Origin of the sequence: Lachnotalea sp. AF33-28 (genome assembly GCF_003477885.1) — a bacterium.
Taxonomy (GTDB): domain Bacteria; phylum Bacillota; class Clostridia; order Lachnospirales; family Lachnospiraceae; genus AF33-28.
The window spans coordinates 1-115,343 of record NZ_QUEE01000011.1; the positions used below are offsets into that span (position 1 = coordinate 1).

Genomic DNA, 115,343 nt, shown 5'->3' on the forward strand with positions numbered 1-115,343 from the left:
ACCGCCGATAAAAAATCAAAAAAATTTACACACTTTACTTGACAAACCCTTATGCCATGCCTACCAGTTCTTTTATTTTCCTCACTTCGCCGTCCAGATGGTTCACTTTAAGGTGATACATCGTATTGGGCTGCAGTGATTTTAAAGCCTCGTCCAATTTGCGGTCAAGATTTAAATGCCCTTCCGCAATCAGCTGTATGTTTCGATTGGTTTCATTGTCCAGAGAGATCTCCACCCTTTTCAGCCTGGTATCCACTTGCTGCAGTTTGGTATCCACCTGTTGCAATTTGGTATCCACTTGCACGAGTGTGGTTTCAAACTGTTCAAGCCTTGCGTCCACCTGCTCAAATCTGCTTTCAAACTGTTCAAGCCTTGCATCCACCTGTTCGAACCTGCTTTCAAGCTGTTCAAGCTTTGCATCCACCTGTTCGAATCTGCTTTCAAGCTGTTCAAGCTTTGCATCCACCTGCTCGAATCTGCTTTCAAGCTGTTCAAGCCTTGCATCCACCTGCTCGAATCTGTTTTCGAGCTGTCCGAGCCTTGCATCCACCTGTTCGAATCTGTTTTCGAGCTGTCCGAGCCTTGCATCCACCTGTTCGAATCTGTTTTCGAGCTGTTCGAGCTTTGCATCCATCTGTCCGAACCTGTTTTCGAGCTGTTCGAGCTTTGCATCCATCTGTCCGAACCTGTTTTCAAACTGTTCGAGCCTTGCATCCATCTGTCCGAACCTGCCTTCGAGCTGATCGAACCTGCCTCCGAACTGATCGAACCTGCTTTCGAACTGATCGAATCTTGTGTCCGTCTCGCATACTTTTTCAAGTATGAGATCAAGTTTTTGACTTTCAGTCATTCTGATTCCTCCTAAATCTTTGGGGCAGCAATTACTGCGGTTGTAACCGGAATCCCGGGATCCCGATCGGGGTACAAGCTCTCCAGGTGTTCCTATTATAGCATACCGAACCGCATTTGCAACACGAACATGTTATCGGATCAAAGACTGAATCAGCGGTACTTCTTTGGTGTGATTCCCTTATATCTCTTGAAGGTTTTGATAAAATAACTAAGGTCATTAAAACCGCAGCTTAGAGCGATCTCGGTTATGGGCTGGTCCGTTGTCATCAGCAGGTAACAGGCCCTTTCAATCCGATAGTAATTCAGATAATCGATCGGAGTGCGGTGAGTGATCTCCTGAAAGAAGCGGCAGAAATACTTCGGGGACATGCCGGCGGCTTTGGAAAGCTGTTCAAGGGTCAGCGTTCCGGCATAGCTGTTTTCAATCAGTTCGAAAACCTGCTTGATCTGAAGAATCTTTTTATGAACCTTGGGTTCCTGATCCTGCTGCGTCCGATAATAACCGTTTTTAAAGATCAGGCCGAAGATCTGATACAGACAGCCCAATGTGATGAGGACCGATCCGTCTCCCCCGGATTTGATGCTGTCAAACAGGTTCCAGACACACCGGTGCAGAGGTGAATGGTCGGCCGGAAAAAAATTCTTCAGGAAGATGTCATGCCCGGACAGCCTTTGTACATATGGCTGGCAGGCCCTGTTATGGCGCAGCAGCGCATTCAGGTCAAAGACCACGCATTCATAAATACAGTCCACAGGGATTCCGGCATGCAGAATCCCGCCGTCGATAAAAACCATATCCCCTTCGGAAAGACAAAATTCCCTGTCCTCCAGAAACAGTGTGAACCTGCCCTGAACGATGCGAAGAATCTCATATTCCAGGTGCCAGTGATAAGGCATGGCATACTGGGGGTGATGGCAGTCCACGTAGTAGTATTCTATGGGGAAGTCAGCGGTTCCCCTCTGTTTATTTTCTTTGTATTCCAGAAATTGCATCGCAGTTCTCCCGACTTTACACATACTGAAGTGTGCGCAGGTCATCAACCTTACGGTTGGTGACAGTATGTGAATATTGTTATATTTTTTGCTATTATACCACAAGTAATAAAAGGCGATCAATCCTATAATGAAATTATCACAAGAAATTCGGATGATGCGATCCGGATTCCGTAAAATATAACAGGATGTCCTGCTGCGCGGAGGATAAATGGCTGGGCAATCTGCCCCGGAAAAGCGGGCGCTAAAGGATGATCCTGCACAAAAATTGGAGGTATTACATATGGCAGAGAGCAGATTGATCGGGGATTATCCCGTAATTGGCATCAGACCGACGATTGACGGCAGGAGGGGAGCCCTGAAGGTGAGGGAGTCACTGGAAGAACAGACCATGAATATGGCAAAGGCTGCCGCGAAGCTGTTTACAGAGAATTTGAGGTATACCAACGGAGAGCCTGTGAAGGTGATCATTGCCGATACCACCATAGGCCGAGTGGCGGAGGCTGCGGCCTGTGCGGATAAATTCAAAAAGGCGGGCGTGGATATTACACTTACCGTGACCCCCTGCTGGTGCTACGGTTCTGAAACCATGGATATGGATCCGATGACGATCAAAGGCGTATGGGGCTTTAACGGAACGGAGAGGCCGGGTGCCGTTTATCTGGCGGCAGTGCTGGCCGGACATGCGCAGAAAGGCCTGCCTGCATTTGGGATCTACGGACATGACGTGCAGGATGCAGACGATACTGAGATTCCGGAAGACGTGAGGGAAAAACTCTTGAGATTCGGACGCTCTGCGGTGGCAGTGGCTACCATGAGAGGAAAGTCCTATCTGCAGATCGGTTCCATCTGTATGGGGATCGCCGGTTCCATCATCAATCCGGAATTCTTTGAGGAATATCTGGGCATGAGAGTGGAATCCGTGGATGAGGTGGAGATCATCCGCCGCATGACCGAAGGCATCTATGATAAGGCGGAGTATGAGAAAGCTCTGGCATGGGTGAAGGAAAACTGTCCGGAAGGCTTTGACAAGAATCCGCCCGAGCTTCAGAAGAGCGCCGCGGATAAGGATAAGGACTGGGAATTCATCGTTAAGATGATGTGCATCATTAAAGATCTGTACAACGGCAATCCGAATCTTCCAGAGGGAAGGGAAGAGGAGATGGTCGGCCATAACGCAATAGTGGGCGGATTCCAGGGACAGAGGCAGTGGACCGATTTTTACCCGAACTGTGATTTCCCTGAAGCCATGCTAAATTCCTCCTTCGACTGGAACGGAGCGAGAGAGCCCTATGTGATGGCCACGGAAAACGATACGTTAAATGCGACCTGCATGCTGTTTGGCAAACTGCTGACCGGCAGAGCTCAGATCTTTGCGGATGTGCGCACCTACTGGAGCCCTGAGGCGGTTAAGAAAGCTACAGGTTATGAGCTGGAAGGCATTGCGGCAGAGGCGGGCGGATTCATACACCTGATCAACTCCGGCGCGGCCTGTATCGATGCCTGCGGCGAGGTGAAGGATGCGGACGGCAACGGTGTAATCAAGCCTTTCTGGGAGATGACCGAAGAGGATCAGAAGGCCTGCCTGAAGGCTACCACATGGAATGCCGCGGATTACGGATATTTCAGAGGCGGCGGTTTCTCATCCAGATTTGTCACAAGAGCGGAGATGCCGGTTACAATGATGCGTTTGAATATTGTGAAGGGCTTAGGACCCGTGATGCAGCTGGTGGAAGGCTGGACCGTAAATCTTCCGGAAGAGGTCTCCGATAAGCTCTGGAAAAGAACGGACTATACGTGGCCCTGCACATGGTTTGCGCCCAGAACTACGGGTGAGGGCGCGTTTAAAACCGCTTACGATGTGATGAATAACTGGGGCGCCAACCATGGGGCGATTACCTATGGCCACATCGGTGCGGATATCATCACGATGTGTTCCATTTTAAGAATTCCGGTTTGCATGCACAATGTTCCGGAAGAAAAGATATTCCGCCCGGCAGTATGGAACGCATACGGCATGGACAAAGAAGGACAGGATTACAGGGCATGTGCGACTTACGGCCCTATGTATAAATAAGAAGCGGCTTGTAACGGCCGCATGAGTCCATAGAAGGAACCGGCGGCCGAACGCCCGGTCACCGTCTCAACACTGACAGTGTGGGGCGGTGTACCGGTGCGTCCGGCCATCGGCACATTGGCGGGCAGGAGGCAATATGAAAGAAAAGAGAGTTTTGGCGTTTGATTTCGGAGCATCTAGCGGCCGGGCAATGCTGGGCATCTATGACGGCAGCCGGATACGGCTGGAAGAAATTCACCGTTTTTCCAACGATCCGGTATTTGTGGGCGGTACGATGTACTGGGATGTGCTGCGCCTGTTCCATGAGATTAAGCAGGGACTGATTAAGGCCAGGCTGGCCGGCGGATTTGACAGTGTTGGAATCGACACCTGGGGAGTGGATTTCGGTCTGATCGATGATAAGGGGTATCTGCTGGAAAACCCGGTCCATTACCGTGACGGGCGCACGGCAGGGATGCAGGAAAAGTCCTTTGAGAAGATTTCCAGGGAGGAATTTTATCGGATTACAGGATGCCAGTTCATGGATTTCAATACGGCATTCCAGGTGCTGTCGCTGGCGGAGAACCGGCCGGAGCTGCTTGAAAGAGCGGACAGACTTCTGCTGGTGCCGGACCTGTTTAACTATCTGCTGACAGGTAAAAAGACTGCCGAGTATTCCATGGTATCCACCACGCAGCTGATGGATGCGGCGGCGGGACAGTGGTCTGGGCGCGTGATCGATGCGCTGGGACTGCCGGCGAAACTGTTTGCGGATATCATACCCGGAGGCACGGATCTGGGACCGATTTCAGAGGATATCTGCAGGGAACTGGAACTGGATCCGGTCCATGTGATATCGGTAGCCGGTCATGATACACAGAGCGCGATGATTTCGGTTCCGGCGAAGGAAGAGGATTTCATCTTTGTCAGCTGCGGCACGTGGTCGCTGTTTGGAACAGAACTGGATCATCCTCTGATCGATGAAAATTCAGAGAAATATAATATCACGAATGAAGGCTTTTCCGTGATCAGCAAGAGCGGCACCATCGAGAAAGCCGCCTTCCTGAAAAATATTATCGGCCTCTGGCTGATTCAGGAGAGCCGCAGGCAATGGATCCGGGAGGGGAAGGAATACGGATTTGGAGAATTGGAAAAGATGGGAGCCGAAGCGGAGCCCTTCCGCTGCTTTATCGACCCTGATGATCCTGTCTTTATGCCGGCGGGCAACATCCCGCAGCGCATCCGGGAATACTGCAGGAATACATCTCAATATGTGCCTGAAACCGAAGGTGAGATTGTCCGCTGCATCAACCAGAGCCTGGCAATGAAATACCGCAATACCATGGAGCAGATCAGCGCATGCACGGGCAGGCGCTATAACGCCGTTTATATGGTGGGCGGGGGCACCCAGAGCGGGCAGCTCTGCAGAATGACTGCCAGCGCATGCGGCTGTCCGGTCAGCGCGGGTCCGGTGGAAGCTACGGTGCTCGGCAATATAGTGACCCAGCTGATGGCGGCAGGGCTTGTGGACAGCCTTTTAAAGGCCAGAGAGCTGATCGCAAAATCTCCGGATATTCATCGGTATGAGCCGGTGGACGCAGAAAAATGGAATAAAGCATATCAAAAATTTTTGGAGGTGACAGGATGTTAAAAGGAATACCGAAAATATTATCGCCGGAACTTTTAAAGGTTTTGTGCGAGATGGGACACAGTGACAGGATTGTGATTGGAGACGGCAATTTCCCGGCTGAGTCCATGGGAAAAAATGCAGTGGTGATCCGCTGTGACGGCCATGGCGTGCCGGAACTTTTAGATGCAATCCTCCAGGTATTTCCGCTAGATACCTATGTGGAGCACCCGGTAAATCTGATGGAAGTAATGGCGGGGGATACGGTGGAGACACCGATCTGGGACACCTACGACGAGATTGTTGCGAAATATGATGACAGGGGGCCAGACGCCATCGGCAATATTGAACGTTTTCAGTTTTATGAAGCTGCGAAAACAGCATATGCGGTCATAGCCACAGGCGAGAGCGCGCTGTATGCGAATGTCATGCTGCAGAAAGGCGTTGTGACAGATTAAGCGGATATCCCGCCCGGATTGCTTGGATCCGGGCGGGATTTTGTGAGTGGTGCGCCCGGCGGCGCACGTTTTCATGTTGGCTTTGGGACTGTTAAATCCGGATAGCAGCTCTCGCAGATCTTTATGAACTCATCTCTGGAGAGACCGCCGATTGCGGCTTCGCTGGTTAAAAGGAGCAGCTCCTGCTCCATTCTGCCGGTGCCTTTTATAGAAGGCATTGCGTCCCTCGCACAGACGCAGGCGCCCCTTCTGCGGTCCGCGGTAATATAGCCCTGGCTTTTTAGCAGTGCATAGGCTTTGTTCACGGTCATTGCGTTGACACCTGTATCTGCGGCCAGACTGCGCACGGTGGGAAGCTGTTCCCCGAATTTCAGCCCGCCTGTGCCGATTCCTTTTACAATTTCATTTCTTATTTGCAGATAGATGGGAATATCGCTTCTGTAATCCAAAGAGATAATCATTCGAACACCTCCCCGGCGTTGCCCCCGCGTGGCAGCGGGTCAAGCAGACGGTTTAACTGTTCATAGAGGGCTTCTGTGCCGGCCGGATCGTCATCATTGATCAGATAGGTTCCCTCTGCCGTGTGAAGCAGAAGAAACGGGGGATGCTTCCAGGCGGCATACGCCTTGACACTTCCGTACAGATCATAGCGGAAGCTGCCCGTGCCGTAGTTTGGCGTGGAGGTACCGTAGGATTTTGATCCGTTTCCCAGTTCCCAGATGAGAGATGCGTCCTCTATTATATCCACCGGAATGGATTTACGGTACAGGCTGCTCTCCACGCGGATCAGGCCGTCTGACAGTTTTACATCCACCAGGCTGTGAGTGGCATCCAGATACCATGGATATCCCAGGAGCCATATGATCATAAGGGCGGGAAGTCCCAGACTTACGGACCAGAATACCCTGCTGCCCGGCCGGGCTTTATTCACGCACATATTGATGCCGCCGCTGTTATTGGCTTTAAAGAGAGCGGGATCATAGGGATTATTGTAGCAGAGCCCCCATAGCCCGATATACCAGTAATCGTCTTCATCGTAAAGAAACCGGGAAGCGCCCGCCAGCAGTTTCTCTTTTGTATTGCGGTAATCGGTCAGCCGTATAAAGACCAGCACAATACAGGCGGCGGCCGCGCAGAGGGAGGTGAGCACCGCGGCAAAACTGCCCACTGCCTGCCCGGTTAATCCCGGCAGCAGGGCCAGATACAGGAAACCGTCCGAGGCGGTCATAAATACCAGGATCCAGCTGAAGGAGTATTTGCGGTACTGATTGAGAGCCAGGTTGCGCTCTGAATCATCGCAGAAGGTCCGGTTCGCCATATGTTTAATATAGAAATATCCGGCCGATAACAGCAGGAGCGAACATACGGATGCTCCAATCAGCGCATAGGAAGCTGCCTGCGCCGTAACGCAGGTCCAGACCGTGGCAGCATGGGGAAGCAATGATGCCAGAAAGGCATAGAGCGGAGCCATAGCCTTGTTGACGGCTTTGCGGTCCAGCGACAGATCCACATGATAGCTGCCGGAATCCGCTCTGGGCCAGTATTCAGCCCTTTTCAGCGCCATCACGGATGCCCGCGCTTTTCTGCCATAGAAAGAAGGTATAAAAAAGCAGGGCAGTATGGACAGGAGGAGCGCTGCAAAGCGTATGCTCCAGGAAATCTGTGGGACGAGAAACAAAAGCCCTAACCCAGCCATAATAAGAAAAAAGGTGCGGATAGTTCCGTGATACCCGTCCAGTATCTCATGGAGACGGGGATTGTTCTGTTCGTAGGACGGCACGGAAACCACAAAAGGCCTGCCTGTTTTCATCTTCCAGTCCGGAGAATAGCTGTAATAAAAGCAGGCCAATATGAAATAGTAGGTTATGATCAGAAATATTGTCATAGCGCATCCTCCTTTTGTATTATATATAATAATACAAAAGGAGCAGAAGTGCAAGCCCTGCCTCACGCGCTATGTTTACGGCAGCCATGAACTGTAACGCGAAGAGCAGCCCTTCATCGGTATTCTTTTTTCTTGGTAAAGCCTCTGCCCTTGACTTCTTTTACCTGGCTGACAATCATAAACGCATCGGGATCCAGCTCCTGCACAAGGCGGTTGAGCCTTGAAAGCTCCCGGTTAGAGACCACAGTCAGGATCACGTCATTTTCAATATGACAGTAACCGGTTTGGGCATGCAATAGCGTAACACCTCTGTCCAGATCCTGGAGGATTCTTTTGTGAATTTCCTGATAGCTGCGGCTGACGATTTTTACCTGGGTGCGCGCGCTGCCAAACAGCAGGACTTTATCGAGGATGACCGTATAGATCATGACCAGGAGTATACCGTAGAGAACCTGCTCCTGATCGGCGAAGAGCATCTGTGAGAGCAGTATCAGAAAGTCAAAGGCATACATGGTGGCTGAGATGGGAAAACCCAGCTTTTTATTTAAGACCAGAGGCGGGATATCCATGCCGCCGGTGGAAGCCCCCTGACGTATCACGACGCCGATTCCGATGCCAATGAGTATGCCGGCGTAAACCGTTGCCAGAAGCCGGTCCTGGGTCAGAACCATCGAACCGGCTAAGCGCTGTATGATGCCGAGTATGATCGGATAATAAAAGGTGCTGACCAGGGTGGTGAGCGCAAATCGTTTCCCCAGCACCGCCAGTCCGGTAAGAAACATGGCTACATTAAAAATGAGCACAAATCCTGAAATGGGAATATGAAACTGAAACCGGAAAAACAGAGCGAGACCGGTGGTGCCGCCGGTGATCAGGCCGGCCGGCAGTATGAACAGGGCGACTCCCAGCGCATAGAGTGTGTTCCCCGCAAGTATCCATAATAGGTTATTCATATTTTTGAGCATCTTTATTTTCTGCATAGGTTCTCCTTCTGTTATATCGAATTAGCATGGTAAAGGGCAAAAGAAAAGACAGACCCACCGGTCTGTCTTACTGGAAATCCACATATAAGTGTTCACGTTTTCTCTCGCCCGTTTAAAATGTTTCTGAAGCCTCTCCACAACACGTTCCCTCGGAATATTTTCCTCGAAGTATCAATGTATTTAACAATTATAGTCCATTGAAAAGAAAAATTCAATATTTTTAAATTTCTTCGCGCACTCCTTCGCACGCAGCGTCTTCGAACAAAGAAACGGCGGGGCATGCCGGCAGGACAAAATGTGGATAAAAGAAGGACGAAACTTGGATAATATCTGTTATAAAGAAAAGGGACTATGGTAAGGAGTAACGCGATGAATGAAAAAATTTTAGTGGTAGACGATGAGAAAGAGTTAGCCGATTTGGTGGAAGTGTATCTGAAAAACGAAGGATTTACCGTTTATAAGTATTATAATGGCACAGATGCGTTAAAGTGTGTTGAGAGCGATGAAATGAACCTGGCCATATTGGATGTCATGCTCCCGGATATCGATGGATATCAGATCTGTCAGAAAATCCGGGAAAAATTTAATTTCCCTGTTATTATGCTGACAGCAAAAGTTGAGGACAGAGATAAAATCATGGGGTTGTCCATTGCGGATGACTATATTACGAAGCCATTTAACCCTCTTGAAATGGTGGCCAGAGTAAAGGCGCAGTTAAGACAGTATATGAGGTATAAACAGCCTCAGACACAACAGGTGTCAAAACGCAGCGAATACGATATCAGAGGGATGACGATCAGCAAGATCAGCCACAAATGTACCTTGTTTGGAAAAGAGCTTCAGCTGACTCCGACGGAGTTTTCAATTCTCTGGTATCTGTGTGAAAACCAGGGAAAGGTTGTTTCAACGGAAGAACTTTTTGAAGCGGTATGGGGCGAAAAATATTATGATTAGCGCCTATTAGGAAAACACACTGTCAAAGGGGTTTGTAGCGGGGGTTAGCCCGCTACTGCGGTATCTTCCGTAATGTTAATTTCAATGTACTCGGCAATCTTGCGGAGCTCGTCAGCAAATTTGAATTTCACGCTGATATTGCCGTTTTCATAGACCTTGATATAGTCCACAAGTTCAACCAAGATTTCACGGTTGAGGGCTTCAATGTTCTGATACTTCATAAAGGCTACCAGTGCAGGATGCTCGTTGTCCACACCGTTTGCCAGTTCTGCGCGTTCAGCGTTCAGCCGGGTAAGCACCGCGGAAATATCAGAAGTCTGCCGTTCATAGTCAGCCTTCATATCCCGGTATTCCTGCTGGGTGATTTCACCGTCTTTCCAGTCCTGATAAAGAGATTGCTTGTAACGTGTTATCTTTGTCAGTTCCCGCTCTTTTGCAGCTATCAGATCGTCCAGTCGGTAAGACTGGCTTTTTTTGATTGGAGCGGAATTGATCTGCGTGACGATTTCCGAGTAGGAAACAGCCAAATGTACCTGATGCTGTACAGCGAACAAAACAGCAGCCTCCAGCCGTTCATGCTTGATTGAGTGCATGGTGCAGGCTGTCCGGGAACGGTTCTTGTAGGTTGAGCAAGAATAATATACATTGTTGTTCTTGCCAACGCATCGGGTAATGGCCCGCCCGCAATCGGCACATTTCAGAAAGCCGCTGAATAAATGTACCTCACGGCCTTTCGGGGAAGTACGGGTATCACGCTGTAAGAGAGCCTGTACCTTGTCGAAAGTTTCATAGTCGATAATGGCCTCATGCGTTCCAGCCACTTCCACCCATTCCTCGCGTGGAACAGCTTCAATCTGGTGTACCTTGTAGCTTTTCACCCGGCTTCGGCCTTGGGCTAAATCCCCGGTGTAGGTCGGATTGGTAAGAATGGAGTGGATCATGCGGACTCCCCACATAGGATCGTCATACCCTCTCGTCGAAACAGGCAAGCCCTTTTGTACCTTGTAAGCCGAGGGGCTCGGTACGCCGTGTTCGTTCAGGTACAGCGCGATAGCACGTTTTGATGACCCTTGAATAAGCATTGTGAAAATGAGTTTGACATTTTCAGCAGCATCGGGATCAACAATCAGCCTGTGCTTGTCCTTTGGGTGCTTTACATAGCCGTAAGGAGCAAATGCTCCGATATACTGGCCGTTGCGCCGTTTGTAATCAAATACCTGCCGGATCTTTTTGGAAGTCTGATAGCAGTAATTATCGTTCATCACGTTTGTAATGGGAACGATGATATTTGAAACGCTGTCGGGGTTCTTGTAGCTGTCCACATTCTCAGCAAGGCTGATAAAGCGAACCCCCATTTGAACAAACAGGTTATCGATCAAACTTCCGGCATCGCTATAATTTCGTGCGAAGCGGGACAGGTCTTTTACTATAACGCAGTTGATTTTACCACTCATGACATCCGCCAAGAGCCGTTGAAAATCTTCACGGTTGGCGTCCGTTCCAGTATGACCATCATCCACATATTCCGTGATGCTTTCAAACTCGTCAATGTTGCGTCGGTAAAAATCGTTCAGTAGGTCACGCTGGTTCTTTACGCTGTTGCTATCGTCTTTTCCTTTTTTCAAATCTTCTTTTGAAAGCCGGATATAGATGCCCAGCCGCCAGCGGCGGATTGTGTAAGAGGGAGAGAAACTCTGCTGATACCCTCTGTTTTTTGCTCGTGCCATTGTTCCTCCTTCCCTATCACATTACACTTATATTATAACTCTGTCCGGGGAGGACAACAAGGATGCCTCCACTTCGGGACACTTTGTCTCGAAGAAGCAAAACGAACTGTAGCCGAAGTTACAGCCCGCTTCTTTGCCGCAGCAGGAAATCAGTCAGCTTATCTTGGAGAGATGGCCCGCTTTCAGCAAATTCAATTTTCACGCCAACGCCACCGATGCAAAAGCAGTATGGATTTTTGACAGTCTGCAAAAATCGAGAGATGCGCTCCTTTCGGGAAAGCGCATTGTCAAAGGTCATACCGCTCACATCAGGCAGGGACTCGGCAGCCACCGCGCCAATGTCAACGCTTCTCATTTGTTCAAGTTCCTGTGTAGTTAATTTCACGGTAAACCTCCTTCGCAGATTGATAGAACGCCTCCCGCTGTTTGGTGGGGAAACGCAACAGGCCAGCACCACCGGGATGCTGGCCTGTTGCCTTACTCCACCTTGGGACACTTTGTCTCGAGGTTTATTATAGTTTTTGAATATTAGAGAGCGCCGCACATATTTACTTGGCCTGTCCAAAGACAATCGTTATTTTCTGTGCGGCGCTCTCAACGCAAGTAAAGCGACAAGCCCGGAGGAACAGGCAGCCAACCTGTTCAGCGCCGGATCATGGCCTTGGGATGGCCGGGCCCATTTACAGTGTTGGTGTTGTTCGCTCAATCCCTTTTGGGAAATGTCACCGCGCACCCACCGTTTGGCTCCCCGTACTTACTCAGGGTTGCCGTTATTCCCTTGCGTTAAGAAGAAAACCTCCTCTCATAAACCGAGACATTTTTTCATCAATTCCAAGTGGGTTAAGAAGAAAAAATCAAAAAGTTTTTTTCATGCGTTCAAGGCCACGCTTGATCGACTGGCGAATAGACTCCTCATGTACGCCCTCGGCCTCGGCAATTTCCTTAATCGACTTGCCAAGAATGATATGTGCGTCAATTCTGCGGCCCTGGATCTCCGGCAGAGAATTGAGAGCGTTCCACAGACGAAGAAAGGTTTCCATCCGTTCAAGGAGCTCCTGCGGGGTCGGCTCATGCAGGCAAGCGGAATATTCAATCCCGTCATCGCAGTCCAGAGAATACTGCGCCTTGTGCCGGGAGAGCCGCCGCTGGTAGGCCATTTCATAGCGGGCATCGGCCTTGAATACTTCGGCCACCTCGTCAGAAACTTCGATAAGCTGATCCTGCGTGTACCAATAATAAAAATCTTTCAAATTGATAGTAGTCATCGTAAAATCCTCCATTTCAGTTTGTTCGGGGTTGGTCGGAAACGAAATGGAGCAACGGCGGAGAACGGCACCGCACCTCGGGACACTTTGTCTCGAAGTCTGGAAAGCAAAATGCGCCTGTGCGACACAAGGCCGCACAAGCGCACGAAAAAGTATTATCGGTTATGTACTGTTTAATTTCATGTTCAAAACCGGACTGCTCCGACGGAGGGGCTACGCTTTTTTTAATTGGTGCAGATCATGGATACTACGAAAAAGAGAAAAGGACACGGTAAAATAACCTCCCATCGACTACCGTGTCCCTGCAAGTCGTCATTGGTTTGTGTAAATGCAAAGAAACGGCGGCTCTGATTTCTCAAAACCACCGTTAGGGTAATAACTTAAAATGAGCGCGCAAAATCACCTGCCCCAGCCAGCGGTTTTTTTCTTTCCCCGTAGTCGGGGCAGGTTCATGCGCTATGCAATGATTCTTCTTTAGCTTCTATCAAGCTGATATTTTTTGCTCTGCGTTCCACATAGCAGCATATTTTCCGCCTTTCGCAAGCAATTCTTCATGGGTTCCCGATTCAGCAATCCCACCATCACCCATTACAAGGATTTGGTCTGCATTTTTGACAATGGAAAGGGTATGAGCAATCATTACCACTGTCTTTTTCTCTTTTAGCAGATTGGCGATGGCCTGCTTTACGGCAAGCTCATTTTCAATGTCAAGAGATGCGGTTGCTTCATCCAAAAGCAGGATGGGGCTATTTTTCAGGATGGCGCGGGCTATTGAAATTCGCTGACGCTCACCGCCAGAGAGAAGATTTCCATTCTCGCCAGTCGGCGTATCGTATCCCTTTTCCATCTTACGGATGAAGCTGTCACAGTTAGCCTCCCGGCAGGCAGCCTCGATTTCCGTGTCCGTAGCATTAGGACGAGCGTGTCGGATATTATCCCGGATGGTATCGTCAAAAAGAAATATGTCCTGGTCTACCATAGAAACTTGCTCCAGTACACGCTCTGCGGCAACATGGTTAATGGGTTTACCGCCAATAGAAATCGTCCCGCCCGTTGCTTCATAATATTTTGCAATCAGGTTCAAAATAGTAGATTTGCCGGAGCCAGAGTCTCCGACAATGGCCGTGAGCTTTTGATCTGGCACCGTAAAGGTGGCGTGTTTTAGTACCGGTTCACCGGGAACATATGCAAAATCTACATTGTCAAATGTGATTTCATGGGTAGCTGTGTGAAGCGGCTCCATGCTGCCAGTTTCCTCCGGCTCATTCATTACACTCAAGATTTTGTTTTTCGAGATCATCAGGTTCTTATAACTGGTAAGGTCTACAAAAATCGAGTTAGCCAGCTTTGCACAGAACAGGGGCAGCATACAAATCAAAAGGTAGTCCACCGTGTTCAGTGTCCCTGCGACCCAGGGTGCATAGGCCAGCAAGATAACCAGCGGGCAGGACAGCCAACTCAAAATACCAAAGACCGCACCAATAGGAAGCACTTTTGATTCGTACACAAAGCTGATCCGGGAAAACTCCCGCATGGCGTTGATAACAGTTTTGTTCTTCATACCGCCTACACCATAAGCTCGGAAAGTCTGAATACCAGAAACATACTCAACAATGCTGCTGACGTTCTCCGCACAAATATCGTTCTTTTCTTTTCCATATTTCCGTACCATGCGGAAAGAAAGCCATAGGCCGGGGATTAAAAGAAGATCGGCTATCAGCAGGATAATTCCTGCCGGAACATAGAGTGTCATAACAAAGACAATCAACATCAATGACAGGGCAAAATTCTTTGCGAAATCTCCGACTTTATGGGTCAGGATTTTTTCGTAGTTGTTTACGTCGCTTGTAATGGTGTTGATATAATCGCCGGTCTGCCCCTGCGTAAAGCGGGACAGTGGGATGCGCTTCAAATGGTCACCCATAAAAAGCCGAATATTCTTACTGACCTCCGCACCGCCAATCTGCGCTTTGGTATAACCGTAGCTGTAAATCAGGATACGGAGAAGAAAAACCACTGCAATAATACCGGTCAGAGCCAGAACGCGGTTCATGTCAAATTGACCCGACCACAAAAACTGCATAACAGAGTAAAGCAGCATAAATAGGCTGCCGGAGAGAAGTCCTTCCAGAACAGTACCGCCAACACCAATATAGAAATTGTGGTTCTTTTTTAATACATCGTGCTCATTCATACTGCTCGCCTCCCTCCAACTGATAAGTGATATTCCGGGCTGTTTCGTAGTCATCCCACGCTTTTCGATAGTAGGCGTTGGTTTTCCGAACTTCCTCATGGGTGCCAACGTTGGTAATTGTATGGTTTTCCACCACAGCCACCCGGTTGCACATTTTCAAAGCACTCAAACGGTGTGCTACTACAATGACTGTTTTGCCTTTGCATAGATTTTGAATAGCTTTATCAATCTCCATCTGATTTTCCGGGTCAGAGGCACTTGTGGCCTCGTCCAAAATCAAGATAGGTGCATTTTTCAGAATTGCGCGGGCAATCGCGATCCGCTGTTTTTCTCCGCCAGAAAAGCGGGAGCCGAAACTGCCCACTTTTGTGTCATATCCATCCGGCAGGGACATGATAAAGTCATCAATCTGTGCCTCTTTTGCGGCAGCCCGCACTTCTTCCAGAGTAGCGTTACTACCCATACGGATATTTTCCAGCACGCTGTCACGGGTGAGGAAGGTCTTTTGAAATACGATAGCTATATTTTTCAGAATGGTATCGTAGTCAAGCTCCTTGACATTTTTGCCGCCAATCAGCACTTCTCCTTCCTGCACATCGTAGAACCGGGAAATCAGTTCAATCACAGTGCTTTTACCGGCACCAGATCGGCCCACAAGAGCCATGCGCTCACCATCATTGATTTTGAGGTTGACACCTTGCAGTACATCGGTCTTGCCGTCATAGGAAAATCGGACATTGCGAAGTTCAATATCGTGATTTTGGGGAAAGTCCGTTCCACCCTCATAAATCGGAATATCCAGGATTTCTTTGGTCTTGGTAACAGCGTTCAGTACATTAGCAAAATTAGTCCCCAGTTCTTGCAGGGGGCGGATTTCCGTCAGATACATGGAACCTACATAGACGAACAGCAAAAATGCGCTGGCTGCCAGTGAGCCTTTGAGGAAAAACATTCCGCCGATTGGAACCATCAGCAACATCCCACATTCGATGATAACAACAAAGGCCGCATAAGGTGGCCCCATGCGCCGGGAAGTTTCATTCCACATAGCGTTTTCTTCCTGGATAGCATCTGAAAACTTTTGAAACGATTTGCTCCCCATGTTATAGGCTTTAATCAATTTCATACCGCTGATGTACTCAATCATAACCGAGTTCAGTGTGGTAATGGAGCGATTGGCCCGTTCCATCAGGTCATCCGTGTTGCGGAACATCATCCCCATTACAACAACAGCAAGGATCAGCGGAACCAGGGAAATCAATGCCAGAGGAATATTGACGGTCATCAGGTAAATAAAGATGACTACCGGCCCAACCAGATAGCACACAAGGTCAGGAAGGTTATGGGCCAGGAACAACTCCAGTTTTTCAATATCTTCATTCAGAACCGTTTTAATATCCCCTGTGCGCCGTTCATTTAGGGCACCCAAAGGCGCTCTGGCCATGTGTTCCGCCACCATACAGCGCACTTTGAACAGCGCGCCATACGCGCCTTTATGGGCAGCCACGCCGGAACATCCGAACAGTACAAAACGCAGGGTGACAGCAGCGGCAATCATTGCCACAGTCTGCACCACAAGTTCTTTTGTGCAGGCATTGTTGAATGTGGCATCCATCAACCTGTAAATCCCAATGTATGGGACAATAATACACAGCCCGCTGCACATGGACAGCAGGATTGCCAGAAACAACCAAAATTTCTGTTCTCCGGCCCAATGGAGCAGCAATGCCATACTGTTTTCTTTTTTCTGCTTCATAGACTACCTCTCCTTTCCATCTGAAACAGAGAAAAGCTCTCTCAATTTCGGGAGGGCCTCCATTGTAACTGATACGTCATCGGGCATTTCGCCTTCGTCAAAATGCAAGACACGAGAACAGGTACGGCAGACAAACTCAAAATCATGGGTGACAATGAAAATGACTTTTCCCATATCGGATAATCGCCGGATCAGTCCCGCCACCTGCGTCATACTGTCAAAGTCAAGACCGCTGGTCGGTTCATCAAATACAAGCAAGTCTTTCCCACAAATCATGCTGACAGCTACTGCTACTCGTTGCTTTTGACCGCCGGAAAGCGTGTTTGGATGGCGCTCCCGGTATGGGGTAAGGCCCAATTCCTCCAAAGTTGCATTTACCAGTGTTTGATCTGGATTGCGTATACCAAAGGAACACTCTGCCTCCACGCTGTCAGCGAAAAGTTCATAATTCACATCCTGCATAACCATGTAGGAGCGTTTTAGCCTTTCCTTACGCTCAATCGGCTTTCTTTCCCACAAGAATTGTCCATCACAGTCTTTGTGAAGCCCACAGAGAGCGCGGGAAAATGTAGTTTTTCCAGCTCCGTTATGTCCAACTACGCCAATCACTTCGCCCTTTCCGGCGGATAGTCCAATGTCATGCAAAATGGTTTGCTTCTTGTAACGGAGCGTCACATTCCGCAATTCCAATACAGGGGTAGGCGCAGGCAAGTGGGTTTTTGGTGGGAATACCGCCTGTAGATCAACAGCCCGCAGCCCCATGTGTTCACGGTCAGGTTCAGATAGCTGCCGAAATTCTTCCGGGGTGTATATTCCTTTGATTTCTCCTTTTTCCAGATAAACAATTCGGTCAGCCAACTCCGTCAGGTAGTACAGACGATGTTCCGCTATCAAAATTGTTTTGCCCTGTTTTTTTATCAGCCGCAAATGTTCCTTTAGTTCCTGGATCGAAGTCATATCCAGATTAGATGATGGTTCATCCAGTAGATAAATCTGTGGGTTCATGGCATAAACAGAAGCAAAGGCGATTTTCTGCTTTTCTCCGCCGGACAACTCAAAAATATTCCTGTTCCGTAGCTTTTGAATACGCAAATCTTCAGTTGTCTGCTCTACTCGCTCAGCCAATTTCTTAGGAGGGCGAGCTTCATTTTCAATTCCAAAGGCAATCTCGCTGTCTGTATCAACATTGAAAAACTGCGTCCGTGGATTTTGGAAAACGGAGCCAACTTTAGCGGCAATCTGATACATAGGGATATTGCTGATTTCCTGACCATCTACCAGCACACGGCCATGAAGCTCTCCCTGATAAAACTGAGGGATCAGGCCATTCACCAGCCTTGTAATCGTTGTTTTTCCGCACCCGCTGCGGCCACAGAACAGGACGCATTCTCCGTCCGAAATTTTCAAATTGATGTCATGCAGCCCACCATGTTCCTGCCCCGTATAGGAAAACGATACATTTTCAAACTCAATCAACCAATCACACCTCCCCGCACACATAATTCAAAAATCAGATAAGCTACGGCAACGGCCATAACACCCCAATCGGCAACTCCGCATTTTATCTGGACAAGACAGGTGCGTGGATTGGGATTTTCAATTCCACGAGTGACAGAAGCAACAGAAAGATCATCCGCTGCTTTTGAAGCTGCCATCAACAAAGGCACATAAATACACTCAACCGTCATGCCCGGATGTGCTAAAAAGCCCGCCAGAGAAGGTGAAACATCTCTCATCCGCATAGCGTCCTTGATATATCGCCAGTCCTCTTGAATAGTTGGAATGTACCGCAGCATAACTGCCATAGGAATTACTAACTTTTTGGGTGCGTGGACACGGTTCATAGCAGACAGGAACTCATTGACTTTTGTAGTAGTCAGAACAATCCCAGCCAAGGTTCCGCACGCATAGACCTTATGAAACAATCCTAAAAAGGCAATAAACATTGTCCGCAGCGTGCCTGTCATTTCTGCCATGATCCAAACTGTCAGGACACAGATGACCGCATAAAAGCATACAGCCTTAATGACATATTTCCACTTTCCAAAGAAAGCACCCAATATCGCAATCAGCATAACAAGGACAAATTGATATGCAAGTGAAGGAGCGAACATGGACGATAAAACACATATAAGAATAAGAAAGAGCTTGGCCCGTGGGTCGAGCCAAAGCCCTTTCTTGTGGCGTTTACCGCTCATTCTGTAATACCTGCTTTTTCAAACTGCTTTTTCAGCATTTTGCAGCCTACAAAAGCGCTGATTGCAGATGTAATGATAACAGCAGCGAACATGGCAATCAGGATGCCGGTATTTGCAGTTGCCTGCATGGTGTCGATGTAGCTCTGTTCGGTTCCATTACCCAGCATGGTCTGCGCCCAGCCGTTGGGATCAACAAAGAACACGATATATGAACCAGTGCCACCGAGAGAGAACAGGATATAAGACAGGCTGTTGAGTTTTTTGCTTTTGTACTGCCCTGCACCAGCAACAAAGTCCGCGACAATCGCCATGATCAGATAGCCCAATGCAAAAGCCCAGTGCATACCGGTCACGAACCAAATAATACCCATGATAACGCCCATTATAGAAAGGCTCCAACGCTTATGTACTTTTGCAATCAGCAAAAGATAAATGGGGCCAGCAAGCAGCCCACCTCCTGCCGGCATGAAAAAAGTAAGTACAGGATTCGTTGCAAAAAAGACACCGCCCACCAATACAAAAACAAATAACAGTGCAGTAAAAATACCTGTTGTTACAAGGTCTTTCACTGTCAGACCTTTGTTCATAGAATTTACTTGATTACTCATTTTGACCTCCTACCTTTCATTGTCTTGACTCGACAAGTGGTTTGTGATATTCTTCGGTTAGATAGTTCTAACCACTGTCTAATACAATACGCATTTATCGAACAACATTCAATAGGCACCGTCGATGTTCGTCTGTTCCTTTCAAAAGTTCGTCTAATCGTTGCAAAAAGGAGGCGGTCTGTTTTCATGTCTGAAATTATTGACCAGTTTTATACACCGTTACTGATTGAACACGGTTTTATCCATGACCCAGACAACCAGCAATATGGGGCATTAGGTGACTGCTGGAAACTTTCTCCCGAAGTTGGAGAAGGCTCCTACTGGACTTATGGACAGAAAGACCTATATGATATTAAAATCCACAACTTTTCCTTCCACGAAGATTTCATGTTGGAATGTTCCCTGCCGGAATGTCTGAGTATCACTCGGTATGACTCTATTTCCGGGGAGGAATTATCTCCATACCGTAGGCTGTCTGCCGGTTGTATCAAAACATTTATTGGAGGCTACGCTCCATACAAGGCTTTGATACATAAAAATATTCCAATCCGTTCGGTTGGGATTGAGATTGCACCGGCATATTATGAGGACTACCTGAAAAAACTGTACCCAGAGGCACAGATCAATCCTGTGGATGCATTTCGGAAGATCGACCAAACTTCCGACTTTCCAGAAATGTCACGGTTACTCACAGAAATCAAAGACTATCGCGGGGAAGGGATTGCCGCAAAACTTTTTTATGAGGGTAAAGTCGCAGAAGCTGTTTCAATGGTGGTGGAATATCAGAAGAAGCATCCTGATAAACCAGCCCATAAGCTCTCTCAACAGGATATTGAAAATCTCCAAATAGTTGCCGCTTATCTTAGCGATCACTATGCTTTTGATATTCCTCTGGAACGGCTAACACAGATTGCCTGCATGGGAACAACAAAGCTCAAAAGCTGTTTTAAGAAATACTACGACTGCACCATCACGGAATATGTTCAACAGCGGCGCATGAGCCAAGCAGAATATCTGCTGGCATATACAGAGCTGACAGTCGGGCAAGTTGCCCAAACAGTAGGCTATTCCACTTCAAGCCGATTTGCAGAATTATTCCGTAAAAGCACTGGATTGTTACCATTAGAGTACAGAAAAAACGCACAACGAAAGTAAAATGAGCGCCAGAGTTTACTCTGGCGCTCGTCTGATTTTATGTTGAATTATAAAATGTGGTGAAATTAAATAGTCAGTAGTATGAAATACAAAGTCGTTCAAATAATATCACATGAAATGTAAAATCATATCAGGTGATGTTATGAAGATAGAACGAGATGAAAGACGCTTTGATTTTCACGATATAGGGCTCGCCATCAAGCGGGCAAGAGAAGCCAGCGGCATGACACAGGAGCAACTGGCCTATATTGTTGACCGCGCTCCGCGTACCATTATGTATAATGAAAATGATGGTCAGCATCCAAGCTTCAACACCTTTTATCAGATGGTCACAATGTTTGATATATCGGTGGATCAATACTTTTACCCGTCCCAAAATAGCGGGAGCGAGTGCAGAAAGCGGATTGATGCCATGTTGAACGCCTTGGACGAAAGAGAATTGAAAATCGTTGAAGCTACAATCCAAGCGATGAAAGCATCGAAAGAAACGGAGGAAACGTAAAAGAAAGCGTAACCTCCGTTTTTTTGCGCCATGTTGCGGGTTGCGCGTTTTGGCAAGCAATTCGGGTGTGGCCACACTCCGAAATTTTTGCAGGGCGCAGGGCCCGCAAAAATGCTTGTTGGGGAGCTCCCCAAACCCGCTGTACTTCGGGACAAATTGTCCCGAAGTCCCGGTGCGCTGCACCGTAGTCTGCGGCCCGTCACTATCGTTCCTGGGCCTTATTTTCACGCTCGTCTGTTATGCCGAGCAGATGATCAATGTTCGCTTTTATTGCCACGGCCTCCCGCATTTGCCGCTGGGCATCCCGGTATTCTGCATAAAGCTCTTTCTTTTGTCGCGCCAGCTCACGGCGGGATTTTTTTAGTGCTTCAATTTTAGGGAGCTTTGCGCCGTTCAGTATGGTGTTCATGGTATCCTTTGCCGCCCGGTAAGTGGCAAGCTCCACTTCATGCTGGGCCAGATACTTTTTGCTGTACCGCGCAGCCTTGTACCCATCGAACACCGGGCGGGTCTTGGCATAGTCCACCGTGGCAGCCATCAGCTCCGAGGTTTTGGAAAGGGCCTCCTCCGTTGTGCGGAGCTCGTCAGACAGCTTGTGAAAGCGATCCACAGCAGCCTCGGTGCGGGCCGTCAGCGCCGCATAGTCTGTCAGATGATGCTCCTGCAAATACTGGAGCGCGGCAGCCATCTGTTTTAGGTTGTAGACCTTGGCCCATCGTTCATAGGCCGGGCCTTTGCCCTGGGCCATACGCTCTTGAATGTCGATGATAAGATTAACTCGCCGTGGCGGAACCGTGAGCTCCTCTGGCAGCTCAGGGAGCGGACGTTCCCCGGCAATTACCGCCTTGATGTCCTCCGGGTCAAATCCGACTCCAAGTGTGGAAGCCCGGAGCCGGGTCGGTTTTTCCTGCCCGGGCGCAAGGAATGAGATAACACCACCGCGCCCCTGTTTCACCACAAAGCCGGACTCCTCCATGAGACGGAGAAAGTCGGCAAAGTCCGTGGGCTTTTTCTCCAAAGCGGCGAGAACAGCCAGCCGCACCCGCTGCTTGGCAGAGGGTGGCTTTTCTCCGATCCACTGTCCATAGTGGAGAAAACGACCCTTGCTGTGCTGGCACGGATTTTGGATAACAGACAATTCATGTTCGATGCACACGCGGTCAGAGAGCCGCCGCAGGGCAAAGGACGAACCAATGAAATTATGAAATTTCCGGGAGCGATCAAAGGCCGTCGCATTGAAATAAATATGATTGTGGATATGGGCCTTATCGGTATGCGTACAGACAAAGAATTGATGCTTTCCCTTTGTCCAGCGCATCGCCGTTTCATAACCGATACGGTTTGCTTCTTCCGCCGTAACCTCCCCGGGCAGAAACGCCTGCCGGATCTGAAAGAACAGGGCTCCGCGAGATACGGCCCGGCCTGTCTCTGCAAGGTATTGACTTTTTACCAGAAGAAACTCGGCGGGAGCCGTGTTCGGATCGCAGAGATAGGAAGATACGGCTCCCAGCTTTTCCGGGTTCAGGCCATAGGTGAAACGATCCTCCATCGTTTGAATTGCACTTTTTCCCGCCGCTGTTTTATAAGGGCGGATGTAGGTGGTCGCCGTAAAAATTCCTCCTTCCGGCAAACAGTATTTTTACTTTGGGACACTTTGTCCCGAAGTAGAAAAAGCCGGGGAGCGGTATCAACCACTCCCCGGACGGGTCAGAGCTCTACCAGCGCGGAGAGCTGTTTCAAAAGATCAGACAGCGGCCCCCACAAAGCAGCATAGTCCCGCTGTAAGGCTGCGAGTTCTTCGGGATAAATTGCGCCGTAGGTGTTGGCCTGAATTGCCACTTGGTTCAGATTGTTGGAGCAGCGCCGCTGGAGCGAAACCAGCTCACGAACAGGCGAAAGGTCAACATGAAGCACATACCCACTCAGGGCCATTTTCCGCATATAGGCTCCCATGTTACGGATGCCAGCCTCCGCCATACGTTCTTGAATCAGGGCCTGCTCCTCCTCCGACACCATCACATGAAGATGGATCGGACGGCGGCGTTTCTTTGTCATCGCTCCTCACGCTCCCGGCTGCGGCAGGCGCGGGGCGGCTCCTTTACCTTATCCAGCGGCTTTTCCTGTTCGTCTGCCGGAACGGGGCGCGGCAAATGAAATTCACGGTGCAGGCGCAGCGCCTCCAGTACAGACAAATCCTGTTCACGTTTCTTTTCCATATACGCACCTCCTTATCTATCGCCACGGTCAGGCTGCCTCCGTTGGGGAGCCGGAGCCTCCGAGCCGCGATCTGCCTCCGCCAACTTTGCCGCATTTTTCATCTGCTCGGCAATCGGACGGGGCCTGTCGGGATTATCAGGCGCAGGACGCAGCTCATAGTCGGATGCCTGTTTTTCCGTTAGCGGGCGGGTATAGGTAAGATAGCCCCAAGCCAAGAACGAGCCATTTTCCACCGGGATGCGCTGATCGTAATTGAAGATTTCATCCGGCTTGTTATAAGGCGGCTTCGGGAATGTCCCGATGTCCACAGGCCGCTGGGTCGAATAATACTTGTAAAGGCCGGGAGCCTCGGTCTGCCTGATCCCGACGTTATAAATACGCTGATAGTCCTGCACCCGGTCTGTGAAATCCTGTTCCATCGCGGTGCGGTCATTTCCATAGTGACCCCATTCATACTGCCGCTGGCCGTCCTTGTCATCATAGCAGGCCCATGTGACATAGCGGGATGGCGCGGTGGGATGTTCGCCCAATGCAAATCCTCGTCCATTTTCCAGCATGACCGCCTTCAAAATAGCGTAGCCTTGATTTTTGTCCATAGTACACCTCCCATCATCGAGACATTTCTTTGTTTTCTCTTTTCACAAACGGCTGGAGCTGATAGGGGCTTGTACCATCCTCGGGTCGCAGAAAGTCTATCCGGGCCGCAGCACGGATGGCGTTCTGGTTAAGCTGCCGCTGCCATGCCCCTTGGCTGGGAGCCCACTTAAAGCCGTTGCTTTTCAGTTCCTGCCGCTGATCGGCATCGGGCTTTTCCTCAAAAATAAGCTGCAAACGGTTTTCAGCCTCGTTGATTTTGGCCTCACCTCCGGGGAATGTCCAGCCAGCAAACTCGGAGCGGCTGCTCAGTTCCTCAATGCGCTGGCGTACACGGCGGATGTTGGCGTTGTTGTTGGAAAGCAGATAGGCGGGGTACGGCTTGCTTTTGTCCAAGTGCCATGACTGCGCCATATCTGCTTTGAGCTTTTCTGCCTGCTCCGGCGTAAGCTCCGGGCAACCGTCCAGCGTTTTGTGTTTCCGAAAATACGCATTGACCTCCTTCATGGTGGTCTGCTGGGACTCCAGCCCCTCCAGCTTTTTTGTCAGTTTTTCCACGGCAAGATCATCGTCTGCGCTGATCCCACCCATACCAACAGAGCGGATTTTATCAAGCAGCTTTGAAATCTCTGCATACTCTCCATAGTTGCGATCCAGGGCGGCGTTCTGCTTGTGCTTCTTTGACACAGGGAAGTTGCCGCCCCCAGAGATCAGAATAGAGGGTACACGGGCATCAATCACATTGCGTTCATTCAGATTTTCGGCAAGTTTCCGGGCATAGCGATCCACCAGTGTGTCAATCTTATCATGGTACATGGGATCGACACGCGCTTTCTGGCGTTCCGCCGCTGCATACGCTTCATCGACCATTGCCCGGTAGCCCGCCGTAGCGGAGCCCAGCTGATAGTCGGAAAAGCTGTTCATATCCTTTGCCCGCTTTGCGGCTTCTTCATTGATCGGATAATATTTCGGCATAGGATCTCCTTCCACAAAAGCCGGAACTTTGGGACAAACTGTCCCAAAGCCCCGGCAGCTAAAATGTTGACAGCATCTCACGGAAACAGGGCCGGACATAGAAACATACACCTCCCGCAGAAAAGGGCCTTAAAAAGCCTTGTCACAGGCGGGTTTAGGCTGGCCTAATTGTCAACACATCAGCCCCGTTTTTTCCGCATATATTCCCGCTGCTGTCTGCGGTGTGCCGCCTTTGCACAGGCCGCCGAACAATAGGTTTGCCGTCCATCAGGAGCCACGGCTCTGCCACATACCGGGCAAGCCTTAAAATCCGGCCTTGGCCCCTCTGTCAGCAACGCAGCCTCCAGCGCCGGATCAAGGGGCAGAACTGCCTCGCGGAAGTAGCGGCAATAAGCCCCTGTCCAGCATTTTCCAAACATATAGCACTCGCAATCCAGCGGCAGGCAGCCGCAGTCCCGGTCATAGTTGGCACACCATTTTGACACCAGCCTGCGGATTGCCGCTTTTTCTGTCCGGGTCAGTTCTCGGCCCACAGCATCACCTCCCGTTGACCGGTGGTTTGAGCTGCTCCCGGTAGCAGAACACGCAGCCGATCCCGCGCCAGTAAGGGCAGCCGTCACAACGGGAGCCCTTCGGCGGCAGGCTGGGCGGCACACCCTTAAAGTAACTTTTTTCTTTCATAAATCCCTCATAGGGGTTGTTGGTAAATCTCATTCATTATCCTCGCTTTCGGTATCGTCCTCGTCCCAAGGCGGCCCATCGTCCTCGGGATCGTCATAATCAGCCAGTTCCTCACTGTAATCCTCTTCGGGTACAGCAGCTTTTTCATGCTTCGGGCGGTAGATTTTCAAGTACCAGCCTGCACCGCCACCCAGAACAGCCACTGCCAAAATCAGCAGAAGCGTCCCGGTATTACTTTTCTGCTGGGGCTCGGGTTCCGGCTCCTCCGCAGGTTCCGTCACTGGAGCGGGTTCGGGAGCTGTGCCAGCACACTCGGTCATGTTGACCGCGCAGACCTCGCAATCCGTATGGATGGCTCCGGGCGCACATTTTTCTGTGCAGGAGCAGGCCGGAAGTTCTCCGCCAGCGGCCTCCAGTGCCGCCAGCAGATCGGCTTCATCCACCATGTTCAAAAAGTAGGTGTGATACTGTTCGCCGTCCTCGTCCACAGGCTTGTCATAGTCAATGACAATGTAAAAGGTGTTGCCGCCGCTGGTTTCCACCGTGATGAACTGTTTGTTGGTTGCAGCATCGTAGAGCAGATCGCGGGTCACAAGGTTTCCATCCTCCGAAAAGCCCTCGCCCGGGGTAATGGTAGGCGCTGGCTCCGGGGCCGGAGTTTCTTCCACAACAGGCGGTTCCTCATTCCCGCCGTCCGAATAGGCATAGGCCGGGATTGCAAAGCCGCATAAAAGAACGGCGGAGCAAAGCCCCGCCGCCAACATACGAAAGTGTTTCATATTCAGTTTTCCTCCTTTTCTTCTTCGGACTTCGGGACACTTTGTCCCAAAGTACCTCCGTCCTTCAGCTTTTCAAACAGCAGCGGGAGCTCCGTAAGGGAAATGCTCATACCGCGCACAATGTCCACGATCTCGCTGTTTTCCGCCTCCAGCTTTTTCTGCTCCAGCTCCTTGAGCCGGGCCTGCTGTTCACTGATTTTGGCCTTGACCTTATCAATCTCGGCCTGAATTTTCATGCTTTTGGTAGTTGCCATTTCAAAACCTCCTGTCACGGTAAACGCCCGTAGGCGTAAAAATGAGATTGCCAGTAGCTTGTATTCAAATTTGCGTAGCCGATGGGATCTCCGCAATGCAGCATTTTTCCATCACCGACATAAATCCCGCAATGGCTCACGCCCGGCGTGTCATAGGTGCCTTTGAAGAACACCAGATCACCGGGTTTGGGAGAACTGGTCGGCGTACAGATGTTATAGAGCCCCTGGGCTCCCAGCCTGCCCACATTCCAGCCGGAGTGATTGATAACCCACGAAACGTACCCCGAGCAATCAAAGGAAGTGGCGGGAGAACTGCCGCCCCACACATAGGGATAGCCGATGTATTTCTGCGCTTCGGCAAGCATCGCGGCAAAGGTTTCATCGTCCAGATATTCTCCGGGCACTTCGTAATCACCGGGTTTCCCGGTAATGTACTTGTTCACATAGGGAGAATCCGGGAACAGATCGGGGCGGTTTCCCAGCGTTGCCATATAGATGGCATACCGTGAAAGCTGCTCCTCGCCCATGACATATACGGGCACATGGGATAAATCAAAGTTCTCCAGCGTGACCGTACAGATGTAATAGTCGTAAGGCACCTGATAGGTGTCCGTATGGGAGTTGCCGTCCGCGTCCGTCCATGTGTCGGTTTCCGTGCGATACCGGGTTTCCACCACTACATCCTCCGTGAGAATGTACTGGCGGTCAAACAGTATTTGCAGCGTTCCCTGTACTTCGTCTATTGTCCATTGCCCCTCATGGAGCGCACACAAAAGAGAAAGCAGCACATAGGGGTCATGTTCGATCTCGTCCAGATCGAAGTGGTATTCGTCATAGTCATGGGTGCTTTCATAGGTGTCCAGATAATGCTGCAAATCATCTTCCAGCGCACAGTAGGCAGCTTCGGCGGCCAGCATATCCCGATCCTCGCAAGGATAGGTGCTGGCCCCTAATGCACCGGCCCCGGCGTTCCCCAGCATAAGCATGGTAGAGGAACAGGACTGCATAGCAAACAGGAGTAACACACAGAGCACCGCAACCACGGCACCTGCGGGATGACTTTTGACAAATTCCACTGCCCGGGCGGTCAGGCGTTCTGTGGCTGTGGCAGTTTTCCCAGCCGCAGCCGCGCCCTGCTTTGCAGCCTCCTTTGCCTGCTTGCGGTATTGCCTGCGAAGCCGTTGCTTCTGCCAGTAGCGGGTAAGGGCATTTTTCGTCAGCTCCGGGTGCTCCTGTGCGGCGGTGTGAAAATGGTAGTCCGCCGTGTATTTGGTATAGCGGGCCTCGGCCTTGCGTACCACTTTTGCCGGATGTTCCCGGACTTTACGGCGCACAAAGCGGGAGCCGTGCCGGAGCGCGGTTTCTCCCACAAGCTCAGAACGGTGTGCGCCTTCTGTGCCGACATTTTCCTGTTCCACTTCAAAAATCTTGCCATGCACGAAGCTGTGAACGGAACCACTGGCAACACGGCCTATGCGTTTTACCGGGCCGGGCTTTTTCGGCGGCTTTTGTTTTGCCAGCTTCTCCCGGGCCTGTTCCAGCTTTTCGCCTTGGGACTCCATGTGGAGCTTTGCCGCCGCAGCCTGTTCCTGCTGGCTCTTTTTGCGGAACTTGGACTTCGGGACACTTTGTCCCGAAGTGTCGGAAGCCTCCGGCCCGGGCTGTTCCCCGTCAGGGGCGTGGGCGGTCTGCGACCAAGCCTCCTCCTTGGTCTTATTCGTTTTTCGTTTCATTCTTCATATCCTCCGGGCGGGTAGTCAGCAGGTCATAGATTTCTCCGCGAGGGAACCGATCCACAAACGGAATGGTTACATTTCCATAGAACAACAGCCCCTCGCCGGAATTGCTGTGTGTGATATAGGAAAGCTGATGCTCGGAAATACCGAGCTGTTTTGCCAGAATGGTACGGTCACTCTGCGCCTGCGAAAGCAGAATCATAAAATCCGTGTTGTCCAGAATGTTCTCGATTTCCCGGCTGGCCAAAAGGTCTTTGACGTTCTGCGTCAAAGCAGACGGCACACATCCTTTTTTACGCAGCATTTTCCAGACCGCTACAAAGTAGCTGGCCGTCAGTGGATCGCGGAGCAGAATATGAAACTCGTCAAAGTAGCACCAAGTCGCTGCACCCTCGTGGAAGTTCTGATCCACCGCCTGCGAAACAAACTCATTTGTGATGTGCATTGCAATCTTTCTAAGGTTTTCGCCCATGTTTTTCAGAACGATGCACACCACACGGCTGTCCGTCTTGACATTGGTAGGATGGTTAAAGAGATTGAGGGAGCCTGTGCAATAAAGCTCTAAGGCAGTTGCCACGCGCCGGGCCTCGGGCTCCGGCTGGCGTAAAAGCTCCTCATACAAATCCTGCAACAGCGGTGTTTTTGCGGTTTCCAATCCGAGCGCCTGCTCCCGGTACACCAAACGCACACAGCGGTCAATGACCGTCTTTTCAATGGGCTGCAAGCCTTCCTTGCCGCCGACCACCAGCTCGCACAGTGACAAAAGAAAATCCGCCTTCATGGAAAGAGGGCTTTCTCCGGCGGCCATATTGAGCTCCACATCCATTGGATTGAGATGGTGCGGGCTGTCCGGGGCAATCTCGATCACCTGGCCGCCCAGCCTTCGCACCAGCGGCGCGTATTCGCCCATCGGGTCAACCACGATGATCCGATCCTGCGGGATGGTGAGAAACACATTCAAGAGCTCGCGCTTTGCGGCAAAGCTCTTGCCGGAGCCCGTAGAGCCCAAATACATCCCGTTTGCCGATTTCAGCTTTTTGCGGTCAGCCATGATGACATTGTGGGAAAGTGCGTTCATGCCATAGTAGAGGGCCTGCCCAGCCATGCGGAGCTCCCTTGTCATAAAAGGAATAAAGATGGCTGTGGAGCTGGTGGTCATACCGCGCTGGATTTCTACCTCGTTGTAACCAAGGGCCAACGAGGAAACAAAGCCCTGTTCCTGTTGCCAGTCCAGACGGCGCAGAGCGCAGTTGTATTTCTGCGCGATACCGCCCACGGTAAACACATCGTTTTCCAGCCGCTGGCGGTTAGGAGCAAGGTTTACCACCGTAAAGGTCAGCAGAAACATTCGCTCATTGCGGGATTGCAAATCAGCCAGAAGCTCCGCTGCGTCCTTGCTGAATGTAATCAGGTCAGGGGGAAGAATATCCGGGTCATAGCCGGAGCGCACAGCCTTTCTCTGTTCCTCCACTTTCATTTTTCCGATGTCCGAGATTTTCCCCTTGATGGTCTTAATTGCCTTGAGCTGATCCACGGTCTGAATGTGCATGGTCACGGTCATTTCCGCATCCAGCTCCAAGATTTCCGCCAGCAGCTTATCCGAAAGCTCCGATGCCATAATCTGCAAGTAGGACACCGCGCCCCAATACTGGCCGATGCGGAATGTGCGGGACTGGCGGAAGTCGAGACTGTCCGGGGCAATAAAGTCTTTTGTGCCGAGCCCGGTCTGCGGGATGTCTTTCCACGAAAAGCGGAACGCCTCACGGCTCCCCGGATGCATCTGGCTATGAAGCAGCGCAAGGCGGGCCCGCCCGTCCATCGGCTCCGAGGGAACGCCCAGCCGCTTAAAGTTTCCCATGACATCGGCCTCCACACGCTCCAGACGGGGCCGTGCCTCCGCAATCCCCTCGGCGGGTATGCCAAAGGTGATGTATTTTGAGCGTTCAATGCCGTTATTGCTTTTAGCAATCTGATTTTTCAGCATCCCGGTAAACTCGTCCCTGACGCTGTTATAGTTGTCATCCGCTTTCGGGATATTGACTTGATAGCGGCTGCGGGAATGGGAACGGCGGTTGATAAAGGAAAGCTGGAACGGCAGCGAACTGTCAAAGTAGTTGAGGAATGAGCTCCATCCGCTGAATATGGCAGTCTGATCCTCGGTGGATGCCACGGAGTAATTGATGTCCTCATATTCCACGGTTTTTGTATAGAGCCCGCCCGGGAGCTTGCACACACCGTCCGGGTGCATGGACAGATACGGGATTGTCTGCTGGGCAGACAGGGCCGCCCGGCCTTTACCCTTGGCGGCTCCGTTTTTCTTCTTTGTGTTTTTCAATCACATCCTCCTTTCCAGCGCCCGGCCCGGCAAAGGGCGCATAAATGTTTTCGGTTCGGTAGGCCCTGATCCCCGGCCTTAGAAACTTGGCCCGGATGATGTTTCGCACAACCTTTTCAAAGGGCAAGCCGTCCTTTTCATACATCGCCAGCAGGAACGCCGGGAGCATAATTCCCAGCATGAGAAACATCGCCCCGGTATTGCCGAGGGTGCCACGGGTCAGCAGATAGGCCGGAATCCCCACCGCGCCCGCACTGCCGAAGCAGACAAGCTGGCGTTTGGTGAGGTTGAAAGCCATCTTTGTTTTGATTTTGGATAAATCGTTTGGTACGTTTACATAGGGCATAGATCACATTCCTTTCTGCACTTCGGGACAATGTGTCCCAAAGTCCGGGATGGTTGGTGTTACTTCATTTCCCCACACAGCCCAACCGGGCGGGGTCTGTCTGGCAAAGAGCTCCACGCGGGGCAGATCTCCCATCAGGGAAAGAATTTTGTCGCGGGCCTCGTCCGGCTTTTTGCTATGGGCTTCAATCGGGGAAATGATGAATTGATGAATGTTGGCAGCCTGCCGCTTCGGGTGTCCCTTGGTAGCCAGCAGGCAGATTTCCGCGTTGCCCCTTGTCCAGAAGCCAAGGCCGTAAAACCAGCTATCCGCTTTCTTGTTCTTTTTCAGCCAGACGAAAGCAACAGATTTATAGGTGAAGCCCCAAGCCTCGATCAGCCGGAGCGCCTCCGGGAGCTGCGGGAAAGTGGCCCATAAAAAGAGTGCGCTGTCCGGGGCTGCAAGATCAGCCACAGGCAACGCACATAACTCCTCAATGCTCATAGTTGGATAATGATTTTCCGCCGCGCCCTGTACTTTCTTAGCCGAGTAGCGCCAAGGGGGATCGGCGTAAATGATAGAATACTGCTGGATAATTACACTCCTTTCTCGCCAGAGCTTTTTACTGCCTGCGCCGCGCGGATGCGCTCACTGGCAGCGGCATAAAAGGCTGGGGCCGTTTCAAAGCATACAAAGCGGCGTTCTGTGTTGATGGCTGCAATCGCGGTTGTGCCGGAGCCAACGCAAATGTCCGCGACCAGTTCTCCGGGACGGGTGTAGGTGCGGATCAGGTACTCACAAAGCTCCACAGGCTTCTGTGTAGGATGGATGCCGCCGGACACCGTAGGCACAAAAAGTACATTTCCGGGATAGCGGCGGCCATCGTTGGACTCCGATCCCTGCCGTTCAAATTTCCCATAGTTGGAGCTTGTACCGCTTCTGGAATGTACGCGGGCATAAGGCTTGCCATAAGTAAACTGCGGATTGTAGACCGGGGACTTCTGGTAAAACACCAAGATATTCTCGGACTTTTTCAGTGGAGCCCGGTTTGCATTGAGAAAGCCCGTTCCGCGCTCCTTGTACCAAATCCACTCATAGCGGAGCATGGCGAGGTTGGATGCGCCCAGCACCTTGTCAAAGGGGCACTGTGCGAAAAACAGCACTGCGCCATTCGGCTTGACCGCCCATTTCACCGCCTCCCACAGCTCCGGGAGCGGCAGGGGCACATCCCAATAATTCCGGGTTGTGCCGTAGGGCGGATCAGTCAGCAGCATATCCACGCTATGTTTTGGCAAAGAACGCAGGCCCTCGATGCCGTCCATGAGAAACAAGCCCTCCTTCGGGACACTTTGTCCCAAAGTGCGGCTATCGGTCATTGCGGGCCTCCTTTGCTTTGGCAGGTGCAGGCCGGGCGGCGTTTTCTTTTCCCGCCTGTTTTGCGGCTTCAGCCATCTGCTCCTTGATCGGGGCAGGCCGTACCGCTTGGGCCCGTGCAACAAGCTGTTCCACCGCCGCATGATACGCCTCCACACCAGCCGCATTGATCCGTTCCTGTGTGGCTCGGTCAGGAATCCGAACCGTAGCCCGGTATCCCGTCCGGCTGGCAGGATCAGGTTTAGAGGGAGCGCCGAGGAAAATCCCGTTTTTCCCGTCCACAACCTTAAAATCGTCGATGACCACACCGCCAAAATTGACGCTGGCGAAGCCGATCAGTTTTCCCTGCGGCTCAATCGGGCGGACAGATACCGTGATTGGAACAACCGCCTCCTGCAAGACAGCATCTGTCCGCATTTTTACTGCCTCATCAATGCTAACGCCCTTGACTTCTGCAAGCTCCGCGATGGGAGCATCAAACAGCCAGCGCCGTTCCTCCGCAGCAATCTGCTCCGGGGTCAGCAATACATCGTCTTTCTTACTCAGATAAAATTCCTCCTTTCCGCTTGCCGGAGCAGGCTGGGCGGCGGGATCGTCCAACAGCTCTTTTCTTTGCAGGACGGCCTCCGTTTCCGCCATAAAGCGGTAAGCGTCCGCTTCAGTAAACTCCTCCGGCGTTTTTCCATTCCATAAGCGCGTTCCATCCGCACCGTATCTTCTCGGCATAAGCACCTCCTCCTGTTAGTGAGCGCCAAAGATACGCTGGGCAATGCTCCCGGTCTTAAAGAGCATGAAGCAAAGCAAAACCGTGTAGCCCACAGTTCCCCAAATCGCCCCGATGGGATCGCCGCTTGTTGCGATGCCTTGAATGAGCACCGCGTAAATTGCAACACATACAAGAATCAGCAGCCCTTGAAAGCCCACGGCAAACAGGGACTTGATGTAGTTTTGCCCGGTGCTGCCAAGCTCCCGGTTGGAAAGCGTAGCAACGGGGATGGGGGCCAGACTGGTCAGCAGATAGATTTCCAGCATCCTGCCATACACCAAAACGAAAATGATAATTCCCATCGCCTTCATCGTGAAGCCAATGAGCGCAGACTGCAGCCACAGCCCCAAAAGCGGCCCCAAGTCCATCGCCTCCAGCGAGGTTTCCAGTTCAGCAAGCATATCCGCCGAAACATCGGTAGAGCCTTGAATGAGCCCTCCTGCCTGCGCGATGACGCTCTGCGAGACATCGAACACGGCCATGACGATATTGAATGTGTTTGACAGGATCAGGATTGCACAGGCTGTTTTGAACATCCATTTATAGAGGTTCGCAACGTCAACCTCGTGCATATTGTTCTTTTCCAAAAGCATTTGTATGAGCTCATAAGTGGCAACAAAGGTCAGCACCATTCCGGCAATCGGCAGGATCACCGTTTCGGAAAGCTGTCGGATCAGGGAGAAAACCCCGGCGTGCCACGCCGCCGGGGTAGTCCCTACCTGTGCCGCAATCTCTCCGACTTGGGTATTGACGGTATCAAAAAGCCCTTCGAGGTTTCCCACGATCCCGCCAATCAGAAGCTCTTTGAGCCAGTTTGTGAGCCAGTCGGTGAGAAAATCCATAAGCGCCTACCTTAAAACAGGCCAGACAGCAGAGGGATCAGTGTGGTGCCAATGACGATGATGCCGCCGCCCGCCATGAGCTGCTTCATGCCCTGGGACTTTGCTGATGTGTGATAAAGAAGTAGTAGAAGTGTAAAAAATTTTGCCGTTCCTATCCGGCACTTGCGCATTGTGTCGGATAGGTCGGGCGGTTATTCGGGCAAGTCCACCTTGCCAACAAAAGAATAATAAATCTCAATGTCCTGTCTGCGGGTCTTGTTCTCGTCATAGCTGCACTCATGCACAACGATTTTCTCTACAAACTCCCGCAGCAGAGTAGGGGTAAGTTCTTCAAAGCTGGTATGCCGCCGGACAACATTCATAAACTTTTCTGCGTTCACGGTGGCTTCCTGTGCTTTGGAAAGCTCCGCTTGGATAGCAGCGGCTCTTTCTTTCAGCTCCCGTTGTTCTGCTTCATAGTCTGCCGACAGTTCTGTGAAACGCTCGTCTGATATGCGCCCGGTCACGCTGTCCTCATACAGCCGCTTGAAGATAGCGGATAACTCGGCTATGCGTTTCTCGGCGGCTTCCAGTTCCTTTTTCTTGGCGGCGTTCCTGCGTTTGCCCCCGTCCTCGTTCTGCTCAATCAAGAGTTTCATAAACCGGGCTTCATGCTTTGCCGCATAGCTGGTCACTTTCCGCAGATTGGAGAGTACACCAGCGGTCAAGAGGTCGGTGCGGATAAAGTGCGCCGTACAGTCATGGGTGCGTTTCTTGTAGTTGCCGCAGATATAACAGTCCTGCTTGCGCTTGTCCGTCTGGTATCGCTGCTGATACATCACGCTGCCGCAGTCCGCACAGAACAGTATGCCGGAGAACAAACCCACTTCATCATAGCGGTTTGGGCGTTTGCGCTGTTTGCGAAGCTCCTGCACCCGTTCCCATGTCTGGGTGTCTATGATAGGCTCGTGGTGGTTCTCGAAAATCACTTGCTTTTCCGGGGGATTTTCTACACTGTGCTTGACTTTGTAAGAAAGTTTTTCTGTCTTGAAATTTACCAGACAGCCTGTGTATTCCCGGTTTTCAAGGATATGCACTACGGTATTGGTCGCCCACTTGCACTCATAGCCGGGGTGGTAGCGGCGGGTGCTGCCCGTCCTGCGGTATTCAAGCGTTCCCGGCGTGGGGATTTGCTGCTCTGTGAGCATACGGGCTATCTTGGTCGGACCATTCCCGGCAAGACAGAGGTTGTATATCTGCTTGACTACGGGTGCAGCTTCCTCGTCAATGATGAAATTTTCGTCCTCGTCCATGAGGTAGCCATACACAGGCTTGCTTGTGATGGGCTTGCCACTCATGCCTTTTGAGCGTTTTACCGCCCGTATTTTCTTGCTCGTATCTCTCACCAGCCATTCGTTAAAGATATTCCGCAGCGGGGCAAAGTCATTGTCGCCCTGTGCGCTGTCCACTCCGTCATTGATAGCGATGAAGCGGACGCCTTTCTGTGGGAAAATCATTTCCGTGTACATTCCCACTTGCAGGTAGTTTCGCCCTAACCTCGACATATCCTTTACGATAACTGTCCCGACTTTTCCGGCTTCAATGTCCGCAAGCATGGCTTGAAAACCGGGTCTTTGAAAGTTCGCACCAGAATAACCGTCGTCCGTGTACCAGCGCAGATTGGAAAAGCCGTTCTGCTTCGCATAGGTTTCAAGGATACGCTTCTGATTGGAAATGGAATTGCTCTCGCCTTGCAGCTCGTCCTCATGGGAAAGTCTTGGGTAAAGGGCGGTAATTGGTTGTTGGTTGGTCTGTCTTAACATAAAATCCTCCGTTTCCGACAGCCAGCCCCACTATTCCGTACCTTGATTGTACCACATGGGGCGGCTGTCTGTATAGCGGCAAAAGCGTCAAATCTGCTTCTTTATGGTCTGTCAAATCGCCGTTTTTTGTGTAGCAGCTTCCGCTTCCAGCACTTTCATCATCTTGTCGGCTGCGGTGTCGGTTGCGCCCTGCTTGAAGAAGCCGGAAACGGTAAGGACGGAGTTGCCCATGCGGATTTCCGTTACACAGTCCGGGCGGCGGTCTGTTTTGGTGGTGCTTGTCTGTTTGGTTTCTGTCATAGGCTCTCCTTTCGCTGCTTTATCAGTTGCTTTAATCGTTCCAGCTTTTCCTGTGCGGTTTCCTTTCGGAAGTTGCTGCCCGTGAAGCGGACGGGGGCGCACATGGAAGTCAGCCTGTCATAGATACGGGCGTGGGGCGTGTCCTGCGGGTGCTGCAATTCCTCCAGCGTGAGGTTGGTCGTGGCGATCAGCGGCTTGCCGCTTCGGTAACGGCTGTCAATCACGCTGTAAACCTGTTCCAGCCCGTACTCTGTCCCTCGCTCCATACCAAAATCATCAAGTATCAGCAGAGGGTAGCTGCAAAGGCGGGAAATATATTCGTTCCTGCCCTCAAAGCTGGCGGCAAGGTCACCCAGTATCGTTGCAAAATTTGTCATGCGAACGGCAACCTCTTTTTCCATAAGGGCGTTGGCGATACAGGCGGCAAGGTAGCTTTTTCCTGTCCCCACGCCGCCCCAAAACAGGTAGCCGATATTTTCAGCCTGCATGGTTTCCCAACTCTCCACATAAAAGCGGGCGGTTTCGGTCTGTGGGTTTCTGCCGTTGTCATGCTCAAATGTCCAGTTCCGCATAGCGGGGTCGGTAAAGCCCCGGCGTTTCAAGTCCTCCACTGTTTCAAGGTGCTTCTGTCGGCTTTCAGCGGCTTCCCGCTTTTCACGGGCTGCCCGGTGGCAGTCGCACTCTGCCGGGTGTCGGTCATGCCCTAACCATTGGGCGGTTTCTTTTGAAAAGTATGCTTCTTTTGGCGTATGGCACTTGCCGCAGTATAAAAGCCCGTCCTCGCCTGTGTAGTCCTCTGCTTCGGCGGTAGTGGCTGTAATGTCCGTAATCATAGCTTCAATCTCGTTTTTCATAAGCTCTCGCCCTCCTTGCATGAATAATCGGGTATGCCCTGTTTCGGGGCAGCCTTGCCTTTGGCAGCGTCCTCCTGCGCCCACTTGTAAATGGTGGCTGCATGGCTGTGGTACTGCTTCCCGGTGGAAGCGATATGGCAGGAAAGCCGGTCAATATAATACTCCCACTTGTCGGGCAGCTCTGTTTTCAGCCCGGAAAGCTCTGTATCGGTCAGTATCACATTGTTGTATCTGCCATAAGCGGCGGGGGCGGGGTATCCCGTTTCTCCCTCTCTCTCTTTTTCTATCTCTATCTCTTTCTCTAACTCTATCTCTATCTCTGGTGGACGAATGTCGGACAAATGTCCGCCTTTTGTCCGGGGCGGTAAAAGTGCCTTGTTTTCCAGCCTTGCAGCCCGTTTCCTCTCGGCTTCGGTAGAGGACTGTCCTATCATCAGCTCAATGTCGGTCATATAGAAAGCCCCGCTGTCAAGCTGCTCCACAAGCCCCAACTGCCGGAAAATCTCTAAAGCCCTCTCAACTGTCCCTATCTGGTGGCGGGTCAGTGTCGCTATCATCTGCGCTGTGTAGGGGATATGCTCGTCAAGCTGCAACTTCCCGCCGTTTTTCAGCGATTTTAAGTACAGCTTCAAGAGAATATTGGAATATAAAATCCCGTCTTTCATATCTTCCAGCAGTACAATGGAGTCGCTGTCAAAAAAGTTCTCTTTCAGCTTGAGGTAGTAATACTTGCGGTTATCTGCCATTGTCCCTGTCCTCCTTTTTCCGGCGTTTGGAGTAGTAGCGGGGGCAGAGTATGATAACCGCCCGGAAGCTCTGCTTGCAGCTATGGGTACAGCTCCGGCAGAGGTCGTTGTATGTGATACGGTCGCAGGTGGCATTCCCGACTTTCACTTGCCGCAGGAAAAAAGACCATTCCAGCCGCCGTTTCTTGCTCATTCTTGGCATGGGTGCGCTCCTTTCTGCCGTTTCCGCTGGTGTGGCGGTATCGGCGGTAATTCTGTATCATCTCGGTATCATTTTCGGGGTTTTTCTGCCCTGTAAGCCCGTTAAAAAATCCTTTGGTATTGGGGATAGGGTACGGGGCAGCCCCCTTGTTCTGTATGGGTTCAGGTACATTTTGGGGTGGTTTTTATCGCTCCTGTTCCTGCCTTTTCACAGGCTTGCGCTCCCGGCGTAAAATCTGGTCGATATTGCCCTTGACGGTCTGTAAGCGGCGGTATTCCTCCCGTTTTGCCCGGTAATCGTTGTAGCCGCTGTTTTTCTCTTTGATAAGGGTTTCAATCTCTGCTTGCAGGGCTTTATAGCTTGGCAGCTTGGAAATGCCGTTCTCCCTAAAATAACGGGCGGCTGCGTCTGCTATGATAAAGTCGCTTTCGTGCTTCTGTCGGTAGGCTGCTTTTGCTTTGGCGTTTTTCTGCTGTTTCAGCCCGTCCCGGACAGGGCGGGTCTTGGAATAGGCAAGCACCTGCCGTTGCAGCTCCTTTTTCCCGTCCAGCGTCTTTTCCACCTGCTTCAGCTCTGTAAGGCTTTCCCGCATGGCGGTATAGGCGGCAGAACAGGCTTCGTCCAGTTCCTCCGGGGAAGAAAAGCCGTACTGCTGGTAGGCGGTAACGGTAGCCGCCATTTGCTTTAGATTGTACTTTGCCGCCCAGCGGTCATAGCCCACGCCCTTGCCCTCGGCTCGCTTGGCTTCCCGGTCAACCATGCGCTGCAAGGTGTTGTCTGCCGGGGTGGTTTTTGTGGTTTTTTCCCCTTGTGACGGCTTTTTAACTGCGGCAGGGTATTCGGGTATGGCTTTGGTCTGTTCGGCGGCTCTGCGGGCGTTCTGTGTAAGCAGGGCAAGGACAGTAGCCTTGTCAAAATCGTCCCCCAGCTTCCGGGCTGTGATAGGCTTTGTCCTGTCCGGCGTGAGGTAGGAAAGCCGCCCCCGACTCTCCTTGACAGTCACACCCTCACGCAGCAAAAGGGAAGAAAACTCGTCAAAGCTGGTAGCTTGGGAAAGTGCCTGCCGTATCGTCCGGCGCAGCTTCGCCTTGTCCGTTTCAAACTTGGTGGGCTTGGTCGGCTGTCCGGCGGCTTCTCTGGCGGCGTTCTCTTTATCAAGGGCAAGCTGCCCTTTCTTTGCCGCCCAGTATTCCCGTTCCGTTATCCGTTCCTTGCTGCCGCTTAGGAGGTCGATTTGGTAAAGCCCCTCCCGGTGGCACATCTCCATGACTTCACTCTTGAAATATTCCATAGCGGCGTTGGTGCAGCGGTGCTTGCAGCCCTCCCGTGTATCGGCTGGTCTGTCCATGTAGGGCAGAAGCGGGACTTCATAAATCCGCAGGGAGTTGATGACGATATGCACATGGATATTGCCGCTGTGGTTATGCCCGTCCGGGTGGGTGCATACAAGGGCTTGGTGTCCGGGGAAATGCTCTTTACAGAACTGCTCGCCCAGCTCCTGCGCCCGGTCTACGGTCAAGCCGTTGTCTGTCCCGTCCCGTGGGTCAAAGCTGATGATATAGTGGTGGCTTTTCACATCTTCCCGTTTTTGGTTTTTCTCATAGCGGAGATTGGCTCGCATACAGGCAACAGCGAAATCTTCGCCCCCACAGTTAAGGGAAGAAATGCGGTAATCCTCCCTCGGTATCAGCCGCCCGTTTTCATCAAGGGTGGGCTTCATGGTAAACTCGTCATGCTCAAATGTGAGGTAGGCTTCCGCTGCGCCATAGTCGGCATTTTTAGAGCTGATATGTTTGAATGTTGCCAACAGCGTCACCCACTTTCTGCAAGACTTCAAACTTTAGGGCAGCAAGGTCGGAAACCGCCGCCCGCACCTCCCCGGCAAGCTGCGGGTAGGGGCTGTGCCACTCGTTCAGCGTCCGGGCTATCTGGTTTAAGTTGCCGCCGATCCTGCCGTATTCGGCGGTCAGTTTCCCGACAGCGGCAAGCAGCTCGTCATTGACAGGAGAAACGGTTATGATGGGGCGTATGGCTGCCCCGGTTATGGCTTGCCGGATAAACTCGGCTTGGCTCATGTTGTAAGCAGAAAGCCTTTCCGCAAACTCGGCGTATTCTTCCTCGGTCATGCGTGTCTTGACTACCCGGCTGCGGTGCGGTGTGTTGTATCGTTTTCGCATGGTAAAACCTCCTTTCTGTGCGTGGTGTCCTCTCACTAATAGGAGAAAAACGGGGTGTGAAGCGGAACTGTTTTTGAAAAATCCGAAAAAATATTTTGAGGGATTTTTAAGCGGCGCAAGCCGCATAAGCAGGGTTTGGGGAAGGCACTCCCCAACAAGATTCCCGCAGGGGCAAAATGAGCGAAAAGCGAATTTTGGTACTGCGGTAGAATCTTGCTCTAAGAAAGTGACGGATTCCGCTGTGTAGGCTTCTGCTGATACCCTCGACGGAGAGGGCGGGGCTTCTGCCAACTTTGCGGCAATATTTTTCCCGTCATTATTACTACGCACTGGAAGAAAAATATGGCAAAGTCCCCCGGAAAATCTTTTCGTGTTTTCGTAACAGTATTTGACAAAAACGGGCGCAAAAAAACAGGAAACCTTTTTCTGATTTCCTGTTTACTGACTGCCAAAAAGGGCGGCGGTTATTCGGTTGTCATTCCCCGGAAGCAAACTTGTAGCCTATGCCTAAAACGGTCTTTATGTAGGTGGGGTTTTTGCTGTCCGGCTCTATCTTTTTCCGTAGGTTGTAAATCACGTTGACAACACTTGAATGGCAGCTATCGCTATCCATGTTCCAAACGGCTTCAAAAATCTGTTCTTGTGTGAGGACATTGCCGGGATTGGAAGCAAGGAATACAAGGGTACTGTATTCAAGGCGGGTAAGGTTTATTTCCTCCCCGTCCCTAAATACCCGGCGTTGGTGCTGCCTTATTTCCAGTCCCGGAAAAAAGAGTGTAGGAAAAACACCAAAAGACATGGTTTCCATTTTAGCTTGATTGGCAGTTATTAACGATATAATTTGTTCATATAAGTTGTTCTGATTATCTGTCCGAATTATTATTAACTTATCCATGTGTTTTCATGACCTATTCTGTCTGCGCTAGTTTTGTATGTTTAGAAGTTGCATATATCAATGGGCTAACTTCTTTTTCACAAAATAAGCTAAGTCTATGGAGTGCTCTGGTACAGGCAACGTATAAGAGATTTTTATCATCTTCATCATAGTAGTTTTGATTGTCTGCATCACAAATTAAGACGGCATCAAATTCCAACCCCTTTGACATATATACTGGTATAATGAATACACCTTGTAACTCTGCTGCACTTCCATTTCTGATTATTTGTATATCTAGTTTGTGCTTTATTTTGTTATACAAGCAGATGGAATTATTTTCAGTTTTACAAATTAATCCTATTGACTGTAATCCTTTTTCTTGGCATGATTTTACCTCTTCAACAATCTTGTCAATAAAGACTTCGGAATTATCCGCAATAAATACTTCCGGGCTATCCCCTTTCCGATTAAAACTTTTTATCTGTGGACTTTGTTCTATGAATTTTAAGCTAAAATTTAATATCTCATTCGTACAACGGAAACTTTTGTTCAACACGATAAGAGAAGATTTTTTCTTATTCAGTATTTTATGAATTTCTTCATAGAAAGATATATCCTCTTTTTTGGCAAGGGTTTGTTTCATATCCCCTAAGATTGTAAATTTAGCATTTGGAAATAATAAGCCGAATATTTCATATTGAAGCGGGTAATAGTCTTGAGCTTCATCAATGACAACCTGCTTGATATTTTTATATTCATTCGTTCCGTATATTTTTAAATATAAATAAAGCATTGCTATTGCGTCATCATAGTATATACAGCCTGCTTCCAGATTTTCTTTCGTATATTCCCGGATTTCCTTTATGCTCTCTGAGGAATTATTATTTTGCAATAAACTGAAAAAATAGGATTCATTGCTAAATAATGTTTTATACAACTCAAATATATCAATTTTTATAAATTTTTGTATTTCCTGCTTTACTAAATTTTTTTCTGCTTTATGTCCCCGTCCCTTTCCTGTTCCAAATATTAGTTCTAAAATATAATCTTCTAATTGCTCTAACTTTATGCCTAATGGAGTTTCTGTTCTTCCCAGTATCTTATCTTGTAGAGTCTGCCTGTTTACAACACATGTTCCTTCATAATAAACATCATCAAATTCTATCCATTGGCATGGAATATCATAAATAAATTTGTCTAATATTTCCCCAAAAAGTTTTGACGCTTTAAACTCGATACTGTCTTTATAAATTTTTTTGTATTGTGAGGGAGCAATTATTTTTTCTAAAAAATCGTTCTTGGACTGAATTTTCCTGCCTTTTAACAGCATTTTTAGAATATCCTCAAATACAACGGAGATAACATTATCTTCTCCCAATTCGGGCAACACATTAGAAATATATTGCTCAAATATAGTATTAGGGGAAATAATCATAATATTATTTGCGGACAACTTTGTCTGTAATCCTTGATACATAAGATAAGCTGCCCGATGAAGGGCAATGGAAGTTTTACCGCTTCCTGCCACGCCCTGCACCATTAACAGGTCGTTTTCCATATCTCTGATAACAGCGTCCTGTTCTTGTTGTATTGTTTCAACTATCGCTTTCATTTTGGCGGTGGTATTCTGTGATAATAGTTGTCTTAAAAATTCATCAACAATCTGCACATCTGTATCAAAAAAATACTTTAACACTCCATTCTTTATTTCATACTGACGTTTTAATTTGAGTTCACCTGTTACCCGCCCGCATGGAGCGTCATAAAATGCTTCTCCTTTCATAAAGCGGTAAAAAATACTTGCAATCGGTGATCGCCAATCATAAACATACATCTCCTGATAACTGTTTTTCCGTAGAGAGGAACGTCCGATATATATTTTTTCACATTCTTCCTCATCATCAAATTTAAAATCAATACGGGCAAAATATGGTGATTTTATCATGTTTTCCAGTAAAAGTATTCTGTGTTCTTCTTCTTCATAATCTACAATTTTATCTGTAACAGGGTTCATATATTGACTTAACTCAACAAGTGCCTCAAATCCGTCAGAAGTGTATAGATTTGTAACACTATGTGTTGCGTTTTCACGAACTTCTTTTTTGGCTTCGATAATTTGTGATTTCTTTTTTTCTGCTGCTTCTTTTGCTTGTTTTAATTGTTCCTCGGCTAAAGATATAGTTTGCTTTAATCTTATTTCTTCGTACTCTCTTTCTGATTGATTATTTCCCATAAAAAATACCCTCCTTGATAAAAAACAACAGAAAAATTCTCACTGATACATTGCTAGGCTAGTTTAGCACACGTTTGCCTATATAAACAGTCTTGTAATCATGAAATTTGTATGATACTATTATGGTGGGAGAGAGAATACAAAAATATTGTATATGCAATAGTAAAAAGGTCAGTAGCCTTTCCCATTATCCCATATCTTCAGCAGACAGGAATACAAGCCCAGTAAATTCTTCTTACAGAACGTGGGAAAGCTGCACCTTAGCTTTCCATGTCCTGTGAATAGAGTTATCCATGATTCCATAGCCTGTTATGCACATTTCCATAATGCTTGTCTTTGGTTCTTTTGTTCGGAATAGTGTGGTGCTTGCGGTCTATCTCTTGTTTTCGGTTGCTTGCTTCTTTACCGTACATGAGCATTGGAGCCCGGGTTATCCGAGCCGTAGCCCTCCAGCAGATTAACCACGCCCCACACGCCAAGGCCAGCACCGAGAGCAATAACGAGGGTCTGTAAAGTGTCGATTGCAGATGAGAAAAATGCCATATAAGCCTCCATTTCTCCGGGATTTTCCCGGTAACAAAAAAGCCGCCCTTGCAGGCGGCAGGTTACAAACTTCGGGACACTTTGTCTCGAAGCGTTTATGCAAAGGCGTCTGGATCGTCGATGTCATCATAGTTGAGGATGTCCTCGTCCTCTTCCGTGAGTGCATCGTCCGGCACAGTCACCTCATACATCGTACACGCCTCGTTCAGACCGGGCCGCCTGCGGCGGTTAATGAGCCTGTCGAGGTCAAAAGCGTTTTTCTGTTTATCGGCCTCCGCCGTATAGCGGTAGTTCGGATGCCGTTTCAGATCATACTTGGGAGAGAAGAACGGGGGCAGGCCCCGAAGCTGCAAAATACATTTATCTCCCGGCATGGTTGCAAGTTCGGCTGGGGTCATCAGTTCCCGGCCCAGCCGCTGGGTATTTTGACTGTAGCTTTCCGACTGACCACGGGAGCGGCTGTCGGTCTGCATACTGATTGTGGCTTTTCCCAGCCAGTTCTCGGATATTTCCTTGATGGTGCTGGCTTCGCGGCCACCAAGGAACACCACGCTGTCCATGTTGCCGAGGATTGTCTCGGCGTGCTTATCGTAAATGGCCTTGCATTGTGCCAACTGCTGATACAACAAGCACAAACTCACCTCACGGGAGCGGATGACCGCGACCAGCTTTTCGAGCTGGGGCACCTGTCCCGTGTTGGCTGCCTCGTCCCACAGCACCCGTACATGGTGCGGCAGGCGGCCACCGTGAACATTGTCCGCCCGTTCACACAGGAGGTTGAACATCTGCGAAAATGCAAGCGCCACTAAAAAGTTGTAGGTCTGCGTGGTATCGGAAATGATGAAGAATACCGCCGTTTTCCGATCTCCGATGCGGTCAAGCTCCAATTCGTCATAGGCCATGACTTCACGAAGCTGCGGGATGTCAAAGGGAGCCAGTCGCGCACCGCAGGAAATCAAAATGCTTTTTGCCGTCTTGCCGCTGGCCAATTTGTACTTTTTATACTGTTTGACCGCGAAGCAATCCGGCTTACGCTTTTCGAGCCCGGCAAACATATAGTCCACCGCGTTCATAAAATCCTCGTCATCCTCCTTGACCTCCATGCCGGAAATCATATCCACAAGGGTATTCATGTTCCGATCCTCGGCAGGCCCCTCGAAAATGATGTAGGCAATCAGGGCGCAGTACAAAAGCGTTTCCGATTTTGTCCAGAATGGATCACCTTCCTTGCCTTCGCCCTTGGTGTTGGAAATCAGAGCATCCACGAATTTCAGAATATCGGCCTCGTTGCGGATATACGCCAGCGGGTTATAGTGCATGGATTTTGAAAAATCTATGCTGTTGAATACCTTGATTTTGTACCCGCGTTTTTGCAGGAAAGCTCCGACCTGTCCCAGCACACCGCCTTTGGGATCGACCACCACATAAGAGGAATGAGCCTGTAAAAGCTGGGGCGTGAGCCAAAAGCGGGTTTTGCCGGAGCCGGATGAGCCGATAATACAGCAATTCAGGTTTCTGGCATTTGCGGGGATTTTAGGGCGGGTGTTCATCGTGAGAAACTCCGTCCCGGTCAAAATCACGTTGTTTTCAAACTTCGGATCGACAAACGGTTTGATGTCTTTTTCCGTTCCCCATCGAGCGCTGCCGTATTCTGCATCCCGCCGAAACTTCTTAGCGTTCTTGCTTTTGAAATAGATCAGCAGCCGGAAACCAACTGCGCCTACAATACCGACAAGCCAATCCAGCGGGACAAGGCCGGGGGCAAAGTCCGCAAAGGCCGGGCCAATCGTCTGGCCCAGCCCGATGAGCTTATGTGCAAAATCGTTCCCCGCCGCCAGCCGGTAGGCCGTTCCCAGCTTGAGGAACGCCCACAGGATGAACAGATAGGGAATGTTCGGAATGAGATATTTTCTGATCTTATCTGTCCTCATGGGCCACCTCCTTTGCACGTTCTTTCTGCTTCGGCTTTTCTTTGGAAAGCTGATCTGCCGCCTGTTGCAGTTGTTCCCGGATGGGAACACGGTTCGATTTTGCTTTGCTTAACACTTTCCGGGAATACTCAGAAAAGCAGGCGGTCATTGCGTCTGCCTGTCCAGCCTTGAAAAACAGCAGGTATTTGTCCGGCCCGGTTTTATAGAACGCATAGTCTACATTCCATTTCCGGGCCACGCGGTCAAAGGACTTGGCATCCCCGGATAGCTCAATGCTGTTGGTGGCTGTACCGTGGGCCATGAGCTTTCGCACACTTTGTTTTCCATGCGGTACTTGCCGCCCACGGTATGCCTTGCGGATCTTCCGGCCCACCATGCCCAGCACATACGCCAGTCCCCGCGCCGTCAGCTTGGTTGTTTTTACGGATATGGCTATCGTGCGCCGGGAAATATCTTCATCAATCAGTTACACCGCCTCCTTCCTTGGGACAATTTGTCTCGAAGTGCCATCACCGATCCCCACGGTCTTTTTTCTGCATTTGACGGTAGCCCTCCAAAGAAGAACCGTCTATGATTTCCTGATAAGCGGCCATTTGCTCCCGGATAGAGAGCTTCGGGAAAGAGAACACCTTATGCTCCTTGGGAATATCCTGCAAGCCGTGATACACTTCCACGAAATGATCGCTTTCTTTGACAACATAGCCGCCCGGGGCAAAATGGCCGTTTTCGTGGATGCAGGCATCCCGGCCATACGCCTCATAATCGAAATACGGTTTTACCTGATCCGGCACATCCAACATTTCCAGATCGTCCACATAAATACGCCCCAGCGTTTCCTCATCGGATACGCCGGGGTAAAAGCCGTAACAGTCCAGATTTTGTGTCAGATTGATGATGTCCCGCACCGAAGAACAGTGATCGCCGCTGTCGAGGACGGCCTCCAGTGTTTCCAGCTCCGATGAGGTAAGCTCGGAAAGCAGGCAGGCCAGATGATTAAGCTCGTCCAGATTTTCATACTCGCTCAAATGGTCATAGAGCCCCAGCACATCCCCATCGAAAGAGGTAATAAAAATTTCCTGATAGCGGACGCCATCCACGCCGATCCGTTTCAAGAGAGCCTCCACCTCCTGGGCGGTTGTGGGAAATTTCAGTGTTTCACCCACAAGCTGGCCCTCGCTGTACTTTCCGGCGTTGGTAACGTAGGCTTCAAACAGGGTTGCCATCAGCGGCGGCCCTGTCCCTTGACGGTCAGGATGCCCTCAAGGGTTGTTGCCGTAATTCCCAGCCGCTGGGCCACGGCAATATCATTTTTCATGGCTTCGGTCATACTGTGCCCGCAGACAACCAGCACATGAGAACGGCGGAGCAGGTCACGGCTCATGTCGATGCCGCTTTTATGCTCCTCGGGAACAGCATCGTTGAGAAACAGGGGCAAGTACAGGGGCGGGCAAATAGGAGAAAAGCCTGCCTCATACACGGTGCGGCAATACTGCGCCGCCAGTTCTGCGTTTTCGCTATCGCCGCCGAGCCATGCAGCGGTGATATAAGCAAGGGGTCGTTTCATCGTTCATACCTCCGATATTTTAATAAGAAAGTTCAACCCAAACCCCACGCCCTTTCCCAGTCTTGGGAAAGGGGGCGGCTCTGGAGGATATACCCCCGCCGCTTGCCGGGGAAATAGCACAGCCGGGGCAGACCGTCAAGGGCGAGCCGCCGAAAACGGCGGTGCGCTGCACCCTTGACGGCCCACTCCCGGCTGTACTAAAAAACAGGCGGCGACGGGGGATATATACCACCAGAGCCTCTGCGCGAGGGCGGGGCCCTCGGGACAAAGTGTCTCGAAGTTGTTACTTGTCAAGCTCCTGCTTTTTCGGGGCTTTTGCCAGCTCCGGCGGCTGTTTTTCTTTCCAGTCATCCAGCAGGGACATAATCTGTTCTTTCATTTTGGCGGGAGTGACCTCCTTGCCAAAATACTTTTCCAGTTCCGCAGTAGAAATAATCACGCCTCGATCCTCCTTTTTCTGTTCTGATAAGATACCGTCAATGACATCGCCGTTAAGCTTGCCTTCCTTATCCAGCTCCCGGAGCCGTTTAGCCTGGGCCAGCGAGGGCGAAGCCTGCTCCCCGTCAATGGAAACAGCAATAAGCCTCTGATTTTTCGGTTTGATGTAGGAAAGCTCCACGGCAGGCATGAAGCCCATCTTTTTATCGTCTACCTTATCCAGAAGCTCCGGCACAAGGGAGTTGAGCCGCAAGTAGCGCATGACCTTTTTATAGTTCATTTCATGCGCCTCGCCTACAATCTCAACCGAGCGTTTCCCAACATCGCCTTCTGCAACGCCTTTCAGCCGCCCGCCCTGATGCTTGATGTCCTCAACCTCGAGTTCCAGCAGCGCGGCCAATTCGCTGGGGAGCATCCCGTCACGCTGCTTGTTGCTGTCCTTCATGGCCTGTACCGCTTCGTGGTCGGTCATTTCACGGACGATAAAGGGCATTTCCTCCAGCCCCGCCAGTTCACTGCCGTGGGTACGGCGATGGCCCGCTACAATTTCATAGCCGTTTCCATCTTTCTCCGGGCGGGCAAGACCGGGAACCATTACACCGTTTACGCGGATAGAAGCAACGATTTCCTGCATCTTCGCATCGTCCCGTACCTTAAAGGGGTGCGGACGGAATGTGTGAAACGGATGAACCTCGGAAAGTTTCAGATAAACCAGCTTGCCTTCCTCAACCGGGCGGGGCGGTGTAGTCGGCTCGGGAGCCGTCTGTTCCACAGTAGCAGTTTCCTTCAGTGCCGTATCCTGTGCGGGCTTTACGGGCTCCTTGGCATCCGGGGCCTTTCCATCGCTTCGGGACACTTTGTCTCGTTTGGACGGCTTGGGCTTGTCAGGGGCCGCCTTATCCTCCTTGGGTGGGCGGCCCTTGCGAGCCCCAGCCGATTTCTCCGCTTTCTGATTTTCAGTCGCGGCCTTTTCTGCTTTCGGCGGACGGCCACGGCGCGGCTTTTTAGGTTCCTCCGTATTGGCGGGCTGCGGTGTTTCTCCGGGGGCTGCCGCCTCTGGCGTTTCGGGGGGTTCCGCCTTTTCGACTTCGGCGCGGGCGTTCTGTCTCTTTTCTGCCATAAGCTCATTGATTTTGTCAAAGGACACAACGACATCGCCGGGCTCAGGTATGGTAGGCCCGGTCTGTTCCTGCCGGGGCTCAGACGCTGCAGCCTGTTCGGGTGTGGTGATAGGCCCGGCGGCCTCCGGGGAAATATTCTCCGCAGGGCCAGTATTCAATTTTTCATCGGCCATTTATGATCCTCCTTTTTGTTAAAGTTGCACAAATTTGAACGCTAAAATTTTGTAGTTATTTTTGTGCCTCCCTTCCGTCTATCCACGCAAAAAAACCGCCCGTTTCTCATGCCGGACGGCTTTTTGCGTAATGTGATAGATCAAATATTATTTTTTCTGGTTTGTAGGCTCCGAAAAGCCTTGTATTTACAGTGTTCCTAATAGGAAGTAATCATATGATAACAATAATACCGTTATGGCTCATATTGGGCGTCTCCGGGAGAAAATGAAAGAACGGGCTAAAAATCCTAAATTCATAAAAACTGTATGGGGAGTGGGATATACCATTGAAAATTAGAGAGAAAACCGACCGCGAAGATGACTACTTGCTTTTTAAAAACAGATTGTCAATAAAAATGCTTCTGATGATGGTGGGGACCATACTGATCATAGGGGTCATATATCTGTTCCTTTTAAAAGATAATTTTGCAAATTTTATCGTGGCCATTTTAGATCAACTTATTTATCATGACCGCAGCGATGCGATTGTCGCCTATCTGAAATCCTTCAAAGCATATGAGACAGGGCTTTTTCTAATTGCGTTTTCAGGTGTGTTATTTATTATTTTCCGCTGTTATCTGAACAGCATTTTAAAATACTTTAGGGAAATCAACCGGGGGATTGATACGCTGGTTAGTGAAGAGGACAAAGATATTGCTTTGCCGCCGGAACTGGCAGCAACAGAAAGAAAGATAAATTCCATCAGGCGCACCTTAAAAAAACGAAAAATGGATGCCGAACATGCTGAGCAAAGGAAAAATGACCTTGTGATGTATCTGGCCCATGACTTGAAAACGCCGCTTTCGTCCGTCATAGGATATATAACCCTGTTAAGGGATGAGAAGCAAATTTCGGACGAACTTAGAGAAAGGTATTTATCCATAGCATTGGACAAAGCGGAGCGACTTGAAGAATTGCTCAATGAGTTTTTTGAGATCACACGGTTTAACCTTTCAAATATTACGCTTGTTTACAGCAAAATCAGTTTGACGAAAATGCTTGAGCAGTTAGCTTATGAGTTTAAGCCGATGCTGGCAGAAAAAAATTTGAAGTGTGAGTTTGAAATCAAATCAGATATTATGTTATCGTGCGATGCCAACAAGCTGCAGCGCGTGTTTGACAATCTGCTTCGAAACGCTGTTTGTTACTGCTATGAAAATACGAGCATTGTGATAACTGCAGAAAAAACAGCGGATCATGTATTGCTTAAAATAATGAATGAAGGGGATACGATTCCCCAGGAAAGATTAGTAAGAATATTTGAGCAGTTTTACCGCCTGGATGTATCGCGCAGTTCCAGCACTGGCGGGGCCGGCCTGGGGCTTGCGATTGCAAAGGAGATCGTTGAACTTCATCACGGTCAGATCAGCGCAAACAGTGAAAACGGCATTACCTGCTTTGAGGTCATGCTGCCTATCGTAGGAAAATCGTAAGAAAATCTGTAAAAAATCATATGTTATCCGCAAAGAAAAACGAAAACATAAATCGCTCCATCCTGATATTCTTATTTCAGGTGGGGCTATTTTTTATTATATAGAAAGTTCTTCGAACTCTCCTATGTAATAAAAAAGCCCTCCGGGCAGGAACGCACTGCGGCGGAATGGAATGATGTCGCTATGGCGACCCGTTGCAGAGGATTCTTTTTCACAGAAAGGAGTTAAGAGATTGGTAAAACGGCAAACCAATAAAAGAAACAGATGGAAACAAATAGCAGTGCTCTGTGTGCTTATAGTTATTGCGGCCTTTGGGGCAGTAATCTTGTTAGGCGGTCATAAAAAATCTTCCCTCAAATCCAGAGAGAGTTTTGAAAACACTGGAGATTTTTCTCAAGCTTCCGATACAAGCGAAGAACAGAGCGAAGCGGTGCCTGTTATACTTGACCGGGCAAATGCTATAACTGTCGACATTACGGCAGAAAACGCCATTGTAATGAATACTGGAACCAATGCTGCATTATATCAGAAAAACAGTACTGACAAAATTGCGCCTGCCAGTACGGCTAAGATGATTACTGCATTGACGGTGCTTGACTATTGTCCGCCGGAGGAGGAAGTGACTGTAGGCGCGGAAATTGAAATGATCCATGAAGATTCTTCAATAGCATGGCTTGTTCAGGGGGATACCCTGACGGTAAGGCAGCTCTTAATTGCACTTCTGCTCCCATCCGGTAATGATGCAGCCTATACGCTTGCGGTCAATGCCGGAAAGAAAATTGCCGGAGATAACAGTTTGACAAATGAGCGGTCCGTTGAGGTATTTATGGATAAGGTGAATGAAAAGGCCAGGGCACTTGGGGCCGAAAGCTCAAATTTTGTAGTCCCGGACGGATATGATACTGCACATCAGTACACTACGGCCTATGATCTTGCCATCATCGCAAAGGCGTGTTTGGATAATCCTTTCATTTCTGAAATCGTGGCATGCAGTACATCCTACGAAAAATGGGTAAACGGCAGGGAGGTGACCTACAACAACACAAATGAACTTCTCAATCCAAACAGTCAATATTACCGTCCGGAGGTAATCGGACTAAAGACAGGAACCAGCAGCCTTGGAGGTGCCTGCGTCGTTTCTGCAGCAGTCATTAACGGAGAGACATATGTCTGTGTGGTTATGGGATCTTCTAAGGATACCAGGTTTCGGGACAGCAGCATTATTTTGGACAAAATCAAAGCCCAGTAGAATTTGGAAAGGAAATGAAGGAATATAAAAATGGACATTACTGTATTTGGCTGTGAGCCGGATGAAGCAGAAATTTTTACAAAGCTATCTTCTGAATTCGGCGTAACAGTTTCGCTCATAAAAAATGCCGTATCGGAAAACAATGCAAAATTAGTCCGTGGATGCCGATGTATCAGCGTAAGCCATAAGACTGAACTATCAGAACCGATCCTTATTGCGCTGAAAAATGCCGGAGTAAAATATATCAGCACCCGGAGTATCGGATGGAACCATATTGATATACAAGCGGCTAAGCGGTTGGGCATACAGATAGATACGGTGGCATATTCCCCGGGGAGCGTTGCCGACTATACCTTGATGCTGATTTTGATGCTGGTACGTGGAACAAAATCCATTCTGCGCGGGGCTGAAAGATTTAATTATCGTCTGAATAACCTTCGTGGAAAAGAACTGGGGGATATGACGGTCGGCGTAGTGGGAACCGGACGGATCGGACAGGCGGTTATGGAACGCCTGAAGGGGTTTGGGTGTAGGGTATTGGCATATGACTGTAATCAAAATACGAAAGCAAGCTATGTTGCATTTCATGAACTGCTAAGTAACAGTGACATTATTACGCTTCATATTCCGCTGACAGCGGATACGCGCCATATAATTGGCTGTGATCAAATGAAGGCGATGAAGCCGGGAGCGCTTTTAATCAATACAAGCCGGGGCGCTTTAGTGGATACCGAGGCGCTGGCAAAAGCCTTAAAGGAGAAGAACATTGGCGGAGCGGCATTGGATGTATTGGAAGGGGAAGAAGGAATCTTCTATCACAGCTGCATAAAAAGAGCTTTGGAACATCCTTTTCTGGCAACGCTTCAACAAATGCCCAATGTCATTGTTACGCCGCATACGGCCTACTACACGGAGCGGGTGTTGGTTGATACCGTGAGAAATACAATTAAAAATTGTTTGAATTTTGGAAGGAGCCTGGAACATGTATAAAATGAAAGTCGCAGTTCTGTTTGGGGGCTGTTCTGAAGAGCATGATGTCTCGATCAAATCGGCAATGGAGCTTGCCAAAAATTTAAATACCGAAAAATATGAAGTGTTTTATATTGGAATCACGAAATACGGCATCTGGAAAATGTGTGAAAAACCTTGCATGGAGTGGGAAAAATATGCAAAGCATCCGGCCGTGCTATCTCCGGTCAGAAATATGCATGGCCTGCTCATACAAAAGGATGACAGGTATGATATCCAGCGCATAGACGTGGTATTTCCGATGCTTCACGGTAAATTTGGTGAAGACGGATCTATGCAGGGATTACTAGAGCTGTCAGGTATTCCCTATGTAGGATGCGATATTCAAAGCTCTGTAATCTGTATGGATAAGGCACTGACTTATGCTGTAATGGAACGCGCTGGTATAGATGTGCCGAAGTTCCGGCTCATTCAGGACGGCGGCAGCGTGGATGCAGAGGATTTTGTATATCCCGTTTTTGTGAAGCCGGCCCGTTCCGGCTCGTCCTACGGAGTGAACAAGGTATGCCGGGCAAACGATCTGCAGGCGGCCATAGATGAAGCAAAAAGATATGACCGTAAAATATTGATTGAGCAGGCAGTTACCGGGAGTGAAGTGGGGTGTGCCATATTTGGGAACGGTTCCTACCTAATTGCCGGCGAGATCGACCAGATTGAGTTGAAACATGGTTTTTTTAAAATTCATCAAGAGGCGCAGCCGGAAAAAGGATCAGAAAATGCAGTAATCAGAGTACCGGCGGACCTGACGGCAGAGGTAAGAAAACAGATCCAGAAAACAGCAGAGAAGATTTATCGGACGCTTGGCTGCAGGGGATTGGCCCGTATTGATCTGTTTTTACAGGAGGATGGACACTTAGTACTGAATGAAGTGAATACGATGCCAGGTTTTACTTCGTATAGCCGCTTTCCCCGTATGATGGTTGCTGCAGGTTTTACGCTCTCTGAATTATTGGACCATTTGATTGAACTGGCGCTTAGGAGGGCAGTACAATGAAACAAAATTTTGTTTTTTTAGACGAAATGCTGCCGGGAATCCGTTGGGACGCCAAGTATGCCACATGGGACAATTTTACAGGAAAACCGGTGGACGGATATGGGGTGAACCGCATTATGGGGACGAAAGAGCTGGGGGCTGCTTTGCATAAAGCCCAAGATCTTGCGGAAAAATTGGGATATGGTCTTCTTCTGTGGGACGGCTATCGCCCCCAGTGCGCGGTGAACTGTTTCCTGAATTGGGTTTCGCAGCCAGAGAACAATTTGACGAAAAAACGGTATTATCCGAATATAAGAAGAGAGGAAATGGTTACGAAGGGGTATGTGGCCGCACAGTCCAGCCACAGCCGCGGAAGCGCAGTTGACCTCACGATTTTTCGTTTAGATACCGGCATGCTTGTTCCTATGGGCGGAGAATTCGACTTTATGGATATACGGTCGCATCATGCTGCCAGCGGCCTTAGCGTAACAGAATCAAAAAACCGGGAATGTCTGCGTTCTATCATGGAGAACAGTGGATTTGATGCCTGCTGTTTTGAATGGTGGCATTATGTTTTGGCAGACGAACCATACCCGGATACATATTTTGATTTTTGTATTGCATAATAGAACCTGTACCGACAGAAAAGGAGGCGGAGAATTGGGATATTAGCTGTGCTGGATATATCTGAACCAGGGGATAAAATCGGAGAAAAGCTGCTGGCGTTTTTAGATGCCCGGCAGCGGCAGGAGTTAATCAAATACTTACAGAGTGAAAATATGCCAAATGGCCAATCGGCCACTGTCCTGCGTCTCCCTGCTGAAGCTTATGGGGGACAGAGAAAAGCTGGTGAGCCTTTTGCTGAGATTCAGGAAGGCGAATTATATTTTTGCCTGGAGCAGCGGCTTGTGCGTGTGGGCGGACGGGAAATGGAATTAACTGCCAAAGAATTTGATATACTTGCTCTGCTGATTAGAAATCCCAAGCGGGTATTTACATATGAACTGATTATGGAGCTGGTCTGGAATGAAGACTCTTCCTTCGTCTCCAGGAAGACGGTAAGCAACCATATAAGCAATCTACGAAAGAAGCTGAAAACTGCACCGAACGCTCCGGATTATATCAAAAGCATTGCCCGTGTTGGTTATAAATTTGAAGCGCCGTAAGATTTCGCTCCTTATGTGACTAACTCACAGACAGATAAAAAGTTACTGGTATAATAAAGACATAGAAATCCAAAAATATCAGTGACAGAAACGGTCACCGACAGAGAACATAAAATTCGTTTACAGGAGGTAAGAGAGATGGCGGCGATGAAGATAACAAACGAGAATTTTCAGAAAGAGGTATTGGAGGCGGATGTGCCCGTATTGGTAGATTTTTGGGCATCCTGGTGCGGGCCCTGTAAGATGCTCCTTCCAATCGTGGAGGAACTGGCCGGTGAGGTTAAAAATGCCAGGATCGGAAAAGTGAACGTGGATGAGCAGCCGGAGTTGGCAGAGCGTTTCCGTGTGATGACCATTCCCACGCTGATCCTGTTTAAAAACGGGCAGGTGGTCGACAGCTCGGTGGGCGTTAAACCGAAAAGCGCGATACTGAATATGATCGAAAAAGCAAACTGAATATGAAAAATACAACGCCGGTCCTTTCATTTGCTGCTGCAATGTGAAGAGGCCGGTGTTCTTCGTTTGGAGAATATGTTCAAAAAAATTGACAAAATCGGAGGATTTTATGCTACAATGTCGGTAGACATTGTAGCAGCGCTGATTTTTGTCTGCGCAGCAGACAGTTTCCGAAAAAAATCATGCGCATCCCCCGGAGGGGCATGTCAGCTTGCTGACATGATATAATGTCGCCAAAGATTACAAGTGGGGGGATTTATGAATCATCTGAAGCGATATACCAAAAAGAAATTCGAGAAAAGAATCCTCGTCTATCTGATGCTGATATCCACGATTCCGGTGCTGGTGCTGGGCATTACATCCTATTTTTCGTCCGTACGCCATGCTACAGAGCAGATGGATGCGTCTAACGACAGCGCCCTTCTGCAGACTATGCAGGGGGTGGACTCGGTGCTGGATAATATTAAGCAGTATTATGGAACCGTAGCGGATTCGGCGGAATTGCGCCCCTTGATGGAAAGCCGGACGGCCGGCGCCGGTTATGCGGCTCTTCAGTCGTTTATGGAGGTGATGGCCAGCAAGATCGACTTTATCCACTATATCAGCGGCTATAGCCTGGTAAACATAAAAAGCGGATGGATATACGGAAATCAGGGGATCTATCATGTGGATGAAGTAGAGAATCGGGAGGAACTTAAACATCTGCTTTCATCCAAGAAGGAGATGCCCACGTTCTGGCTGAACCATACATATGAAGAATGGTCATCGCCTTCTCCTTATGTGGACTTGTCCTATTTATCCCTGATTTTCCGCCTCCCTTTGATATCGGAAGAAAAATATTCCATGCTGATCATTAACATGGACCGGGGAGCCGTAGAAAAACTGTTTCAGGGCAGCGGCAGCATGGGAAATATGCTGGTACTGGATTCCAATGGGGAACTTCTGTACGCGGAAAATAGAGAAATCGGACAGGCTGCGCAGGAACAGCTTACAACCGGATATGAGCGGACACAGACAGAAAAAGGAAGCGTGTTTCGAGACCTTTTTCAATATGACGGCCATACCTACCATATGAGTGCAGTGATTTCCTCCAACAGTGAGTGGACCTATGTATCCTACTATGATGAGCGTCTGACACAAACCGGTGCCAATGAGATCCTGCTTACTGCTATAGGAATATCAGTGGCAATGCTCCTGGCGGTCTTCCTGTTTTCTCTTTTGGGCACCTATCAGATTTATAAACCGGTTAAAACTACCTTTGAAAATATACATGATTTATTTCTTCCGCAGGATACGGAGGAGGAGCACGGGGATGAGTTCGGTTACATTGAAAGGGGCATTAATCATCTGTATGCTCATAATCAGGAGCTTTCTGTTATGGTTCAGATGCAGCAGGAGCAGCTGACGGAACTGTTTACACTCAGGTTAATGAGGGGACAGATGACGCAGGAGACGCTTCAGTCCAATCTGGAACTTCTGCATATCACCCCCAGAAAATTCATGTCGGTGATTTTGCTGGCTGTTTCCAGCCATCGGGAAGGACGCAGGCTCAGTGATGCGGAACTGGATGCTCTGTATCTGGCGATTGCAAAGGGAGTTCCGGAGAAAATGTCGGAACTGCTCATTGTTGCGCCGGTGAATTATCTTCATGCACTGGTGTTTCTGACGGGAGATGACGATGAGCAGAGGCTGGAGGAAAAACAGGAAGAGGTGTACAGGGTAATGAACCAATATGTGCGCCAGACTTTTGAAAGTCCTATAAAAGCGGGTATCAGCCGCCCCTTCCGAAATCTGCTGGATTTTAGAAAAGCATACAATGAATCGGTGGAAGCGCTTAAAGTGGAGCGGCAGAGTCATGTGAGCTGGGATCTGAGCGATACAGAAGAGCGTCTGACTTATTATTCGGACGTGGCTCCGGAAGATAAAGAGTCCAATACCTATAATATCGTCATTCAGAATCAGATGAAAGATGCGGTGGATAAATGCGATGAAGCGCAGGCCTTTCAGGTGGTGGATCAGTTCCTGGCGGAGATCAGGGGAAACGGTGTCCGGCTGAATGAACAGTATTATTTTCTGCACCGCTTTTTGGTGGCTGTGCTCAATGTAGCGTCGGATGCGGGATTAAATATCAACTCACTGTATCCCGAATCGGCCAGCAATCTGTTCCGCCAGTTGGACAGCCAGTTTTCCTGGGATGATATCGCCGCATTTTACAAGGATACGCTGATTAGGCCAATGATTGCCCGTCTCAAGGACCTGCGCAAAAACAGCCGTTCCATGATACTGGAGAAAATTGAACAGCTGGTGAAGGAGCGGGATGGGGACATTACTCTGACAGAATGTGCGGATCAGATCAATTGCCATGCGAATTATATCTGGAGAATATTAAAGGACACGAGGCAGCAGACCTTCAGCGATTTCGTCGCTGAGGTCAGAATGGCCAAAGCAAAAGAGCTGCTTAAAAGAGAAGAGCTGGCTGTGGGCGATATCGCGGATATGCTAAAGTTTACCAATCCGCAGAATTTTATACGGTATTTTAAAAAGTATGCGAATATGACTCCGGGTCAGTACCGCAAGAAGATGCAGAGCGAAACAGAAAGAACAGGATAAAGGATAATAATCAATTTTCACATGGAAAATTGTGAAAAAGAGCGTGAAAACGGCGGTTTTTCCGATGATAACCGCAGGCTGTCAGATTTTGATTATTGATAATGGAAGTCCTGACGGATAAAATGTTTCTATCGTTTATGATAGGATGGGGAAGGACTGCTATGAAAAAAATGAAAGCTATACAGGCCATGCCAGCGGTAATTGCACTTTGTCTGGCGCTTTCGGGATGCAGTGCATCCAAAGAAGTGCCGGCGGATCGCTATCACCTGTCAGTAATGACCTACAGTTATACGGAAGAACCAATGAAGGGAGAGGTGGGCCAGCAGATATTGCATAAAGTGGAGGAGTATACAGGAACGGAACTGGATATCGACTGGGTGTCCAGCACTAATTATTCGCAGAAGCTTAGCACGGTGCTTACCTACAGCAAGGATATGCCGATGATTATAGCGACGGACGGAAAGAGCGCCAGTGTACTGTATGCGGCGCGTGCCGGACTTTTTTGGGATCTGACGGATCTTCTCCGGGAATATCCGAATCTGTCAAAATCAGATCCAGAGATAGACAGCAACATCATGATTGACGGAAGAATGTACGGTGTGAGCCGATGCCGGGAGCTTGGGCGCGTGGGTGTTACCTACCGGGAGGATTGGGCGGAAAGGCTGGGGCTTAAAGCGCCTGACAGCATAGAACGCCTGGAAAAGATGATACGCGCCTTTACTTTTGACGATCCCGATGGAAACGGACTGGATGATACCTATGGCATGGTGCTGTCTAAGGATACGGATCCCAGCGTGCTGGATGTGATCATGGTCTGGTTCGGTGCGCCAAACGCTTGGGGACCGGATGAAAATGGAGATCTGATTCCTTCCTTTTATACACCCGAGTATAAGAACGGTCTGAACTGGCTGCGCAGAATGTATCAGGAAGGATGCATCAATGCTGATTTCTATATCAGGGATGCGGAGCACTGGACGACAGAGCTGAAGAACGGGCGTGCCGGCGTGCTGGTCAGATATGTGGACGAAGGGAGACGTGTACAGGATTACTTTAATTATGAAGGGCTGGACTGGAAAATAAGTCTGCTTGGGGCGGTGGAGGGCTATGACGGGGTCAAACGGACTCTGGCTACCAGCGGTCATAACGGTTTTTTTGCGGTCACAAAGGCTGCCTCCACTCTTGAAGACGTGAAGCGCTGCCTGGATTTTCTGGACAAGATGAACGATCCGGATATGATGCTTTTAGCGGATAACGGGCTGGAAGGCAGGCACTATACCTTCAGCGAAGACGGTAAACTGATCCGGTCTATGGATCTTCAGCTCAATCTGGAATATAACGATTTAAATCAGCTGGAAACGTATTCCGCTTATAACAGTTCACCCAATGTAACATTAATGGAAACAGAACTGATGAAGCGGCAGATGGAGCTTTATGAGGAAAATAAGCAGTATTGTGTTAAAAACCCGGTATTGCCGTTTATACAGGACTCACCCACCTATATGAGAGATGGGGAAATGCTGGACCGCATGCTTGCAGATGCGAGAGTTCGCTATATCATCGGAGAAATCGATGAAGAAGAGCTGGAACAGCTCTGGGATACATGGAGAGAAATGGGCGGCAGCCAGTTAATCGAAGAGGTAAACGCGCTGTATAAGGTGCGCAGATAACGGTTATATGGCCGCATTGGTTGAATTATCAATCAATGCGGTTTTTTTGTTCAATAGAGTGCGCTCAGCCTGTTGAACAAAAGCGCGGGCAGGATTCCTTTTCATTCAACAGTGAATAATCAAATCCTGATTTGATGTAAAAAGCAGTGTGGAATTTGACACTTTTTCGTCGGGCTCATGTGAGAATTGATACTTTTCCTTGGAAAATGGAAGCTTTTTATACAAAAAACTCTATAAAAACGATCTTTTGAAGGGCGATATGCATAAATATATTGACAATTGATTCCAAGCGCCATCCTATGCTACCATCTCTTCAACAGCCGGACCGTGAGCGAGGATAACGCGCGGCAGCGGTCGCAGGCTTATCATCAGTCCCTGACTGGTGAAAGTTAAAAAGAGAAAGCACACTGAAGTGTGTATAGGTCATCAACCTTTGGTTGGTGATATGAAGGAGGAATCAAGATGGGAAAAGCAAAACAGCCTGCTGCAATCGCTGTTCCTAAGAAGAAACAGAGTCTGGGAAAATACTTTTCATCCCACAAATGGCTCTACTTTTTATTTGTGCCCGGAGCGCTTTACTTTATCGTTTTTAAGTACCTGCCGATGTTTGGCATTGTGATCGCGTTCCAGCAGTTCAGCCCCTATCAGGGCTTCACAGGCAGCCCCTGGGTGGGCCTGTATCATTTTAAGAATCTGTTCGCCGGCTCAGACTTTAAGATGCTTTTGGTGAACACACTGTCCATATCCGTATTGAATCTGGTTTTTTATTTCCCGGCGCCGATCATACTGGCACTGCTGCTTAATGAAATGAAATCTCAGTTTTTCAAACGGACGGCACAGACGCTGGTGTACATACCGCATTTTATTTCTTTTGTGATTGTAGCAACGCTCACCTTCCAGCTGTTTAATATCCAGGACGGTATCGTAAACCAGGTCATCCAGAAGATCACCGGGCATACCGTCAACATTTTGGGTGGACCGCAGTACTTCCGCGGCCTGATCGTGGGTCAGAGCATCTGGAAGGAAACGGGATACGGCACGATCATATTCCTGGCGGCATTGTCCGGCGTGGATACACAGCTGTATGAAGCGGCCAAGGTGGACGGCGCCGGAAGGCTTCGCCTGCTGTGGCACATCACGCTTCCGGCCATCCGCGGAACCATCGTGCTGATGTTGATTTTGAAGGTGGGCTCCATCCTCAATACCGGATACGAGCAGATTTTCCTGATGGGAAATGATCTAAACGCATCCAAAGCCGAGGTATTTGATACCTATGTGTATAAGCGCGGTATCGCTATGGGACAGTATTCCTACGCGACAGCGGTGGGTCTGTTTAAATCGGTCATAGGTATGATTATGGTGCTTTCTTCCAACTGGTTTGCTAAAAAATGCGGCGAGAGCGGCTTGTATTAGGAGGGTGGAAATTGTGATAGCTAAAACCAAAAGTACAAAAATCAAAAGGAGTGTCGGGGATCAGATCGCACAGGTTTTAATCTACCTGGTGGTCGGTGCATTTGCAATCACCACAGTTCTGCCCTTCATTTATGTGATCGCAGGTTCCTTTGCAACCGAGGCGGAGCTGACACAGCGTTCCTTTTTCCTGGTTCCGCGGGAGTTTTCTCTGAATGCGTATAAGTATATCATTAAAAACGGCGATGTGTTCAAAGGGCTGAAGAACTCTCTGATACTTACGGCCGTCGGGACTTTGGTGGATATGGTGCTTACTACTACCTTTGCCTATCCGTTAGCCAGGAAGGATTTTAAAGGCAGGACCGTTGCTCTTAATATGGTAATTGTCACCATGCTTTTCAGTGGCGGCATGATTCCCACTTACCTGCTGGTGAGCGGACTGAACCTGCTGGACAGCTTTGCGGCCCTGATCCTTCCCGGTGCGATCAGCGCATTCAACCTGGTGATTGTAAAGAACTTTTTCCAGGAGATTCCGAAAGAGCTGGAAGAGGCGGCCCGCATCGACGGCAGTAACGATCTGGGTATCTTTGTCAAGATTATTCTGCCTCTGTCCAAACCGGTGATCGCGTCCATATCCCTGTTTTACGCGGTCGGCCACTGGAATGACTATTTTAATGCAATGATCTATATTACCGATTCCAAGAAAGAAGTCGTGCAGACCGTGCTCCGCAGAATTATCTTTCTGGCAGGCGGCATCGACCTGAACGGAGAAGCCATAGACTATGGAAATCTCGGGCTTCCTCCGGAAAAAGCGGTGAAGATGGCCGCCACCGTTGTGGCCACAGTGCCGATCCTTTTAGTCTATCCGTTTGTTCAGAAGTATTTTGCGCAGGGCGTTATGGTAGGCGCAGTGAAGGGCTGATAGTAACTGCTTTTGGGCAGTCACCTATATATGCGGGTATATTCCGCAAAAATGAAAACAGGAGGGTACAAGAATGTACAAAAAGAAACTTGTAGTATGGGGTTTGGCAGCCGCTATGGCGGCAACACTTCTGGCGGGCTGCAGTAAAGACGGCAGCACTCCGACCAGCCAGGGAGCACAGACAAGCGCGGGCCAGTCCAGTCAGACGGAAGGAACTTCGGCAGGAAATGAAGCGAAAGAAAAAGCCAGAATCACGATGATGGCGATTGACTGGAACGGATCACCGCTTTCTGCGGAAGGTTCCGATGAGATCAAACAGAAGGTATCCGATTATACGAATACGATCATTGATGATGATACCTTTACCTGGGTTGCAAACGATGTTTATACGGAGAAAATGGGTCTGGCGCTGCTTAATAAAGACAACATGCCCATGATCATGACTGTGAATTCCGGAGTGAATTCCACAATCGTACAGGCCGCCAATGCCGGTGCTTTTTGGGATTTGACGGATTACCTGTTCGATGCGGAAAAGTATCCGAACCTAGCACAGGCCAATAAGGATGTATCCAAGCAGCTTACCGTAAACGGACAGCTGATCGGCATCTACCGTTCCAGACCGATCGGAAGATACGGATTCGGATACCGTCAGGACTGGGCGGAAAAACTGGGCCTGGAAGCTCCGGAAACTATGGAAGATTTGTATAACATGGCGCGTGCTTTTACCTTTGACGACCCGGACGGGGACGGGGTGGACAACACCTATGGCTTTAACTGGACAAAGGACAGCATTCCGCTGGAAATCCTGCAGGCGCAGTTTGGATGCGGCAACCAGTGGATTGAGAAGGACGGCAAACTGGTTCCTTCCCATCAGACAGATGAATATATGGAAGCTTTGAACTGGCTGAAGAGAATGTATGACGAAGGTCTGGTGTATGAGGACTGGGCGGTCCGCGAAGGCTCCACACAGGCTGATTTGGTGAAAAACGGACAGTGCGGCATGATGGCCAAAGAGCTGGATGATATCAGAAGAGTGTACGATTATTTTGAAACGAATGAGATTCCTGCGGTAACCGGTGACGGATTCGCCAAGATGGCTCTGATGGGAGCGATGAGCAAGGAAGAAGGAAGCGAGAAGACAATCCTGGCAACTTCCGGCATGAACGGCTTTTTCGCGATCACAAAGGCTGCTAAGACAGAAGAAGATCTGGAAAACTGTCTGCATTTCCTGGATAAGATGAATGACGAAGATATGCTGCTTCTGGCGGACTGGGGTCTGGAAGGCATAACCTATAAGATCGATGAAGAGGGATATATTGTCAGCACGGCTACCGGCATGGATTTAAAGAGCCTGCCCGGCAACGGACTGAATCAGACGGTAGCATATATACCCGGTGCCAGCACCACTGAAATCTGCGGGATTCCGATCAAGAATGATCCGCAGAAAGAGCTGGAAAATCAGCTCAAAGAGGATAACGTGCAGTATGCGATTTTTAACCCGGCAGCAGCTTATCTGAACAACTCCGAAACCTATGCTCTTAACGGCGCGAACATGGATGAAATCCTGAAGCAGGCCAGAACACAGTATATCTGCGGAGAGATTGATGAGGCCGGTCTTCAGGCTAAATTCAGCGAATGGGACAACGCAGGCGGCACAAAGGTAATTGAAGAGGTCAATACACAGTTTGCTGCGGATAAATAAAAAATAATTGGCCGCCGGCCATTAGGCCGGCGGCAGCAATAAATATTGAGGAGAGATGATCCAATGAGCATGATTGGCAGGGAATACCCTTCGGAAATTGTTAAATATCAGGACCCCAAGACTGGAAAAGAGATCACACAGCTTACCACAGGACACCAGAATGTACATATGTACTTCACGGATAACTCTTTTACGACCGGTGACAGAGAGATTTATTTCACCTCCACCAGGCCTTATGAGGATCAGGAAAGATCCAATTTATTTAAAATGGATCTGGAAACAGGAATCATGACTCAGCTGACCGATGAGGTAAACGGCATCGGCTCCTGCACGAAGACTCCGGACAGCGAGATTGCGGTATACGTGTTGAACAGGTGCCAGGTAGTAAAGCTGAATACCAGGACCGGACAAAAAGACATAATTTATGAAGAAATGGGTGACTATCAGATCGGCCACCCGTTCATCAGCCATGATAAGAAGTATATTGGATTTGAAAGAAACGAGAAGCAGGAACACGGGGTGGGTAAAAACTATACCGGTTTTGCGGAAACAATGTTCGGGATCAAAAAGTCCTATATCATGATCGTGGATATCGATGGAAGAGAAGCGAAGAATGTCTACTCCGATACACATTGGATCGGCCATTTCCAATTCTCACCGGATGACAGCAACATAGCGATGTTCTGCCACGAGGGCCCATGGAATCTGGTTCAGCAGAGAATCTGGATTCTGGATATTGCTGCGGGCGATGCGATTCCGTGTTACCGCCAGCAGCAGGACGACAGCATCGGCCATGAATTCTGGACCAGGGACGGGCTGATTTTCTTTGATGACCGCATGGCCGGACACGACGGAACGATCACCGTATCCAAGACCCAGGCCGTGGCAACACAAGATCAGATTAAGCCAGGACAGATCCCCTTTGTAGGCCTGGCAGACCGCACGGGCAGGCTGCTGCGCAGGATTGATATGCCGTTCTACTGCAATCACTATCATGCGAATAATGACAATAGCGTGCTGGTAGGGGATGCGGTGGAAGATCTGGTATTGATCGATCTGAAGGGGGAAAAGCCCGAGCTCACCACCCTCTGCTATCACGGAACTTCCTGGAACGGCGGATATACACACTGTCACCCTACTTACAGCTGGGGTGCGGATCAGATCCTTTATACATCAGACAAGGACGGGCTCTGCAATCTATATATAGTAAGGCCGTGAGAATCGGTACGGGCATATATTGCCCGTACCGTTTTTGTTGTGTCTTATCTGTAAAAATCCTCCTTTAAAAGAAAATAGTTTTTATCCGTTTCAAGCAGCCCTTCCCGGCGCATTTTGCTAAGTTCATTGGAGAGCGCGCTGCGGTCGACACTTAAATAATCGGCCAGCTGCTGCCTGTTAAAGGGAATGGTAAATGCGCGGCTTTTGAAGCGGGACGCCTGGTCGGAGAGATAGGACATAAGCCTCCCCCGGATGGATTTGGAGGAGGTATAAAAGATCCTGCGGGACAGCGTCAGATTCTTCTGCGCAGTCAGTGTCAGAAGATTTCGGATCAGCCTGCTGTGATGCTCACAGGCCAAAGAACAGGTCTCCAATATTCGCATGGCGTTTAAAAACAGGACTTCTGAGCATTCCGCCGCCACCGCACTGACCATCATCGGTTCGCCGGGGACGCATGCATAGGTTTCCGCGAAAGTCAGGCCCGGACCGATGCTGTCCAGTACGCTCTTATTGCCCCACAGGTCGTCGCTTTCGATCTGGACGCGTCCGAAAAGAAGCAGCCCCATATTCTGCACGGGTTCGCCGGCATGGGCTATGATCTCACCCCTGGCATAGCGTTTCTGCTTTGCGCCCAGACAGTTTAGCATGGTCTTAAGTTCCTGCGGAGGGGTACCATAAAATAAAACCGTTTCAGATAAAAAACCGTAGTCCATCTCGCTCCTTTTGCAGGCCATATAGTCCGTTTTTTCATTCTGCCTGCTATTTTGTTGTTAAAACAACATACATGCTGAAGCCATTGTATTATAATGCGGTTGTCAAGTCAAGGAGATATAGAGGGAGGAGTTCATCATGATAAGAAAAATTATTCAGATAGACGAGGATAAATGCAATGGCTGCGGTCTGTGCGCGAGCGCCTGCCACGAGGGAGCTATCGGCATGGTGGAGGGCAAGGCAAAACTGCTTAGGGACGATTACTGCGACGGACTGGGAGATTGTCTGCCGGCCTGTCCAACAGGCGCCATCTGTTTTGTGGAGCGGGAGGCGGCCGCATATGACGAGGCAGCGGTGCTGCAAAATAAGAAGAAAAAGATGCAGGCGGACGAATGCAGATCCCAGCTGCGGCAATGGCCGGTTCAGATTAAGCTTGCGCCTGTAAACGCGTCTTATTTTGACGGCGCGCATCTGTTAATCGCTGCGGACTGCACCGCATATGCATACGGAAATTTTCATAATGAGTTTATCCGGAACAGGATCACTCTGATCGGGTGCCCCAAGCTGGATGACTGCGATTATACGGAGAAGCTGACCGAAATCATCGCGGGCAATGATATTAAGAGCCTGACAGTGGTGCGTATGGAGGTCCCCTGCTGCGGCGGAATCGAACATGCGGCGGTAAACGCTTTGAAAAACAGCGGCAGATTCATTCCCTGGCAGGTGATTACCATCCGGACAGACGGCAGCATACTGGAGAGATAACGCACGTATGATTTCAGCAAAGATGTGATGGCAGTAAAAAAGAGGGCGGGGGCGTCCTCTTTTTTACTGCCTGGCCGGATGCAAATTGACAGAACGCTTCTTACGATTTATTATAAGAGAATAATATACCTATCTGTTCCGCACTCAACTGTTAAGGGGGGGCCTATGCGGATCGGCAGGGGGAGGCGTGACATGAAAATAAACGCACTGACAATCAGAAACTTTAAATCTATCCGAGAGCTCCATATCGATGATATAGACAGCGCCCTGATCGTGGTCGGCAAGAACAGCACCGGCAAGACGGCGATCCTGGATGCTGTCCTGGCCGTGGCGGGCCTTTACACGGTGAGCAGCGAGGATTTTAACCTCCAGGAGAGCAATATAGAGGTGGAGGTGCTGCTTGAAATAACGGAATCGGATCTGGCCATGCTGAACCGGCAGGGGATGATCAGCAAATATAAACGTTACGATATCTGGTTCTCCGATTTTTGTGAAAAGCTTCCTTCCTATCAGGATGGTGTGCTCTCATTTACGTTTGTTGCCAACAAAGACGGCAAAGTCCGATATTGGGACGGCGTGCGCAAAAACAATAAATACATCCCGATGGTGCTGCCGAAAATCCATTTCATCGATTACAGCAGGGACCTTCAGGAGATACAGGATGATATCTTTTTGGCAAGAAGCAGGGAATCCCTCTCTGCGCTCCGGGAGAACCGCTGCATGTTTGACCAGGCAAAGCGCTGCACGGACTGCTTTCAGTGCATCGGCGTGATTGAGAAGAAAAGCCCTGCGGATCTGACGGTATTTGAAACGACAAAGCTGTTGGAGTATAAGCTGGTGCACATGGATATGAGCGGATTTGTGGAGCGGTTGAACCAGAACTTCCAGAAAAACAGCGGCCTGGGCCATGAGCTCATGTATATGCTGCATTTCGATGTGGACCAGATATTAAAGATCGATATGGCGATGTATCACGAGGCCAGAGGCAGTGTGACATCCGTGCAGTCCATGAGCGAGGGTATCAAAAGCATTTATGTGCTGTCACTGCTGGAGACTTATATAGAAGAGGGAAACAGGATTCCGAGCATCATCATGATAGAGGATCCGGAGACCTATCTGCATCCGCAGCTTCAGAAAGCGGCCAGTGAAATCCTCTACCGCTTGTCCAGAGAGAATCAGGTGATCTTTTCCACCCATTCCCCCAATATGATCTTTAATTTCAATTCCAGACAAATCCGGCAGGTGGTGCTGGATCAAAACTATAATACGGTGGTGAGAGAGCATGCGGATATAGACCGGATACTGGATGACCTGGGCTATACGGCAGGCGATCTGTTAAACGTGAGCTTTGTATTTATTGTGGAGGGCAAGCAGGACCGGAACCGTCTGCCGCTTCTCCTGGATAAATATTATTCGGAAATCTATGATGAGAACGGCATGCTGCAGAGGATTGCAATCCTATCCACCAACAGCTGTACCAACATAAAGACCTATGCCAATCTAAAGTATATGAATAAGCTTTATATCCGCGACCAGTTTCTGATGATCCGCGACGGCGACGGCAGGGACAGAGAGGAGCTTGTGGATCAGCTGTGCGGATATTACCGGCAGAGAGAAAAAGAGGATTTGGGCAGCCTGCCCAGAGTGCGTCCGGAGAATGTGCTGGTATTAAAATACTACTCTTTTGAGAATTATTTTCTGGATCCCGAAGTGATGGCCGCTGCAGGGATACTGTCCGATCCGGAAGAATTTTATGATATTCTGTTTGAAAAGTATAACCAGTATCTCTATAAGCTGAAAAGCTTTCAGAATCTGACCCGCATGACAGGAGTGACTTTTGGCTGCAGAGAGGATCTTCGGGAGCATATGGAGCTGATCCGCATCTACGGACGGGGGCATAATCTGTTTGATATCTTTTATGGCCGCTATAAAGGAAAAGCAGAGACCGACATATTAAAGAAGTATATCGATCTGGCACCTAGAAAGACTTTCGCAGACATACTGGATTCGATTGACTCCTTTGTGTATTTCGACAGCAGGCGCAAGTGGGCCGGCGGCCGGCCGGATCGCGGCGGGCAAAGCGGGGACGGCGGCCTTAAAAACTGACTGTATTTGGCAGGAAAAACATTTGTTTTTGTACGAAACACATAAAATTTAGATTTTTTGAAAATTGTATTTGACAACGTCTATGAATTTTTATACAATAGTTCCTAATCTTTAAGGTTTTAACGTACTGCTACAGAGATGCGGCAGTACACCAGGGAAAGAATGTGGAGGATGAAAAATGCAGAACAGACCAGTAATAATGAATGACCATACGAACCTGTTGCAGTTAGAGGAACACATCTATCATCTGGATGATGTGGAGGTCCCCAACGTATACCGGAACCTGTTTCCGTATGACCAGGTGCCGAAAGTGGCTTTTAACGACCGAATTGTGCCTCATAATATGCCAAAGGAGATCTGGATCACCGATACCACATTCCGTGACGGACAGCAGTCCAGAGCGCCGTATACCGCGGAGCAGATTGTGACGATCTTTGATTATCTGCACCGTCTGGGCGGCCCTAAAGGAATTATCCGCAAGAGCGAATTTTTCTTGTATAGCAAAAAAGACCGCGATGCTGTATATAAATGCATGGAGAGGGGTTATGAGTTCCCGGAGGTTACGAGCTGGATCCGCGCCAATAAGGATGATTTCCAGCTGGTTAAGGATATCGGTATCAAGGAGACCGGCATTCTGGTCAGCTGCAGCGATTACCATATATTTTACAAGATGAAAATGACCAGGCAGCAGGCGATGTTCCACTACCTGCACATTGTCCGTGAATGCCTGGAGATCGGCGTCGCGCCCAGATGCCATCTGGAGGACATCACCAGAGCGGATATATTCGGATTCGTTATCCCGTTCTGCCTGGAGTTAATGCGTCTGCAGGAGAGATATAAGATACCGGTGTACATACGTGCCTGTGATACGATGGGCTACGGCGTGAATTTCTCCGGCGCTGTGAATCCCCGTTCCGTACAGGGCATCATCTACGGTCTCACCACCCATGCGGGTGTACCGGGCGAGCAGCTGGAGTGGCACGGACATAACGATTTTTACAAGGCGGTCACCAATTCCACCACCGCGTGGCTGTACGGTTGCTGCGGCGTGAACTGTTCTCTCTTTGGTATTGGCGAGAGAACCGGCAATACTCCTCTGGAAGCGATGGTGTTCGAATACGCGCAGATCAAGGGAACGCTGGACGGCATGGACACTACGGTGATCACGGAACTGGCGGATTATTACGAGAAGGAACTGGGCGAGCATATTCCGGACAGAACGCCGTTTGTGGGTAAGAATTTCAACGTGACCAGAGCGGGAATCCATGCGGACGGCCTGCTGAAAAATGAAGAGATCTACAATATCTTCGATACGGAGAAATTCCTGAACCGTCCGGTGAGAGTTGCTGTATCCAACACCTCCGGCCTGGCGGGCATCGCTCACTGGATCAATTCGTATTACCGGTTAAAGGACGACAAAAAGGTGAATAAAAATTCCAAGCTGGTGACGGAAGTGAAGTCCTGGGTGGATAAGGAATATGAAGACGGCAGAGTGACTGTGATCTCGGATGATGAGCTGGAAAATGAGATTAAAAAAGTCTGTGAAGAGTTGAAAATTACGTTATAGATGTGAATGTGACAGGGAGCGTCTGCTAACAAGCAGACGCTCCCTGTTTTCATTCCGCCAGGGCTTCCCATCTCTCATAGAGCACTTCCAGCCGGGCGGCAATTTCTGTTTTTTCATTGTTTAACTCCAAAAGCCGTGATACATTGGTGAAAACCTCTTCTTCGGTGAGTAGAGAATCAATCTCGCCGTCTCGTGCTTCCAGCTTTTGTATCTCATCCTCGGTTTTCTTTAGATCGTTCTGGCGCTTGCGTTCCTTCGCCTGAGCCTCCTTCATGGCTTTCCAGTCGGCCTTCGCTCCCTCATCGGCGGATGTGCCTGCGGCAGCGCTGCTTTTGTCCAAAGAAGCGGCCGGAGCGTAGATCGCGGTCAGTTCCTCTTTCTTTTCCAGATAATAGTCATAATTGCCGATGTAATTGACAAAGGTGCTGCCGGTCAGCTCCAGAATCCTGGTGGCTGTCTGGTTGATGAAGTAACGGTCATGGGACACATAGAGGACCGTGCCGGTATAGGAGCAGAGCGCGTGCTCCAGGATTTCTTTGGATACGATATCCAGATGGTTGGTGGGCTCATCCAGTATCAGCAGATTGGCCTTGGAGAGCATCAGCTTGGCTAAGGATACGCGGCCCCGTTCCCCGCCGCTTAGATCCCCGATCCGCTTAAATACGTCGTCGCCGGTGAATAAAAACGCCGCCAGCACATTCCGGATCTGGGTATTGTTCAGGTCAGGATAGGTATCATGGAGCTCGTCAAATACGGTCTTTTCCATATGAAGCACCTGGTGCTCCTGGTCATAATAACCGATGTGCACCTTGGAACCGACGGTGATCTCTCCGGAATCGGCAAAGAGCATGCCGGTGATGATCTTTAGAAGCGTGGTTTTGCCGGTGCCGTTGTTGCCGATGACCGCCAGGCGTTCCCCGCGCTTCAGCTCAAAATCCACATCGGAAAACAGGCGCTGGCTGCCGAAGGCTTTGCTTAGGCCCGTGACTGTCAGCACATCATTTCCGCTGACCACCTGGGGCTCCAGGCGGATGTCCATGGCTGTTTTGACTTCATGGGGTTTATCCATTACATCGATCTTGGCCAGCATCTTTTCACGGCTCTCCGCCCGTTTGATGGACTTCTCCCGGTTAAAAGAACGCAGCTTGGCGATGACCTCTTCCTGATGCCGGATTTCCTGCTGCTGGTTCAGATAGGCCTTCATCTGAATATCCCTAAGCTGCGCTTTTTTTTCCGCGTATGCTGAATAATTTCCCGTGAAAGTGGTCACATTGCCCTGGTCGATTTCGATCACCTTTGTCACGACACGGTTCAGGAAATACCTGTCATGGGCTACGATCACCACGCTGCCCGGATAGTTGATCAGAAAGGTCTCCAGCCAGGCGATGGAATTTAAGTCCAGATGGTTAGTGGGCTCATCAAGAAAAATGATGTCGGGCTTTGCAAGGAGCAGCTTGCCCAGCGACACGCGGGTTTTCTGGCCTCCGGAGAGGGTGGATATCCTTTTGCCGAATTCCTCTTCGGCAAAGCCAAGCCCTTTTAAGACGCCGGTTACCTCGCTTTCATAGGCATATCCGTTATTTAACTCAAACTCATGATTTAGGCGGGCATAGCTTCCCATCAGATCTTCCAGCTTCTGCCCTTGGGCTGTTTTCATGTCCTGTTCGATCTGGCGGATGCGCTTTTCCATATCGATGATATCCTGTTTCACCGACAGCATGGCCTCATAGATGGTATGCTCGTCAGTGAGGTCCTGATGCTGCGCCAGGTAGCCGGTGGTGATACCCTTCGCAAAAATGATCTCACCGCCGTCCGCGGGTTCTTCCCCCATGATGATTTTCAGCAGCGTGGATTTGCCGGCCCCGTTAACGCCGACAATCGCCGCTTTTTCTCTTTCTTCAATATGAAAGGAACCGTCCCGGATAATTTCGTCGGTCCCAAATGCTTTTTGAATATGATTGCATGCAAGTATCATTGCTTTTTCTCCTGGTAATGCGTGAATGTATAAACTGTCCCTGATCTCTCAGGAGATTATAATATATCCCACCGGGTATTGCAAGCGCAGTTGGGCAGATATTATTGACATAAAATTGACAAATGATATAATATAGAAGGTGAAACGCAAGCAAATACATAGAACAGGGGGAAGGCGAGGTTTGGAGAACAGAGGAATATCCACCGCGGTTATCAGAAGACTCCCGAGATACTACCGCTATTTGGATGAGCTGATTGAAAATGGGGTGGAGCGCATTTCATCCAATGAGCTTAGCAAGAGGATGAACGTGACGGCTTCCCAGATACGTCAGGATTTAAATAATTTCGGCGGTTTTGGACAGCAGGGTTATGGATATAATGTAGAATATCTTTATCAGGAAATCGGAAAGATCCTCGGTGTGGACAAGCAGAACAAGATGATCATCATCGGAGGGGGCAACTTAGGACAGGCGCTGGCCAACTACGGCAACTTTGAAAAACGGGGATTTATTACGGTGGGCATTTTCGACCGCAATCCGGCGCTGGTCGGACAGCTTGTGCGCGGAATCGAGATACTGCCTATGAGTGAATTAAAGCGATTTTTGGAGGAGAACGAGGTGCAGATCGCAGCGCTTGCTATCCCCAAGACAGAGGCGCCCAAGGTGGCGGAGATGCTGGTGGACTATAATATTAAGGCGATCTGGAATTTCGCCCATACGGATCTGCGTCTGCCCAAAGATGTGGTGGTGGAAAATGTGCATCTGTCGGAGAGCCTGATGCAGCTGTCCTACCGGATGACAAATATGCAGAAGCATCCCGGTACCCCGTAAAACGGACGTAATCGGACTTTGCGGTATGTGGGCGGGGATCGGATAAGAGGGCAGCAGGCATGGTTTATGGAATTGGGATAGATATGATTGAAGTGGAGCGTGTGGAAAAGGCCTGCAGGAATGGGGCTTTTTTCACACGCTTTTATACAGAAGAGGAACAAGTGCGTTTTGGCGGCAGGACGGTGCAGCTGGCCGGTAATTTCGCGGTGAAGGAAGCTGTGGCAAAGGTATTCGGCACCGGATTTTCAGGATTTTCACCGTCCGAGATCGAGGTGCTTCGGGATGAAAGAGGAAAGCCATATGTGAAGCTGTACGGCAGGGCCAGAAAACTGTGCACCGATCTGGGTATTGACCGTATCACGGTTTCTATCACAAATACAAAGGACTGCGCCGCGGCCGTGGCCATCGGGGAGAAAGAGGTGGAAAGATGAAATATCTGGTAAATGCGAGAGAGATGAAAGCCATCGACAGCAGTTCGATAGATAAGATCGGGATTCCTTCCGCAGTATTGATGGAGCGCGCAGCGCTGTCTGTAGCGGAGGAAGTGGATCAGGCCTGCGGGAGGTCCGCCAGGGTGCTGGTGATAAGCGGAGTGGGAAACAATGGGGCGGACGGCATCGCGGCCGCCAGGATCTTGAGCCAGATGGGACATGCTGTGAGGCTTGCCATATTAGGCTCGGAGGAGAGGGCTACCGATGAGTGGCTGCTTCAGTACAATATCGCTTCCAATCTGGACCTGTATATCTGTCACCAATCGCAGATTTTGGAATATATTAACAGGAGAGAGTATGATGTGATTGTGGATGCTCTCTTTGGAATTGGACTGGTCCGCGAAGTGGTAGGGGAGTACGCCGAGTGTATTGATGCGGTGAACCGTCAGAACGTGTGTGTGGTTGCCGTGGATATTCCCAGCGGCCTCTCGGCGGACAGCGGTGCCGTGCTGGGGGCAGCGGTAAGGGCGGATATTACCGTGACCTTCGGAAGCTGCAAGCTGGGGATGGTGCTGCTTCACGGACCGGAATACTGCGGTAAAATTGTGGTAAAGGACATCGGATTTCCGGATAAAGCATATGATATGGTGAGGCCGGGAGCATTTACGTATGAAAAAGAGGACTTAAAGTCACTGCCCGTCCGTCCGGCGTATTCCAATAAAGGGACATTTGGCAGGGTGCTGGTGATTGCCGGATCTAAAAACATGAGCGGGGCGGCCTATTTCTCCGCACTGGCAGCCTACCGCATGGGCGCTGGGCTGGTGAGGATACTGACGGTGGAGGAGAACCGGGAAATCCTGCAGAGCATACTTCCGGAAGCGGTTTTAACGACCTACCGTGCGGATGAGTTCACTGTGGAGGCCATCAGGGAAGCGTGCGCCTGGGCCACGGTAATCGTCGTAGGTCCCGGATTGGGGACAGACGACTATGTGCGAAGCATGCTCAATTACATATTTCAGTATACGGAGGTTCCTTGCGTCATCGATGCGGACGCGCTGAATGTGATCGCCCGTTATCCTTCTATGCTGGAGGTGCTGACAGAGCGCTGTATACTGACACCCCACCCGGGGGAGATGGCGAGACTGACGGGTAAAGACATACGTTCCATTACGGCGGATCTGCCGGGATGCGTGCGGGAATTTGTGAAAGCCTGGGGATGCGTATGTGTGCTGAAGGATGCAAGGACGGTGGTGGGCCGGCCGGAGGGCGTTTTCTATATCAATATGGCCGGCAACAGCGGTATGGCCACCGGAGGGAGCGGAGATGTACTGACCGGCGTGATCGCGGGGCTTCTTGCGCAGGGAATGCCGGAATTTTCTGCGGCATCCATGGGCGTGTTCCTGCACAGCCTTGCCGGTGATCTGGCGGCGGAAAGACTTGGAGAGAGGGCAGTGATGGCATCGTCCATAATTGACGCGCTGCCGGAGGTGACGAGAGGATGAAGAACTATGAGAGAGTCGTCGCAGAAGTTGATCTTGATGCGGTGATTCATAATCTGCGGGCAATGCAGGAGCATGTGGGGGAAGACGTGATGATGTGCGCGGTGGTGAAAGCGGACGCATACGGCCATGGCGCGGTTCCTGTCGCTAAGGCGGTGCGGAAAATCGCATCCTGGTTTGCCACTGCTACCGTGGAGGAAGCGATGAACCTGCGCCATAACGGCATTACGGAGCCGATACTGATCCTCGGTTTTGTTCCGGAGGAATCTTATGAAGTCCTGGCACAATATGAGCTGCGTCCGAATGTATATGAACCGGGGGTTGCCGTAAAGATGTCCGGGGCCGCCCTTAAGGCGCATAAAAGCATCAAGGTACATATTAAACTGGACACGGGCATGAACCGTCTGGGCTTTCAGATCAGCGATCATACAGCGGAACAGATTATCGGAATCAGCCGTTTGCCAGGCATAGAGGTGGAAGGAATATTCACCCATTTCACAGCTTCGGATGAAGCGGATAAGAGCAGGGCCAAAAAACAGCTGAAGCTCTACGGTGAGGTTGTAAAACAGCTGGAGTATGCCGGCTTGCAGATACCGATCAAGCATTGCTGCAACAGCGCCGGTATCATCGATATCGCGGATGCCGGTAAGAATATGGTGCGGGCCGGCATTGCGGCGTATGGCCTTTACCCTTCTGATGAGGTTTGCCGCAGTCAGGTAAAGCTTTCCCCGGCTCTGTCACTGAAGAGCCGTATCGTCTATCTGAAGGATGTGCCTGCGGGTGAGGGGATCAGCTACGGTTCCACTTATGTAACGTCGCATCAGGAACGGATCGCCACGGTCCCGGTGGGCTATGGGGACGGATATCCCCGCGCGCTGTCCAATCTGGGGCATGTGCTGATACATGGCAGAAAGGCGCCGATCCGTGGGCGCATCTGCATGGATCAGTTCATGGTGGATGTATCGGACATACCGCAGGCGGCTGTGGGGGATACTGTGACGCTGATCGGAAAAGATGACGGAGAGAGCATCACAGTGGAAGATCTGACGGAGCCGGCCGGGCTGTTTCATTATGAGTTTTTATGCGACTTGGGTAAAAGGATTCCGCGCAGGTATTGGATGAATGGAGAGATTGTGTGTGAAAAGGATTATTTCATCGAGGATTATCCGGGAATGACAATATAAATCTGTTTTCTGCACTTTCCGGTATACACCAGCCAAACTCTGGAAATACTATCAGAGGTAACAGATAAAGATAGTAAATGGAGTGTGATTGGTTTGGTAATAAGAAGAGGAGATGTATACTATGCGGATCTGCGTCCGGTGATCGGATCGGAACAGGGAGGCATCCGCCCGGTATTAATTATACAAAATGATGTGGGCAACAGACACAGCCCTACCGTGATCTGTGCGGCGATCACATCTAAGATGAATAAGGCGAAGCTGCCGACCCATGTGGAATTAAATACTTTTCAGTGCGATATGGTCAGAGATTCCGTGATCCTTTTGGAGCAGCTGCGGACAATCGATAAAAAGAGACTGAAAGAAAAAATCTGTCATATTGACGGAGAACTGTTGAATAAAGTGGACCGAGCCCTTTTAATCAGCCTGGACCTAGAGTAAGCGGATACATAACAGCTTTAAAAGGCGGGGAACGGTAAAGCAGACGTCATAGAAGGGCATGACGTCTCTTTTCTTTTACAGTATCGCGGGATTCGTATCCGCATACCTCTTCTGCTGTTGACGAACCAGGAAGTAAATGGTATATTAATTAAGATTGTATATGCTTACAATTACTATAATAAAAAAGGAGAACAATTATTTATGGATGGCTATTCGCCGTGGAGTCTGGCCGCTTTTGTAGGTTTGATACTGATTGCTGCCATATATTACGGATTTGAGACTGCTCTGGACAACATCAATGAGTCCGCGCTGGAAAAGAAAGCGGAGGAGGGAGATCAGAAGTCCGTAAAGCTGCTACATATTCTGGACAAGCCGGAGCGCTTCTCCAACACCAGGGAGAGTGCGGTAGCGATACTGGGCGTGGCAATCGGTGCTTATGTGCTGGGCAGCGGATACCGTTTTCTTACCCGACTGATTGCGGTGCAGGGGACGGATATAGAGAACGGGTCGGTAATAGCGGTGCTGGTCACCTTTTGCGTGGCGCTTGTACTGTTGATTTTGTATCTGGTATTTGGAGTGCTGATTCCCAAGACCCTTGCGGGAAGGCATCCGGAAGCATGGGCTTACCGCCTGTATCGGTGGGTGAGCTGTTCCATGGTGATTTTATGGCCGCTTACGGCGCTGACAACGGGCATCAGCCATCTGATCCTGCGCCTGTTTGGCGTTGATCCTTTCGCGGATCCGGACAATGTCACGGAGGAAGAGATCATGTCCATGGTCAATGAGGGCCATGAGCAGGGAGTGCTGGAAGCCAATGAGGCGGAGATGATCACAAAGATTTTCGAGTTTGGCGATAAAGAGGCAGGGGACATCATGACCCACCGGACCGCGATCATAGGCGTGGATCAGAGTCTCACGCTGGAAGAAGCGGTGGAATTTATGCTGCAGCAGAATTATTCAAGATTCCCTGTCTACAGCAAGGATATAGATGATGTGACCGGCGTTCTTTACTTAAAGGATGCGGTGATCTGCCGGGAGAGCATGGATGCGGACAATGTGCCGATCGATCGGATTGACGGCTTGATCAGGGAAGCACATTTTATTCCGGAAACGCGCAATATAGATACGATTTTTCAGGATATGCGGGTGAAAAAAATCCATCTGGCCATAGTTGTGGACGAATACGGACAGACAGCCGGACTGATTACCCTGGAGGATATACTGGAGGAGATCGTAGGCAATATCTTTGATGAATATGATGAGGAAGAATCCGTCATCCAGAAGATGGAGGACGGGGTTTATCTGATAGACGGCCTGGCTCCGCTGGAAGAGGTGGGGGAATCGCTGGGGATCGAATTTGATGAGGAGGATTTTGATACGCTCAACGGGTTCCTTATATCCAGCCTGGACCGTATACCCAAGGACGGCGAGCAGCCTGTTGTGGATTTCGGCGGTTATGAGTTTGAAGTGCTTAGCGTGGAAAACAAGATGATACACACTGTCCGGGTCTGTAAAAAGGCGGAGGACGTGGAAACGGAAACACAGGATGGGGAGTGAGATCTCCAAACTGCAGGAACAGACCTCTTGGGACTGAAAGCTTAAGGGGTCTGTTTTAGGTTTAACAGGGTAGTATACAGTTAGAAATGAGGAGTATTATGTACAAGTTATTGGAGAAAATCCGGTCACCCTTCTGCGACCGGGTGTTTTTGCGTAAGGCAGTGGTAATTGCGCTGCCGGTGGCGCTGCAGGGCTTTTTAAACACGGTGGTCAATCTGGTGGACACCGTAATGATCGGTACGCTGGGCGAGTCAACCATATCGGCGGTCGGACTTGCAAACAAGGTCTTTTTTGTATTTTCACTGCTTGTCTTTGGCTGCTGCAGCGGCGTGGGCGTGCTGGCTTCCCAGTTCTGGGGCAACCGTGACACAAAAAACATTAAAAAGGTTATGGGTCTGGCTCTGCTGATCGGCCTGGTCTCTTCCGCTTTTTTTGTGATACCGAGCCTGCTGTGCCCGGATCTTGTGATGAACATTTTTACGAATTCGGAAGGCACGATCGCAATCGGTGCCAAATACCTGGTCATTGCGGCATTAAGCTATCCGTTTACGGCTGTCAGCAATGTGCTGGTAGCGATGCTGCGTTCTGTGGGTAAAGCGAAGATTCCAGTCGCAACCAGCCTTTTGACCATTCTGATCAATGTGGTGCTCAATTATATCCTGATTTTCGGTAAATTCGGTGCGCCTGCGCTGGGGGCGGAAGGCGCGGCACTCGCCACGCTGGTCGCCAGAATCTGTGAGATGCTGATCCTGATTGTGATCATCTACCTTAGAAAGATGGTGATTGCGGCGAAACCGAAAGAATTGTTCGGCTACAGCAAAAAACTGCTGGTTGAATTTTTCCGGACAGCAGCGCCTGTAATCGCCAATGAATTTATGTGGGGCCTTGGCGTTACGATCTATTCCGTAGCCTATGGCCGCATGGGAGACGGAGCGGTGGCCGCGATTACCGTGGCCCAGACGCTTCAGGATCTTGTTCTGGTGCTGTTTCAGGGCTTAAGCGCTGCCACAGCTATTGTGCTGGGCAATGAGATGGGAGCGGGGCGCCTGGAACTGGCAAAAGAGGATGCGGGCAAGTTTTTATGGCTGCAGTTTGTGATCAGCATATTTGCCGGTATCTTCCTCTATCTGATGCGCTGGCAGTTTATCGGCATCTATTCGCTGACTCCGGAGGTGGCCCAGGCCGTGAACCTCTGCATTATTGTGTTCATCCTTTATCTGCCGGCGAAGTCTTATAATTATATCAACATCGTGGGTGTGTTAAGAAGCGGCGGGGATACCACGGTCTGCCTGATCCTGGACACTGCCGGCGTATGGCTGATCGGTGTGCCTTTCGCCTTTTTGGGCGCGCTGGTATTTCATTTCCCGATACATATTGTGTATGCGATGGTATTATTTGAAGAGGCGGTTAAGATGGTGGGCGGCTTCTGGCGTTACCGCAGCGGCAAGTGGGTGAATAATCTGGCCATAAAGGTTTGAAAAAGTTCATGGCTGCCGTAAAATTCCCGCACATGTCGGGGCAGTATATGGTCCTCATTGGGACACGCTCTCGCTCCGTGAAGCGCGCAGCAACTGTCACCAACCGCCAGGTTGATGACCTGCGCGCACATCAGTGCGCTTCCTTGTGCGGGCTTTGTGGGATCCCAATGAGGACCATATACTGCCCCGGCATGTGCTGCTTTATCGGCAGCCGTGAATTGTTACGTAATCTAAAAAAAGATCTGAAAAAAGAACCTGAAAAATGTGCGAATGATCTTGAAACGGCGGAAAAGTAATGGTATGATATAGTATTGGTGAGCTGCATATAGAGAAAAAGGAGAGTTTTTTATGTCAGGACATTCTAAGTTTGCAAATATTAAACACAAGAAAGAGAAAAATGATGCTGCTAAGGGTAAGATCTTTACTATCATCGGCAGAGAAATCGCTGTGGCGGTGAAGGAAGGCGGAGCCGACCCGAATAATAACAGCAGGCTGCGTGATGTGATCGCTAAGGCTAAGGCGAATAATATGCCCAACGATACGATTGACAGGGGCATCAAGAAGGCCGCGGGCGATGCCAATGCGGTAAATTATGAGACTGTGACCTATGAAGGATACGGTCCTAACGGTGTTGCGATCATTGTGGATGCGCTGACCGACAATAAGAACAGAACGGCTTCCAATGTGAGAAATGCTTTCTCCAAGGGAAACGGCAATGTGGGTACGCCGGGCTGTGTATCCTTTATGTTTGATAAAAAGGGACAGATCGTCATCGATAAGGAAGAGTGTGAGATGGATGCGGACGAACTGATGATGATCGCTTTGGAGGCCGGAGCAGAGGATTTTGCCGAGGAAGAGGACAGCTTTGAAATCATTACGGATCCCGACGATTTCAGCGCAGTGAGAGAGGCCCTGGAAGCTGCAAAGGTTCCGATGATGGAGGCGGAGGTTACCATGATTCCGCAGACTTGGGTATCGCTGACGGATGAGACAGCCATAAAAAATCTGAACCGGACGTTGGATATGCTGGACGAAGATGATGACGTGCAGGCGGTTTATCATAACTGGGATGAGGACTGATCGGCAGATAGACAGTATGTAAGGGAGGGCGAACACTGGATGTTTTCGCCCTCCTGATTATTTCAGGGATTTTCTATAATAGGGGAAAAGACAGATATGGAGAAATACGAAATTAGGATGATCCGGGATCACAAGGAACTGGTTTTACAGGCGGCAGAGTGGTTTCACCAAAAATGGGGAATCCCCAGAAGTGCATATTCCGAAAGCATGGAGGCGTGCCTGAATAATACCTCTGCCATTCCGCAGTGGTATGTCGTTATGGACGGGGATAAGATCATTGCGGGGCTTGGAGTGATTGAGAACGATTTCCATAACCGCAGGGATCTGGCTCCGAATGTCTGCGCGGTATATGTGGAGGAGACATACCGCAAACAGGGAATTGCCGGCGATATGCTTAGATTTGCATGTGAGGATTTAAAAGCAAAGGGGATTGATACGCTTTATCTTTTAACAGACCATACATCGTTTTATGAGAGGTACGGATGGGAGTTTCTGTGCATGGTTCAGGGAGACGGAGAGCTTAAGTTGTCCAGAATGTATATGCATAGAATCTAGTACCTCGTACATCCGCCTATTACCGAAGCAGCGGCATACTTCCTGTTAGTTTATTTACTTTCTTCTTTGTTCCACAAATAGTTAATCCCAAATACTTTAGTTCTTGTTCTGCTGTGCTTCCCATTTTTTCAATAAACTCATCATAGGCTTTACAGCCTTGAGCTAAATCTGAAAAGTCAACCACAGTCAGATCTGAGAATTCCGGCTCATATAGTTTTTCTCTGATTGCTTTTAATTCCTTCATATTTCCTTTAAGGACAGGAACAGGAAACTCAATAATACCTAAATGCCTGTTGCCCGTTTTATCAGCCACATCAGCCCCCACTACTTCCGGCATTTTCTTTCCTAAAGTAATTCCCATGATAGCGACCATTGTACTTCTTAATATATGAATAGTCTTGTAAAGAATCTTCATATTGAGACATTTGAAGGCAGTCTGGCTCATTTGACGAACAGGCCGCTGTGCGCTCCGATGCGGGCCGACCATACGCAAAGGGGCTGAAACACGCTCTCGTGTTTCAGCCCCTGGATAGTTTCCTTTTATCGTTCATCTGGCAGGGTCAGCTTTCGTTTCACTTCCTCACATTTTTACAAGAGGCGTGACCGAAACCGCGCCCGAGATATCTATATTTCTGACAGAGGAAGGAAATGTCAGGTGAAATGCCAGCGAGGATTCCTGCGCAATGGCTTCATTGGTTGTAAAGCTCCCGGATGCGGAGGTGTTTCTGCCGCCGCTTCCGGCTGGGGCATAGAAGGAATAGAGCAGACGGAGGGAACCGCCAATCCTTGGTGTGATCTGCATGTAATTATCTGCTTCTGTGGTCGCGAGGAACAGATAATCCACCAGGTAGAGAAAACCGGGGGCGAGTATAATCTGGCTGTCTCCGTTTAAACGGATCTGATCGCCCTCCTGAAAAACAACGGACATGGGCAGGTCTGTTCCCGACGGTGGATTCGCGTAAACGCTGTATTGGGCGAAAAAACGGCAGGGGTTTTCATGATTGCAGGAGGATCCGGAACTGTTGCAGCATTTCATATCAGTTTCTCCTTTTTTATTTTAATATATGGTTTGAAGGAGAAATGGTTGAACAAAAAGCAGAGCCCGCTGTGTCCTGTCTGTGGCCCTGCTTTTTTCGTGCGGTGAGCGCACTTTTTCTATGAATCCGGTCTTTATTAATCGACGGTTTTTAAATTGAAGCCAAAATACTTCACTGCATTGTTATAGCAGATGCCCTGAACAATTCTCTTCAGCGCTTTTTCATCGTCCGGATATTCTCCGTTTTCTACCCAGCCGCCGATCAGGTTGCAGAGAATTCTACGGAAATAGTCGTGTCTGGTGTAGGAGAGGAAACTTCTGGAGTCGGTCAGCATGCCTACGAAGTTGCCGAGCAGCCCGAGGTTTGCCAGAGAGATCATCTGCTCTGTCATGCCGTGGATATGATCGTTGAACCACCAGGCACTTCCCTGCTGGATCTTGCCGGCGCACCCCGGTCCCTGGAAGCATCCGATAATTGTCCCTATGGACGCGTTGTCGTTCGGATTTAAGGAGTAGAGGATGGTCTTGGGCACTTCATCCGTTGCACTTAATGCGTTCAGGAAATCGGCCATCTCTGCGGACGGAGCGTAGTTGTTGATGCAGTCAAAGCCGGTATCCGGTCCGAGGCTCTGATAGCTCAATGCGTTGTTGTCACGCTTGCAGCCATAGTGCAGCTGCATAACCCATCCCATGCGGTTGTATTCCTTCGCTACAAAGAGCATAAATGCTGTTTTAAACTGCAGCTCTTCTAAGGGAGATACGGATTTACCGGAGAGGCGTTTTGCGAAAATCTCTTCGATTTTCTTCTCGCTGGCCGGTTTATACATCACATAATTTAAAGCGTGGTCGGATACGCAGCAGCCCATGGACTGGAAAAATGCCAGACGTACCTTCAACGCTTCTTTTAAAGAGGCGAAGCTCTTTACCTGCACGCCGCTCACAGCGGACAGTTTGCTTAAGTAATCGGCATAATCCGGTTTTTCGATATTCATGGCCTTGTCAGGTCTCCATGCAGGAAGGACCTGTACGTCAAAGGTCGGATCCTCCGCAATCTTTTTATGCCATTCCAAAGAATCCACAGGATCATCGGTGGTGCAGATTAAGGTTACATTGGAATTCTTGATGATGTTGCGCACGCTAAGCTGTTTGGTAGCCAGCTTCGCATTGCAGAGATTCCATACTTCCTCCGCAGTATCGCCGTTTAAAACACCTTCGTAGCCGAAATATTTTTTGAGCTCCAGATGGCTCCAGTGATAGAGCGGATTTCCGATTGCCTTTTCCAGGGTTTCCGCCCACTTCTGGAATTTTTCACGGTCGGAAGCATCCCCTGTGATGTAGTATTCATCGATGCCATTGGATCTCATCTGACGCCATTTGTAGTGATCGCCCCCAAGCCATACCTGGGTGATGGTTTCAAACTGACGGTCCTCATAGATTTCCTGCGGATTGATATGACAGTGGTAATCCAGAATCGGCATATCCTCGGCAAAGTCATGATAGAGATTCTTGGCAGTTTCTGTTTTTAGCAGAAAATTTTTGCCCATGAATGTTTTCATTAAAAAATCCTCCTTAGAAATTATATCATTAAAATTTTGTTGTTGCCCGTTTGATCAGTTCCGCGGTGATTGCAGTACGGCCGGGAACATTTTTGCCCTCAAAGGCTCCCATCAGAGTGCTGACGGTATTGATGCAAAGCGCCTCGATTTTGCTGTCGATGCTGCTAAGTTCCGGCTCACAGCAGAGGGCGAGAACCGAGTTGTTATAACCGATGACGCTTAAATCATCCGGCATGGATAGTCGGTTTACCAGGGCGAATTTCACAACCCCTACGGCCAGATTGTCCGAACTGCACACCACAGCGTCGAAGTGTGATCCCTTAGCGCTTAACTCCTCCATGTAATGATAGGAAGCCTGGATATCTTTGGGGAGCTGATGGATATGCTGCCGGTCCGCCGAAAGTCCGCCTTCCAGACAGGCTTCCGTATAACCGCGCATCTTGTTGTGCCCGCTGTAGGAATCGCTGGTATAGAGGTAGAGTATATCTTTCCGGCCCTCTTCAATCAATGATGATACGGCGGAAAATACGGCCGTGTAGTCATCGCAGAGCGTGCTGTAGACATTGTCACCCTCCAGATAGCCGTTTACCAGCATAACCGGCACTGTTTTTGCGGCGTTTAAGATATAGGCATTGTCCTTTTCCCTGGATTCTATGAATTTGGAACCCAGCAGAATCAGCGCATCCACACGCTTGGAGAGAAGCAGATTTAAATAGTTCTTTTTATTCTCCAGCGTATATCCGGTGCAGCAAAGGATGGAATCATAACCGAAATTGCGAAGCTCCCGTTCCAGAAAGTAGATGGCATTGGCCAGATAGATATCGGATGAATCGGAGCACATAATACCTATGGTTTTCATGCTGCCAAGTCCCAGTCCTCTGGCGAATACATTCGGTGTATATCCCAGCTCATCCATGACGGAAAGCACCCGTTCGCGGGTTTTCGGACTGACATTGGGATTCCCGTTCAGCACGCGGGATACCGTTGCGATGGAAACTCCGGCACGCTCTGAAACATCGTATATGTTCAAAAAATCACCTCTTATCTATATTGCCGGTACTGTTATGCGGCCGCAATATTACCTTGTTTTATATGAAAGAACAGGACTGTAAGCACTTACATCCCTTGATCATTATACCTTATTTAGATGTGGTTGGCAATATATTTTTAGCGCGTCTGTTCACTAGAATAATTGCTATAAAAATGCTATACTGTTAGTGTTCACGGCCCGATAAAGCAGTGCATGGGGGAAAGTTTACGGTAACTGTGAATAGACAGTATGCAAAAGATTACCTCATCTGTCCTAATCTCTTGCAGAAAAGCCAAAGCGTTGGGTGCCGACCTCACATTATTTCCTGAAATGTGGAGCAATGGCTATAAAATCTATGACCGGCCTGTTGAAGAATGGAAAGCGGAAGAGATCCCGATGTTGAAAGGGGCGGAGCTCATTCTCGTTCCCAATGCCTGCCCAAATGATTCGCGGGATACCTGCATATTGCAGGCGGACGGGGCCGAAGGTATTTATATTGCGGAACTCGACCTGGCCAAATTACGCCAATACCGTGAAAGCGAAGTACACGGCAACGCTTACCGGCATCCTGCAAAATACGGACTGTTGGTCAATACAAAGATTGAAAAACCGTTTATCCGGGAAGATTACCGGGCATGACAGATATTCCTGTCCGTTAACCACTTGACGAAATCTGTTTCAAACATTACAATGTAAGTACTTACAAGCGTATAGATAGCGTGTTTTGCGCCGATAAAGACCGGAAAACGGCGGCTTATAAGAGCGCAGGAAAGAGGAGAATATGCAGGATACGATCAGAATTAATGCAAAAGATACGGTGGCGGTGGCTTTAAAACCGATTCCGGAAGGGACTCATCTGACCGGCCCCGGCTTTGACGTGGTGACGGTTACAGAGATCCCCCAGGGACATAAATTTGCCATCAGGCCAATGAAAGCGGGGGAAGAGGTGATCAAATACGGATTCCGCATCGGCTATGCCACGAAAGATATCTTGCCCGGCGAATGGGTTCATGTGCATAATGTGAAAACAGCGCTGGGAGAGGTGCTTTCCTATACTTACCATCCCACAGGGAAGGACCTCGCTCCCACAGAGGATGCCTGGTTTTTAGGATACAGGAGGAAAGACGGCAGGACAGGCGTCCGCAACGAACTGTGGATCATACCGACCGTAGGCTGTGTTAACAGCATTGTTCAGGCAGTGGAAAAGCGTGCCGGATATCTGATCAGGGGCACGGTTGAGGATGTGGTTGCATTCACACATCCGTACGGGTGCTCACAGATGGGCGATGACCAGGACAATACGAGAAAAATCCTTGCGGATCTGGTGAATCATCCCAATGCCGGAGGCGTGCTGGTGATGGGACTTGGCTGTGAGAACAGCAATATCGAGGAACTGAAAAAATATATCGGGGAGTACGATCCCAACCGGGTGAAATTCCTTGTCTGCCAGGATGTGGAGGATGAGCAGGAAGAAGCTCTGAAGCTTTTGGAAGAGCTCGCCGAATACGCGGGAAGTTTTGTCAGGGAAAAAACGCCGGCAAGCGAACTGGTCATCGGCATGAAGTGCGGGGGCTCTGACGGCCTTTCCGGCATTACGGCAAATCCTGTAGTGGGAGCATTCTCCGATCTGCTGATCTCAAAAGGGGGTACCACAATCCTCACCGAGGTGCCGGAGATGTTCGGTGCTGAGACGCTTTTGATGGACCGCTGTGCCGATGAAGCCCTCTTTGAAAAGACAGTGGATCTGATCAATGATTTTAAGGAATATTTTACAAGCCATAACCAGACTATTTACGAAAATCCTTCACCTGGCAATAAAAAGGGCGGGATCTCCACTTTGGAGGATAAGTCGCTGGGCTGTACACAGAAGTCGGGAAGCGCTCTTGTAAAAGGGGTGCTGGCCTATGCAGAGCCGGTGAAGACAAAGGGCCTGAATTTACTTTCCGCACCCGGCAACGATTTGGTGGCGGCCACGGCGTGCGCTGCTTCCGGCGCCCAGATTGTGCTGTTTACCACCGGAAGAGGTACTCCGTTTGCCTCACCTGTGCCGACTCTCAAGATCAGCAGCAATTCGCGGCTGGCAGGAAATAAAGCGAACTGGATAGATTTTAACGCCGGCCGCCTGGTGGAGGAGATGAGCATGGAAGAGCTGTCTTTAGATCTGTTCAGGCTGGTACTGGATGTGGCTTCCGGCAGGAAAGTAAAGGCGGAAGAGGCAGGCTTCCATGATATGGCGATATTCAAACAGGGTGTGACTTTATGAAAATGAACCGCACGACGCAGAGAACCGTGGAAATTCTGAAACTGGTTTCCAAAAATCCGGAAGGCGTCTCGCTGGATGAAATCTGCGGGCAGCTGGAACTGCCCAAAACCAGCTGCTATGACATCATCACTACGCTGGCGGCCATGGGGATGGTCAACGTAGCACCGGGGCAGAAACAGAAATATACCATCGGGCTGCAGGCTTACCGCATCGGCATGAATTATACGAACAATTTAAACTTCATCAGTGTGATTGAGCCGGAACTTCGGGCATTTGCCAGGGAGACCGGGCGGACGGTGTTTTTCGGCATGCAGGCGGATCACGAGGTGGTTTATATCACGAAAGCGGAGCCGGAAAATCCGATCATTACCACCGCTACGGTCGGGAGTAAAAACCCGATGTACTGCACCTCCCTGGGTAAAGCGATATTGGCTAATCTTGAGCCGGCCGATCAGGAACTTCTGATTTCCCGCATGCATTTTAAGCCCAGAACCGCTAATACTATTTTGAGCGGAGACGCGCTGAAAGCGGAACTGGAAAAAGTGCAGATAAGGGGATATGCCATGGATTTCAGAGAAGTGGAAGAACATATGGTATGTGTCGGCGCGCCGGTATTTGACCGGGATGCCAAGGTTTTGGGTGCGATCAGCGTTTCCAGCCTTTACCGCAGGGATGAAGATTATGAGGCGCTGGGGGAACTGACAAAACAGCAGGCGCAGAAGCTCTCAAGGCTGCTGGGATATATCTCCTGAGAATGAAGTGTATTGTATTTTAATTAGTACAGAAAAACAGTTGACAAATTTCGCCGGCACATATAAGATAAAAATATGGAAATCGTATTTATGAAATGAATTCGTATATACGAACAATAAAGAATGAGGTCGGATAAATATGCGTATTCGGCCATGAGTGAGCGCGTCGCAGCGCGCGGATAGGTAATGAGATGAAAAAAGAACAGGTAATCACAAAAATGAAGGACGAGTGTCTGGTAGCAGTTGTGCGTGCGGAGAGCAAAGAGCAGGGCGAAAAGGTCATTGACGCTATCATCGCCGGCGGCATCAACTTTATCGAGATCACGATGACGGTTCCCGGTGCTGTGGATATCATCAAGGCGATGTGTGACAAGTACAGGGACAATAAAAATGTAGTGATCGGCGCTGGCACCGTACTGGATCCGGAGACCGCAAGAGCCGTAATCCTTGCAGGCGCTCAGTATGTAGTGAGCCCGGGCTTAAATCCGGAAACCGTGAAACTCTGCAACCGTTACAGAGTGCCCATGCTGCCCGGTGTTATGACTCCCACCGAGGCCATTACCGCACTGGAACTGGGATGTGATATCATCAAAGTATTCCCCGGCAATATTGTAGGACCTGCAGCGATCAGCTCCTTTAGAGGACCGCTTCCGCAGGGCGAGTTCATGCCTTCCGGCGGCGTTGACGTGGATAATGTTGAGAAATGGTTGAAGGCAGGAGCCTGTGCGGTTGGTACAGGCAGCAATCTGACCGCCGGCGCTAAGAAGGGCGATTATGCGGCAGTGACCGCTAAGGCACAGGAATTCGTAAAAGCGGTGGCGGATGCCAGAGCAAATCTTGCAAAATAAAACATTAAGGAGAGTTTGAAATGGATTTCAATTTAAGACCGAAGAGCGAATGTAAATATGATATGGTGTCCCTGGGCGAGGTAATGATCCGTCTGGATCCCGGTGAAGGACGTATCCGCAATGCCAGATCCTTCCGCGTATGGGAAGGCGGCGGAGAATACAATGTAGCGAGAGGATTAAAGAAATGCTTCCGCATGGATACCGGTGTGATCACAGCGTTTGCTGACAATGAAGTGGGCATGCTGTTAGAGGACCTGATCATGCAGGGCGGTGTGGATACATCCCTGATCAAATGGGTGAAGACAGACGGCATCGGCAGAACCTGCAGAAACGGCCTGAACTTTACCGAAAGAGGTTTCGGTGTGCGCGGCGCTGTGGGCTGTTCCGACAGAGCCAATACCGCAATATCCAAGATGAGACCGGAAGATTTTGACTTTGATTACATCTTCGGCGAACTGGGCGCAAGATGGCTGCATACCGGCGGCATCTATGCGGCGCTGTCCGAGGAAACTTCCGAAACCGTAGTCGCTGCAATCAAGGCTGCCAAGAAATACGGTACAATTGTATCCTATGACTTAAACTACAGACCTTCTCTGTGGAGCGCGATCGGCGGACAGGCCAAGGCACAGGAAGTTAATAAAGAAATCGCGAAGTATGTGGATGTCATGATCGGCAACGAAGAGGACTTTACCGCATGCCTGGGCTTTGAAATCGAGGGAAATGACGAGAACCTGAAGGAACTCAACATTGACGGATATAAAAAGATGATTGAAACAGCAGTAAAGACTTACCCGAATTTCAAGGCGGTTGCAACCACCTTAAGAGAAGTGAAGACAGCCACGGTCAACGACTGGAGCGCACTTTGCTGGGCGGACGGCCAGATCTTCAAGGCTGCCGATTACAAAGGACTGGAAATCATGGACCGTGTAGGCGGCGGTGATTCCTTCGCATCCGGACTGATCTACGGTCTGATGACCACCGGAGATGCAGAAAAAGCTGTTAACTATGGTGCGGCACACGGCGCATTAGCTATGACCACTCCTGGCGATACCACTATGGCCAGCTTAAAGGAAGTGGAAAGACTGATGGGCGGAGCAGGCGCCAGAGTTCAGAGATAAATACTATATATAACAAACCCAAAACCCATTATGCCAAAAAGAAGAGGCTCCCTTGCCAAGGAGTCTCTTCTTTTTCTGAGTACGCCAGGCGGCATACGAGCGGCATTCTTTTTTCTCAAGAACTTAGTTGACGAATCCCAAATTTTGTTGTAGAATAATTTAACGGGTCAAAGCGCCAAAGCATTAAAGCTTTAAACCGTTAGAATTTAGAAAAAGGTGAGAAGAATATGAAAAAGACAAAAAAAGCAGTATCCCTCCTGCTGTGTGCAGCGATGGTATTGGCGGCGGCCGGCTGCAGCAGCTCCGGAAAACCCGCGTCAAAAGATGAAGTGAAAAAAATCGGCATTATTCAGCTGATGCCCCATAACGCATTGGATGCGGCGAATAAGGGATTTGTAGATGGCCTGGCTGAAGCTGGATATGTGGATGGAGAAAATATAACGATTGATCAGCAGAACGCCCAAGGGGATCAGTCAAACTGCGTAACTATCGCTCAAAAGCTGGTAAACGACGGTGAGGATTTGATCCTGGCCATTGCCACTCCGGCGGCGCAGGCGGCCGCGGGAGCTACCTCGGATATCCCGATCCTGGTAACGGCGGTCACGGATCCTGCCAGCGCAGGCTTGGTGGACAGCAATGAAGCTCCCGGGGGAAATGTTACGGGCACCTCAGACCTGACGCCGATTAAAGATCAGATCGAACTGCTTAAGAGAATCATCCCCGATGCCAAGACTGTGGCAATCCTTTACAGCTCCGCAGAGGACAATTCCAGATATCAGGCTGATATCGCCAAGACAGAGATTGAGGCTGCCGGCATGGAATGGGTGGAGGCAACCGCTTCCCAGGCGGCGGATGTGCAGTCTGTGGTGGAATCCCTGGTAGGCAAGGTGGATGTGATTTATTCGCCCACAGATAACCTGATCGCAGGGGCCATGGCAACCGTCAGCATGATCGCAAGCCAGAACAACATCCCATGCATCGTGGGTGAGGAAGGTATGGTCGAGAACGGCGGGCTGGCCACCTATGGGTTGAGCTACTACAATCTCGGCAAGCTGACCGCACAGCAGGCGGTCAAAATCCTGGAGGGAGAAGCCAAGCCGGCCGATCTGCCCATCGGATATCTGCCGAAAGAAGACTGCGCGCTTGCGGTGAATGAAGACACCGCCGCGGCTCTGGGCATTACGATTCCCCAGGACGTGCTGGATGAGATTGCAGCACAGAATAAATAAGATAAGAACCGGCGATTGCCGTAAAGGAAAGGGGAACGGAGAAATTTTCGTTCGGGAATTCTCCGTTTTCCTTTCCTTTGGCATATGGTGACATAGGGAGGTTACAATGAGTTTATCGAGTTTGCTGGCAGCGATGCCGGGCGCTGTTTCCCAGGGCGTGATGTGGGGCGTGATGGTACTGGGAGTTTATATCACCTTTCGGGTGTTGGATGTGGCGGATCTGACCGTGGACGGAAGTTTTTCACTGGGCTCCTGTACCTGCGCCGCATTGGTGATGGGGGGAGTAGATCCGGTTCTGGCACTGCTGATCGCGATCCTTGCGGGACTGGCAGCCGGTTTTGTGACCGGATTTTTACATACAGTATTTGAGATACCCGCAATTTTGGCCGGGATATTGACTCAGATCGCTCTTTATTCCATCAATATCCGCATCATGGGCCGGGCCAATCTGCCGATGCTCAAGGTAGAAACGGTGATTGACCGTGTTACCGGATGGATACCGGTGAATAAAACAGTGGCTTCCCTGATCTTAGGTGTTCTGATTGTGGCGGCGGTGATCGGCATACTGTACTGGTTCTTCGGTACGGAGATCGGGTGTGCCCTGCGCGCCACCGGCAATAATGAATATATGGTCCGTTCACTGGGCGCCAGCACAAAGTTTATGAAGCTGCTGGGGCTTATGGTCAGTAACGGTCTGGTAGCCCTGTCGGGCGCGCTTGTGGCACAGAGTCAGGGTTATGGCGATGTGAACAGCGGTACGGGCGCGATCGTTATCGGGCTCGCTTCCATCGTGATCGGCGAGGTGATCTTTGGCAAACGTTTCTCCTTTGCCTATAAGCTGGCATCTGTGGTGGTGGGATCGGTCATTTACCGTATCGTAATCGCTTTTGTGCTGCAGGCCGGACTTAGCACCGACGATCTGAAGCTGCTCACCGCTCTGGTGGTGGCGGTAGCCTTAGCGATCCCCACGGTCGTGAAGAAATGGAAGATGAAGAAGCTGGTCAGCGCACCGGCAGTACCGAATGGGGAGGATAAACAGCCATGATGTTATCAATAAAACAGGTATATAAAACGTTTAATCCGGGTACTGTGAATGAGAAAAAAGCGCTGTCCAATCTGAATCTGGAATTGGAGAAGGGCGATTTTGTTACGATTATCGGAGGTAACGGCGCCGGCAAATCTACGATGCTCAATATGATTGCCGGAGTCTATCCCATTGACCGGGGCTCAATCATTCTGGATGGGGTGGATATCAGCAGGAAGCCGGAGCATTCAAGAGCCTGGCTGCTGGGACGGGTATTTCAGGATCCCATGATGGGGACCGCATCCGACATGGAGATACAGGAAAATCTGGCTATGGCCTTTCGGCGGGGACGCCGCAGGGGACTGGGCTGGGGCATTAAAAAAGACGAGAAAGCGCTCTATCGGGAAAAGCTGCGGATCCTGGATCTCGGCCTGGAAGATCGGATGACGGCCAAGGTGGGGCTATTATCCGGCGGACAGCGCCAGGCGCTGACGCTTTTGATGGCCACTCTGCAGGATCCGAAGCTTCTGCTTCTGGATGAACACACCGCTGCGCTGGATCCTAAAACTGCTAAAAAAGTGCTGGCAATCACCCAAGAAATTGTGGCCAGCAAGAATCTGACGGCGATGATGGTAACCCATAACATGAAGGATGCCATCGCGTATGGAAACCGTCTCATCATGATGCATGAGGGCAGGATCATCTATGATGTGGCGGGTGAAGAAAAAAAGAATCTGAAAGTGGCGGATCTGCTTGAGAAATTTGAAACGGTCAGCGGGGAAGAATTTGCCAACGACCGGATGCTGCTTAACTGACAGATACGGTTAGTACTAGTTTCATGGCGGCGGGGCATAGCCCCGCCGTTTTTCGCTTCCATAGTAAAACAGTCGAATTTCGGGCAAAAACTGCTGAAAATCGACCATTTATTTTTAACGGATTCTCAGAGAAGGATTTTGGTGGTATTCTTTATATATGAAAGCGCATACAAATGTGCGCAGGCTAGACTGCAATACATCGGGAAGGTGTGTCCCATGCGGCGAATGTGCATGCATGAGGCAGAACCTTCCTTAATAATATGTATGGAGGAGGTTATATTTATGAATTACATTGATCTTCACTGTGATACCCTGAGTGAGCAGTACGGCACACAAGATCCGACCCTGGTACATAACAGCTGCGCGGTGGATTTTGATAAGCTGACGGACGGAGGGTGCATGGCGCAGTTTTTCGCCATATGGCTGCCGCCTGAGGCAGAGTGGGAGAAGCGGTTTCAAAATACGGTCACCGAAGAGGAATATCTGGAGTGTCTGGCCGCCCGCTTAAAGGAAGAGACCGGACGCAGCCAGGACAGGATTCGCTTTGCGTCATCCTGGAAAGAGCTGGAGAAAAACCGACAGGATGGCAGGATGTCCGCGGTACTCACCATTGAGGACGGCCGCTCGGTGCGCGGAAAAGTGGATAATCTCAAACGTTTTTATGATATGGGAGTCCGCCTGATCACGCTGACATGGAATTATGAAAACTGCTTCGGGTATCCCAACTCCTACGATCCGGACGTGATGGGAAGAGGGCTGAAGCCTTTCGGCCTGGAAGCGGTGGAGTACATGAATGAGCTGGGGATGATTGTGGATGTGTCCCATCTGTCGGAGGGCGGTTTTTATGATGTCGCATCCGTATGCAGGAAGCCGTTTATCGCTTCTCACAGCAATGCCCGCGCGCTGTCACCCAATAAGCGGAATCTGTCGGATGATATGATTCGGATTGTAGCTGAAAAGGGCGGGGTGATCGGACTCAATATCTGTGCCGGTTTCCTCAATGCGGATGTGAATGACCGGCGCAGCAGAATCGCCGACATGAGCCGTCATGCCCGCCATATCGCCGATGTGGGCGGCATGGAGTGCCTGGCGCTTGGTACGGATTTTGACGGGACCGGCGGGGATCTGGAGCTGGACCGCGCGGATAAGGTGCCTCTGCTTTGGGATCAGCTGATAAAGGACGGCTTTACGCAGTCCCAGGTAGAAAAAATCGCCTGGAAGAATGCCCTTCGCGCGGTGAAGGACATTTGGAGAGAATGAGTGAAACACTGTTACCTACAGCAGCAAAGGATGGAGAAGGAATGAAGAAGATACTGAACTACTGTTACCCTTACCGATGGGGAATGCTGTGGGGGCTGACGATGAAGATGACGGGTGCTATGGCAGAGCTGGTTCTGCCATGGGTCCTGTCTTATATGATCGACAAAGTCATCCCCCAAAAAAGTGTGAATAAAATTATACTGTTTGGATTCCTCATGCTGGCATGTACGGTTGCGGCATGTATTCTGAATATTACGGCAAACCGAAAGGCATCCAAAGTATCCAGGGATGTGACCGAACAGATCCGCAACGACCTGTTTCGCAAGATGTCTTATCTTTCAAATTCGCAGGTGGATGAGATCACACTTCCATCCATGATATCCCGTTTAACAACCGATACATACAATATCCACAACATGATCAGCATGGCTCAGAGGCTGGGGGTGCGCGCCCCGTTCATGTTCCTGGGAGGAATCATCATGACCTTGTCCCTGGACTGGTTTCTGACGCTTATGATGCTGTCCATGCTGCCTTTTATCGTCATCATGATCATCCTGGTCTACAGGAAGGCGCTGCCGATGTTTCGTCTGCTGCAGATCAAGATCGACCGCTTTGTGCGGGTGGTGCGTGAGGATGCGGCCGGAATACGTGTGATTAAGGCGCTGTCCAAGACAGATTATGAAAAGAGAAAATTCCATCAGATCAACAGCGACGTGGTGGAACAGGATCAGATGGCAGGACGGACCATGGGCATACTCAATCCCGGCATGAACCTGTTTTTGAATATCGGCCTGGTCCTGGTGATTCTGGCCGGTGCTTACCGGGTGAATCGCGGACTTACACAGCCGGGTGAAATCATCGCCTTTATGACCTATGTGGTGCTGATCCTGAATGCGGTGCTTTTCATATCCCGTATGTTTGTGATCAGTTCCAGGGCCAGCGCGTCCGCCAGCCGCGTCACGGAGATTTTAGCTTTAGAACCTCAGCTTAAAGTGGAAGAGTTACCGCGGGAAGACACCCCTTATCACGTGGAATTTCGCAATGTGAGTTTCGCCTACCGCGGCCAGAAATCCACGCTGTCCGATATAAACTTTGCGCTGAAAAGAGGGGAGACCCTGGGCATCATAGGCGCGACCGGTTCCGGGAAGACGGCGCTTATACAGCTGCTCATGCGGTTTTATGATGTGGCGCAGGGCAGGATCCTGATCGGCGGACGCAATGTGAAATCCATCGATATGGAAACGCTGCGCCGCAAATTCGGCGTTGTATTTCAAAATGACATTCTGTTCAACCAGTCAATCTATGAAAATATCCGTTTCGGCAGGGATCTTACGGACGAACAGATCATGAACGCGGTTTCCTATGCCAGGGCAAAGGACTTTATCGACGGGAAAAAGGGCGGCATGGAGGACACGGTTTCCATCAAAGGCGCAAACCTGTCAGGAGGCCAGAAACAGAGGGTGCTGATCGCGAGGGCGCTGGCGGCGGAACCGGAGATACTGATTTTAGACGATTCCTCCAGCGCGCTGGATTATAAGACCGATGCGGCGCTTCGCGGTGAGATACGCACACATTTTTCAGACACCACAACAATCATGATCGCTCAGCGAATCAGTTCCGTCATGTTTGCGGATCATATCCTGGTGCTGGATGAGGGGCGCACGATCGGTTATGGGACCCACGAAGAACTGATGAGAGACTGTGAGATATACCGTGAAATCAGCCAGTCACAGATGGGGGGTGAGTGACGTGAAGAAAGAGAAACTGCTTGTGAAGAGAAAACATACGATCAAAAGGCTGGTGAAATACCTGCTTCAGTACCGACTGCTGTTTGCCGGCGCGGTGCTTCTGGCGGTTATAAGCAACCTTCTGGCGCTCTTAGGCCCTATGCTGTCCGGTTTTGCCATCGATAATATCGAGTTCGGCGCGGGCGCGGTGCGCTTTGACAAGGTCTTCTTTTATGCGGGGCTGATGCTTGTATGTTATCTCATATCCTCTCTGCTTTCCTATGCGCTGACACTATTAATGCTGCATTTCAGCAAAAAGGTGGCATACCAGCTTAGGAAAGAAGTATTTGAGACGCTGATGGGACTGCCGGTTTCTTACTTTGACATCCATCCCACCGGCGACATTATCAGCAAGATATCCTACGATATCGATACGGTGAATACCTCCCTGTCCTCGGATCTGATCGCGATCTGTTCCAGCGTCATCACAGTGCTCGTTTCTTTTGTGATGATGGTGGTGATCTCGCCGAAGCTGGTTCTGATCTTTGTGGTTACGGTGCCCCTGTCCATCATTATGACCAAAAAGCTCACCGGTATCACGCGGCCGCTGTTTCGCAAGCGCTCGGCTAAAATGGGAGAACTCAATGGCTTTGTTGAGGAAATGATCTCCGGACAAAAGACCTTAAAGGCCTATCACCAGGAGGAAAATACCATTGACCGGTTTAAAGCGAAAAATAAAGAAGCGGTGGATGCGTATTACAATGCGGACTATATGGGATCGACCGTGGGCCCCTGCGTGAACGGCATCAACAATTTATCCCTCACCCTGATCAGCGTGTTCGGAGCCATCGCTTATCTGCACGGGACTATCAGTCTGGGGAATATTTCATCCTTCGTGCTTTATTCCAGAAAGTTCTCCGGCCCGATCAACGAGGCCGCAAACATCATGAGTGAATTTCAGTCCGCGCTGGCGGCCGCTGAGAGAGTGTTCCAGCTGATCGATGAACCGTGGGAAGCGCCGGATGATGAAGGCGCCCGGGAACTTAAAAATGTGAAGGGCGATGTAGAACTAAAGCATGTGGCATTTGGCTACAATGAAGGGGAGACGATCATCCACGATCTTAGCATGTGCGCAGAGCAGGGAAAAACAGTGGCGATCGTGGGCCCTACCGGGGCGGGAAAAACAACGCTGATCAATCTGCTCATGCGCTTCTATGACGTAAACAGTGGGGAAATCACCGTGGATCAAAAGGAAATCCATCAGGTGACCAGGGACAGCTTACGGCGCTCCTATGCGATGGTGCTGCAGGACACCTGGCTTTTTAAGGGGACAATCTATGAGAATATCCGCTACGGCAATGAAAAGGCATCCAGGGAAGATGTGATAGAGGCGGCGAAGGCCGCAAACATCCATAATTACATTATGAGCCTTCCCAAAGGCTATGATACCGTGCTGACGGATGACGGCACGAACATATCCAAAGGCCAGAAACAAATGCTGACGATCGCCAGGGCCATGCTGTTGGACGCGCGCATGCTGATACTGGATGAGGCCACCTCCAATGTGGATACAAGAACGGAGATACAGATCCAGGAAGCAATGCTAAGGCTGATGGAGGGAAAAACCTGCTTTGTCATCGCCCACCGTCTTTCCACCATACGCAATGCGGACGTGATCCTGGTCGTTCGTGACGGCGATATCGTGGAGCAGGGAAAGCATCAGGAACTGATGCAGGCCAAGGGCTTTTATTATCAGATGTATCAGTCGCAGTTTGAATAAAAAACTTGACAGAACTGGTAAAAAGTACTATATTGACATATCCGAAAAATCAGTGTGGAGGGAAAACCGGACCGGTATGACCGAAATACAAGGCATGACCATTTGATTTGCCGCCGCTGCGGTAAGCTGGTTGATATTTCCCTCGCTGACATGACATCTGATTTGGAGCGACAGGTAGGCTTTAAAATAGAAGCTTACGATTTAAAAATACAGTATCTCTGTCCCGAGTGCAGACGGGAACAGCCAGCTGGCTCCGATCTGTGAATGACCGCTTAATGAGAGCGTATGCGGGCGCGTAATCCCGTAAATATAAATTGTAGGAGGGTAACAGCATGAGAAGTATTACGACACTGGAACTGCAGTACGCTCATCGTTTCTTTGGTTTTAAGGGTGAGGCGCAGTATCTGCACGGACATACGGGGATTTTAACGATTGAGGTTGAGGATTCGGTGAATCCGGGGGTTAATATGGTGTTCCCCTGCAATGAGATTCAGAAAACAGCCTGGGAAGGGGCCGGCTTTTCAAACAGAGCTTGCCACTGCATACCCTGAATGCAGACTGGTGGTCACCAAAGAGACCATGACCGTTGAAGGGATGATCAAAATCGTCTATGACCTGCTCAAGGACAAGCTGAATATCGCAAAAATCACCTTTACAAGCGGTGTCAATGCGGCATCGGCAGAATTTTCAACTAAGAATCAGATCGACCGCTGCCCTTTGTGCGGCAGCGCGTTAAATGAAGACGGTGTATGTCCCAAGTGTGGGCACAGGAAGAACTAAGGCATTTCCGGCTGGCGAAAAAAGCGGATACCGCGATGCTGCAAAATACGGCAGTGCGGTGTCCGCTTTTTGCCTGCGCCTGGCGGCGCTCATCAGGGCATTCTAAAGCTGGATATTCTAGGCTCTGAAATGAGTTGACGGCGCATCATCTTTCTCTTATAATTCTAGTAGAGCATGCTGTGGCTTAAGGGGCTGCGGCAGCAGAGGAGGAATTGAGTATGGTTCGATATATATGTCCGGTCTGCGACAGTGAACTAAAGGGGCATTACTGTCCTGTGTGTAAGAAGAGAATCAAGGAACCGGTGAGATTTACAGGAGAATGTCTGCCCAATGAGCACAGCAATCGCTGCTATGTGCCGCCGAACAGATCCAAAAAAGAAACGCCCAGGGCCAATGTTCCCAGGCCTTATACCACGGCGCGCAGCACGCATACTGCGCCCGGCACCCATACGGCACCCGGAAGAACGCATCCGGTATGGGAGAATGCTAACAGAGCCGGACAGAGCGGCAGGACGGCGGCAGGTGCAGGCGGCAGTTATTCCGGCGGTTCCCCTTACAGAAGCAATGGGGAGATCCCAAAGAAAAAGATTACCGGGGCGACAGTAGTCGCAGCGGTGATCATAATCTGGATCATACTGATCTTTGCGATCAATATGATCACCAGCCTGGTCAGCCACGGGATGGGCAGTTTTGGAGGCAGCGCGGAAACGAGCGCAGCTGTGACGGATACGATTACATTTCCTTTCCCTGTGGAAGGCGTAGAGAATGATGATTATATTAACTATACGCTGACGGATGAACAGGTGATGGAGTTAGGAGAGCCCTCCAATATGCTTCGCTGCTATGAAATCGATGGGACAGAGGCTGTCAGTCAGATAACCGCAATGCTTAAAGAGCGTGGACAGAGTGTGGTCTCACAAAGTGTCAGCAGCTATAATACCGTCATTAAGTACAAGGAGGACGGTAGCTTTTCCAGCTCCTACGGTACGCACACCTACTTAAATCTCGACAGTCAGCTGGATCAGATTGCGGTGGATACGGAAACCTTTACCGGAAAGCTGACAGGCGTCAGCATAAGCATTCAGGACAGGGAGAAAGCCGAAGAATTATTTTTTGCATTGGCAGAGTACATAACCGGAGATACGTTTGATGAAACCCAAAAGCAGGACATCAGCGAACAGATCGCTTCCTGCCGGAGCGGCAGTCAGTATGTTTTTATTTATCTCGGAGAAAGTGAGCTCTATTACAGCTACAATAAAGACAGCAGCGATTACTATTCAATCACCCATAAATAGCAGGATGCCAATGAGAGGATGCGCCGGAAACAGCCGGCAGCATCCTTTTTTTGCCGATTCCGCATTGACCTGCCATAAAATCTAATATATAATGTTTCCTGTGTGCAAAACACAGGAAAGGACGAATAAAATGAAATACATCATGGACCTGATTAAAGGAATCTTTATTGGCATCGCCAATATCATACCGGGTGTCAGCGGCGGCACCATGGCGGTATCCCTCGGTATTTATGACAGGCTGATATCCTCCATAACCGGTTTGCTGAAAAATGTAAAAAAGAGCCTGCAGACTCTGATTCCGATCCTTTTGGGCGCGGCCATCGGTATTGTGGGATTCACCTATGCGATTGAATTTCTGTTAAGCAAATATACTCTGCCCACCTGCCTGACATTTGTAGGCTTGATTCTGGGAGGTATTCCGATTCTTGTGAAGCATTTTAAAGCGGGGCTGGATGAGAAACAGGGCGGTAAGATATCGGCGGCAAATGTGATCGCATTTGTGCTATTGTTTGCGCTGGTCATATTTATGGCCTTCCAGCAGGGTGCTGATAATGAGCTGACGACCTTCGATGTAAATGCAGGCAATATGATCAAGCTGTTTTTTGCGGGCCTGATCGCTTCAGCAACTATGGTGGTGCCGGGAATCAGCGGTTCTCTGGTGCTGATGATCCTGGGTTACTATTACGGAGTGTTAAATACGATCAAGAATTTCCTGGACGCGTTAAAAGTGATGGATATGGCCGGTCTGGGACACGGCTTTATGCTGTTGCTTCCCTTCGGAATCGGCGTAATTCTTGGAATTTTCCTGATTGCCAAGGCGATCGAGTACCTCTTTAAAAAGCATACGACAATCACCTACAGCGCCATCCTGGGACTGATTATAGCCTCCCCCGTTGCTATTTTTTCCAACACCAACGCACTGGCAGATCTTAGTTCGGACACGGCCGTTATCCGTGTGATTGCCGGCATCGTGCTGTTGATCGGCGGCGCTGCCATCACATATTTTTTAGGAAAGAAAGAAGCGTAAGAAGATGAGTTTTGAATTTGTACAGAAATTGCCGACGCCTGCCGAGATGAAGGAGCAGTTTCCCCTTTCTGCGAAGCTGCATAAGGTGAAAGAGGAGCGCGACGCGCTGATCAGAAAAGTGTTTACAGGGGAGAGCGATCAGTTTATCGCGATCATCGGTCCCTGTTCCGCAGACAACGAGGATGCGGTTTGCGACTATATCAACCGCGTGGCGAAGGTACAGGATAAGATAAAAGACAGGGTGATCATTATACCCAGGATTTATACCAATAAGCCCAGGACCACCGGAGAGGGCTACAAGGGCCTGCTTCATCAGCCGGATCCGGAGAAAAAACCGGATTTGTTTGAGGGTGTGCTGGCGATCCGTAAGCTGCATATGCGGGCGATCAGCGAGACCGGTCTGACGCCGGCCGATGAGATGCTGTATCCTGAGAACTACCGGTATCTGTCCGACGTGCTCTCCTATGTGGCAGTGGGAGCCAGATCGGTAGAAAATCAGCAGCACCGTCTGACTGTCAGCGGCATGGAGGTACCGGCCGGCATGAAAAATCCGACCAGCGGCGATCTGTCCGTCATGATGAACTCCGTAGTGGCAGGACAGATGGGACATACCTTTATTTACCGCGGCTGGGAAGTGAAGACGGACGGAAACGAGCTGACCCATACGATTCTGCGCGGCGCTGTGAACAAGCACGGACAGTCCCTGCCCAATTATCACTATGAGGATTTAAGGCGCCTCTATGAAATGTACCAGTTAAGAAACTACAAGAACCCGGCCTGCATCGTGGATGCGAACCATTCCAACTCCAACAAGCAGTTTAAAGAGCAGATCCGCATCGTGAAGGAAGTGCTGCACAGCAGACGGCACGATCCGGACATCGCCGGACTGGTGAAGGGCGTTATGATCGAGAGTTATATCCACGAAGGAAGCCAGAAGGTGGGCGACCATGTCTATGGCTGTTCCATCACCGATCCTTGTCTGGGATGGGAGGATTCCGAGCGGCTTCTCTATGAGATTGCAGATTCCCTGTAAGGCGCAGCCTTACAGGACCGGCGGCCGGAATTAAATCACGCTTGCGCCTGACCGCATAAAGACAACATACTTTTATGACTGCAGCTGTAATTTGCAACCGTACAGGTTTCAAATTACAGCTGTATTTATATCATAAGAAATTGCTCCTATGATATAAAACTGTTCAGGACAGCAGTGTCAGGAGATCCTTAAGGAAATCCTCCACATAGGATTCTTTCGTCGCCCAGGAGGTGACAAGGCGGATGCAGGTATGGGCCTCATCGATCACCTTTTCCGTGTGAAACAGGAATTTCTGTTCCAACTGCTGGATAATACGGTGATCCAGTATGGGAAACTGCTGGTTGGTCGGGGAATCCACCAGAAATTTTACGCCCATATCTAGCATGCCGTCTTTGAGTCTCTGCGCCATCCGGTTGGCATGAGCCGCCAGTTCAAAATACAGGTTGTCCTTAAACAGCGCTTCGTACTGAATCCCGATTAAAAATCCCTTCGCCAGCATGGCGCCCTTCTGCTTCATCTGATAACGAAAATCCTCATCAAAAGCGGGATTGCAGATCACATATGCCTCCCCTAGGAGGGCGCCGTTTTTTGTGCCTCCGATATAGAACGCATCGGTAAGCGAGGCGAGATCTCGCAGGGTCAGATCGTTGCCCTCTGCCATCAGAGCGGTGCCGATGCGTGCTCCGTCCAGAAACAGATACAGGCCGTGTTCCCGGCAGCAGTTATGTATGTCGGTCAGCTGTGCCTTCGTATAGATCGTGCCGAGCTCTGTGGAGTCGGAGAGATACACCATCTTTGGCATAACCATGTGCTCTGTAGTATGTTCGGTAAAGAGGCGGCATATGCCTTCTGGAGTCAGCCTGCCGTCCTCGCAGTGCCAGGTGAGCACTTTATGACCTGCGGCTTCAATGGCGCCGCATTCATGGACATTGATGTGGCCGGTAGAAGCCGTTATAACCGCCTGATGCGGGCGCAGCACGGAGGAGATGGCCAGCAGATTCGTCTGTGTGCCCCCGGTCAGAAAATGAATGGAGACATCCTCCCTGCCGACCGCACGTTTTATAAGCTGCCTGGCTTTTTCACTATGCGCATCCAGACCGTAGCCATCATTTTGTTCCAGGTTGGCCCTGCCCATCATTTCAAGAATCCGGGGATGAGCGCCTTCGCTGTAATCATTTGCAAAACTGATCATATCTTATGCCTCTCTGTTCGTTATAATGCGCGGAGCTCTTACATAAGAGTTCTGCTGTAGATATCATTATACGAAACTTATAAGCAAAAGAAAAGTCAAATTATACAGCTGCGTAAGAGAAATGTAAGTTGTCAGAATTCATGGTTCGCTGTTATAATAGCATACGGCGCGGAAAAAGATGCATACTATGTAGTACTACAAAGCAGTGATTTAACAGATATGGTGAATGCGCAAAATGCGCGGATGGGAGAAATTATGAAGAAAAGAGTACTTGCACTCATGCTGGCTGTCTCTCTGGCACTGGTGGGATGCGGCGGCAAGGAGAATGAAAAAGAAACAACAAACGGAGCGGACAGCGGTTCATCCGCACAGATTCAGGATGCTTCAATGACTGTCATCCATGATGCGGTGAAAGCGGCATACGGTGAGAATTATCTTCCGAGCATGCCCTATGATGATACATCGCTTCAGGATGTCTTTGGCGTGGATCCGGAATGGTGTGAAGAATATATTGCGGAAGGCCCTATGATCAGCGCTCATGTCGATACCTTTGTGGGTATAAAAGCCAAGTCGGAAGAGGATAAGAACAAGGTGCTCGGAGCGCTGGAAGAGTACCGCAATTATCTGATCAACGATTCGTTCCAATATCCTGCCAACGTGATGAAAGTGCAGGCATCGGAAGTGATCAGTTTTGAAGACTATGTATTTTTCCTGATGCTGGGCACGGTGCCCATGGAAGTGGAAGAGCAGGGCGATGATGCAATACTGGCAGAAGCCGAAGCGCAGAATCAGATCGCGGTGGAAGCAATCCGCGGAGTACTTTATACAAAGTAAGACAGTCAAAGAAAGACAGTAAGGCAGGTATTGCCATGGTATTTTCCAGTATATTATTTTTATTTCGATTTCTGCCGGCAGTTCTGCTTATCTATGTGATCGCGCCGCGGTCATGGAAGAATGCCGTGTTATTTCTGGCCAGCCTCTTTTTCTACGCCTGGGGAGAACCGGTTTATGTGGTGCTGATGCTGTTTTCCACCGTTGTGGATTACACCCATGGCAGATTGGTAAACCGATTCCTCGGGCAGGGGAAAAGGGGAAGGGCGAAATGGGCGGTAGCTTCTTCCATGCTGATCAACCTGCTGCTCCTGGGATTTTTTAAGTATGCGGATTTCCTTGTGTCGAATCTGAACCAGCTGTTGGGCACGAATCTGCCTCTTTTACAGCTGGGGCTTCCGATCGGTATATCGTTTTACACTTTCCAGACTATGTCCTATACGATCGATATCTACAGGGGGGATGCGAAAGTGCAGAAAAACATTATCGCATTCGGCGCCTATGTTGCGCTGTTTCCCCAGCTGATTGCGGGTCCCATTGTGCGCTATAAAACGGTTGCTTGCGAGCTGGATCACAGGAGGATGGATGCGGACGGCTTTGGGGAAGGCGCGTTTCGTTTCTCGGCCGGACTTGCCAAAAAGGTGCTCTTAGCCAATCAAATCGGGATTTTGTGGGAGCAGATATCCGCAGGCAGCACTGCGTCCATGCCGGCGCTTACAGCCTGGTTTGGCATACTTGCCTTCGCATTTCAGATCTATTTTGATTTCTCAGGATATTCAGATATGGCGATCGGACTCGGGAGGATGTTCGGATTTCACTTTCCGGAGAATTTTGACCATCCCTATGAATCAGCGAGCATTACGGAGTTCTGGAGGCGGTGGCATATCTCCCTGGGGACCTGGTTTCGGGAGTATGTGTATATCCCTTTGGGCGGTAACCGGAAAGGGCCGGGAAGGCAGGTATTTAACCTGGCCGTCGTATGGCTGCTCACAGGTATCTGGCATGGAGCCAGCTGGAATTTTGTGGCATGGGGCGCGTATTTCGGCATCCTGCTGATTGTAGAAAAGCTGTTCCTTTTAAAGATACTGGAAAGGCTGCCGCGTTTTGCGGCACATGCTTATGCCCTTTTATTGGTGCTGTTTGGCTGGGTGATATTTGCGTTTGAAGATCTGTCACAGGGAGCCAAGTATCTGGGAGCCATGTTCGGAGCCGGAGGAAGCTTAGCGGACGGTAATACCGCCTGGCTGCTTTTAAATTATGGTGTTCTTCTGCTGATTCTGACCCTGGGTTCGACCGGGCTTCCGGCCAGGCTTGCCAGACGTTTCCGCGAAAACGCGATGGCAAAGGGACTGTTTCTGTCAGCGATGATCGTGCTTAGCGTGGCATTTTTAGTGAATGCTTCCTATAATCCGTTTTTATATTTTCGTTTTTAGAAGGAGGAGCCATGTTGTCAAAGAAAAATCTGCCGTCGGCATGTTTTCTGCTGCTGATTGCCGGATTTACGCTGTGGAGTATCTTCGTTCCCAAGAAAACCTTTTCTGAAAATGAGAACAGAGTGCTGGCCCAAAAGCCGGAGCTTAACGCTTCGGATGTGCTTTCAGGACAATACGGTCTGGATTATGAAGAATGGCTGACGGACCAGTTTCCTGCCAGGGACCGGTGGATTGCATTGAAGGCCTGGACAGAGAGAATAAGCGGAAGAACGGAGATCAACGGTGTCTATTTCGGAAAAGACGGGTATCTGTTTGAACGGTTCATGGAAGGCGATCTGGATGAAGGACTGAAGGAGAAAAATCTGGATGCCATCGCGGATTTTGCAGGTAGATACGGAGCCCTTTTGGGAGAGGATCATGTGAGGGTCATGTTGGTTCCGAGCTCCGGTGCGGTGTTAAAAGATAAGCTTCCGGCCTTTGCACAGATGTACGATCAGAACCGGATGCTGTCTTCCATGCAAAATAAACTGAAGGAGGCCGGAATAGGAGATGCCTGGGTGGACGTCCGGCCCATGTTTGAGGAAAATTCGGACCGGTATATCTATTACCGGACGGACCATCACTGGACAACTCTAGGAGCCTTTCTGGGATATCTTGCCTGGAAGGAGAGTCTGGCTGCGGATTCAGGTGCCGGCGGCCCGTACGGCATAAGAGAATCAGATTATCAGGTGAAAACAGTGTCGGAGGATTTTCTGGGCACGATTTACTCCAAGGTAAATATCTGCCTGCAGAAGGATGAGATAGAGCGCTGGGACAGAAAAAGCAGCGGCTATGAATGGACCGTGGAATACAATCTCGGGGAAAAGGTCACCGATACGTTTTATGAGGAGTCCTATCTGGCTAAGAAGGACAAGTATGCCTACTTTTTTGATGGAAATCAGCCGCTGGTGAGAATCGTCAACCATTCCAAGCCTGAAGACAGCGGGAAGCTTTTGATTATCAAGGATTCCTTTGCGCATTGTTTCGCGCCGTTTGCGGCAGAGGAATTTGCGGAGACACATATGGTGGATCTGCGCTATTTCCGCATGCCGCTTTCGCAGTATGTGGAGGAGAACGGCATAACGGATGTGCTGGTGCTGTATAACACGATGAACTTGGCCAAAGACCGAAATATGAGCGCTTTAAACCGCTGATTTAAACCGCTGAGAATAAAAACTGCTTGCATGTTTTTTATTTTTATGGTAAAATCTTCTCGTTGCGTTAAAGCAGCGAATGCCGCTGTGGCGGAATTGGCAGACGCACTTGACTCAAAATCAAGCGGATTCACATCCGTGCCGGTTCGAGTCCGGCCAGCGGCATCCAGGAAGAAGTCGATTGTTATGATACGATCGGCTTCTTTTGTTTTATTCAATAGAAAAATGCTTTTTATTTTTGCAATATGCTTTATAATGGAGATAGAAAGCCGCATTCTGCGGCTGGCTGTCTGATCGTTGGAAACGCTTGTGAATACCGCGGATGGAACGGGGAGTTAATATGTACGAAAAAAATCTGAACACACTGCTGGATGCGCTGACGGATACCAGCGTTTATGTGATTGAGGAAGAGACGCATAAACTGCTGTATTTTAACCAACGCTGTGAGGATACCGGGCACGGATGTGCCAGGCTGGGGAGAAAATGCAGTGAAGTCTGGCCCAGGATGTGCGCTGACTGCCCGATTGAGGCGATGGGGGAGAAAGACTCCAGCCATATACTGCGTTTCGATCCTGAACTCCATTCGATGGTGGATATGACGGCCAGCCGGATTCTTTGGGATGGGCATATTCGTGCCGTTGTGCTCACTTCAAGGCCCCATAGTCTGAATTACAAGGAAGAGCAGGGGCTGGATCATGTCATACGCATGTATGAACAGAGTCTGGTCACGGTTTTTAGAGAATGTATCATTGCGAATCTGAGTGCGGATTATTATGTCAATTGCCAGAAAGACATGCTGTGGACAGATATACCGCAGCAGGGTAATTTTGGATCTGAAAATCGCCGCTATGCGTCTAAAACCATACATCCGCAAGATCTGGACTTATTTTTAGACAGCTATTCCAGAGAAGCTATGCTTCGGATATTCGGAGAAGGAAAAAAGCAGATTGTTAAAAGAATGCGGCGCTTGACGGAAGACGGCACTTACCATATGGTGGAATTTGCAGCGACTAAGATAGAGGATCTAAGCTTGGAGGAGTGCTGGTGTGTGCTGGTTTTCAGGGACATAGATGAGGAATACCGGCAGGAGATGAAACAGCGCATGGAGATCATTCAGCTGGCTACGGCGGCCAGAATTGCTTTTGAAATGCTGATTTCAGTGAATCTGACGAAAAATACCTATCGCATGCTGGAATATGACCGCTTTCAGACCAAAAAGGCCGCAAGGTCAGGCTGCTTTGATGAATTGATTGAAGTCGGGGCTTCCACGGTAGATCCGGATTTCAGAGAGGAATTTGTACGCAAATTTTCCCGGAGTTCTCTGTTGGACGCGTTTGCGCGCGGGGAACGGGTTGTGTCGATGGAGATGCGCCAGATGGGGGATGATGGTATATATCACTGGAATTCCACTCAGGCCATATGGGTGGACAGTCCGGACACAGAAGATGTGCTGGAAGTGACACTTTCAAAATGCATTGATAAGGAGCGTCAGCAGCAGGAGGAAAACCTGGAAAAGGAACGGACATCCAAGGCACTTTTAGAGGATGCGCTGGAGAAAGCAAAGAGTGCAAACCGTGCGAAGAGCGATTTTTTATCCAGAATGAGCCACGATATCCGTACGCCGATGAACGCGGTTCTGGGCATGACTGAACTGGCGCAGATGCATATGGACGATCAGGAAAAGCTGAAAGATTATCTTTCCAAGATAGAGAGCTCCGGCAGGCATCTTTTGGGACTGATCAATGAAGTGCTGGATGTCAGCAAGATTGAAAGCGGAAAGGCGCAGTTGGAAGAGACTGCGTTTGACCTGCACGGTTTGATTGAGGGTGCAGTATCCATGGTGCTGCCGACACTACAGAAGAAAAAACAAACTCTGACAGTGGAAATAGGTAAAGATGTTCATACACAGGTACAGTCGGATCAGCAGAAGCTTCGACAGGTGCTTGTAAACATTCTTGACAACGCCTCCAAGTATACAAAAGAAGGCGGTGTGATACGCATATCCTTGAAAGACCTTGACAAAGAGGAATTTCAGGCCGGAACATATCAGTTTGTGATTGAGGATAACGGTATCGGCATGACGAAGGAGTATCAAGAGCGGATCTTTGAGCCGTTCAGCCGGGCGGATGATGTAAGGGCGGGCGGTGTAACAGGAACCGGCCTGGGCATGACCATCGTTTTAGACATTCTGAATATGTTGGATGGGAAAATCGATGTGGAAAGTGAACCCGCAAAGGGAACACGGTTTATTGTGACCGTGCGTCTGGCGCGCAACCGCCGTTTCCCAATTTTGGATACTCAAACGGAAGTGCCCGATCAGACTGGGTTTTACGGATTACGGGTCCTGGTAGCGGAAGATAACGAGCTCAACCGTCAGATCGCCGGAGAAATGCTTGCATTGCTCGGTGTGGAGGCGGAGATGGCCCCGGACGGTTTTGCTGCGCTCGAAGCGGTCCGCACTCATCCACCCTATTATTATGATATGATCTTTATGGATATTCAGATGCCTGTGTTAAACGGTTATGAAGCGGCTAGACAGATCCGGGGCCTATGCATGGAACACATTGAGGAGCTTCCGATTGTCGCGATGACCGCGGATGCTTTTACGGAAGACGTGAAACAGGCCCGCCTGGCGGGTATGTGCGCTCACATTGCCAAACCGATCTCCATGGAACAGCTGCGAAGAGCGCTGTCAAGCTGCGTGCGATGGAAAAAATATAATGATAGGAATTGATGGTGATAATGATGAATCAGTCTGATTGGAAAAACAAGGCTATACGGTTTTTGACTGCACAGACCATATCGCTTTTTGGATCTTCTCTGGTACAGTATGCGATCGTCTGGTATATTACACTTTCCACTTCTTCCGGCAAGATGCTGACAATATCCACGCTTTGTGGTTTTGTACCTCAGATCGTGATATCCCTGTTTGCAGGAGTGTGGGTTGACCGCTATGAACGTAAAAAGCTGATCATGCTCTCAGACAGCATAATAGCGGCAGCAACGCTCGTTTTAGCAACTGCGTTTCTTGCGGGCTATAGAAATATATGGTTTTTATTTGCGGTGCTCATTATCCGGTCCGCTGGCACCGGTATCCAGACACCGGCTGTCAATGCGGTTCTGCCGCAGATAGTTCCGCAGGAACACCTGATGAGAGTCAACGGTATCAACAGCACGCTGACTTCTCTGACGATGTTTCTGTCACCGGCGGTGAGCGGAGCGATACTGTCCGTCGCACCGTTGGAAGCAACACTGTTTATCGATGTGATCACCGCAGTGATCGGGGTGTCCGTCACTTCGACGGTAAGCATTCCGCTGCATAAGGAAAATAAGGGGAAGGGAATATTCGCTCTTGGCGATATCCGGGAAGGATTTGCCTATCTGAAGGAGCGTGCGCTGATCAGACGGCTGATGCTGTTTCAGATTGCCGTGCTGTTTCTGATCAGCCCTTCCGCATTTCTGACGCCGCTGTTAGTCAGTAGAACCTTTGGCCAGGAAGTATGGCGTCTGACCGCCAGCGAGATGACCTACAGCCTGGGAATGATCCTGGGAGGGCTGCTGATCACCGCCTGGGGCGGGTTCAAAAAAAAGCTGAATACGACCCTGGCGGCAGGCGCCTTCTATGGCGCGCTCATGCTGGGGCTGGGACTGGCACCGGTATTTGCGGTCTATCTGCTGTTGAATCTGCTGATCGGCATCACCTCGCCCTGCTATAATACACCGATCACGGTGACCATACAGGAACGGGTGGAGCAGGGGATGCAGGGCAGGGTATTCAGCCTGATGCAGATTTCTACCTCCTGTGCGCTGCCTTTGGGCATGGCATTGTTCGGGCCGGCAGCGGATTATGTCAGGGTGCAGCAGCTTTTGCTGGCGGCAGGCGCGCTGGTCATTCTGGTCACCGTCGGTATGGCCGTCTTCCAAAGATTCGACCGGGCGGACTGAAAACGCGGCCTGCAGGACGGGAGCCCGCATAAGAGTTGGTCATTGCAGTAGGCCGCTTTCTGATGTATAATGTATGGCAATGTGGAGATTAAAGGAGTCTGAACGGGTCGTATGAAGAAACGCTTGAATACATATATATTTTATGTCCTGGGTCTGATCATAGCAGCGCTTGGAAATACACTGATGATAAAAGCGGCGCTTGGACAGGCTCCATTTAACGCCATGAATTACAATATATCCATGGTTACGGGTCTGAAAATAGGAGATATTGGCATTCTCTTTAATATCTTTTTTATGGCGCTGCAGATCCTCATTTTGCGCCGGGATTTTCAATGGCTGCAGCTTTTGCAGCTGGTACCCGGATTTATTTCGGGTAAATTCTTAAATCTGTTCATGTATGACCTGCCGGTAACGGCTGCCATCCTCCCCGGCTCATATCCGGCGGCTCTGCTTGTATTTTTGTGCGGGCAGTGTGTGTCGGCGCTGGGGATATCCCTTGTCACCAGCGCCGATGTGATCGCCTTTCCCTGCGAATCCCTCTGCAAAGCATTAACCGGCAAGACCAGGCTTAGCTTCCGGTTTTACCGGACTATGTGTGATGTGAGTTTTCTGGCGGCGGCTCTGACGATCATGCTGTTTATCGGAAATACCAATTCCATCCGTGAGGGCACGGTCATCAACATGCTGCTCACCGGTACGCTGATCGATTTCCTGAACCGAAAATTATGTGAAAAATATATTTACCGGACGAAAATACAGTAAATGCAATGCCTTTGCTTCTGGATGTGAATCTGGCCCATGTGACCGAGCTTGTACGCTTCACAGTTCGATAACGGGCATCTCTCCTGCGGCTTACCGGACTGACCTAAGCGTGTCCGGCCTGGATGCGGGTTTTAACAGCAAGGCGGTATTCACATGGAAGGTGCTGTCCGTAAAGCTGATATGCAGCTTGCTGTCATAGCGTTTTGCAATCTGTTCCATGGTTTTCATGCCATAACCGTGAGCGGTTCTGTTTCCTTTGGTTGAAATACATATGTTGTTTTCTCTGTCATAATAGACAGGGCCGTTTTTAGAATTCTCTACCCCTATATAGCAGTATTTTCCGCGGATATGCATGGTGATGCATATCCATTTTTTTGCGCCCTCCTCCATGCCGGCGCAAGCTTCCAGCGCGTTGTTAATCATATTCATAAGAAGCGCGCACAGATCATTATCCGCAATATCCAGATATTCAGGGAGAGATACATGCGTTTCGGCCTCAACCCCGTCTTTCTCTGCCCTGGCCAGCTCCGAAGAAAGTATGGCGTTGACCACCGGATGGGCGGTGTACTGAGGCGTGGCCACAGAGCCGGTTTCCTGGGTGAGAGCGGATATGTACTCCTGCAGCCTGTCTGTCTGTCCGGATTTTCCGAGGCTCTCCATAACCGTGAGGTGGTGCAGCATATTATGGCGCATTTCCCTAAGCGACGATATATTATCCTGCATGTTTTTCAGGCTTTCATAAGCGGCCTGGCTTTTCATGGTGAGCATGGTAAAATCCGTTCTTCTGGCGATCTCCTGCCGGATCAGATCAATGCTGACGGAAGCGATGCCGGGAATGATCATCAGCCCGTTGAAGAGCCGCAGAAGATATACCGTATTCCCGTTATGGGACAGCCTCTGAAGTGTATTCTGAAGATATCCCGGAAAAACCAGCGGTGAGATGCATAGAAACAGCAGGTATGCCGCCGCCAGCCCAACGGTGATCCTGGCATAGAGAGCGAAAAATCTGTTATGAAGCCGCCATTCGAGCAATGCAAAAACAGTGATGAGGATCATAGCCAGCAGGCTGGCACGGCCCGCCAGATAGACCAGCATCATATAGGTATCCCCATAGGGTACCAGCAGATTTAACTGGGTCAGGGCTGAAATTACGATGGAAATAAACTGCAGAGCGGCGACTGCCAGCGCCGTCTTCTGAAATTTTTGCATGCGTGTGCACAAAAACAGTGCCATGGCCATTGTGGAGCACAGCCTGCACAGGGTGACTGCATCCAGCCTGTATCCGTCAAAATAGGATATGGCATAGGAAGCGGAAATCACCACTTCCGCCGACTGCAGCAAGAGAAACAGGGAGAGAAAGAAAAGCCCTAAATCCAGCTTGCCGCGAACTGCCCGGAGGACAAAAAAGATAAGCAGAAGGAATGCCAGTACGGCGGGTATTATGGCGTTACAGGCATCCTGCCAGGACTGTGAGATCAGAACACTCTCATATCCCCGCGTGCTGTAGAGTGTGACCGGGCACGGATAGATATCCGTATAGCCGGGCTTTTCGCCCGGGGAGGAGGCCTGTACGACGGTCAGTGTCCTGCCGGCATAGTCCAGGGGGAGGGAGATTAAGATGCCTCCGTGGGTCCTCTGCTTTTCTGTATCCGTAAGCTGCACATTCCCGATCTCATATCCCGTATCGTATGCGTCCGTATAGATCAGTTCATCATCCAGAAATACCGCAACTTCTACATTTGCTACCCCCAGATTCAAGAGGGGGGAATCCAGCTGTTCCGTCATGATGCGCGAACGGTAAAATGCCTGCCCCTCATATTCCAGGCCGTAGTAAAACAGAGTGCCGGATCGGTCCTGAATTTCAAGCGGGGTTCGAAGCCCGTTTTCACATGTATAAAATTCCCATCCGCGCATGTCATCCGCAGTGGGGTCCAGCGGGATGATTTCATCGGAAAAAGGCCCGGCATAACGCAGGAGAAGCGGAATAAAAAGCGCACATATCAGCAGAACTGCCGCAGACGCGGCCAGTATTTTTTTCATGACTTTACCATTCCTTTATTATGATGTTAACAGACTGCACCGGATCGGCAGGCCGCCCGGTGCAATTCTTACCGACATTATAGCATAAAGAGTTGCTTTTAAGGGGGCGCCGGACATGGAAACAAACGAGAAACAGTATCTGTCTGTGTGGGGACAGGTATATGGCAGAAAATGCCGTCCCATGGCTGATATTCAGCCGGGGGCGGCATTCGTTTGGTGTGCCTGACGGAGCATATTTCAAAGATGCGTTTATGCTGTCCGCTTATTTCTGCCGGAAGTAGATCTGGCGCTGGTTATTGCCGGTGGAAATCCTCTTGATCTCATATTCACCCAGAGATTTCACAAAGGTAGTCAGCTTGGAATAGCCGAAGTTTCTGACATCAAAGTCCGGCACGCGCTTGGCGAGCTGGTCGCCGAGCTTTCCGCAGGATACCCACCCGTCTTCATCGGAGAACTGTTCCACCAGTGTGCGGATGGTTTCACGGATCATATTCAGATCGGTCTGCGGCTGGATATCCTCATCCGCAGGAGCACTCTTTGCGCTGTAATCGCCGGTTTCCTTTACCACCGCCTTGGTTTCCTTTACCAGGGGGCGGGGCGGCGGCGCGTTCTTTTCCGCCTTCTGCTGGTTGGAGTACAGGATGTCCAGATATTTAAACTGGTTGCATGCGGAGATGAACGGTTTGGGGGTTTTGCTCTCGCCCATGCCGATCACATGCATGCCGGATTCCCGCAGTCTGGCAGCCAGGCGGGTGAAATCGCTGTCGGACGATACCAGGCAGTAACCGTCCACCGTACCGGAATAGAGGATGTCCATGGCATCGATGATCATGGCCGAATCCGTCGCATTTTTCCCCGATGTATAACCGTACTGCTGTATGGGGATGATGGAGTTGTCCAGCAGCACGGATTTCCAGGAGGACATCTGCTGGCTTGTCCAGTCCCCATAGATTCTTTTGTAGGTAGCAACACCGTTGTTGGCCGTTTCTTCCAATATAATCTTAATATACTTATCTGAAATATTGTCTGCATCGATCAACACCGCAAATTTCTGTTCTGTGTCCATTATCCTACCTCATTTGATTTTGATTTGCCTTTAGTATACCATTTTTTGGATTGGAAGGTCAAGGGAGGATTTTCATGGGTAACGTGGGCAACGTGTTGACATATCCGGACTATAGTGGTAGTCTATGTATAGATAGACTATTGCTGTAGTCTGAAATGCATTCATAAGTCGGAATGATCTGAAGCAAAGAGGTGGGTATATGGAATCGGTAAAGCTGTATGACAGTGAATGGAAGTTGATGGAGATACTCTGGGAGGGGGAACCGGTGAGCGCCAGGGATCTGGCAGTGCTGGCGGCAGAGAGGATCGGCTGGAACAAGAATACAACGTATACCATTATTAAAAAGCTGGTGGAGAAAGGGGTCATCCGCAGGGAGGAACCCGGCTTTTCCTGCACTTCGCTGGTCAAGAAAGAGGAAGTGCAGAGATCAGAGACCAGGTCTCTGATCGATAAGCTGTTTCGCGGTTCCAGAAAAGCTTTTTTTGCGGCTCTGCTGGAGGACGAGGAGATAAGTGAGGACGAACTGGCACAGCTGAAGGACATGATAGAAAAGCGGTGATGGCATGATTGGAGAGATGTTTTACTGGGTTTTGTCAATGAGTGTGCTGGGAGGCGCCGTCATTCTGATCCTGCTGGCTATGCGCAGGCTGCGGCGCTTTCCGCGTAGATTTATATATCTTATGTGGGCAGCTCCCGCCATCCGGCTGCTGATTCCCGTAGGGCTGCCGAGCCGTTACAGCCTGCTGTCACTTTTCTCCGGTTCTGTTTTAAAGAGCGTGGATATCGGCAAAACGGGCGGATTTATGGATCTGACAGCATCCAATTTGATTCAGGCTGCGGATCAATATTTCCCTTTTTCCTATAAATCGGATCTGCTGCGTCGGATTTTTGAGGGGGCCGGCCTGATCTGGCTGACAGCCGCCTGTCTGGCGGCGGCAGCGGCGATTTATCTGTATCGGCGGGGGATGTCCGACACCGGGGAAAGAACAGAAGTGATGCCGGGCATCTGCCGGTCGGACAAGGTTCGCCATCCGGCTGTCTATGGGATACTCCGTCCGGTGATCCTGATACCTAAGGATCTGCCGGACACAGAGTGCCGGTATGTTATCCGGCACGAACAAGCGCATATGCGCAGGAAGGATAATCTGTTCCGCCTGGCCGCTGTGCTGATTGCCTGCATACACTGGTTTAATCCCCTCATATGGAT

Annotated in this window: 107 protein-coding genes, 1 tRNA gene and 3 pseudogenes (1 of these 111 running past the window's edge); 57 read left to right on the forward strand and 54 right to left on the reverse strand. The window is 49.8% G+C overall.

The genetic code is table 11. The features are described from left to right. Window positions 1-49: 49 nt before the first annotated feature. The gene (locus DWZ56_RS15280) at window positions 50-850 is read right to left on the reverse strand and encodes a tropomyosin (protein ID WP_118557505.1); all 801 of its coding nucleotides are present in this window, start codon (window positions 848-850) and stop codon (window positions 50-52) included. 152 nt (window positions 851-1,002) lie between these two features. Next, window positions 1,003-1,845, reverse strand: coding sequence for a helix-turn-helix transcriptional regulator (locus DWZ56_RS15285; RefSeq protein ID WP_118557506.1), 843 nt, complete (start codon window positions 1,843-1,845; stop codon window positions 1,003-1,005). Window positions 1,846-2,128: 283 nt separating this feature from the next. On the opposite strand from DWZ56_RS15285, the gene DWZ56_RS15290 reads away from it, so the two are divergent. The 3 genes from DWZ56_RS15290 to DWZ56_RS15300 all read left to right on the forward strand — a co-directional run bounded on the left by DWZ56_RS15290 (window position 2,129) and on the right by DWZ56_RS15300 (window position 5,986). Next, entirely contained in the window at window positions 2,129-3,922 is a 1,794-nt protein-coding gene (locus tag DWZ56_RS15290; protein WP_118557507.1) for an L-fucose isomerase, read from the forward strand. Between the two features lie 136 nt (window positions 3,923-4,058). Then, window positions 4,059-5,552, forward strand: coding sequence for a rhamnulokinase (locus tag DWZ56_RS15295; RefSeq protein ID WP_118557508.1), 1,494 nt, complete (start codon window positions 4,059-4,061; stop codon window positions 5,550-5,552). Further along, window positions 5,546-5,986, forward strand: a complete 441-nt coding sequence (locus DWZ56_RS15300; RefSeq protein WP_118557509.1) for an RbsD/FucU family protein — start codon at window positions 5,546-5,548, stop codon at window positions 5,984-5,986. Before DWZ56_RS15295 ends, DWZ56_RS15300 begins: the two co-directional genes overlap by 7 nt. A 71-nt stretch (window positions 5,987-6,057) precedes the next feature. Here the strand turns inward: DWZ56_RS15300 and DWZ56_RS15305 are convergent, their stop codons facing one another. The 3 genes from DWZ56_RS15305 to DWZ56_RS15315 all read right to left on the reverse strand — a co-directional run bounded on the left by DWZ56_RS15305 (window position 6,058) and on the right by DWZ56_RS15315 (window position 8,851). Next, window positions 6,058-6,447, reverse strand: coding sequence for a GntR family transcriptional regulator (locus DWZ56_RS15305; protein ID WP_118557510.1), 390 nt, complete (start codon window positions 6,445-6,447; stop codon window positions 6,058-6,060). Continuing rightward, a complete protein-coding gene (locus DWZ56_RS15310) occupies window positions 6,444-7,871 on the reverse strand; it encodes a PH domain-containing protein (protein WP_118557511.1) in 1,428 nt (475 codons plus the stop codon). Before DWZ56_RS15310 ends, DWZ56_RS15305 begins: the two co-directional genes overlap by 4 nt. Before the next feature lie 113 nt (window positions 7,872-7,984). After that, entirely contained in the window at window positions 7,985-8,851 is an 867-nt protein-coding gene (locus DWZ56_RS15315; RefSeq protein ID WP_118557512.1) for a YitT family protein, read from the reverse strand. Window positions 8,852-9,223: 372 nt separating this feature from the next. Here DWZ56_RS15315 and DWZ56_RS15320 point away from each other — a divergent pair. Next, window positions 9,224-9,805: pseudogene (locus DWZ56_RS15320) on the forward strand (response regulator transcription factor); the annotation flags it as partial. 47 nt (window positions 9,806-9,852) lie between these two features. Here the strand turns inward: DWZ56_RS15320 and DWZ56_RS15325 are convergent. From DWZ56_RS15325 to DWZ56_RS15365, 8 genes are all read right to left on the reverse strand, one after another. Next, entirely contained in the window at window positions 9,853-11,535 is a 1,683-nt protein-coding gene (locus DWZ56_RS15325; protein ID WP_117761817.1) for a recombinase family protein, read from the reverse strand. Window positions 11,536-11,653: 118 nt separating this feature from the next. Further along, window positions 11,654-11,920: a DUF6870 family protein gene (locus DWZ56_RS15330; RefSeq protein WP_007884026.1), complete on the reverse strand. Its 267-nt coding sequence runs from the start codon at window positions 11,918-11,920 to the stop codon at window positions 11,654-11,656. A gap of 469 nt (window positions 11,921-12,389) precedes the next feature. Continuing rightward, entirely contained in the window at window positions 12,390-12,800 is a 411-nt protein-coding gene (locus tag DWZ56_RS15335) for a sigma-70 family RNA polymerase sigma factor (protein WP_014080198.1), read from the reverse strand. Window positions 12,801-13,284: 484 nt separating this feature from the next. Continuing rightward, on the reverse strand, window positions 13,285-14,994 hold the full coding sequence (locus tag DWZ56_RS15345) for an ABC transporter ATP-binding protein (RefSeq protein WP_118557514.1): 1,710 nt from the start codon (window positions 14,992-14,994) through the stop codon (window positions 13,285-13,287). Further along, the gene (locus tag DWZ56_RS15350; protein ID WP_118557515.1) at window positions 14,987-16,750 is read right to left on the reverse strand and encodes an ABC transporter ATP-binding protein; all 1,764 of its coding nucleotides are present in this window, start codon (window positions 16,748-16,750) and stop codon (window positions 14,987-14,989) included. Before DWZ56_RS15350 ends, DWZ56_RS15345 begins: the two co-directional genes overlap by 8 nt. A gap of 3 nt (window positions 16,751-16,753) precedes the next feature. Then, window positions 16,754-18,226: an ABC transporter ATP-binding protein gene (locus tag DWZ56_RS15355; RefSeq protein ID WP_118557516.1), complete on the reverse strand. Its 1,473-nt coding sequence runs from the start codon at window positions 18,224-18,226 to the stop codon at window positions 16,754-16,756. Continuing rightward, a complete protein-coding gene (locus DWZ56_RS15360; protein WP_015518390.1) occupies window positions 18,223-18,948 on the reverse strand; it encodes an energy-coupling factor transporter transmembrane component T in 726 nt (241 codons plus the stop codon). The genes DWZ56_RS15355 and DWZ56_RS15360 overlap by 4 nt, the downstream gene beginning before the upstream one ends. Further along, entirely contained in the window at window positions 18,945-19,556 is a 612-nt protein-coding gene (locus DWZ56_RS15365) for an MptD family putative ECF transporter S component (RefSeq protein WP_009272640.1), read from the reverse strand. The genes DWZ56_RS15360 and DWZ56_RS15365 overlap by 4 nt, the downstream gene beginning before the upstream one ends. A gap of 186 nt (window positions 19,557-19,742) precedes the next feature. Between DWZ56_RS15365 and DWZ56_RS15370 the strand changes: the two genes are divergently transcribed. Beyond that, entirely contained in the window at window positions 19,743-20,711 is a 969-nt protein-coding gene (locus tag DWZ56_RS15370; RefSeq protein ID WP_009272641.1) for an AraC family transcriptional regulator, read from the forward strand. Window positions 20,712-20,853: 142 nt separating this feature from the next. Further along, complete coding sequence (locus DWZ56_RS15375; RefSeq protein WP_054754179.1) at window positions 20,854-21,213, forward strand: helix-turn-helix domain-containing protein; 360 nt, start codon at window positions 20,854-20,856, stop codon at window positions 21,211-21,213. A 202-nt stretch (window positions 21,214-21,415) separates the two neighbouring features. Here the strand turns inward: DWZ56_RS15375 and DWZ56_RS15380 are convergent, their stop codons facing one another. From DWZ56_RS15380 to DWZ56_RS15530, 32 genes are all read right to left on the reverse strand, one after another. Beyond that, window positions 21,416-22,762 carry a relaxase/mobilization nuclease domain-containing protein gene (locus DWZ56_RS15380; protein WP_199679609.1) on the reverse strand — a complete coding sequence of 449 codons (1,347 nt, stop codon included), beginning with the start codon at window positions 22,760-22,762 and terminating at the stop codon, window positions 21,416-21,418. 158 nt (window positions 22,763-22,920) lie between these two features. After that, window positions 22,921-23,268, reverse strand: coding sequence for a plasmid mobilization protein (locus tag DWZ56_RS15385; protein WP_014080206.1), 348 nt, complete (start codon window positions 23,266-23,268; stop codon window positions 22,921-22,923). Continuing rightward, on the reverse strand, window positions 23,265-23,429 hold the full coding sequence (locus tag DWZ56_RS22945; protein ID WP_172749916.1) for a hypothetical protein: 165 nt from the start codon (window positions 23,427-23,429) through the stop codon (window positions 23,265-23,267). Before DWZ56_RS22945 ends, DWZ56_RS15385 begins: the two co-directional genes overlap by 4 nt. A 12-nt stretch (window positions 23,430-23,441) precedes the next feature. Further along, complete coding sequence (locus DWZ56_RS15390; RefSeq protein ID WP_003020359.1) at window positions 23,442-24,026, reverse strand: hypothetical protein; 585 nt, start codon at window positions 24,024-24,026, stop codon at window positions 23,442-23,444. A 13-nt stretch (window positions 24,027-24,039) separates the two neighbouring features. After that, a complete protein-coding gene (locus DWZ56_RS15395) occupies window positions 24,040-24,999 on the reverse strand; it encodes a hypothetical protein (protein WP_118557518.1) in 960 nt (319 codons plus the stop codon). 179 nt (window positions 25,000-25,178) lie between these two features. Next, the gene (locus DWZ56_RS15400; RefSeq protein WP_055228207.1) at window positions 25,179-25,532 is read right to left on the reverse strand and encodes a cysteine-rich VLP domain-containing protein; all 354 of its coding nucleotides are present in this window, start codon (window positions 25,530-25,532) and stop codon (window positions 25,179-25,181) included. A gap of 4 nt (window positions 25,533-25,536) precedes the next feature. Continuing rightward, window positions 25,537-25,680 (reverse strand): hypothetical protein, encoded by a 144-nt coding sequence (locus DWZ56_RS22950; RefSeq protein ID WP_199679613.1) that lies wholly within the window; start codon window positions 25,678-25,680, stop codon window positions 25,537-25,539. Window positions 25,681-25,709: 29 nt separating this feature from the next. Beyond that, window positions 25,710-26,459, reverse strand: a complete 750-nt coding sequence (locus DWZ56_RS15405; RefSeq protein WP_118557519.1) for a DUF4366 domain-containing protein — start codon at window positions 26,457-26,459, stop codon at window positions 25,710-25,712. Window positions 26,460-26,461: 2 nt separating this feature from the next. After that, complete coding sequence (locus DWZ56_RS15410; RefSeq protein ID WP_015563850.1) at window positions 26,462-26,713, reverse strand: DUF4315 family protein; 252 nt, start codon at window positions 26,711-26,713, stop codon at window positions 26,462-26,464. A 14-nt stretch (window positions 26,714-26,727) separates the two neighbouring features. Further along, window positions 26,728-28,446, reverse strand: coding sequence for a C40 family peptidase (locus tag DWZ56_RS15415; protein WP_118557520.1), 1,719 nt, complete (start codon window positions 28,444-28,446; stop codon window positions 26,728-26,730). Then, the gene (locus tag DWZ56_RS15420) at window positions 28,427-30,784 is read right to left on the reverse strand and encodes a VirB4-like conjugal transfer ATPase, CD1110 family (protein WP_199679610.1); all 2,358 of its coding nucleotides are present in this window, start codon (window positions 30,782-30,784) and stop codon (window positions 28,427-28,429) included. Before DWZ56_RS15420 ends, DWZ56_RS15415 begins: the two co-directional genes overlap by 20 nt. Next, complete coding sequence (locus DWZ56_RS15425) at window positions 30,744-31,130, reverse strand: PrgI family protein (RefSeq protein WP_087989530.1); 387 nt, start codon at window positions 31,128-31,130, stop codon at window positions 30,744-30,746. Before DWZ56_RS15425 ends, DWZ56_RS15420 begins: the two co-directional genes overlap by 41 nt. Before the next feature lie 3 nt (window positions 31,131-31,133). Then, complete coding sequence (locus DWZ56_RS15430; protein ID WP_330424899.1) at window positions 31,134-31,703, reverse strand: MT-A70 family methyltransferase; 570 nt, start codon at window positions 31,701-31,703, stop codon at window positions 31,134-31,136. Window positions 31,704-31,705: 2 nt separating this feature from the next. Further along, on the reverse strand, window positions 31,706-32,485 hold the full coding sequence (locus DWZ56_RS15435; protein ID WP_118557522.1) for a DNA-methyltransferase: 780 nt from the start codon (window positions 32,483-32,485) through the stop codon (window positions 31,706-31,708). Continuing rightward, entirely contained in the window at window positions 32,475-33,209 is a 735-nt protein-coding gene (locus DWZ56_RS15440) for a septation protein SpoVG family protein (RefSeq protein WP_118557523.1), read from the reverse strand. Before DWZ56_RS15440 ends, DWZ56_RS15435 begins: the two co-directional genes overlap by 11 nt. A gap of 15 nt (window positions 33,210-33,224) precedes the next feature. Beyond that, on the reverse strand, window positions 33,225-34,091 hold the full coding sequence (locus DWZ56_RS15445; RefSeq protein WP_118557524.1) for a VirB6/TrbL-like conjugal transfer protein, CD1112 family: 867 nt from the start codon (window positions 34,089-34,091) through the stop codon (window positions 33,225-33,227). Between the two features lie 11 nt (window positions 34,092-34,102). Next, window positions 34,103-34,261, reverse strand: a complete 159-nt coding sequence (locus DWZ56_RS23835) for a Maff2 family mobile element protein (protein ID WP_118557525.1) — start codon at window positions 34,259-34,261, stop codon at window positions 34,103-34,105. Between the two features lie 21 nt (window positions 34,262-34,282). Next, window positions 34,283-35,893, reverse strand: a complete 1,611-nt coding sequence (locus tag DWZ56_RS15455; RefSeq protein WP_117962491.1) for a recombinase family protein — start codon at window positions 35,891-35,893, stop codon at window positions 34,283-34,285. Window positions 35,894-36,004: 111 nt separating this feature from the next. After that, window positions 36,005-36,193, reverse strand: a complete 189-nt coding sequence (locus DWZ56_RS15460) for a transposon-encoded TnpW family protein (protein WP_002569233.1) — start codon at window positions 36,191-36,193, stop codon at window positions 36,005-36,007. After that, window positions 36,190-37,047, reverse strand: a complete 858-nt coding sequence (locus tag DWZ56_RS15465; RefSeq protein ID WP_117962489.1) for an ATP-binding protein — start codon at window positions 37,045-37,047, stop codon at window positions 36,190-36,192. The genes DWZ56_RS15460 and DWZ56_RS15465 overlap by 4 nt, the downstream gene beginning before the upstream one ends. Continuing rightward, window positions 37,044-37,793 carry a phage replisome organizer N-terminal domain-containing protein gene (locus DWZ56_RS15470; protein WP_117962487.1) on the reverse strand — a complete coding sequence of 250 codons (750 nt, stop codon included), beginning with the start codon at window positions 37,791-37,793 and terminating at the stop codon, window positions 37,044-37,046. The genes DWZ56_RS15465 and DWZ56_RS15470 overlap by 4 nt, the downstream gene beginning before the upstream one ends. Beyond that, window positions 37,783-37,995 (reverse strand): hypothetical protein, encoded by a 213-nt coding sequence (locus DWZ56_RS15475; protein ID WP_087212865.1) that lies wholly within the window; start codon window positions 37,993-37,995, stop codon window positions 37,783-37,785. The genes DWZ56_RS15470 and DWZ56_RS15475 overlap by 11 nt, the downstream gene beginning before the upstream one ends. Before the next feature lie 184 nt (window positions 37,996-38,179). Then, on the reverse strand, window positions 38,180-39,802 hold the full coding sequence (locus DWZ56_RS15485; protein WP_117962497.1) for a relaxase/mobilization nuclease domain-containing protein: 1,623 nt from the start codon (window positions 39,800-39,802) through the stop codon (window positions 38,180-38,182). Further along, window positions 39,774-40,172: a plasmid mobilization protein gene (locus DWZ56_RS15490; RefSeq protein ID WP_002569238.1), complete on the reverse strand. Its 399-nt coding sequence runs from the start codon at window positions 40,170-40,172 to the stop codon at window positions 39,774-39,776. Before DWZ56_RS15490 ends, DWZ56_RS15485 begins: the two co-directional genes overlap by 29 nt. A 475-nt stretch (window positions 40,173-40,647) precedes the next feature. Continuing rightward, window positions 40,648-40,980 carry a winged helix-turn-helix domain-containing protein gene (locus DWZ56_RS15495; RefSeq protein WP_227616378.1) on the reverse strand — a complete coding sequence of 111 codons (333 nt, stop codon included), beginning with the start codon at window positions 40,978-40,980 and terminating at the stop codon, window positions 40,648-40,650. A 100-nt stretch (window positions 40,981-41,080) separates the two neighbouring features. Further along, window positions 41,081-43,282 carry a HelD family protein gene (locus tag DWZ56_RS15500; RefSeq protein ID WP_117739290.1) on the reverse strand — a complete coding sequence of 734 codons (2,202 nt, stop codon included), beginning with the start codon at window positions 43,280-43,282 and terminating at the stop codon, window positions 41,081-41,083. A gap of 402 nt (window positions 43,283-43,684) precedes the next feature. Further along, a complete protein-coding gene (locus tag DWZ56_RS15505; protein WP_014080223.1) occupies window positions 43,685-43,825 on the reverse strand; it encodes a Maff2 family mobile element protein in 141 nt (46 codons plus the stop codon). Between the two features lie 95 nt (window positions 43,826-43,920). Continuing rightward, on the reverse strand, window positions 43,921-45,756 hold the full coding sequence (locus tag DWZ56_RS15510; RefSeq protein WP_118047965.1) for a VirD4-like conjugal transfer protein, CD1115 family: 1,836 nt from the start codon (window positions 45,754-45,756) through the stop codon (window positions 43,921-43,923). Further along, window positions 45,743-46,132: a PcfB family protein gene (locus DWZ56_RS15515; protein WP_003020228.1), complete on the reverse strand. Its 390-nt coding sequence runs from the start codon at window positions 46,130-46,132 to the stop codon at window positions 45,743-45,745. Before DWZ56_RS15515 ends, DWZ56_RS15510 begins: the two co-directional genes overlap by 14 nt. 133 nt (window positions 46,133-46,265) lie before the next feature. Next, entirely contained in the window at window positions 46,266-46,979 is a 714-nt protein-coding gene (locus DWZ56_RS15520) for an antirestriction protein ArdA (protein ID WP_014080243.1), read from the reverse strand. Further along, window positions 46,979-47,320 carry a DUF7768 domain-containing protein gene (locus DWZ56_RS15525; protein ID WP_003020223.1) on the reverse strand — a complete coding sequence of 114 codons (342 nt, stop codon included), beginning with the start codon at window positions 47,318-47,320 and terminating at the stop codon, window positions 46,979-46,981. The genes DWZ56_RS15520 and DWZ56_RS15525 overlap by 1 nt, the downstream gene beginning before the upstream one ends. Before the next feature lie 283 nt (window positions 47,321-47,603). Further along, entirely contained in the window at window positions 47,604-49,052 is a 1,449-nt protein-coding gene (locus DWZ56_RS15530) for a ParB/RepB/Spo0J family partition protein (protein WP_118557526.1), read from the reverse strand. Between the two features lie 217 nt (window positions 49,053-49,269). Between DWZ56_RS15530 and DWZ56_RS15535 the strand changes: the two are divergent. The 14 genes and pseudogenes from DWZ56_RS15535 to DWZ56_RS15600 all read left to right on the forward strand — a co-directional run. Beyond that, window positions 49,270-49,389, forward strand: a pseudogene (locus tag DWZ56_RS15535) (winged helix-turn-helix domain-containing protein); the annotation flags it as partial. Then, a complete protein-coding gene (vanS, locus tag DWZ56_RS15540; RefSeq protein ID WP_118557527.1) occupies window positions 49,379-50,524 on the forward strand; it encodes a vancomycin resistance histidine kinase VanS in 1,146 nt (381 codons plus the stop codon). The pseudogene DWZ56_RS15535 and the gene vanS, both read left to right, overlap by 11 nt. A gap of 232 nt (window positions 50,525-50,756) precedes the next feature. Further along, complete coding sequence (locus tag DWZ56_RS15545) at window positions 50,757-51,773, forward strand: D-alanyl-D-alanine carboxypeptidase family protein (protein ID WP_330424891.1); 1,017 nt, start codon at window positions 50,757-50,759, stop codon at window positions 51,771-51,773. 30 nt (window positions 51,774-51,803) lie between these two features. Beyond that, window positions 51,804-52,763 (forward strand): D-lactate dehydrogenase VanH, encoded by a 960-nt coding sequence (gene vanH / locus DWZ56_RS15550; RefSeq protein ID WP_118557528.1) that lies wholly within the window; start codon window positions 51,804-51,806, stop codon window positions 52,761-52,763. Continuing rightward, on the forward strand, window positions 52,756-53,796 hold the full coding sequence (vanA, locus tag DWZ56_RS15555; RefSeq protein ID WP_118557529.1) for a D-alanine--(R)-lactate ligase: 1,041 nt from the start codon (window positions 52,756-52,758) through the stop codon (window positions 53,794-53,796). The genes vanH and vanA overlap by 8 nt, the downstream gene beginning before the upstream one ends. Continuing rightward, entirely contained in the window at window positions 53,793-54,401 is a 609-nt protein-coding gene (gene vanX, locus DWZ56_RS15560) for a D-Ala-D-Ala dipeptidase VanX (protein ID WP_118557530.1), read from the forward strand. Before vanA ends, vanX begins: the two co-directional genes overlap by 4 nt. Window positions 54,402-54,449: 48 nt before the next feature. Further along, window positions 54,450-54,941: a winged helix-turn-helix domain-containing protein gene (locus DWZ56_RS15565; protein WP_330424892.1), complete on the forward strand. Its 492-nt coding sequence runs from the start codon at window positions 54,450-54,452 to the stop codon at window positions 54,939-54,941. A 114-nt stretch (window positions 54,942-55,055) separates the two neighbouring features. Continuing rightward, the gene (trxA, locus tag DWZ56_RS15570; RefSeq protein ID WP_279220304.1) at window positions 55,056-55,397 is read left to right on the forward strand and encodes a thioredoxin; all 342 of its coding nucleotides are present in this window, start codon (window positions 55,056-55,058) and stop codon (window positions 55,395-55,397) included. Between the two features lie 258 nt (window positions 55,398-55,655). Further along, window positions 55,656-58,007 carry a helix-turn-helix domain-containing protein gene (locus tag DWZ56_RS15575; protein WP_118557532.1) on the forward strand — a complete coding sequence of 784 codons (2,352 nt, stop codon included), beginning with the start codon at window positions 55,656-55,658 and terminating at the stop codon, window positions 58,005-58,007. 161 nt (window positions 58,008-58,168) lie between these two features. Next, window positions 58,169-59,674: an extracellular solute-binding protein gene (locus DWZ56_RS15580; RefSeq protein WP_158584620.1), complete on the forward strand. Its 1,506-nt coding sequence runs from the start codon at window positions 58,169-58,171 to the stop codon at window positions 59,672-59,674. Window positions 59,675-60,136: 462 nt separating this feature from the next. Next, entirely contained in the window at window positions 60,137-61,087 is a 951-nt protein-coding gene (locus DWZ56_RS15585; protein WP_118557534.1) for an ABC transporter permease, read from the forward strand. A 13-nt stretch (window positions 61,088-61,100) separates the two neighbouring features. Continuing rightward, on the forward strand, window positions 61,101-62,006 hold the full coding sequence (locus DWZ56_RS15590; RefSeq protein ID WP_243095310.1) for a carbohydrate ABC transporter permease: 906 nt from the start codon (window positions 61,101-61,103) through the stop codon (window positions 62,004-62,006). Window positions 62,007-62,079: 73 nt separating this feature from the next. Further along, the gene (locus DWZ56_RS15595) at window positions 62,080-63,708 is read left to right on the forward strand and encodes an extracellular solute-binding protein (protein ID WP_118557535.1); all 1,629 of its coding nucleotides are present in this window, start codon (window positions 62,080-62,082) and stop codon (window positions 63,706-63,708) included. 63 nt (window positions 63,709-63,771) lie between these two features. Next, window positions 63,772-64,926, forward strand: a complete 1,155-nt coding sequence (locus DWZ56_RS15600) for an oligogalacturonate lyase family protein (RefSeq protein WP_199679611.1) — start codon at window positions 63,772-63,774, stop codon at window positions 64,924-64,926. A gap of 44 nt (window positions 64,927-64,970) precedes the next feature. Here DWZ56_RS15600 and DWZ56_RS15605 read toward each other — a convergent pair whose 3' ends face one another. Beyond that, window positions 64,971-65,639, reverse strand: a complete 669-nt coding sequence (locus DWZ56_RS15605) for a Crp/Fnr family transcriptional regulator (protein WP_118557599.1) — start codon at window positions 65,637-65,639, stop codon at window positions 64,971-64,973. A gap of 136 nt (window positions 65,640-65,775) precedes the next feature. Here DWZ56_RS15605 and DWZ56_RS15610 point away from each other — a divergent pair, with 136 nt between their 5' ends. The 3 genes from DWZ56_RS15610 to DWZ56_RS15620 all read left to right on the forward strand — a co-directional run bounded on the left by DWZ56_RS15610 (window position 65,776) and on the right by DWZ56_RS15620 (window position 70,075). Further along, on the forward strand, window positions 65,776-66,402 hold the full coding sequence (locus tag DWZ56_RS15610) for an ATP-binding protein (RefSeq protein ID WP_118557536.1): 627 nt from the start codon (window positions 65,776-65,778) through the stop codon (window positions 66,400-66,402). A gap of 192 nt (window positions 66,403-66,594) precedes the next feature. Further along, the gene (locus DWZ56_RS15615; protein WP_118557537.1) at window positions 66,595-68,508 is read left to right on the forward strand and encodes an ATP-dependent nuclease; all 1,914 of its coding nucleotides are present in this window, start codon (window positions 66,595-66,597) and stop codon (window positions 68,506-68,508) included. A 178-nt stretch (window positions 68,509-68,686) separates the two neighbouring features. Continuing rightward, a complete protein-coding gene (locus DWZ56_RS15620) occupies window positions 68,687-70,075 on the forward strand; it encodes a 2-isopropylmalate synthase (RefSeq protein ID WP_118557538.1) in 1,389 nt (462 codons plus the stop codon). A 49-nt stretch (window positions 70,076-70,124) separates the two neighbouring features. On the opposite strand, the gene abc-f is transcribed toward DWZ56_RS15620, so the two are convergent. Then, a complete protein-coding gene (gene abc-f / locus DWZ56_RS15625) occupies window positions 70,125-72,050 on the reverse strand; it encodes a ribosomal protection-like ABC-F family protein (RefSeq protein ID WP_118557539.1) in 1,926 nt (641 codons plus the stop codon). Window positions 72,051-72,231: 181 nt separating this feature from the next. Between abc-f and DWZ56_RS15630 the strand changes: the two genes are divergently transcribed. From DWZ56_RS15630 to DWZ56_RS15670, 9 genes are all read left to right on the forward strand, one after another. Then, complete coding sequence (locus DWZ56_RS15630) at window positions 72,232-72,879, forward strand: redox-sensing transcriptional repressor Rex (protein ID WP_118557540.1); 648 nt, start codon at window positions 72,232-72,234, stop codon at window positions 72,877-72,879. 59 nt (window positions 72,880-72,938) lie between these two features. Beyond that, window positions 72,939-73,310, forward strand: a complete 372-nt coding sequence (gene acpS / locus DWZ56_RS15635) for a holo-ACP synthase (RefSeq protein WP_118557541.1) — start codon at window positions 72,939-72,941, stop codon at window positions 73,308-73,310. Further along, window positions 73,307-74,812, forward strand: a complete 1,506-nt coding sequence (locus DWZ56_RS15640; RefSeq protein WP_118557542.1) for an NAD(P)H-hydrate dehydratase — start codon at window positions 73,307-73,309, stop codon at window positions 74,810-74,812. Before acpS ends, DWZ56_RS15640 begins: the two co-directional genes overlap by 4 nt. Then, window positions 74,809-75,993: an alanine racemase gene (gene alr, locus DWZ56_RS15645; protein ID WP_118557543.1), complete on the forward strand. Its 1,185-nt coding sequence runs from the start codon at window positions 74,809-74,811 to the stop codon at window positions 75,991-75,993. The genes DWZ56_RS15640 and alr overlap by 4 nt, the downstream gene beginning before the upstream one ends. Before the next feature lie 93 nt (window positions 75,994-76,086). Beyond that, entirely contained in the window at window positions 76,087-76,431 is a 345-nt protein-coding gene (locus DWZ56_RS15650; RefSeq protein ID WP_118557544.1) for a type II toxin-antitoxin system PemK/MazF family toxin, read from the forward strand. A 201-nt stretch (window positions 76,432-76,632) separates the two neighbouring features. Beyond that, window positions 76,633-77,988 (forward strand): hemolysin family protein, encoded by a 1,356-nt coding sequence (locus tag DWZ56_RS15655; protein ID WP_118557545.1) that lies wholly within the window; start codon window positions 76,633-76,635, stop codon window positions 77,986-77,988. 98 nt (window positions 77,989-78,086) lie between these two features. Further along, complete coding sequence (locus DWZ56_RS15660; protein WP_118557546.1) at window positions 78,087-79,466, forward strand: MATE family efflux transporter; 1,380 nt, start codon at window positions 78,087-78,089, stop codon at window positions 79,464-79,466. 348 nt (window positions 79,467-79,814) lie between these two features. Then, the gene (locus DWZ56_RS15665) at window positions 79,815-80,546 is read left to right on the forward strand and encodes a YebC/PmpR family DNA-binding transcriptional regulator (RefSeq protein WP_118557547.1); all 732 of its coding nucleotides are present in this window, start codon (window positions 79,815-79,817) and stop codon (window positions 80,544-80,546) included. A 96-nt stretch (window positions 80,547-80,642) separates the two neighbouring features. Continuing rightward, window positions 80,643-81,101, forward strand: a complete 459-nt coding sequence (locus DWZ56_RS15670; RefSeq protein ID WP_118557548.1) for a GNAT family N-acetyltransferase — start codon at window positions 80,643-80,645, stop codon at window positions 81,099-81,101. A 19-nt stretch (window positions 81,102-81,120) separates the two neighbouring features. Here DWZ56_RS15670 and DWZ56_RS15675 read toward each other — a convergent pair whose 3' ends face one another. The 4 genes from DWZ56_RS15675 to DWZ56_RS15690 form a co-directional block, all read right to left on the reverse strand. After that, window positions 81,121-81,474: a DUF2000 domain-containing protein gene (locus DWZ56_RS15675; RefSeq protein WP_243095313.1), complete on the reverse strand. Its 354-nt coding sequence runs from the start codon at window positions 81,472-81,474 to the stop codon at window positions 81,121-81,123. Window positions 81,475-81,681: 207 nt separating this feature from the next. After that, a complete protein-coding gene (locus DWZ56_RS15680; RefSeq protein ID WP_243095314.1) occupies window positions 81,682-82,137 on the reverse strand; it encodes a hypothetical protein in 456 nt (151 codons plus the stop codon). Between the two features lie 137 nt (window positions 82,138-82,274). Next, window positions 82,275-83,693, reverse strand: a complete 1,419-nt coding sequence (gene uxaC, locus DWZ56_RS15685) for a glucuronate isomerase (RefSeq protein WP_118557550.1) — start codon at window positions 83,691-83,693, stop codon at window positions 82,275-82,277. A 28-nt stretch (window positions 83,694-83,721) separates the two neighbouring features. Further along, window positions 83,722-84,723 carry a LacI family DNA-binding transcriptional regulator gene (locus DWZ56_RS15690; protein ID WP_118557551.1) on the reverse strand — a complete coding sequence of 334 codons (1,002 nt, stop codon included), beginning with the start codon at window positions 84,721-84,723 and terminating at the stop codon, window positions 83,722-83,724. A gap of 249 nt (window positions 84,724-84,972) precedes the next feature. Here DWZ56_RS15690 and DWZ56_RS15695 point away from each other — a divergent pair, with 249 nt between their 5' ends. The 16 genes and pseudogenes from DWZ56_RS15695 (at window position 84,973) to DWZ56_RS15770 (ending at window position 101,674) form a co-directional block, all read left to right on the forward strand. Further along, entirely contained in the window at window positions 84,973-85,362 is a 390-nt protein-coding gene (locus DWZ56_RS15695) for a hypothetical protein (protein ID WP_243095315.1), read from the forward strand. 142 nt (window positions 85,363-85,504) lie between these two features. After that, window positions 85,505-86,986 carry a UxaA family hydrolase gene (locus DWZ56_RS15700; protein ID WP_118557552.1) on the forward strand — a complete coding sequence of 494 codons (1,482 nt, stop codon included), beginning with the start codon at window positions 85,505-85,507 and terminating at the stop codon, window positions 86,984-86,986. After that, the gene (locus DWZ56_RS15705; RefSeq protein ID WP_118557553.1) at window positions 86,983-87,738 is read left to right on the forward strand and encodes an IclR family transcriptional regulator; all 756 of its coding nucleotides are present in this window, start codon (window positions 86,983-86,985) and stop codon (window positions 87,736-87,738) included. Before DWZ56_RS15700 ends, DWZ56_RS15705 begins: the two co-directional genes overlap by 4 nt. Window positions 87,739-87,929: 191 nt before the next feature. Then, window positions 87,930-88,586 carry a bifunctional 2-keto-4-hydroxyglutarate aldolase/2-keto-3-deoxy-6-phosphogluconate aldolase gene (locus DWZ56_RS15710; protein ID WP_118557554.1) on the forward strand — a complete coding sequence of 219 codons (657 nt, stop codon included), beginning with the start codon at window positions 87,930-87,932 and terminating at the stop codon, window positions 88,584-88,586. Between the two features lie 20 nt (window positions 88,587-88,606). After that, the gene (locus DWZ56_RS15715) at window positions 88,607-89,704 is read left to right on the forward strand and encodes a sugar kinase (RefSeq protein ID WP_118557555.1); all 1,098 of its coding nucleotides are present in this window, start codon (window positions 88,607-88,609) and stop codon (window positions 89,702-89,704) included. Between the two features lie 227 nt (window positions 89,705-89,931). Then, complete coding sequence (locus DWZ56_RS15720) at window positions 89,932-90,933, forward strand: ABC transporter substrate-binding protein (RefSeq protein WP_118557556.1); 1,002 nt, start codon at window positions 89,932-89,934, stop codon at window positions 90,931-90,933. Between the two features lie 106 nt (window positions 90,934-91,039). Beyond that, window positions 91,040-91,978 (forward strand): ABC transporter permease, encoded by a 939-nt coding sequence (locus DWZ56_RS15725; protein ID WP_118557557.1) that lies wholly within the window; start codon window positions 91,040-91,042, stop codon window positions 91,976-91,978. Then, window positions 91,978-92,772: an ABC transporter ATP-binding protein gene (locus DWZ56_RS15730; RefSeq protein ID WP_118557602.1), complete on the forward strand. Its 795-nt coding sequence runs from the start codon at window positions 91,978-91,980 to the stop codon at window positions 92,770-92,772. The genes DWZ56_RS15725 and DWZ56_RS15730 overlap by 1 nt, the downstream gene beginning before the upstream one ends. Before the next feature lie 282 nt (window positions 92,773-93,054). Next, the gene (locus DWZ56_RS15735) at window positions 93,055-94,032 is read left to right on the forward strand and encodes a dipeptidase (protein WP_118557558.1); all 978 of its coding nucleotides are present in this window, start codon (window positions 93,055-93,057) and stop codon (window positions 94,030-94,032) included. A 41-nt stretch (window positions 94,033-94,073) separates the two neighbouring features. Beyond that, window positions 94,074-95,780, forward strand: coding sequence for an ABC transporter ATP-binding protein (locus DWZ56_RS15740; RefSeq protein WP_118557603.1), 1,707 nt, complete (start codon window positions 94,074-94,076; stop codon window positions 95,778-95,780). A gap of 1 nt (window position 95,781) precedes the next feature. Then, window positions 95,782-97,539, forward strand: coding sequence for an ABC transporter ATP-binding protein (locus DWZ56_RS15745; protein WP_176927032.1), 1,758 nt, complete (start codon window positions 95,782-95,784; stop codon window positions 97,537-97,539). Between the two features lie 48 nt (window positions 97,540-97,587). Then, window positions 97,588-97,803, forward strand: coding sequence for a transcriptional repressor (locus tag DWZ56_RS15750; RefSeq protein WP_279220305.1), 216 nt, complete (start codon window positions 97,588-97,590; stop codon window positions 97,801-97,803). A 68-nt stretch (window positions 97,804-97,871) separates the two neighbouring features. Beyond that, a pseudogene (locus DWZ56_RS15755) lies at window positions 97,872-98,319 on the forward strand (6-carboxytetrahydropterin synthase). A 218-nt stretch (window positions 98,320-98,537) separates the two neighbouring features. Next, window positions 98,538-99,614 (forward strand): hypothetical protein, encoded by a 1,077-nt coding sequence (locus DWZ56_RS15760; RefSeq protein ID WP_118557561.1) that lies wholly within the window; start codon window positions 98,538-98,540, stop codon window positions 99,612-99,614. A gap of 130 nt (window positions 99,615-99,744) precedes the next feature. Continuing rightward, a complete protein-coding gene (locus DWZ56_RS15765; RefSeq protein ID WP_118557562.1) occupies window positions 99,745-100,641 on the forward strand; it encodes a DUF368 domain-containing protein in 897 nt (298 codons plus the stop codon). Between the two features lie 4 nt (window positions 100,642-100,645). Next, window positions 100,646-101,674, forward strand: a complete 1,029-nt coding sequence (locus DWZ56_RS15770) for a 3-deoxy-7-phosphoheptulonate synthase (RefSeq protein WP_118557563.1) — start codon at window positions 100,646-100,648, stop codon at window positions 101,672-101,674. Between the two features lie 163 nt (window positions 101,675-101,837). Here the strand turns inward: DWZ56_RS15770 and DWZ56_RS15775 are convergent, their stop codons facing one another. Beyond that, complete coding sequence (locus DWZ56_RS15775; protein ID WP_118557564.1) at window positions 101,838-102,866, reverse strand: threonine aldolase family protein; 1,029 nt, start codon at window positions 102,864-102,866, stop codon at window positions 101,838-101,840. 255 nt (window positions 102,867-103,121) lie between these two features. Here DWZ56_RS15775 and DWZ56_RS15780 point away from each other — a divergent pair, with 255 nt between their 5' ends. The 7 genes from DWZ56_RS15780 to DWZ56_RS15810 all read left to right on the forward strand — a co-directional run bounded on the left by DWZ56_RS15780 (window position 103,122) and on the right by DWZ56_RS15810 (window position 111,030). Next, on the forward strand, window positions 103,122-103,700 hold the full coding sequence (locus DWZ56_RS15780; protein ID WP_118557604.1) for a DUF4358 domain-containing protein: 579 nt from the start codon (window positions 103,122-103,124) through the stop codon (window positions 103,698-103,700). Window positions 103,701-103,735: 35 nt separating this feature from the next. Further along, a complete protein-coding gene (locus tag DWZ56_RS15785; protein ID WP_118557565.1) occupies window positions 103,736-105,130 on the forward strand; it encodes an MBOAT family O-acyltransferase in 1,395 nt (464 codons plus the stop codon). Window positions 105,131-105,141: 11 nt separating this feature from the next. Next, window positions 105,142-106,323, forward strand: coding sequence for a DHHW family protein (locus DWZ56_RS15790; RefSeq protein WP_118557566.1), 1,182 nt, complete (start codon window positions 105,142-105,144; stop codon window positions 106,321-106,323). A gap of 81 nt (window positions 106,324-106,404) precedes the next feature. Further along, a tRNA-Leu gene (locus tag DWZ56_RS15795) sits at window positions 106,405-106,488 on the forward strand. A 175-nt stretch (window positions 106,489-106,663) separates the two neighbouring features. Continuing rightward, window positions 106,664-109,057 (forward strand): ATP-binding protein, encoded by a 2,394-nt coding sequence (locus DWZ56_RS15800; protein ID WP_118557567.1) that lies wholly within the window; start codon window positions 106,664-106,666, stop codon window positions 109,055-109,057. An 8-nt stretch (window positions 109,058-109,065) separates the two neighbouring features. Next, entirely contained in the window at window positions 109,066-110,268 is a 1,203-nt protein-coding gene (locus DWZ56_RS15805) for an MFS transporter (protein ID WP_330424897.1), read from the forward strand. A 111-nt stretch (window positions 110,269-110,379) separates the two neighbouring features. Then, entirely contained in the window at window positions 110,380-111,030 is a 651-nt protein-coding gene (locus DWZ56_RS15810; protein WP_118557568.1) for a YczE/YyaS/YitT family protein, read from the forward strand. 90 nt (window positions 111,031-111,120) lie between these two features. Here the strand turns inward: DWZ56_RS15810 and DWZ56_RS15815 are convergent, their stop codons facing one another. After that, on the reverse strand, window positions 111,121-113,070 hold the full coding sequence (locus DWZ56_RS15815) for a sensor histidine kinase (protein ID WP_118557569.1): 1,950 nt from the start codon (window positions 113,068-113,070) through the stop codon (window positions 111,121-111,123). A 262-nt stretch (window positions 113,071-113,332) separates the two neighbouring features. Beyond that, window positions 113,333-114,136: an NYN domain-containing protein gene (locus tag DWZ56_RS15820; RefSeq protein WP_118557570.1), complete on the reverse strand. Its 804-nt coding sequence runs from the start codon at window positions 114,134-114,136 to the stop codon at window positions 113,333-113,335. Window positions 114,137-114,335: 199 nt separating this feature from the next. Between DWZ56_RS15820 and DWZ56_RS15825 the strand changes: the two genes are divergently transcribed. Further along, the gene (locus DWZ56_RS15825) at window positions 114,336-114,695 is read left to right on the forward strand and encodes a BlaI/MecI/CopY family transcriptional regulator (protein WP_118557571.1); all 360 of its coding nucleotides are present in this window, start codon (window positions 114,336-114,338) and stop codon (window positions 114,693-114,695) included. A 4-nt stretch (window positions 114,696-114,699) separates the two neighbouring features. Next, window positions 114,700-115,343 carry the 5' portion of a M56 family metallopeptidase gene (locus DWZ56_RS15830; protein WP_118557572.1) on the forward strand. It continues 274 nt past the right edge of the window, so 644 of the gene's 918 nt are visible here — the first part of the coding sequence; its start codon is at window positions 114,700-114,702; its stop codon lies off the right edge, out of view.

What these genes read in the sequence shown, in the direction of transcription:
- DWZ56_RS15405 (WP_118557519.1), bottom strand. Translation starts at nt 26,459, where the DNA reads ATGAAACACTTTCGTATGTTGGCGGCGGGGCTTTGCTCCGCCGTTCTT.
- DWZ56_RS15820 (WP_118557570.1), bottom strand. Translation starts at nt 114,136, where the DNA reads ATGGACACAGAACAGAAATTTGCGGTGTTGATCGATGCAGACAATATT.
- DWZ56_RS15715 (WP_118557555.1), top strand. Translation starts at nt 88,607, where the DNA reads ATGGATTTCAATTTAAGACCGAAGAGCGAATGTAAATATGATATGGTG.
- DWZ56_RS15385 (WP_014080206.1), bottom strand. Translation starts at nt 23,268, where the DNA reads ATGACAAAGAAACGCCGCCGTCCGATCCATCTTCATGTGATGGTGTCG.
- DWZ56_RS15640 (WP_118557542.1), top strand. Translation starts at nt 73,307, where the DNA reads ATGAAATATCTGGTAAATGCGAGAGAGATGAAAGCCATCGACAGCAGT.
- DWZ56_RS15370 (WP_009272641.1), top strand. Translation starts at nt 19,743, where the DNA reads ATGTCTGAAATTATTGACCAGTTTTATACACCGTTACTGATTGAACAC.
- DWZ56_RS15475 (WP_087212865.1), bottom strand. Translation starts at nt 37,995, where the DNA reads ATGCCAAGAATGAGCAAGAAACGGCGGCTGGAATGGTCTTTTTTCCTG.
- DWZ56_RS15395 (WP_118557518.1), bottom strand. Translation starts at nt 24,999, where the DNA reads ATGCCGAAATATTATCCGATCAATGAAGAAGCCGCAAAGCGGGCAAAG.
- DWZ56_RS15490 (WP_002569238.1), bottom strand. Translation starts at nt 40,172, where the DNA reads ATGCGAAAACGATACAACACACCGCACCGCAGCCGGGTAGTCAAGACA.
- DWZ56_RS15345 (WP_118557514.1), bottom strand. Translation starts at nt 14,994, where the DNA reads ATGAATGAGCACGATGTATTAAAAAAGAACCACAATTTCTATATTGGT.
- vanH (WP_118557528.1), top strand. Translation starts at nt 51,804, where the DNA reads ATGGACATTACTGTATTTGGCTGTGAGCCGGATGAAGCAGAAATTTTT.
- DWZ56_RS15515 (WP_003020228.1), bottom strand. Translation starts at nt 46,132, where the DNA reads ATGGTGGGCCGGAAGATCCGCAAGGCATACCGTGGGCGGCAAGTACCG.
- DWZ56_RS15530 (WP_118557526.1), bottom strand. Translation starts at nt 49,052, where the DNA reads ATGGCCGATGAAAAATTGAATACTGGCCCTGCGGAGAATATTTCCCCG.
- DWZ56_RS15335 (WP_014080198.1), bottom strand. Translation starts at nt 12,800, where the DNA reads ATGACTACTATCAATTTGAAAGATTTTTATTATTGGTACACGCAGGAT.
- DWZ56_RS15740 (WP_118557603.1), top strand. Translation starts at nt 94,074, where the DNA reads ATGAAGAAGATACTGAACTACTGTTACCCTTACCGATGGGGAATGCTG.
- DWZ56_RS15460 (WP_002569233.1), bottom strand. Translation starts at nt 36,193, where the DNA reads ATGACAGAAACCAAACAGACAAGCACCACCAAAACAGACCGCCGCCCG.
- DWZ56_RS15505 (WP_014080223.1), bottom strand. Translation starts at nt 43,825, where the DNA reads ATGGCATTTTTCTCATCTGCAATCGACACTTTACAGACCCTCGTTATT.
- DWZ56_RS22945 (WP_172749916.1), bottom strand. Translation starts at nt 23,429, where the DNA reads ATGGAAAAGAAACGTGAACAGGATTTGTCTGTACTGGAGGCGCTGCGC.
- DWZ56_RS15610 (WP_118557536.1), top strand. Translation starts at nt 65,776, where the DNA reads ATGATAAGAAAAATTATTCAGATAGACGAGGATAAATGCAATGGCTGC.
- DWZ56_RS15790 (WP_118557566.1), top strand. Translation starts at nt 105,142, where the DNA reads ATGTTGTCAAAGAAAAATCTGCCGTCGGCATGTTTTCTGCTGCTGATT.
- DWZ56_RS15375 (WP_054754179.1), top strand. Translation starts at nt 20,854, where the DNA reads ATGAAGATAGAACGAGATGAAAGACGCTTTGATTTTCACGATATAGGG.
- DWZ56_RS15780 (WP_118557604.1), top strand. Translation starts at nt 103,122, where the DNA reads ATGAAGAAAAGAGTACTTGCACTCATGCTGGCTGTCTCTCTGGCACTG.
- DWZ56_RS15445 (WP_118557524.1), bottom strand. Translation starts at nt 34,091, where the DNA reads ATGGATTTTCTCACCGACTGGCTCACAAACTGGCTCAAAGAGCTTCTG.
- DWZ56_RS15390 (WP_003020359.1), bottom strand. Translation starts at nt 24,026, where the DNA reads ATGGACAAAAATCAAGGCTACGCTATTTTGAAGGCGGTCATGCTGGAA.
- DWZ56_RS15620 (WP_118557538.1), top strand. Translation starts at nt 68,687, where the DNA reads ATGCAGAACAGACCAGTAATAATGAATGACCATACGAACCTGTTGCAG.
- acpS (WP_118557541.1), top strand. Translation starts at nt 72,939, where the DNA reads ATGGTTTATGGAATTGGGATAGATATGATTGAAGTGGAGCGTGTGGAA.
- DWZ56_RS15700 (WP_118557552.1), top strand. Translation starts at nt 85,505, where the DNA reads ATGCAGGATACGATCAGAATTAATGCAAAAGATACGGTGGCGGTGGCT.
- DWZ56_RS15695 (WP_243095315.1), top strand. Translation starts at nt 84,973, where the DNA reads ATGCAAAAGATTACCTCATCTGTCCTAATCTCTTGCAGAAAAGCCAAA.
- DWZ56_RS15730 (WP_118557602.1), top strand. Translation starts at nt 91,978, where the DNA reads ATGTTATCAATAAAACAGGTATATAAAACGTTTAATCCGGGTACTGTG.
- DWZ56_RS15380 (WP_199679609.1), bottom strand. Translation starts at nt 22,762, where the DNA reads ATGGAGGATCGTTTCACCTATGGCCTGAACCCGGAAAAGCTGGGAGCC.
- DWZ56_RS15675 (WP_243095313.1), bottom strand. Translation starts at nt 81,474, where the DNA reads ATGGTCGCTATCATGGGAATTACTTTAGGAAAGAAAATGCCGGAAGTA.
- DWZ56_RS15295 (WP_118557508.1), top strand. Translation starts at nt 4,059, where the DNA reads ATGAAAGAAAAGAGAGTTTTGGCGTTTGATTTCGGAGCATCTAGCGGC.
- DWZ56_RS15595 (WP_118557535.1), top strand. Translation starts at nt 62,080, where the DNA reads ATGTACAAAAAGAAACTTGTAGTATGGGGTTTGGCAGCCGCTATGGCG.
- DWZ56_RS15775 (WP_118557564.1), bottom strand. Translation starts at nt 102,866, where the DNA reads ATGATCAGTTTTGCAAATGATTACAGCGAAGGCGCTCATCCCCGGATT.
- DWZ56_RS23835 (WP_118557525.1), bottom strand. Translation starts at nt 34,261, where the DNA reads ATGCGCAAGTGCCGGATAGGAACGGCAAAATTTTTTACACTTCTACTA.
- DWZ56_RS15360 (WP_015518390.1), bottom strand. Translation starts at nt 18,948, where the DNA reads ATGAGCGGTAAACGCCACAAGAAAGGGCTTTGGCTCGACCCACGGGCC.
- DWZ56_RS15785 (WP_118557565.1), top strand. Translation starts at nt 103,736, where the DNA reads ATGGTATTTTCCAGTATATTATTTTTATTTCGATTTCTGCCGGCAGTT.
- DWZ56_RS15455 (WP_117962491.1), bottom strand. Translation starts at nt 35,893, where the DNA reads ATGTTAAGACAGACCAACCAACAACCAATTACCGCCCTTTACCCAAGA.
- DWZ56_RS15710 (WP_118557554.1), top strand. Translation starts at nt 87,930, where the DNA reads ATGAAAAAAGAACAGGTAATCACAAAAATGAAGGACGAGTGTCTGGTA.
- DWZ56_RS15665 (WP_118557547.1), top strand. Translation starts at nt 79,815, where the DNA reads ATGTCAGGACATTCTAAGTTTGCAAATATTAAACACAAGAAAGAGAAA.
- DWZ56_RS15310 (WP_118557511.1), bottom strand. Translation starts at nt 7,871, where the DNA reads ATGACAATATTTCTGATCATAACCTACTATTTCATATTGGCCTGCTTT.
- DWZ56_RS15720 (WP_118557556.1), top strand. Translation starts at nt 89,932, where the DNA reads ATGAAAAAGACAAAAAAAGCAGTATCCCTCCTGCTGTGTGCAGCGATG.
- DWZ56_RS15655 (WP_118557545.1), top strand. Translation starts at nt 76,633, where the DNA reads ATGGATGGCTATTCGCCGTGGAGTCTGGCCGCTTTTGTAGGTTTGATA.
- DWZ56_RS15510 (WP_118047965.1), bottom strand. Translation starts at nt 45,756, where the DNA reads ATGAGGACAGATAAGATCAGAAAATATCTCATTCCGAACATTCCCTAT.
- DWZ56_RS15680 (WP_243095314.1), bottom strand. Translation starts at nt 82,137, where the DNA reads ATGAAATGCTGCAACAGTTCCGGATCCTCCTGCAATCATGAAAACCCC.
- DWZ56_RS15350 (WP_118557515.1), bottom strand. Translation starts at nt 16,750, where the DNA reads ATGAAGCAGAAAAAAGAAAACAGTATGGCATTGCTGCTCCATTGGGCC.
- DWZ56_RS15760 (WP_118557561.1), top strand. Translation starts at nt 98,538, where the DNA reads ATGGTTCGATATATATGTCCGGTCTGCGACAGTGAACTAAAGGGGCAT.
- DWZ56_RS15300 (WP_118557509.1), top strand. Translation starts at nt 5,546, where the DNA reads ATGTTAAAAGGAATACCGAAAATATTATCGCCGGAACTTTTAAAGGTT.
- DWZ56_RS15800 (WP_118557567.1), top strand. Translation starts at nt 106,664, where the DNA reads ATGTACGAAAAAAATCTGAACACACTGCTGGATGCGCTGACGGATACC.
- DWZ56_RS15440 (WP_118557523.1), bottom strand. Translation starts at nt 33,209, where the DNA reads ATGCCGAGAAGATACGGTGCGGATGGAACGCGCTTATGGAATGGAAAA.
- DWZ56_RS15315 (WP_118557512.1), bottom strand. Translation starts at nt 8,851, where the DNA reads ATGCAGAAAATAAAGATGCTCAAAAATATGAATAACCTATTATGGATA.
- DWZ56_RS15735 (WP_118557558.1), top strand. Translation starts at nt 93,055, where the DNA reads ATGAATTACATTGATCTTCACTGTGATACCCTGAGTGAGCAGTACGGC.
- DWZ56_RS15285 (WP_118557506.1), bottom strand. Translation starts at nt 1,845, where the DNA reads ATGCAATTTCTGGAATACAAAGAAAATAAACAGAGGGGAACCGCTGAC.
- DWZ56_RS15305 (WP_118557510.1), bottom strand. Translation starts at nt 6,447, where the DNA reads ATGATTATCTCTTTGGATTACAGAAGCGATATTCCCATCTATCTGCAA.
- DWZ56_RS15500 (WP_117739290.1), bottom strand. Translation starts at nt 43,282, where the DNA reads ATGGGAAATAATCAATCAGAAAGAGAGTACGAAGAAATAAGATTAAAG.
- DWZ56_RS15425 (WP_087989530.1), bottom strand. Translation starts at nt 31,130, where the DNA reads ATGCCCTATGTAAACGTACCAAACGATTTATCCAAAATCAAAACAAAG.
- DWZ56_RS15600 (WP_199679611.1), top strand. Translation starts at nt 63,772, where the DNA reads ATGAGCATGATTGGCAGGGAATACCCTTCGGAAATTGTTAAATATCAG.
- DWZ56_RS15810 (WP_118557568.1), top strand. Translation starts at nt 110,380, where the DNA reads ATGAAGAAACGCTTGAATACATATATATTTTATGTCCTGGGTCTGATC.
- DWZ56_RS15280 (WP_118557505.1), bottom strand. Translation starts at nt 850, where the DNA reads ATGACTGAAAGTCAAAAACTTGATCTCATACTTGAAAAAGTATGCGAG.
- DWZ56_RS15605 (WP_118557599.1), bottom strand. Translation starts at nt 65,639, where the DNA reads ATGGACTACGGTTTTTTATCTGAAACGGTTTTATTTTATGGTACCCCT.
- DWZ56_RS15325 (WP_117761817.1), bottom strand. Translation starts at nt 11,535, where the DNA reads ATGGCACGAGCAAAAAACAGAGGGTATCAGCAGAGTTTCTCTCCCTCT.
- DWZ56_RS15365 (WP_009272640.1), bottom strand. Translation starts at nt 19,556, where the DNA reads ATGAGTAATCAAGTAAATTCTATGAACAAAGGTCTGACAGTGAAAGAC.
- DWZ56_RS15525 (WP_003020223.1), bottom strand. Translation starts at nt 47,320, where the DNA reads ATGAAACGACCCCTTGCTTATATCACCGCTGCATGGCTCGGCGGCGAT.
- DWZ56_RS15575 (WP_118557532.1), top strand. Translation starts at nt 55,656, where the DNA reads ATGAATCATCTGAAGCGATATACCAAAAAGAAATTCGAGAAAAGAATC.
- abc-f (WP_118557539.1), bottom strand. Translation starts at nt 72,050, where the DNA reads ATGATACTTGCATGCAATCATATTCAAAAAGCATTTGGGACCGACGAA.
- vanA (WP_118557529.1), top strand. Translation starts at nt 52,756, where the DNA reads ATGTATAAAATGAAAGTCGCAGTTCTGTTTGGGGGCTGTTCTGAAGAG.
- DWZ56_RS22950 (WP_199679613.1), bottom strand. Translation starts at nt 25,680, where the DNA reads ATGAAAGAAAAAAGTTACTTTAAGGGTGTGCCGCCCAGCCTGCCGCCG.
- DWZ56_RS15410 (WP_015563850.1), bottom strand. Translation starts at nt 26,713, where the DNA reads ATGGCAACTACCAAAAGCATGAAAATTCAGGCCGAGATTGATAAGGTC.
- DWZ56_RS15495 (WP_227616378.1), bottom strand. Translation starts at nt 40,980, where the DNA reads ATGGAAACCATGTCTTTTGGTGTTTTTCCTACACTCTTTTTTCCGGGA.
- DWZ56_RS15825 (WP_118557571.1), top strand. Translation starts at nt 114,336, where the DNA reads ATGGAATCGGTAAAGCTGTATGACAGTGAATGGAAGTTGATGGAGATA.
- DWZ56_RS15670 (WP_118557548.1), top strand. Translation starts at nt 80,643, where the DNA reads ATGGAGAAATACGAAATTAGGATGATCCGGGATCACAAGGAACTGGTT.
- DWZ56_RS15470 (WP_117962487.1), bottom strand. Translation starts at nt 37,793, where the DNA reads ATGGCAGATAACCGCAAGTATTACTACCTCAAGCTGAAAGAGAACTTT.
- DWZ56_RS15805 (WP_330424897.1), top strand. Translation starts at nt 109,066, where the DNA reads ATGATGAATCAGTCTGATTGGAAAAACAAGGCTATACGGTTTTTGACT.
- DWZ56_RS15580 (WP_158584620.1), top strand. Translation starts at nt 58,169, where the DNA reads ATGAAAAAAATGAAAGCTATACAGGCCATGCCAGCGGTAATTGCACTT.
- DWZ56_RS15415 (WP_118557520.1), bottom strand. Translation starts at nt 28,446, where the DNA reads ATGAAACGAAAAACGAATAAGACCAAGGAGGAGGCTTGGTCGCAGACC.
- DWZ56_RS15725 (WP_118557557.1), top strand. Translation starts at nt 91,040, where the DNA reads ATGAGTTTATCGAGTTTGCTGGCAGCGATGCCGGGCGCTGTTTCCCAG.
- uxaC (WP_118557550.1), bottom strand. Translation starts at nt 83,693, where the DNA reads ATGAAAACATTCATGGGCAAAAATTTTCTGCTAAAAACAGAAACTGCC.
- DWZ56_RS15465 (WP_117962489.1), bottom strand. Translation starts at nt 37,047, where the DNA reads ATGAAAAACGAGATTGAAGCTATGATTACGGACATTACAGCCACTACC.
- DWZ56_RS15435 (WP_118557522.1), bottom strand. Translation starts at nt 32,485, where the DNA reads ATGACCGATAGCCGCACTTTGGGACAAAGTGTCCCGAAGGAGGGCTTG.
- DWZ56_RS15705 (WP_118557553.1), top strand. Translation starts at nt 86,983, where the DNA reads ATGAAAATGAACCGCACGACGCAGAGAACCGTGGAAATTCTGAAACTG.
- DWZ56_RS15765 (WP_118557562.1), top strand. Translation starts at nt 99,745, where the DNA reads ATGAAATACATCATGGACCTGATTAAAGGAATCTTTATTGGCATCGCC.
- vanX (WP_118557530.1), top strand. Translation starts at nt 53,793, where the DNA reads ATGAAACAAAATTTTGTTTTTTTAGACGAAATGCTGCCGGGAATCCGT.
- DWZ56_RS15290 (WP_118557507.1), top strand. Translation starts at nt 2,129, where the DNA reads ATGGCAGAGAGCAGATTGATCGGGGATTATCCCGTAATTGGCATCAGA.
- DWZ56_RS15520 (WP_014080243.1), bottom strand. Translation starts at nt 46,979, where the DNA reads ATGGCAACCCTGTTTGAAGCCTACGTTACCAACGCCGGAAAGTACAGC.
- alr (WP_118557543.1), top strand. Translation starts at nt 74,809, where the DNA reads ATGAAGAACTATGAGAGAGTCGTCGCAGAAGTTGATCTTGATGCGGTG.
- DWZ56_RS15815 (WP_118557569.1), bottom strand. Translation starts at nt 113,070, where the DNA reads ATGAAAAAAATACTGGCCGCGTCTGCGGCAGTTCTGCTGATATGTGCG.
- DWZ56_RS15615 (WP_118557537.1), top strand. Translation starts at nt 66,595, where the DNA reads ATGAAAATAAACGCACTGACAATCAGAAACTTTAAATCTATCCGAGAG.
- DWZ56_RS15770 (WP_118557563.1), top strand. Translation starts at nt 100,646, where the DNA reads ATGAGTTTTGAATTTGTACAGAAATTGCCGACGCCTGCCGAGATGAAG.
- DWZ56_RS15585 (WP_118557534.1), top strand. Translation starts at nt 60,137, where the DNA reads ATGGGAAAAGCAAAACAGCCTGCTGCAATCGCTGTTCCTAAGAAGAAA.
- DWZ56_RS15660 (WP_118557546.1), top strand. Translation starts at nt 78,087, where the DNA reads ATGTACAAGTTATTGGAGAAAATCCGGTCACCCTTCTGCGACCGGGTG.